Source organism: Mycolicibacterium obuense, from assembly GCF_055397605.1.
The window spans coordinates 4,207,713-4,319,471 of record NZ_AP043663.1 but is presented as its reverse complement, the minus strand read 5'-3'; the positions used below and the strand labels follow the sequence as shown (position 1 = coordinate 4,319,471).

Here is a 111,759-nt window from a genome sequence, read left to right as displayed (position 1 = left end):
ATGCCGAGTGCCTTGAAGTACGACAACCGTGCGAAATGCAGGCACAGGGTTGCGCCGGCAATGGTCAGTCCCGAACCGAGGATGATGTGGTATGTGCCGCGAAACATGCTGTAGTAGGCGGCTTCTCGATCAAGGCCTGCTCGTCGAGCCTCCTGATAGCGGCCGATCAGGAAGATCGCATAGTCCGTTCCTGCCGCGATGGCGAGCGAGGACAACATCGCGACGACGAATGTCGAGAATCCGAGCATGCCGTTGTCGCCGAGCAGCGCGACGAGGCCCCTGGCGGTACCCATCTCGAGCCCGACCATCACGAGGACGAGCAGCATCGTCGACACGGACCGGTAGGTGATCAGCAGCATGACCATGATGACGACGCCGGTGACGCCCATCATGATGAGCATGCTCTTGTCGGCGGCCTCGTTCATGTCGGCGGTCAACGCGGCCGGTCCCGTCAGGTACACCCGAAGCCCGGCGGGTGGCGAAGAGTGGTCGAGGATGTCGCGCACCGACTCGATCGACGCGATGCCCTGGGTACTGCCTTGGTCGCCCGCCAGGTTGATCTGTACGTAGGCGGCCTTGCCGTCCCGGCTCTGCACGCCGGCCGCCGTCAGCGGATCGCCCCAGACATCGTGGACGTGCTGCACGTGTTCGATGTCGGCGCGCAGGGCACGCACCAAGCGGTCGTAGTACTGGCGCGCCGCCGTGCCGAGTTCGCCCTCTCCTTCGAGCACGATCATCGCGATGCTGTCCGAATCGGATTCGTGGAACGTCGCTCCGATGTCCCTGGCGGCGATCATGGCCGGTGCATCCTGCGGTGACATGGTGACCGCATGGTTGCGCGCGACAGTCTCGATCTGCGGAACCGCCACGTTGAGGACGACGGTCAACGCGAGCCAGGCCAGCACGATCGGCACGGCGAACCGGCGGATGAACCGCATGGGTGCCGGTCTCGACTCGACGTCGCCGCTCATCCGGCTTTCACCAGACACGAGATCTGCGCATCGCGGCCGGAGGCCGAGCGGTCGTCCTCGACCTGACCGTTGATCGTGATGCGGCAGCCGACGCTGTTGCTGTCACCCTGGGCGACGAGGCTGGCCATCACGGCCGGTGCTGTGGTCGACACCGTCAGTGACCAGGGCAGAGAGGTGAACTCGACCTGCCGGGGCTGGGCGTTCTCGTCGAGGTAGTTGAGGCTGCCGGTCGTACCGCTGGGGCCGTAGACCTCGTACGTGACGCGCTTGACGTACGTGGCCGGGAGAGGCTCGGCGCTACGTCCGGACGCGGAGAAGACGGCCTCGGAGCCGAATGCGTCGCGCAGGTTGATCACCGCGACGGTGCCCGCGGCGACGGCTGCCGCGGCGACGAGGAAGACCCAGGTTCGCGCGATCGCTCTCATGCACGCTGCCTTTCCTTGCCAGGTCGACCGTTCACCTTTTTTACCATACCCCGTAGGGTATTTGACAGTCCGTCGGTGGTGAGGTCCAGAGGCTGCCGCACAGCGGGGATCGCGACCTTCAGCCGCTGCTGTCCCGGCGGACGTAACCTTGAAGTCTGCGATTGCGATGCAAGGGCAGACCCGTATTCGGCCGGCACAAGGAAAAGACGCGATGAGACCACGCTTGGTGATTCTCGCGACCGTGATGATGGCGCTGTGCGGCGTCACTCCCGCGATCGCCCATGCCGACGTCGACGACGGCGCCGGTTCCGGGGCCCATGTCGCCGTGCTCGCCGGTGCGCTCGACAGGCCTGAGCGGACCATGCAGCAGCTGCACGGCTCGCTGTGTGCGCCCCCGAATATCTGCGAGCCGATCAACTACATGAACGTCGGCCTCGCGGGCCCGGCCATCGGTCAGGCCAGCCTCGACGACGGCGTGGCCAAGCTCGACGGATGGATCAGGAACACCCCGGGGCCCAAGATCGTGTTCGGGCACTCGCTGGGCTCCAACGTCATCAACCGGTGGCTGCGCCAGTTCTCGTTCGACCCGACCGCGCCGCCGCCCAGCGAACTGCGGTTCGTCACCACCGGTTCCCCCGAACGCGCGGGCACCGGGTTCGTCTACACCGATCCCGAGGGCAAGAACCGCTGGCGCGCACCTCAGGGGTTCGGCATCCCGCCGAACACCCCCTACAAGGTCGTGGACATCTGCCGCAAATGGGACGGCTTCTGCTACTACATCCCCGGCGATGAACGCTCCATCGACGGCCAGATGAGCAAGCGGCACACCGACTACTCGGACATCAACATCGACGACCCGGCGAATCAGGTCACTGTCAACGGCAACGTCACCGAGGTGCTGGTGCCCACGCCCGGCTTGGGCTGATCGCTAGAACGGGCTGCTGTTCTGCTGCCAGTCGGCTGATTCGGGCCGTGCGCCGAAGCGGCGGGCGTAGTCCTCGTGCATCTGCGCCTGCTTCTTGCGCTTGATGACGTCGACGAGATTCGGGTCGAGCCCGTGCACGGCGAGGCGGTGCCGCCGCCACGGCTTGTTCAACGCGAGCGCCATCAGCACGGCCCACACGTAGATGGGCGCCGTCATCTCCAGGTGCATGTAGAGGTTCACCGGGATCAGCCAGAACGGGGCCAGGACGAAGATCGGCGGGATCGAGTAGCGGATCATGTGCCGGCGGACCGCACCCTCGCCGGCGAGATCCTCGGCGACCCAGCGCTGCATGGACTTCGGCAGTCGCCGCCCGTAGATGTAGGTGAAGTACTGCCATTTACTCGGCTTGTCGCTGGACATGTCGGCTCCTCGGGTGGGGTTCATTCGTACAGGGCGCCGGCGGCCAGGGCGGCGGTGTTGACGCGGGTGAGGGCGCTGCGGAGTTGTTCGAGCTCGGGCAGATCGACGCCGAGCCGGGCCACGACTGCCGCCGGTATCGCGAGTGCCCGTTCGCGCAGAGCGATGCCGTCGGACGTCAACTCGACATCGGTGGCGCGCTCGTCGGTCGCGCTGCGGGTGCGGGTGATCAGTCCGAGTGCCTCGAGGCGTTTGAGCATGGGAGACAATGTGGCGGAATCCATCTGCAATGCGGTGGCGATCTGCTTGACCGACATCGGCGCAGGGTCGTCCCCGGCTGATTTTCGGTGATCCCAGAGGGCGAGCATCACCAGGTACTTGGGGTGGGTCAGGCCCAGCGGCTCCAGGAGTGGCCGGTACACCGCCAGTACGGCGCGGTTGGTGACCGCCAGCGCGAAGCACACCTGCTGCTCGAGGGCGAGCGGGTCGATGTCAGCGGCGGCGGTCACGACAATCATGGTGCCCTAATAGTTAGTGCCCTAGCAATATGTCCACCGTCACACGTGACACCTTGCCGGGTGCCGACAGCCGCCCGTAGCCTCGAAGAATGTCCGGGGTGACTGCCGTGGAAGCCGACGATCTCGTCGCCCTCGATGTCTTCGCCGGCGTGTCGGTGCCCACCCTGGTGCCGCTGGCTCGACAGTTGCGCCCCTTGTCGGCAACCCCGGGTCAGGTGCTCATGCAGCAGGGTGAACTCGCAGTGAGCTTCCTGCTGATCGGCTCGGGACACGCCGAGGTGAGTCACACCGGCACCGACGGCCACGACACCGTCGTCGACGTGAGCCCTGGGCTGATCGTCGGCGAGATCGCGCTGCTGCGCGACGCTCCGCGCACCGCCACCGTGGTCGCCACCGAACCGCTGACCGGCTGGGTGGGCGGCCGCGAGGCGTTCGCCACCATGCTCGAGATCCCCGGCATGATGGACAAGCTGGTCCGCACGGCTCGTCAGCGCCTGGCTGCATTCATCACCCCGATCCCGGTCATGATGCGCGACGGAAGCGTGTTCTATCTGCGCCCGGTGCTGCCCGGCGACAGTGCGCGCGTCACCCAGGGGCCGGTCGAGTTCTCCAGCGAAACCCTCTACCGCCGCTTCCAGTCCGTCCGCTCACCCACCAAATCGCTGATGAGGTATTTGTTCGAGGTCGACTACCTCGACCATTTCGTGTTCGTGTTGACCGACGGCCTCGACGGTCCGGTGGTGGCCGACGCCAGATTCGTGCGCGACGAGCGCCATCCCGAGGAGGCGGAGATCGCCTTCATCGTTGGAGACGATTACCAGGGCCGGGGTATCGGGACGTTCTTGATGCGAGCCATCTCGGTGGCGGCGCACGACGACGGTGTGCGCCGGTTCACCGCGCGCGTGCTGTCCGACAACATGCCCATGCGGGCGATCCTGGACCGCGCCGGCGCCGTCTGGCACCGCGACGACCTGGGCGTCGTCGTCACCGACATCGACGTGCCGAAACCGTCCGACCTGCCCTTCGACGCCGAACTCGTCCAGCAGATCCGCGGTGTCGCGCGCCAGGTGATCAGGGCCGTCGGATGACATCTGCCGCTCGAAAGCCTGCGCTCAACAAGGACACTCGCGTGTGCATCTCGCTGGCCGGGCGCCCGAGCAACATCGGCACCCGGTTCCACAACCATCTCTACGAGGTGCTCGGGCTCGATTTCCTCTACAAGGCGTTCACCACCACCGACATCGTCGCCGCCATCGGTGGTGTGCGGGCGCTCGGCATCCGTGGATGCTCGGTGTCGATGCCGTTCAAGGCGGACGTGCTCGAGCTCGTCGACGAGGTCGAGCCGTCGGCGCAGACGCTGCAATCGGTCAACACGATCGTCAACGATGACGGCAGGCTGACCGCATCGAACACCGATTACCTTGCCGTACAACAACTCATCGCTGACAACGGCCTGACCCCGCGACAGTCGGTGCTGATCCGGGGCAGCGGCGGGATGGCCAGCGCGGTCGGGGCGGCCTTCGCCGACGGCGGCTTCCGGGCCGGCACGATCCTGGCGCGCAATGCCGACGCCGGGCGGGCGCTGGCGGATCGGTTGGGCTACTCCTACCACTCCGAACGCGGCGCACCGCAGACCGCCGACATCGTCGTCAACGTCACTCCGATAGGAATGGCGGGCGGTGCCGAAGAACACGACCTGGCCTTCGACGAGCAGGCAATCCGCAACGCGCACACTGTTTTCGATGTCGTCGCGCTGCCGTCCGAGACGCCGCTGATCGCTGCCGCGCGCCAGGCGGGGGTCGGCGTGATCACCGGCGCGCAGGTGATCGCGCTGCAAGCCGCCGAGCAGTTCGAGCGCTACACCGGGGTTCGTCCCACGCCGGAGCAGATCGCCGAGGCATCGGCGATCTCCCGGGCCTGACGTCGGTCAGGGCGTGATCTTGGCCTGGTCGTCGATCGCCGCCGTCGCGTCCATCAACGCGTTCGCCTCGTCCGGGGTGCCCTCGGCGTTGATCTGCAACACGTACAGGCCCTCTTGCCCGGGGATCACCACGGTCTTCTGGGCGACCATCCGCTGCGCGCCGTCCTTGGTGTACGTCCCACCGATGACCGTGGCGTCGAAGCCACTGAGCTTGTTGGGCTGACCCGCTCCGGGACCGTCGAACCCGGGCAGGGTGCGCAGCTCACCCGGCGCTACCTCGAGGACCTTGGCCGGGTCCACATTGCCCGTCAGCTTGATCACCTTGGTGACGACCGTCGCCGGGTCGGCGACAGGCGGGTCGGAGGTGAACACCGACGCCGAATACGAGCCCTCGGGGGCGTTGCTGCCCATGTCCTCCCACCCTTCGAGGGTCGGCAGCTCGATCGTCGGAGAGCCGGCATCGCCCGGCATCACCGGGGTCTCGACGATGTTGTTGTCGCGTACGTAGTCGGCGAGCGTGACGATCGGCGCGGGCGGTGCCGACGAGGTGGGCGGTGCGGCCTGCGCCGATGACGCCGCCGATGACGATGTCGCCGACGAGGATGCGCTGGACGCACTACCCGAGGTGTCCGAAGAGCAGCCCGAGAGGCCGATGCCGAGAGTGAGGGCGGCCAGTGCGATGAGCCCGGCCCGCGCAGAGGTGGTCATGTCGTCTCCTGTCCGCCGATGGCAGCGCGAGCATAACCGGCCGGACCGACGATCCAGCCGATTGTCGTCCCACGACATCGCGACGATGAGGTGTCGATCGACCCTCGAGGCGTTGCGGCGTGGTATCAACAGCGCGTGCGGTTGGCCTCCGGCATGGTTGCTGTGGCGTTGGCGGCGGGCCTGACCGCCTGCTCGTCAGCCCCGGCACCGGTGGCCGGCACCCCGTCCGCCGCGAACGCTGCGGCGCCCATCAACCCGGCCCGGGTCGAGCGCAGCCGCGCGGCGCTGCCCGACGGCTACGAGATCACCGCCTATCAGGGTCCACCGGCGCCGGTGGCGCTGTGGGGCATGCGTGTCCCCGCCGTCACGGAGCCGCCGCAGTGCGCCGCCCTCGCGGCGCCGGCCGCCGACCCGTCGAGCGCTCGCGGCTGGTCGGGTTCCGGGCCGGGTGGCATCGCGTACGCCGTCGTCGCAGGCTTACCTGCCGGCTCCCCGGTGTTGCCGCACGACTGCGGCAGCTGGACCGTGTCGGCCGGCCCGACGACAGCCACCGTCGTCGGCGTGCCCGCGCCCCTCATCGACGGCGCCGACGTCGTCGGAATGCGAACCGACGCCGTCACCGTCGTCGAAGGCGGAACCGAAACCCGGCTACACGCAGAAACATTCATCGCCGGACTGGGCGATTACCTGTGTCTGGTGTCGCTGGTCACCGACCCCGGATCGCCACACCCCGCGTTGGCGCCGGACTTCGCCGCGCACCTGCTCACCGAAACCGTGGCGGCACTGCGCGGCTGAGCCCCTGGCGGGCGGGTACATTGACGGCGATGTCGTACTCGAAGTCGATGGCGCTGTTGCTGTGCGCAGGGCTGCTGGCCTCGTGTGGAGGCAAGTCCGACGACTACTCCCGCGCCGACATCGCCCGCGTGAAGGACCTCAGGAGCGAGTTCCCGGCGCCGTTCACCGTGAAGGATGCCGGACCCGCCGCCATCGACCCGCGCCTGCTGGCCGGCCAAAAGCTGCCTGCGGGGCTGACTTTCGATCCCGCGGAGTGCGGCAAGGTCACCCAGCAGCAGACCGTTCCGGCCGACGTCAAGGGGAACATGGCGGCGCTCACCGCCGAGGGGGACGGTGTCCGCTACGTCGTGATAGCCGTCGAGACCTCCGAGCCTGTTCCCGTGCCCACGCCCAGCGACCAGTGCCACAAGGTCACCGTCGCGGGCGCGGGCATCCGCGGACTCGTCGAAGTGGTCGACGCACCCGACGTCGACGGCGTCCAGACGGTCGGCACCCACCGGGTGTTGCAGACCGTCACCGCGCAGGGGCCGCGCACCGGAGAGCTCTACAACTACGTCGCGCATTTCGGCACGTTCATCGTGATCGTCACCGCCAATCCGCTCGTGCAAGCCGATCGGCCCGTAGCCCGCATCGACACCGGACGTGCCCGCGACCTCGTCACCAAGGCCGTCGAGCTCGTCAAGGGCTGACGGGTCTACCGCACGTCGTGTGGCCGGAACTGGATGCTGATCCGGGGGCCGGTCGGCCGAGTGGTCTTGGGGATCGCGTGCTCCCACGTGCGCTGGCAGGAGCCGCCCATCACCAGCAGGTCGCCGTGCCCGTGACGGATGCGCAGCGACGCTCCGCCGCCGCGCGGACGCAACGCGAACACCCGCGTCGCACCGAGTCCGACGATGGCGACCATGGTGTCGTCGGTGCGGCTGCGGCCGATGTTGTCGCCGTGCCACGCGACGCTGTCGTTGCCGTCGCGGTACAGGCAGAGTCCGGCGGTGACGAACGGTTCGCCCAATTCGCCGGCGTAGGCGTCGTTGAGGCGTCGCCGGAGTTGCTTGAGGCGGGGATGGGGTGCCGGCTCGTCCAGCAGGTGGTGGAAGCTGACCAGCCGCGGTACGTCGAGCACGCGGTCGTACATCTGACGACGCTCGGAACGCCACGGGATCGCCTCGCGCAGCTCACGGAAGAGCGCTGCGTCGTCAGCGCCGTCCTGCGCGAGCCAGCCGGAGCGCACTTCCAGCCACGCCCCGTTGCCCAGCTCGCGCCGGTCGGCCTGGTCGAACAGAGAGCTCTGCACCGCCTGCTCCATGGCAGCCACCCTATCGCACAGGCGTTCGATCGTGTCTACAGGCGCGCGGCGCCTGGACCCTGGGCGGCCAGCATGTCGTCGGGGTTGGCCAGCGTGCACGTCTTCAGCGACAGGCAGCCGCACCCGATGCAGCCGGCGAGGTTGTCGCGGAGGCGCTCGAGGTGCACGATGCGCTGGTCCAGGTCATCGCGCCAGCCCGCCGACAGCCGCGCCCAGTCCTTGCTCGTCGGCGTCCGGTCGGTCGGCAGGGTGGCCAGCGCCTCGCGGATGCGCGCCAGCGGAATGCCGAGCCGTTGCGACATCCGGATGAACGCCACCCGGCGCAGGGTCTCCCTCGCATAGCGGCGCTGATTGCCGCTCGTACGACGGCACGAGATCAGGCCCTCGCGTTCGTAGAAGTGCAGCGCCGAGACCGCCACGCCGCTGCGCACCGACATCTCACCCGGTGTGAGCTCCTGCGCTCTGGTCATAGGTAAACCCTAGTTGAGGTCGCTTTCCCGCTACGGTGCTAGTTGTGACAGAGCCAGTGCTCGGGTGCAACTCGGAGGTCGGCACGCTGCGGACGGTGATCCTGCACCGGCCCGGCGCGGAGCTGAAACGGCTGACGCCGCGCAACAACGACACCCTGCTGTTCGACGGGCTGCCCTGGGTCGGCCGAGCGCAGGAAGAACACGATGCGTTCGCTGAATTGCTCCGTTCGCGCGGCGTCGAGGTGCTCCTACTGGGCGATCTGCTGAGCCAGGCGCTCGCCCACAGCGGCGCGGCTCGGATGCACGGCATCTCGGCGGCAGTCGACGCACGACGGCTGGGAGCGCCTCTGGCTCAAGAACTCTCGATGTACCTACGGACACTGGACGCCGCGGCGCTGGCCCACGTGCTGATGGCCGGCATGACGTTCGACGAGCTGCCGTTCGGGGAGAACGAGCTGTCCCTGGTGCGCCGCATGCACCACGGCGGGGATTTCGTCATCGACCCGCTGCCCAACCTGTTGTTCACCCGCGATTCGTCGTTCTGGATCGGGCCGCGGGTGGCCATCACGTCGCTGTCGATGCACGCGCGGGTGCGGGAGACGTCGCTGACCGATCTGATCTACGCCCACCACCCGCGTTTTCTCGGGGTGCGTCGGGCCTACGAGTCCCGTTCGGCCCCCGTCGAAGGTGGCGACGTGCTGTTGCTCGGGCCCGGCGTCGTCGCCGTCGGGGTGGGGGAGCGCACCACGCCGGCGGGTGCAGAAGCGTTGGCGCGCAGCCTGTTCGATGACGGGCTGGCCCATACGGTGCTCGCGGTGCCGATCGCGCAGGAGCGGGCGCAGATGCATCTGGACACCGTGTGCACGATGGTCGACACCGACGCGGTGGTGATGTATCCGAACATCGTCGACTCGCTGACCGCGTTCCCGATCCGCCAGTCCGCAAACGGGGTGCGTATCGACCGCGCCGCACCGTTCGTCGACGTCGCCGCCGACGCCATGGGTATCGGCAAGCTCCGCGTCATCGACACCGGCCTCGATCCGGTGACCGCCGAACGTGAGCAGTGGGATGACGGCAACAACACGCTGGCGTTGGCGCCCGGCGTGGTGGTCGCCTACGAGCGCAACACCGAAACCAATGCGCGGCTGAGGGATTCAGGTATCGAGGTGCTCGCCATCGCGGCGTCGGAACTCGGGACCGGCCGCGGCGGGCCCCGCTGCATGTCGTGTCCGGCGGCCCGCGACCCGCTCTGATCGCGAGAGTGCCTCAGCGGTAGCTCGACCCGCCTCAGCGCAACTGTCAGAGCACTTTCGCGAAGGCTAGCGCCAGGACGGTAGCCAGATCTGCATGTTCCACGTGCCCTGCGAGATCGGCAGCCCCGTCAGCACCGGGTAGAGCCAGGCGAAGTTCGTGATGACCAGCGCCACATAGCAACTCACCACGAGCAGTCCCAGGGTGCGTCGTTCGGCGTTCTGTCTCGGCGCGTGCAGGATGTCGCCGAGGATCATCGCGATCATCATGACGAGAAACGGCGCCATGGTCGCGGCGTAGAAGAAGTACATCTGGCGGTCGATGTCGGCGAACCACGGCAGGAAGCCCGCGCCGTAGCCGACCAGCAGCACGCCGTAGCGCCAGTCGCGCTTGACGAAGGCACGCCACAACACCCACACCAGCACGGGGACGGCGAGGAACCACATCGCCGGTGTGCCGACCAGCATCACGGCTTTCACACACGACTGGGCCCCGCAGCCGGGGATGTCCTGGTTGTCGATCGCATACAGCACCGGGCGCAGCGACATCGGCCACGTCCACGGCTTGGACTCCCAGGGGTGGTGGTTGCCGTCGGCGTTGGTCAGCCCGCTGTGAAACCGGAACGCCGCGTACGTGTAGTGCCAGAGGGAGCGGATCGCGTCCGGTAGCGGGAGCACGCTGTCGGGCCCGATCGAGCGCCCGACCTCGTAGCGGTTCACCCCGGTCTCGGACGCGAACCACATCGCATACGACGCCAGGTACACGCTGAAGGGGATGGCCACCAGCGCGTAGAGCGACGGTTCGACATCGCGGCGCAGAGTCCCGAGCCACGGCCGCTGCACCCGATACTGCTTGCGGGCCGCGACGTCGAACGCGACGCTCATGACTCCGAAGAACAGCACGAAGTACAGCCCCGACCACTTGGTCGCGCAGGCCAAGCCCAACAGCACACCCGCACCGAAGCGCCACCACCGCACGCCCAGCCGCGGACCCCAGCGCGTCTCGCTGACCCGGCCGGCCATCAGGGCGATGTGCATGCGTTCCCGCACCTGGTCGCGGTCGACGATCAGGCATCCGAACGCGGCGACGACGAAGAACACCAGGAAGACGTCCAGCAGCGCTGTGCGGGCGGTCACGAACGACACGCCGTCGGCGATCAGCAGCAGCCCGGCGATGCCGCCGACGAGCGTGGAGCGGCTGATCCGCCGGGTGATCCGCACGACCAGCAGCACCATGACGACGCCGCACAGCGCCCCGGTGAACCGCCAGCCCACCCCGGTGTAGCCGAACAGCGCTTCGCCCAGCGCGATCATCTGCTTGCCGACGGGCGGGTGCACCACAAGGCCGTAACCGGGGTTGTCCTCGACGCCGTGGTTGTGCAGCATCTGCCAGGCCTGGGGCGCGTAGTGCTTCTCGTCGAAGATCGGCGTGCCGGCGTCGGTGGGGGAGCCGAGGTTCAGAAAGCGTGTCACCGCGGCCAGCGCGGTGATCACCAGTGTCATCGCCCAGCCTCGGTACCTGTCCAGCGGCCCGAAATCGGCCACCGGGACCAACGGCCCGGGAGAGACCACGGGGACCGCACGGCGCGCGACAACGAGCTCGTCGGGCGGGGCGGTCACGCCTGCGATCGTAGGCTGTGGGGCATGACCGCCGGACGACTGCTCATCGGCGCCACGCCGCTGGGCCAGCCGTCGGACGCCTCGAACCGGTTGATCCGTGCGCTGGCCAGCGCGGATGTGATCGCCGCCGAGGACACCCGGCGGGTTCGGGCGCTCGCGACCGCGCTGGAGGTGCGTCCCGCCGGGCGCATCGTCAGCCTGTACGACCAGAACGAGGCGTCCCGGGTGCCCGCGCTACTCGACGACATCCGAGGCGGCGCGACGGTGCTGCTGGTCAGCGATGCCGGGATGCCGCTCATCAGCGACCCCGGTTATCGGATGGTGGCCGCGTGCGTGGACGCCGGCCTGCCGGTGCACTGCCTACCGGGGCCGTCCGCGGTGACGACCGCGCTCGCGGTGGCCGGGCTGCCGTCGGAGCGGTTCTGCTTCGAGGGGTTCGCGCCGCGCAAGAAGGCGGCGCGTGCGTCGTGGCTGCAGAGTCTGGCGAACGAGCTGCGCACCTGTGTGTTCTTCGAGTCTCCACGCCGGCTGGGGGAGTGCCTGGCCGATGCGGTCGAGGTGCTGGGTCCGCAGCGGCGCGCCGTGGTCTGCCGGGAGCTGACCAAGACGCACGAGGAGATCGTGCGAGGGAGGCTCGGCGAGCTCGCCGAGTGGGCCACCGGCCCGGTGCTCGGGGAGATCACGGTGGTGCTCGCGGGGGCGACGCCGACGGCCGACCCGGAGGCTCTCGTCGCGGAGGTGAACCGGTTGGTCGACGGCGACGGGCTGCGGGTCAAGGACGCCTGCGCCCAGGTGGTGGCGGCGCATCCCGGCGCGCCGTCGCGCCGGGAGCTCTACGACGCGGTGCTGCGCTCCCGCACCTGATCACCCACGATCGGCGCCGCCTTGTGCAGGCACTCCTCCCACTCGCGGAGAGGATCCGAATCGGCGGTGATGCCGCCACCGACGCCCAAGACGGCGTCGCCGCTGGGCGTGAACTCCACGGTGCGAATCGCGACGTTCAACTCGCACCCCGATACCGGAGATGCCAAACCTACTGTCCCGCAATATATTCCGCGACGGTGCGGCTCCCACTGCTGCAGCAGCTCGCGGGCGCGCGTCTTCGGCGTCCCCGTGACCGAGGCTGGTGGGAATGTCGCGGCCAGAATCGCGGCATGCGGCACATCGAGGGGAACCTGCGCCGTCACCGTGGACACCAGGTGCCAGACCCCCGGTGCCGGACGGACGGCGAGCAGCTCGGGAACGAGGACCGTCCCGGTGCGGGCGACCCGGCCCAGATCGTTGCGGACCAGGTCGACGATCATGATGTTCTCGGCGACGTCTTTGACCGACGCGCGTAGTGCGGCGGGGTCGGCATGCCGGGGCAGCGTGCCCTTGATCGGGCTCGAGGTCACGGTCTCGCCGCAGCGGCGCAGGAACAGCTCAGGAGACAGCGACGCCACGGCGCCCCATGTGCCGGACAGGTACGCCGCTCGCGCGGGCGCCGTGCGCGCCACCGCGTCGGCGAAGAAGTCCACCGGCTCGCCCTGAAGCGTGCCGCGGAACTGTGTGCACACGCACGCCTGGTAGACCTCGCCCGCGGCGATCGCGCCCAGGCAGGCCCGCACCCCGCGCTGGTGCGTCTCGCGGTCCGGAGCCCGCCAGGTCACCGTCGCCGCCCGCGGCGTCGGCCCCGCGTGCAAGGCCTCGAGCACCCAGTCAGAAACCGTTGCGCCACTGAGGCTTTCGTGCCACCAGGTGCCATCGGCGGCGCATCGCAGCACGCAGTCCGACCATCCGCCGGCGGCCTCGGGCAGCCGCGGTCCGCACCCGTCGGCGCCCGGGTCGGGGTAGGACAGGTAGCCGAACCAGCCGCCGCCCACGGGGCCGTCAGCACGGGTCCCGACCGCCGCGTCGAAGGCGTCACCGGCCGGCACAGCAGACACGGCCACGCTCGGCGCGATCACCGCACGCGAGCCGAACCAGTCGCCGATCAGGGCGGCCGGCGGCGCCAGCCCTCGCTGTGCTGCGGCGACCGCCAGGGCGCTCAGGACCGACGGGGCGGCGCCGAGGGGGCCGAGTCGGTCGATGCGCACCGGCTCATTATCGGCCGATGCGCCGCGGCACCATCACCGTGGCGAGCTTCTCGGGGTTGCGCATCGCGTAGAAGTTCGCGATCTTGCCGTCGCTCACCTCGATCAGCACCACACCCTCGAGCCGCTCGCCGGTGTAGAGCACCAGCGCCGGCGCACTGTTGTACACGGCGGGCTCGACGCGGGCCTCCGGTCCGCCGACGCGCACCAGGCCCATCACCATGCGGGCGACACGTTCGGCGCCGACGACGGGCCGGCGCGCCGCACTCACCTTGCCGTCGCTGTCGGCGGTCCACACGACGTCGGGGGTGAGCATGGCCATCAGCCCCTCGAGATCGCCGGTCGCCGCGGCGGAGAAGAACCGAGTGGTCAGTTCCGCCGAGTACTGCGGGTCGACAGGCTCGAACCGTTTACGGCGGGACTGCACGTGCTGGCGTGCGCGGTGGGCCATCTGTCGCACCGCGGCCGTCGACTTGCCGATTGTCGTGGCGATCTCGTCGTGGTCGAATCCGAAGACCTCCCGCAGCACGAAGACCGCACGCTCGTCGGGGCTGAGTGTCTCCAACACCACCAGCATCGCCATCGACACCGATTCGGCCAGCACCACATCCGCGGACGGGTCGGCCTCGGTCAGCAGCGGCTCGGGCAGCCAGGGGCCGACGTAGGTCTCCTTGCGCCGGGACTGGGCGCGCAGCGCGTTGAGCGCCTGCCGGGTGACGAGCTGGGCGAGGTAGGCCTTGGTGTCGGCCACCCCGCTCAGCTCGACCTGCGCCCACCGCAGGTAGCTCTCCTGTAGCACGTCGTCGGATTCTGTTGCACTGCCCAGGATCTCGTAGGCGATCGTGAACAGCAGCGGCCGCAGCGCGGTGAACCGTTCGGCGTGCTCGCTCACCGGCTGCCCACCGCCTCGGGGGCGGGGCCGGCAATCCGCTCGGGCCCCTTCAGCGAACGGTAGGAGCCGGGCTCGGCGGCTTCACCGGCCATCCACTTCACCGTCCACCGGCAGACCTGCTCCTTGATGAACGCGCCGGCACGCCCTCCGATGTACACGGGCACGGGGGTGTCGTTCTTGCGCTGCAGCTGCAGGGTGCCCGCGTCCCGGCCGAGGCTGATGCACTGCGCGGTCATCGGCACCGAACGGGGCGCGGGCTGCTCGCCGGCCAACCGAGCGAGCACGGTGTCGGCGGCCAGAACGCCCATCGGGAGGCTTGCCTGGCAGCTCATCCGGTAGGGCTGCCGTGATGGCGCGGCGGCGTCGCCGGCGCCGACGATCCGGTCGTCGTCGACGCTGGTGCACGTCTCGTCGGTGACGAGCCGTCCCATCCCGTCGGTCGTCAGACCGCTGATCGTGGCCAGCGCGGGCACGCCGAAGCCGGCGCTCCACACCGTCGCCGCACTCCTGAGCCGGCGGCCGTCGGCGAGGACCACGTGATCGGGCCCGACCGCGGTGACCGATGCCCCCTCGCCCTCGAGCATCGTCACCCCCAGCTTGTTCAGGCGTGTGGTCACCGAGCGGCGACCGGGGCGGCTCAGCGACGGTCCGATCTGGGTGCTCACCAGGGTGACGGACCGCCCGGCCTCGGCGAGTTCGGCCGCCGTCTCGATGCCGGTCAGGCCCGCCCCGACCACGACGATCGGTGCCGGCAGCGCCACGTCGGCCAACCGGTGGCGCAGGGCGTCGGCCTGTTCCCATTCGCTGATCGGGTAGGCGAACTCGGCTGCGCCCGGCACCGCCGCCGGAGCCGCGCCGGTGCTGCCCGCGGCGTAGACGAGGTAGTCGTAGTCCAGTACTGTGCCCGATTCGAGGCCCGAGGCGAGCGTGAGGGTGCGCGCGGCGGCGTCGATGCGTGTGACGCTGTCGACCAGGACGCGCACGCCGCCGTTGAGTACGCGGTCGTACGGCACCACCGCATCGTCGTTTCCGACAGCCAATTGGTGCAGCCGGATCCGCTCCACGAACTGCGGGCGCGGGTTCACCAGGGTCACCGCCAGATCGTCACGTGACGCCAACCGGTTGGCGGCCATCACTCCGGCGTAACCGCCGCCGATCACGACGACGCGGGGCTGAGGATCGGTCATGCTGTCTCCTTGGTCCGGGGGCTTGTGACCTCCAGACACCGACGACCGCCTCCGTGTGACACGACGTGATGCGTATCACACCTTGTCTGGCGTCTTCTCCTCGGCCTGATAGCGGGGAAAGACCCCGCTGGGGGCCGGCAGGACCAGTCCGGGTGACAGCCGGACCGGCACCGCCGTGAAGGCGCGCTGGTCGGCGGGCTGGCCCAACAGGTCGAGCAACCGCGCCATCGACTCCGGCATCACGGGCTGGCTGAGCAGCGTCGCGATGCGGACCACCTCGAGCGTGGTGTAGAGCACCGTCGCGAAGCGCTGCGGATCCGTCTTGCGCAACACCCACGGCTCCTGGGCCGAGAAGTACCGGTTGGCCGCGCCGAGCACCGACCAGATCGCCTCCAGCGCCAGGTGCATGGCCGTCGCGCCGTAGTGGCCGCGCACTCGCTCCAGGAGTCCGTCGGCCGCGGCCAGCAACTCGAGATCCTCGGGGGTGAAATCACCGGGTTCGGGCACCACGCCGTCGAGGTTCTTGGCGACCATGGACAGGGAGCGCTGTGCCAGGTTGCCGAACTCGTTGGCCAGATCGGCGTTGATGCGGGCGATGATGCCGTCCTCGCTGTAGCTGCCGTCCTGGCCGAAGGGCACTTCGCGGAGCAGGAAGTAGCGCACCTGGTCGACACCGAACGAGTCGACCAGATCGTGCGGATCGACCACGTTGCCCACCGACTTGCTCATCTTCTCGCCGCGGTTGAACAGGAAGCCGTGCGCGAAGACCTTCTTCGGCAGCTCGATGCCCGCCGACATCAGGAATGCCGGCCAGTACACCGTGTGGAACCGGATGATGTCCTTGCCGATCATGTGCAGGTCCGCCGGCCAGTAGCGGCGGTAGAGCTCGGAGTCGGTGTCGGGGAAGCCGACTCCGGTCAGGTAGTTGGTCAGCGCGTCGACCCACACGTACATGACGTGGTCCGGGTGGTCGGGTACCGGAACGCCCCAGTCGAACGTCGTCCGCGAGATGGACAGGTCACGCAGCCCGCCGGAGACGAAGCTGACGATCTCGTTGCGCCGCACGTCCGGCTCGATGAACTCCGGGTGCTCGGCGTACAGCGCGAGCAGCCTGTCCGCGTACGCGGACAGGCGGAAGAAGTAGGTCTCTTCTTCGGTCCACGTCACCGGCGTGCCGGTCTCGATGGACGTACGGACCCCGTCGTCGCCGAGCACTGTCTCGTTCTCCGCGAAGAAGCGTTCGTCGCGCACCGAATACCAGCCCGCGTACTTGTCCAGGTAGACGTCGCCGGCATCGACCATGCGACGCCAGATCGCCTTGGACGCCTCGTAGTGGTCGGCGTCGCTGGTCCGGATGAAGCGGTCGAACGAGACGTTGAGCTTGCGTTGCAGGTTCTCGAAGACGTCCGAGTTGCGCCGCGCGAGCTCGACGGTCGGCACGCCTTCGCGCGCGGCGGTCTCGGCCATCTTCAGTCCGTGCACGTCGGTGCCGGTCAGGAAGCGGACGTCGAAGCCGTCGAGCCGCTTGAAGCGGGCGATGGCGTCGGTGGCGATGTATTCGTACGCGTGTCCGACGTGCGGGTCGCCGTTGGGGTAGGCGATCGCCGTCGTGATGTAGTAAGGCTCGCTCATTTGTGGTTCACCCTAAGGTGTGGACAGTGAGCTCCTCCTCCCGACAGCGGCGCGAGCCGCCGCCGCTTCCTGAGCCCCTGGCGCCGCTGATCGATGCGCACACCCATCTCGACGCCTGCGGCGCGCGGACGGCCGACGATGTGCGGACCATCCTCGACCGGGCCGGGAGCGTCGGGGTGCGCGCCGCGGTGACCATCGCCGACGATCTGGACTCGGCACGCTGGGCCGTCGACGCCGCCGACTGGGATCCGCGGGTCTACGCCGCGGTGGCATTGCATCCCACCCGCGCCGCAGCGCTGACCGATGACGCGCGCGTGGAGCTCGAGACGCTGGCCCGGCATCCCCGCGTCGTGGCGATCGGGGAGACCGGGCTGGACCTGTACTGGCCAGGGCGTCTGGAGGGGTGCGCCGAGCCCGCGGTGCAGCGCGAGGCGTTCGCCTGGCACATCGACCTCGCCAAGCGCGTGGGCAAGCCTCTGATGATTCACAACAGGGACGCCGATGCCGAGGTACTCGACGTGCTGCGGGCCGAAGGTGCGCCCGAGAGTGTGATCTTCCACTGTTTTTCCTCGGACGCGGAGATGGCGCGGACCTGCATCGACGAGGGCTGGCTGTTGAGCCTGTCCGGCACGGTGAGCTTCAAAAACGCGCATGCGCTGCGGGAAGCCGCCGCGCTGATCCCCGGCGACCAGCTGCTGGTCGAAACGGATGCGCCCTTCCTGACTCCACACCCGTTCCGCGGCGCACCAAATGAGCCCTACTGCCTCCCTTACACTGTTCGTGCGCTGGCTGAGCTCCTCGGCCGGGCGCCGGAAGAAGTCGCCGATAACAGTTCGGTGACGGCGGAGCGTGTCTACGGCCTGCAAAGTTGCCGCGCGTAGGCCTATTCGTTACCGTCTCGTGATATAGCTCGCGCGTACAGGATCTGCGCGCGTCGAAGAAGTTGGGGTCGACGACATCGTGAATGCCATCACCAGACTTCATCAGACGCGCTCGCCCATCCTGCGGGCGCTTGTCTTGGCGACTTTGCTGGCTCTCATTTTCGCGGGAAGCGCGGCCGTCGCGATGCACAAGACGGTGACGCTCACGGTGGACGGCGCGTCGATGACCGTGCCGACGATGAAGAGCCGTGTCATCGACGTCGTCAAGGAAAACGGCTTCGATGTCGGGGAGCGCGACGACCTGTTCCCGGCTGCCGACACGCCGGTCCACCAGTCGGACACCATCGTTTTGCGGCGCAGTCGCCCGCTCGAGATCTCGACCGACGGTGGCGGAACCGAGCAGGTGTGGACCACGGCGTCGACCGTGCAGGAGGCGCTTGCGCAGCTGCGGATGACGGACAAGGCGCCGCTGGCCGCGTCCCGTGGCAGCCGCGTGCCTCTCGGCGGCATGGCGCTACCTGTGGTGAGCCCCAAAACAGTTCAGCTCGACGACGGTGGCGCGGTGCGTACCGTGCGACTCGCGGCGCCGAATGTCGCGGCGCTGCTCGACGCCGCCGGGGCGCCGCTTCAGCAAAGCGACATCGTGAATCCAGCACCCTCGGCTGCCATTGTCGACGGCATGCGCATCACGGTCACCCGGGTGCGCATCGAGAAGGTCACCGAGCGGCTTCCGCTCGCCCCGAACAATCAGCAGATTCCCGACGTCACGCTCAACATGAGCCGCCAGGTCGTGGAAGATCCCGGAATGCCGGGCAGTCAGGACGTCACGTTCGCAGTCGCCCGCGTCAACGGCATCGAAACGGGCAGAATGCCAGTAGCCAATGTCATCGTCGTTCCGGCCCGTGACGGCGTGCTTCGTATCGGTGCGAAGCCGGGAACCGAGGTGCCCGCGGTGTCGAGCCCGGGTCAGTGGGATGCCCTCGCTCGGTGCGAAGCCGGAGGTAATTGGGCGATCAATACCGGCAACGGATTTTTCGGTGGTGTCCAATTTGATCAAAACACCTGGGAGCGCAACGGGGGTCTGAGGTATGCTCAGCGTGCAGATCTGGCAACGAGAGAAGAGCAGATCGCAATTGCTGAAGTGACCAGGGCGCGCCAGGGTTGGGGTGCGTGGCCGGTCTGTAGTGGAAGGATCGGTGCGTCATGACAATTCGGCTGCTCGGGCGAACTGAGATTCGTCACTTGGCAAAGTCGATAGATTTCCGTCCCCGGAAGTCGTTCGGTCAGAACTTCGTCCACGACGCCAACACGGTGCGGCGGATCGTGTCCGCGTCCGGCGTGAACCGCAACGATCACGTGCTGGAAGTCGGTCCCGGCCTCGGGTCGCTGACCCTCGCTCTGCTCGACCGGGGCTCCCGGGTGACGGCCGTGGAAATCGATCCCGTGCTGGCCGAGCAGCTGCCCAACACGATCGCCGACCACTCGCACAGCGAGATCAACCGGCTGCGGGTGCTCAACCGCGACATCCTCACGTTCCGCCGCGAGGATCTCGACGACGAACCCACCGCGTTGGTCGCCAATCTGCCCTACAACGTTGCTGTACCTGCACTGTTGCACCTGCTCGCGGAGTTCCCGTCCATCCGTACCGTGATGGTGATGGTGCAGGCGGAGGTCGCCGAGCGCCTCGCCGCGGAGCCGGGCGGCAAGGACTACGGGGTGCCCAGCGCCAAGGTCCGGTTCTTCGGAAACGTGCGCCGCTACGGCATGGTGTCGCCCACGGTGTTCTGGCCCATCCCGCGCGTCTACTCCGGACTGGTCCGGATCGACCGCTACGAAACCTCGCCGTGGCCCACCGACACCGAGTTCCGCCAGCAGGTGTTCGAGCTCGTCGACGTCGCGTTCGCGCAGCGTCGTAAGACCGCGCGCAACGCATTCGCCGAATGGGCGGGCTCGGGCAACGAGTCGGCGAGCCGCCTGCTGGCAGCGAGCATCGACCCGTCGCGGCGGGGCGAGACGTTGGCCATCGCGGACTTCGTGCGGCTGCTGCAGCGCAATGCGGATTGGCACATCGTCCCGAAGGCGGCCCCGGCGGTCACCGCCGAGGCCACCTCCGATGAACTGGGGGCTCAGGTCACCTCCTAAGGGGTGTCCTCGCCGTCCCGGCCCTTGTCGGACTGCACCTTCGGATTGTCGCGTTCCAGGTATTCGTCCATCAATGGTGTCTGCGCGGCGATCGGGTAATTGCCCGTGATCCCGATGCGCTCACGCGCGATGTCCATCACTCGTGTGCGTACCAGGAACCAGCCGATGATCAGCGCGGGCACCAGCACGACCAGCGCCACCAGGTTCCAGTAGTTCTCGTAACACATCAGTGCCGTGACGGCGAACAGGAACACCAGGGTCGCGTAGCTCGTGTAGGGCGTACCCCACAGCCGGAACGACGGTCGCTCGAGGATGCCCTTTTTCGACCAGCGGTAGAGCTGGATCTGGCAGATCACGATCGTGGCCCAGGACGCGATGATGCCCAGCGCCGAGAGATCGAGTGCGATGTTGAACGCCTCCGCGGGCACGACGAGATTGAGGAACACTCCGACCACGGTGAACACTGCGGTCAGCGCGATACCGGCGAACGGTACACCCCGCTTGGTCATGCGGGAGGTGAACTGCGGGGCGCTGCCGTTCAGCGACATCGAGCGCAGGATGCGGCCCGTGGAGTACAGGCCCGCATTGAGGCTCGACATCGCAGCGGTCAGCACGACGAAGTTCATGATGTCCCCGGCCGCAGGCACACCGATCTTGGAGAAGAACGTGACGAACGGACTCTCGCCCTGCTTGTACGAGGTGTAGGGCAGCATGAGGGCCAGCAGAATGAGTGAACCGACATAGAAGATCGCGATGCGGAACACCACCGAGTTGATGGCCTTCGGCATCACCTTCGCCGGGTTCTCCGTCTCGCCTGCGGCTGTCCCCACCAATTCCACTGCGGCATAGGCGAAGATGACGCCGGAGGTGACGAGAACCAGAGCCAGCGCGCCGGTCGGCAGGATTCCGCCGCTGTCCGAGATCACCGACAGACCCGTCGGTTGCCCCTCGATGTCGAAGCGGCCGGCGAGAAAGACGATGCCGACGACCAGGAAGGTCACCAGCGCGATGACCTTGATGAGCGCTGCCCAGAACTCCATCTCCCCGAACACCTTGACCGAGATCATGTTCACCGCGAGCACGATCACCAGCGCGATGAGCGCGATCGTCCACTGCGGCATCGCCTTGAACGCGCCCCAGTAGTGCATGTAGAGCGCGATCGCGGTGACGTCGACGATCGACGTGCACGCCCAGTTGAAGAAGTACATCCAACCGGCGACGAAAGCCGCTTTCTCGCCGAGGAATTCACGCGCATACGAGACGAACGACCCTGACGACGGACGGTGCAGCACGAGCTCGCCGAGGGCGCGCAGGATGAAGAAGACGAACACGCCGCATACCGCGTAGACCAGGAACAGGCCTGGGCCGGCGGAGTTGAGTCGGCCGCCGGCACCCATGAAGAGGCCGGTGCCGATTGCTCCGCCGATCGCGATCATCTGGAGCTGGCGCGGTTTGAGTCCCTTGTGGTAGCCCTCTTCCTCGTGGGCGAGGGCTGAATTGTCGTACTGCACGGCAGTCATGGACGGCACGCTAGCGCCACTGTGTCACGCCGGAATTCGCTGACGTTAAGCGTCGGTTACGAAGCGCGGGAATGATTTTCAGGTTTCACGGGCGGAGTAGACGGGTAATCAGCGCGATCGGTTCGGCGCAGGTGGAGTACCGCGCTTCGGGCTGCTTCGCCAGCGCCTTGGCGACGATGGAGTCGAAAGCGTGCGGTAGCCAGGCGATGTGGCGGGACAACCGCGGTGTCGGGCTGGCCAGTTGCGCTGCGGTGAGGCCCATCGTGGTCGCCGCGGTGAACGGTGGTGCACCGGTCAGCAGTTCGACGGCGCTGCACACCAGGGCGTACTCGTCGGTGGCCGCCCCGACGGGGCGACCGAGCAGCAGTTCGGGCGCCGAGTACGGCAGCGACGCCGTCACCCGCGTGGTGCGCGGCGGGGCCACCTCACCGAGTTCGCGCGCCGAGCCGAAGTCGGCGAGCGCAGCCCCGTCGTCGACGAAGCTCGCACGTAGCAGCATGTTCGCGGGCTTGACGTCGCAGTGCACCACGCCCTGGCCGTGCAGGTAATCCAGCGCGTCGGCGATCTGGGCCACGGCGGCGAGGCGATCGGACCGCACCGGGAGGTTGGTGATGGGACCGCCCGCGAGGAATTCCATCGCCAGCCAGCCCGGCCCGTGCGCGATCACTGCCGCGATGTGCGGGTGGGCGAGCCTGCGGCCGAGGGCGAACTCGCGATCCAGCCGCGCCGAGTCGTCCGGGCGGGGTGGACGGTCGGTGAGCATTTTGAGTGCGATGGTGCGTTCGGGGGGTCGGATCTCGTGCGCCCGGTAGACGGTTGCCGTGCCTCCGCGCCCCACCATCGCGTCCACGACGTAGCCCTCGAAGCGATCGCCCGGCGAAAGCACCTTCCCAGACTAGGGTTCACTCACGGTTTGCCGCGGCGTTAGGGTCGTGCGGTGTCCGCGCGCGACGGCAATACCGCCCCCGAGTGGGTTCCCACCGGTTCGGTCACGGTCCGGGTTCCCGGCAAGGTCAACCTGTACCTGGAGGTCGGCGACCGCCGCCCCGACGGGTATCACGAGTTGTCGACGGTGTTCCATGCCGTCTCGCTGCTCGACGAGGTCACGGTCACGACCGCCGATGTGCTGAGTCTGGAGATGAGCGGGGAGGGTGCGGAATCGCTGCCGACCGACGAGCGCAACCTCGCCTGGCGGGCGGCCGAGCTGATGGCCGAGCACGTCGGACGCGCACCCGACGTCGCGATCGCGATCGAGAAGACGATTCCGGTCGCCGGCGGGATGGCCGGCGGCAGCGCCGACGCCGCGGCCGTGCTGGTCGCGATGAACGAGCTGTGGGAGTTGGGTGTGCCCCGCCGCGATCTACACGCGCTCGCCGCCCAGCTGGGCTCCGACGTCCCGTTCGCCCTGCACGGCGGCACGGCGCTGGGCACCGGCCGGGGCGAGGAGCTGGCAACGGTGTTGACCCGCAACACATTTCACTGGGTGCTTGCCTTCGCCGACGGTGGGCTGTCGACCGCGCGGGTGTTCGGTGAGATCGACCGGTTGCGCGATGCGCAGGACCACACCCTGCCGGCCCGGCTGGAGTCCGCGGAACCGGTGCTTGCGGCGCTGGCCACGGGCGACCCCGCCGCGTTGGCCCCGCTACTCGGCAACGATCTGCAGCCGGCGGCGTTGACGTTGGACCCGGGGTTGCGTCGCACCCTGCGGGCCGGCGTGGAAGCGGGTGCGCTGGCCGGCGTCGTCTCCGGTTCGGGACCCACGTGTGCGTTCCTGTGCGCGTCCGCCGGGGCGGCCGTCGACGTCGGTACGGAGCTGGCCGGGGCAGGGGTGTGCCGGACGGTGCGGGTGGCCAGCGGGCCTGTACACGGCGCGCGGGTGGTGCCCAGTGCGACGCCGTCGGCCTGACCGTTGCGAGAAGCACGAGTGTGTGACGAATCCCTCAAACTCGACGCCCGTTTGGCAGTTACTTAAGAGTCTTCTAAGATGAGCGACGGTGAGAGCTAGCGGTCGAGCAGTGGACGCATTCAGTTCCCCCGTCGTCATCGGCGGAGGGCCTGATGATTGCGGCCGAGCTGTTGTCCGCCGTGCGCATCGTCGGAGCGGACCATCACCGATTCGAGACACAACCGCTGCCTTAATGTGTGCGCGCCTGCATGAAAAGGCCGCTCAACAGGCGGAACATGGCAAACGGGCATGTGCACACGCGCAGATGTCGGCGAGGAGGTCGTCGTGAGCAGATTCACCGAGAAGATGTACCGCAACGCCCGCACGAGCACCCGGGGCATGGTGACCGGCGAGCCGCACGAGCCGGTGCGCCACACCTGGGGTGAGGTCCATGAGCGTGCGCGTCGCATCGCCGGTGGCCTCGCGGCCGCCGGGGTGGGCCGCGGCGACGCGGTGGGCGTCCTCGCGGGCCTCCCCGTGGAGATCGCACCGACCGCCCAGGGCCTGTGGATGCGCGGCGCCAGCCTGACGATGCTGCACCAGCCCACGCCCCGCACCGATCTGGTGATGTGGGCCGAGGACACCATGAACGTGATCAGCATGATCGAGGCCAAGGCCGTGATCGTCTCCGATCCCTTCATCGTGGCGATCCCGGTGCTGGAGGAGAAGGGCGTCACCGTCCTCACAGTCACCGACCTCCTCGCAGCGGACCCCATCGACCCCATCGAGGTCGACGAGGACGAACTTGCGCTGATGCAGCTGACGTCGGGTTCGACCGGCTCGCCGAAGGCCGTGCAGATCACCCACCGCAACATCCACTCCAACGCCGAGGCGATGTTCATCGGCGCGCAGTACGACGTCGAGAAGGACGTCATGGTCAGCTGGCTGCCCTGCTTCCACGACATGGGCATGGTCGGCTTCCTGACCATCCCGATGTACTTCGGCGCCGAGCTGGTCAAGGTCACGCCGATGGACTTCCTGCGGGACACGCTGCTGTGGGCCAAGCTCATCGACAAGTACAAGGGCACGATGACCGCGGCGCCCAACTTCGCCTACGCGCTGCTGGCCAAGCGCCTGCGCCGGCAGGCCAAGGAAGGCGATTTCGACCTGTCGACGCTGCGGTTCGCGCTCTCGGGTGCCGAACCCGTCGAGCCGGGTGATGTCGAAGACCTCATCGATGCCGGTAAGCCCTTCGGGCTCAAGGCGTCGGCGATCCTGCCGGCCTACGGCATGGCCGAGACCTGTCTTGCCGTGTCGTTCTCGCCGTGCGACGCGGGTCTCGTGGTCGACGAGGTCGACGCCGACCTGCTGGCGGCGCTGCGCCGCGCCGTGCCGGCGACCAAGGGCAACACCAAGCGGCTGGCCGACCTCGGCCCGCTGCTGACGGACCTGGAAGCCCGCGTCATCGACGACCACGGCAACGTGATGCCGCCCCGCGGGGTCGGTGTCATCGAGCTGCGCGGAGAGTGCGTGACCCCGGGCTACATGACGATGGGTGGGTTCATCCCCGCCCAGGACGAGCACGGCTGGTACGACACCGGCGACCTCGGCTACATGACCGAGGACGGCCACGTCGTCGTGTGTGGTCGCGTCAAGGACGTCATCATCATGGCCGGCCGCAACATCTACCCGACCGACATCGAGCGGGCCGCCGGACGTGTCGAGGGCGTGCGCCCGGGGTGCGCGGTCGCCGTGCGCCTGGATGCCGGCCACTCACGCGAGACGTTCGCCGTGGCGGTGGAGTCCAACGCCTGGCAGGACCCGGCCGAGGTGCGCCGCATCGAGCACCAGGTCGCGCACGAGGTCGTCGCCGAGGTCGAGATGCGGCCGCGCAACGTCGTCGTGCTGGGCCCGGGCAGCATCCCGAAGACGTCGTCGGGCAAGCTGCGCCGCTCGACGTCGGTCTCGCTCGTCACCTAGGCGACCGCGCGCGGCCAAAAGCATTGGCCGGATGTCGGCCCTCGCGGATACCGTCGGGGCATGGAATCGGCCATCGAAGCCATCGAGTTGGTGAAGCGCTTCGGCGAGAACACCGCGGTGGGCGGCGTCAGCTTCGCGGTACCACCTGGCACCGTCCTCGGCCTGCTGGGCCCCAATGGCGCCGGCAAGACCACCACGGTCCGCATGATGACGACGCTGACCGAGCCCACCAGCGGTACGGCGCGCGTCGCGGGATACGACGTACGGACCCAGCCGGATCAGGTCCGCCGTCACATGGGGCTCACTGGACAGGTGGCCACCGTGGACGAACTGCTCACCGGTCGGGAGAACATCCGGATGATCGGCGGGCTGTACGGCATCCGCCGCAAAGCGCTCGACAAGCTGGGTGACCAACTGCTGCACCAGTTCTCGCTCAGTGACGCGGGCGACCGGGTGGTGAAGTCGTATTCGGGCGGGATGCGCCGTCGCCTCGACTTGGCGGTCAGCCTGCTCGCCTCGCCGCCCGTGCTGTTCCTCGACGAGCCGACCACCGGACTGGACCCCCGCAGCCGCAGCGAATTGTGGGACGTGCTTCGGGAGTTGGTCGCTAGCGGCACCACGCTGCTGCTGACCACGCAGTATCTCGAAGAGGCTGATCAACTGGCCGACAACATCGTCGTGATCGACCGGGGCCGCATCATCGCCGAGGGCTCGCCGCTGCAGCTCAAGCAGCAGGCGGGGCGGGCCAGCCTGGTCGTCACCGTCGGCGACGCAGCGGATCTCACCTCCGCCCAGGAGTTGTTGCAGCGCACCGGCGCCGAGGTGCACGTGGATGCGGGCGCTCGCCGGTTGACGGCCTCGGCGGACGGTCTCGACGACATGATCGCCGTCGCCGGCTGGCTGCGCGACAGCGGCATCGGCGTCGACGACATCGGATTGTCCCGGCCCAGCCTCGATGACGTCTTCCTCAACTTGACCGGCCACCGTACCGACGAATCCGAGGAGGTCGGCGCATGACCGCGCTGGACACCGAGCACCCGAGAGTCCGCACCGGCGCGGTCCCGACGTATCCCACCAACATCGTGCAGCAGTCGTGGATCATGGTGAAGCGCAACATGATCCACACCAAACGCATGCCGGAGATGCTCAGCGACGTCACCGCGCAGCCGATCATGTTCGTCCTGCTGTTCGCGTTCGTGTTCGGTGCCTCGATCACCAACACCGGCGGGGCGTCCTACCGCGAGTTCCTGCTGCCCGGCATCCAGGCGCAGACCATCGTCTTCTCGGCGTTCGTGGTGGCCTCGGGCATCACCGCCGATGTCGAGAAGGGCATCATCGACCGCTTTCGCTCGCTGCCGATATCCCGGTCCTCGGTGTTGATCGGGCGCAGTGTCGCGAGCCTGATGCATTCGTCGCTCGGCGTGGTGGTGATGGCGCTGACCGGCCTGGCCATCGGCTGGCGCATCCGCGGCAGCATCGCCGAAGCGGTGCTGGCCTTCGCGCTGATCCTGGTGTTCGGCTTCGGCATGATCTGGTTCGGCATCCTCGTCGGTTCGTTGATGCGAACTGTGGAGGCGGTGAACGGGGTGATGTTCACGGTGCTGTTCCCGGTGACGTTCTTGGCGAACACGTTCGTCCCCACCGAACCGATGCCGCACTGGCTGCGTGTCATCGCCGAGTGGAACCCGGTGTCGTCGCTGGCCCAGGCGATGCGAGAACTGTGGGGCAACGGGGGTCCGGCGGCGCCGGATGCCCAACTGCCGCTGCATCATCCGGTGCTCGCGACAATTCTCTGGTCGGTCGCGCTGACCGCGGTGTTCGCGCCGTTCGCCCTCGCTGCCTACCGTCGTCGCACCACCGACTGACCTTTCCGGCTGAGTATTGTGTACCATACTCAGCATGGTGCAGAAGTTGCCGCCACGCCTGGCCGCCCACCCGACCGTGCGTGCGGTGCAGGAGCGGCCGTCGCAGCCGCCGGGCGTGATCGACGCCGGCTGGTTGCGCACGGTCTGTCGGGAGGCCGGCGTCGACGACGTCGGTTTCGCCCGTGTCGACAACCCGGCGCTCGACTCTGAGGTCGAGCACGTCGAGGCGGCGCTGCCGGGCGCGGTCAGCTATCTGTCGCTGGTGGTGAAGATGAACCGCGACAACGTGCGCTCCACCGCTCGCAGCGTCGCCAACCAGGAGTTCCACCGCAGCGGTGAGATCATGAACGAGGCCGCCCACCGCATCACCCGGGTGCTGCAGGACGCCGGTCATCGGGTGATCAACCCGTCGGCGACGTTTCCGATGGAGATGGATCGCTACCCGGGGCGTATCTGGGTGGTGGCGCACAAGCCCGTCGCGGTCGCCGCCGGGATGGGCGTGATGGGCATCCACCGCAACGTCATCCATCCGCGCTTTGGCAATTTCATCCTGCTCGGCACCATCGTGGTCGGCTCGGAGGTCACCGAATACGATGCACCGCTGGACTATTCACCGTGTCTCGAGTGCAAGCTGTGCGTGGCCGCGTGCCCGGTCGGGGCGATCAAGAAGAACGGCGAGTTCGACTTCATCGCATGCTCGGTGCACAACTACCGCGAGTTCATGGGTGGGTTCACCGACTGGGTGCAGACCGTCGCCGACAGCGCCGACGGCGAGGATTTCCGCTCTCGCGTCAGCGATTCCGAGAACGCGTCGATGTGGCAGAGCCTCTCCTTCAAGGCGAACTACAAGGCCGCCTACTGCCTGGCCGTGTGCCCGGCGGGGGAGGAGGTCATCGAGCCCTACCTCGACGATCGCAAAGCGTTCATGGACGTGGTGCTCAAGCCGTTGCAGGAGAAGCAGGAGACGCTCTACGTGCTTCCGGGCTCGGCGGCCGAGGAGCACGCCCTCAAGCGGTTCCCGCACAAGCCGGTCAAGCACGTCGGCAGCGGCATTCGCGGTGTGCGCGAATAGCGCAGTATGGCCGCGCGAGCGCCGCAGAGGGAGTTCAATGAAACCCTCTCGACCACGCTCACTTCTGGGTCGAGGCGCTGCACTCAGGAGGAACGATGGCTTGGGTCCGTTGTCTGACGGTTGTGCTGTCCTGCCTGTTCGCACTTGCTCCGCCGGCATGGGCCGGTGGGCCCGGAGGCGTGGTGGACTCGGCGTGGTGTCCAGAGCGGTCGGATCCGGTGTCCGGGGCGGGATGTTGATCGGGTTCACAGCGACGGGCCCGACAAACGACCTGGCCTCCGCGGCGGTCATCGCCGCCTGCCAGGGTGCCGGCGCCGAACAGTGCAGCAGCGATGAGCAGACCAACGACGTGTTCTGCATCGTGTCGGTCGGAGCCGACGACGGCAGCGGCGTGGTGTCGGGCGGCGCCGGCCCCACCGTCGAGGCGGCTCGCGACGACGCGTTCCGGCATGTCACGGCGGCGAATCTGACGCTCGATCCGAGTGCCCGGGTTCTGGCGTCCTCGTGTCCGTGAGCAGAACCGTTGCGCAAGTGACATTTTCAGCCAGGAAGGCAGCCATGAGCCGATGTGTGAAGTCCCTGCTGGCAGCGCTGATCGCGGGTGGGGCGGCGCTGACGACGGCCCCGTTCGCCGATGCGCAGCCGACCTGCCACGAGGCCGGGAGCATCGTGCGGTGCGAGACCAACGGCAGTGTCTCGATCAAGTCGGTGCCGGGAACGCGGGCACCAAACGTGGCCGACCAGATTCCACGGAACAACAACCGGTCGGGAATCGTCCTGACCTGGTAGCCGTCACGCCCAGGCGTGCACCACGTTCTGCGCCGGCTCCAGCCCTTGGGCGATCAGCAACTCGACTGCGTCGGCGGCCTGCTCGCAGATCACGGCGACCTCCGGCCGCTCGCGGGCGTTGAACGGTTCCAGGACGAACGACGCTCCCGACTGCCGGCCCGGCGGCTTGCCGATGCCGACCCGCACGCGATGGAAATCGTTGGTGCTCAACGCCGCACCGACTGATCGCAGGCCGTTGTGGCCGGCCACGCCGCCTCCGTACTTGAGCCGGATGCGGCCGAAGTCGATGTCCAGCTCGTCGTGCACGATGATCACGTCGCGAGCCGGGACCGAGTAAAACTTGGCCAACGGTCCGACCTGGCGCCCGGATTCGTTCATGTACACGCGCGGCTTGGCCAGCACCACCGGGCGGCCGGCCAGCCGCCCGGTGGCCACGTCGGCCCCGGATTTCTTGTGCACCTTGAACGTCTCGCCGATGCGGTCGGCGAGCACGTCGAGGACGAGGAAACCGAGGTTGTGCCGGGTCAGAGCGTACTGCGGACCCGGATTCCCCAGGCCGACCACCAGCAGGGGTTCGGCCATGTCGACGACTACTCGGAGTCGCCGTCGGCGGGCGCGTCCTCGGCGCCCTCTTCCTCTGCCTCGGCCTCAGCGGCTTCGGCCTGCTCCTCGAGCGACTCGCCGCCACCCTCGGCCTCGAGCTCTTCCTCGGTCGGCGCGGTGATGACGTTGACGACCAGCAGCTCGGGATCGGACACCAGCGTCACGCCGGACGGCAGCTCGACCTGGCCGGCGAGGATCTGGGTGCCCTCCTCGGCCTCTTCGACCGAGACGGTGAGCTGCTCGGGGATCGACTGGACGTCGGCCTCGATCTCGAGGGCGTTGGATTCCTGGGTGACCAGCGTGCCGGGTGCGGCTTCACCCTCGACGACGACGGTGACCTCGACGGTCACCTTCTCGCCGCGGCGCACCACAAGCAGGTCGGCGTGCTGGATGTTGCGGCGGATCGGGTGGATCTCCAGCGACTTGGTCAGCGCGAGCTGCTCCGTGCCGGCGATGTCGAGCGTCAGCACGGCGTTGGTACCGGCGTTGCGCAGCACGGCGGCGAAGTCGTGGCCGTCGAGCTCGAGGTGCTGCGGGTCGGTGCCGTGGCCGTAGAGGACGACGGGGACGCGGCCTTCGCGGCGGGCGCGACGCGAGGCGCCCTTGCCGGTCGTGCTGCGGACCTGAGCGGTCAGATTGTTGGGGGCGTTCTTCGCCATGTTCTGTACTCCTGTGCCGGTTGTGGACACGGCCAGGGTGACGCGAACTGGTGCTCGGTCCCGTCGATAACGGCGGTCCGCGCGGACCACCCTCGCCGTGATGCGTCGACCAGGGTAGCCCAGCACCGCGCTAGAGCGGAAATTCCACCCCGGTGAGCTGCTCGGAGAGCGTCCACAGGCCGGCGGCCTTGGCGCTGTTGCGCGCCAGCGGGGTGCGCCAGTGCGCCCCGGTGGGGCCGCGCATCGAGAACCGCGGGCCGACGAACGTGTCGCCGGGCACATCCTGCGCGACCGCGTAGAGCGTCTGACGCGCACCGAAGTCGGCGTCGGTGGCGAAGAACTTGTTGCCCGCGTCCCAGATCCGGCTGCCGAATCGGTTGCCGGTGTGGCCCTGCAGATTGGTCGCCGAATAGCCCGGGTGGGCGGCCAGCGCGCGGACCGGGGAGCCGGCAGCGGCGAGTCTGCGCTGCAGCTCGCTGGTGAACAGCAGGTTCGCCAGCTTCGACGCGCCGTAGGCGGGCCATGCGAGGTAGGGCCGGGACTTCCAGTTCAGGTCGGCCAGGCTGAGGTAGCCGAAGACGTGCATGAACGACGACACCGTGACCACCCGGTCGGTGAGCCGAGGCAGCAGAAGGTTGGTCAGCGCGAAATGGCCGAGGTGGTTGGTGCCGATCTGGCTTTCGAATCCGTCGACGGTCAGCGCGTAGGGCACAGCCATGATGCCGGCGTTGTTGACCAGCACGTCGGCCCCGGATACGCCGTCGGCGAAGGCCTTCACCGACGACAGGTCCTGCAGATCGAGTCGGCGCACCTCGACGTCTCCGGGCATCGTCGCGGCTGCGTCCCGCCCCTTGTCGACGTTGCGCACCGCGAGGATGGTGCGTGCGCCGGCTCGGGCGAGTTCGCGGGCGGTCACCAGGCCCAGTCCGCTGTTGGCGCCGGTCACGATCACCGTGCGGCCGGCGAAGGAGGGCAGGTCAGCTGCGGTCCAGTCGCTCATCGCATCACTGTAAAGAGACGCTCAGCGCGCCGGCGGGGTGGGCACCTTCACCGTGAAGCCCCTGATGACGGCTTCGATGTCACCGGCCTCCTCGGCTGCCTTCTCGGCGTATCCCGTGACGGTGAACTGGATCAGGTAGCGCTGCTTCTTCGGGGCGGCCCCGGTGGCGATGACGATGCGGTTGTAGCTGTGCATCCGCGATTCGTTGAGGTCGTAGCTGCCTTCGATCATGGACGACGGGAAGCCGCCGAAGTCCGCCGTGGAGGCGTTGAGCTGGCGGAAGTTCTGGCTCATCTGCGCGTCGACGTTGGCGTGGGTGAGCGCCTGGGCGATGTCGAAATTGCCGGTCAGCTCGAACATGATGAGCATCGCGGTCGGGTAGGTGTCGCCCTTGACGATCATCCGGGTACCGGGTGACAGGTTGGTGTTCTGGTAGGGATGCCAGCCGGGTGGGGTCGGCATCGTCACCGTCAGGTCGGTCACCTTGGTGTAGGCGACGGGCTGACCGGTGACGCCGTTCTGCTCGAGGAACGCGGCGATCGGTACCGGCGCCCCAGACGGGTTCGCCGACGGATTCGACGCTTGCGGGGACGGGCTGGGTGCGCTCGTCGTCGACCAGACCGCCTGATAGTCAGGGGCTTCCGGTGCGCACGCGGCCAGAGTCAGCGTTGCGACGGCCGCCGCGAACACCTGTCGGGCGGTCACAGGATCTCGCGAACGCGCTCCAGCGGCCGGGCCAGCCGAGTGCCCTTGCCGGTCACGACGAACGGCCGCTCGATCAGGATCGGGTGCTCGACCATCGCGTCGATCAGCTCGTCGTCTGACGCCGAGGCCAGGCCGAGTTCGGTGTAGAGCGATTCACGGGTGCGCACAGCCGCGCGGATGTCGATGCCTGCGTCGGAGATCATCGCCGTCAGCTCACTGCGCGACGGCGGGTTCTTGAGGTAGAGCACGACCTCGGGTTCGATGCCGCCCTCGCGCAACAGTTCCAGAGCCTTGCGCGACGTGGTGCATCGCGGATTGTGCAGGATGCGTGCGCTCATGCCGATCCGTCGAAAAGCCCTGTCACCGAGCCGTTTTCGAAGACCGCCCGGATCGTGTTGGCCAGCAGCGGGGCGATCGACAGTACGGTCAGCTGCGGGAACATCTTGTCGTCGCCGATGGGCAGCGTGTTGGTCACGATGACTTCGCGGGCCCCGCTGGCGGCCAGCCGCTCGCGGGCGGGGTCCGAGAGCACCCCGTGGGTGGCGGCGATGATGACGTCGCCCGCGCCGTCCTCCTTGAGGAGCCTGACCGCACCGGCGATGGTGCCGCCGGTGTCGATCATGTCGTCGGTGAGGATGCAGGTCTTGCCGCGGACGTCACCGACGACGCGGTTCGACTTGACCTGGTTGGGCACCAGCGGGTCGCGGGTCTTGTGGATGAAGGCGAGCGGCACACCGCCGAGGCTGTCGGCCCACTTCTCGGCGACACGCACGCGGCCGGAGTCCGGCGAGACGACCACCATGTCGTGGTCGGCGTAGTTCTCGGCGATGTATCCACACAGCAGCTTCTGCGCCCGCATGTGGTCCACCGGGCCGTCGAAGAAGCCCTGGATCTGATCGGTGTGCAGGTCGACCGTGACGATCCGGTCGGCGCCGGCGGTCTTGTACAGGTCGGCGACCAGGCGCGCGGAGATGGGCTCACGGCCGCGGTGCTTCTTGTCCTGGCGCGCATAGGGATAGAACGGCAGGATCGCGGTGATCCGCTTGGCGCTTCCGCGCTTGAGCGCGTCGATCATGATCAGCTGTTCCATCAGCCACGTGTTCAGCGGCGCGGGATGGCTCTGCAGCACGAAGGCGTCACTGCCGCGCACGGACTCGTCGAAGCGGACGAAGATCTCGCCGTTGGCGAAGTCGCGTGCGGTCTGCGCGGTGACCGGCACGTCGAGTTCCTTGGCGACCTGCTCTGCGAGTTCGGGGTGCGCCCGACCCGAGAAGAGCATCAGGTTCTTACGGTTGTCGGTCCAGTCGTGGCTCACGGGCGCCCTCGGCTTCTCGCAGTCGATTCTCGGGTCATCGTACGTAGCGCGGACGCTCGCACGTTGGCGGGTTACCAGAATGCCAATAAACGGCGACGAAACGCTACTCGCCGGTAGCTTCAGCGGCCGCGCGTGCCGCTGCGGCCGCCTGCGCGGCGGCACTGCCGGGCCGCTTCCGTTCCACCCAACCCTCGATCGTGCGCTGAGGTCCGGCCGAGACCGCGAGGGCGCCGGGTGGCACGTCGTCGCGCACCACGGTGCCCGCGCCGGTGTACGCACCGTCGCCGATCGTGACGGGGGCGACGAACATCGTGTCCGACCCCGTTCGGACGTGGGAGCCGATCGTCGTGCGGCTCTTCGTCTCGCCGTTGTAGTTGACGAACACGCTCGAGGCGCCGATGTTGCTGTGCTCGCCGATGTCGGCATCGCCGACGTAGGTCAGGTGCGGCACCTTCGTGCCGGTGCCGATGGTCGCGTTCTTGGCTTCGACGAACGCGCCCAGCTTCCCGTCGTCACCCAGGACGGTGCCGGGGCGCAGGTAGGTGAACGGTCCGACGGTGGCGTCGGCGCCGATGACCGACTCGGACCCGTGGGTGCGCACCACCGACGCGCCGTCGCCGACGGTGACGTCGGTCAGCGTGGTGTCGGGGCCGATCTCGCATCGCGCGCCGATTGCCGTCGCCCCCAGCAGCTGGGTGCCGGGGCGCACCACGGCGTCGCGTCCGATCGTCACGTCGACGTCGATCCACGTCGTCGCCGGATCGACGACGGTCACCCCGTTGCGCTGATGCGCGGCGACCACGCGACGGTTCAGTTCGGCGCCGAGCGCGGCCAGCTGGACGCGGTCGTTGACCCCTGCCACCAGCGCTGCGTCGTCGATGTGCTGGCCGAGCACCGGTAGGCCGTCCCCGCGCACGATTGCGAACACGTCGGTGAGGTACAGCTCGTGCTGGGCGTTGTCGGAACGCAGCCGGCTCAGCGCCGAACGCAGCTCTGCGGCGTCGAACGCGTACACCCCGGCGTTGACCTCGTGGATCGCCCGCTGCGCCGGGGTGGCGTCGGCCTGTTCGACGATGCCGATCACCTCGCCGTCCTGGGTGCGCAGGATCCGGCCGTAGCCGGTGGCGTCGGCCAGCGTCGTCGTCAGCACGCTGGCCGCGGCGCCGGCGGCGGTGTGCGCGGCGATCAAGGCGTCGAGGGTGTGGGAGTTCAGCAGCGGTACGTCGCCGGAGGTGACGACGACGACCCCGGTGAAGTCCTCCGGCAGCGCCGAGAGCCCACAGCCGACGGCGTGGCCGGTACCGCGCTGCTCTTCCTGCACCGCGATCTCGACCCGGCGGCCGAGGGTCTCGCCGATCTGCTGCGCGGCCGGGGCGACGCGTTCGCGATCCTTGCCGACGATGGCCACCAGGTGCGTGGGCCCGACCCCGGCGACGGCGTGCACGGCGTGGGCCAGCATGCTGCGGCCGCCGAGGGTGTGCAGCACCTTGGGGGTGTCGGATTTCATCCGGGTGCCGGCTCCCGCGGCGAGGATGAGGACGGCTGCGTCACGCGTCATCGCGGCTCCTGCCTGTCGATTGTGCAGGTTCATCCGGGGCACGCCGGGTGCGCCGTATCAGTTCGCACACTCGCGATCGATGGGCTCCGTCGCCAGGACTCGAACCTGAACTATCTGAACCAAAATCAGAGGTGCTGCCGATTACACCACGACGGATCGGTGACGAGATACGCGTGCGACTTTAACGCACCACGCGGTCCCCGCCTCGCGATGCGTGACGCGGTTTACCCTGAACGGCGTGCCAGCTCCCGACAAGGATGTCCGCGCCCCACGCGCCCGGATGACCGGCAGTGAGCGCCGCCAGCAGCTGATCGAGATCGCGAAGTCGCTGTTCGCCGAGCGCGGTTTCGACGGCACCTCGATCGAGGAGATCGCGCTGCGGGCCAACGTCTCCAAGCCCGTGGTCTACGAGCACTTCGGCGGCAAGGAGGGCCTCTACGCCGTCGTGGTCGACCGCGAGATGTCGGCGCTGCTCGACGGCATCACCTCGTCGCTGACCAACAACCGCTCTCGCGTGCGCCTGGAGCGCGTCGCGTTGGCGCTGCTGACCTACGTCGAAGAACACACCGACGGGTTCCGCATCCTCATCCGCGATTCGCCGGCGAGCATCACCGCGGGCACCTACTCGACGTTGCTCAACGACGCCGTCAACCAGGTGTCGTCGATCCTGGCCGGCGATTTCTCCCGCCGCGGACTCGACCCCGACCTGGCGCCGCTCTACGCGCAGGCACTCGTCGGCTCGGTGTCGATGTCGGCGCAGTGGTGGCTCGACACCCGCGAGCCGAAGAAGGAAGTGGTGGCCGCGCATCTGGTGAACCTGATGTGGAACGGGCTGACCCATCTGGAGGCCGACCCGCAACTGCGGGGCGAGTAGCCCGCCTTTTCGGGTTCGGCCGGTTCGGTCATCGCGCCGTCGGGGCCTACGATGGAGCCCATCATGACCTCATCGGGGACCCTTCATGTCCACACCCCGATCGCGGGCCTCGTCGACCTGGCACTGCGCGACCCCTCTCTGCAGGAGGTCACTCGCCGCGCCGCCGACCGGCCCGCCGATCTCGACCTCGTCGGCCCGGCCAGCGCGCGGCTCTTCGCCACTACCGCGCTCGCGCAGGCCGGCCCTGTGCTGGCCGTCACCGCGACCGGCCGCGAAGCCGACGACCTGACCGCCGAGCTCAAGGGCGTGTTCGGCGATGCGGTCGCGATGTTCCCGTCGTGGGAGACCCTGCCGCACGAGCGGCTCTCACCGGGCGTCGACACCATCGGCGCGCGGATGATGGTGCTGCGCCGGCTCACCCATCCCGACGACGAGCGGCTGGGCCCGCCGTTGCGGGTGCTGGTGACGACGGCGCGCTCGCTGTTGCAGCCGATGGCGCCCGATCTGGCCGCGGTCGAGCCCGTCACGTTGACCATCGGTGAGGAGTCCGACTTCGACGGCACCGTCGCGCGGCTGGTCGATCTGGCCTACACCCGGGTGGACATGGTGGCCAAACGCGGGGAGTTCGCGGTGCGCGGCGGCATCCTCGACCTCTTCCCGCCGACGGCCGAGCATCCCGTGCGTGTGGAGTTCTGGGGCGACGAGGTCTCGGAGATGCGCATGTTCGCCGTCGCCGATCAGCGGTCCATCCCCGAGATCGACGTCGCCACGGTGATCGCGGTGCCGTGCCGCGAGGTGCTGCTGACCGCCGAGGTGCGGGAGCGGGCCGCGGCGCTGTCCGCCGAGCATCCGGTGGTGGAGAACGGGGTGACGGGCAGCGTGCCCGACATGCTGGCCAAGCTCTCCGAGGGCATCCCCGTCGACGGCATGGAGGCGCTGCTGCCGCTGCTGAAGCCGGTCGGTCTGGTGACGCTGCCGTCGCTGCTGCCCGAGGGCACGCCGCTGCTGATCTGCGATCCGGAGAAGGTGCGCAGCCGTGCCGCCGATCTGATCAAGACCGGGCGCGAGTTCCTCGAAGCGTCGTGGTCGACGGCGGCGGTTGGCGGTGACGCGCCGATCGACCTGGAGGCGCTGGGCGCATCGGGCTTCGTCCCGTTCGACGAGGGCCGTGACGCCGCGCGGGCCGGTGGCCACCCGTGGTGGACGTTGAGCCAACTCGACAGCGGCGCCGACGAGCCGCTGCGCCTGGACATCCGGTCGGCGCCCTCGGCGCGGGGGCAGCAGCACAACCTGTCCGAGATCTTCGCGATGCTGCGGGCCCACGTCCTGACCGGTGGCTACGGGATCGTCGTCACCCCGGGCAGCGGCACGTGCATGCGCGTGGTCGAGCAACTCGGCGAAGCCGACACGGCTGCAACGATTCTGGAGCCCGGTGCGGTGCCGCGCGACGGCGTGGTCGGGGTGCTGAAGGGCCCGTTGCACGAGGGTGTCGTGATGCCGGGTGCGAACCTGGTGGTGATCACCGAAGCCGATCTGACCGGTAATCGCGTCGCGTCCACGGAGGGCAAGAAACTCGCGGCCAAGCGGCGCAACGTCGTCGACCCGCTGGCGCTGACCGCAGGTGATCTGGTGGTGCACGATCAACACGGCATCGGCCGGTTCGTCGAGATGACCGAGCGGGTGGTGGGTGGCGCCCGCCGCGAGTACCTGGTGCTGGAGTACGCGTCCGCCAAGCGTGGCGGCGGGTCGGATCGGCTGTATGTGCCGATGGATTCGCTGGATCAGCTGTCCCGCTACGTCGGTGGTGAGGCGCCGACGTTGTCCAAGCTCGGCGGCAGCGACTGGGCGAACACGAAAACCAAAGCGCGCCGAGCGGTTCGGGAGATCGCCGCGGAGCTCGTCACGCTGTACGCCAAGCGGCAGGCCTCACCCGGGCACGCGTTCGCCCCGGACACGCCGTGGCAGATCGAGATGGAAGACGCGTTCGGGTTCACCGAGACGATAGATCAGCTGACCGCGATCACCGAGGTGAAGTCCGACATGGAAAAGCCGGTCCCGATGGACCGGGTGATCTGTGGCGACGTCGGCTACGGCAAGACCGAGATCGCCGTGCGCGCGGCGTTCAAGGCGGTGCAGGACGGCAAGCAGGTGGCGGTGTTGGTGCCGACGACGCTGCTGGCCGACCAGCACCTGCAGACGTTCAGCGCGCGCATGGCGGGCTTCCCCGTCACGGTGAAAGGCTTGTCGCGCTTCACGTCCGGCTCGGAATCCAAAGCCGTGATGGAGGGGATGAAGGACGGTTCGGTCGACATCGTGATCGGCACGCATCGCCTCCTGCAGACCGGCGTGACGTGGAAAGACCTCGGGCTGGTGATCGTCGACGAGGAGCAGCGCTTCGGCGTCGAACACAAAGAGCACATCAAGTCGATGCGCACCCACGTCGACGTGTTGACGATGAGCGCGACACCGATCCCGCGCACCCTGGAGATGAGCCTGGCCGGGATTCGCGAGATGTCGACGATCCTGACCCCGCCCGAGGAACGCTATCCGGTGCTGACCTATGTCGGCCCCCACGACGACAAGCAGGTCGCCGCGGCGCTGCGCCGCGAGATGCTGCGCGACGGTCAGGCGTTCTACATCCACAACCGGGTGCGCTCGATCGACCAGGCCGCCGCGCGGGTACGGCAGATGGTGCCCGAGGCGCGGGTGGTGGTCGCACACGGGCAGATGCCCGAGGAGCAGCTCGAGAAGACGGTCGAGGGGTTCTGGAACCGCGAGTTCGACATCCTGGTGTGCACGACGATCGTCGAGACGGGTCTGGACATCTCGAACGCCAACACGCTGATCGTCGAGCGAGCCGACACATTCGGTTTGTCGCAGCTGCACCAGTTGCGTGGTCGCGTCGGACGCTCGCGCGAACGTGGGTACGCGTATTTCCTGTATCCGCCGGAGGTTCCGCTGACCGAGACCGCCTATGACCGGCTCACGACGATCGCGCAGAACAACGACCTCGGTGCCGGCATGGCGGTCGCGATGAAGGATCTCGAGATTCGCGGCGCGGGCAACGTGCTGGGTGCCGAGCAGTCCGGCCATGTCGCGGGCGTGGGGTTCGATCTGTACGTGCGGCTCGTCGGCGAGGCCGTCGAGGCTTACCGCGCCGCGGCGGACGGGAAAACCGTTCTCGCGCCGGAGGAGCCGAAGGAAGTACGCATCGATCTGCCGGTCGACGCGCATCTGCCGCCGGAGTACATCGGCAGTGATCGCTTGCGGCTGGAGGCGTATCGCCGGCTGGCCGCCGCCGCCGACGATGCCGCCGTCGACTCGGTGATCGAGGAACTCATCGACCGCTACGGCCCGCTGCCCGAACCTGCCCTTCTGCTCGTCGCGGTCGCCCGGTTGCGGCTGCTGGCGCGGGCCTTCGGGGTGACCGAGGTCGGGGCGCCGTCGGCGTCGACGGTGCGCATCTCGCCGCTGACGCTGCCCGATTCGGCGCAGCTGCGGCTCAAGCGGCTCTACGCCGGTGCGAACTACCGGGCCACCACCTCGACGGTGCAGGTGCCGATTCCGCGGACCGGCAGCGGGGTGGCGGCTCCACGCATCAGGGATCTCGAGCTGGTCGCGTTCGTGGCAGGGTTGCTCGTGGCGATCGCGGGGGATGGTCAGGCCCCGGTCGACATCGCGAAGTTCGGAGGTGGCGCATGACGGTCGTTCTGGTGGATCCGCGCCGCCCGTCGCTGGTGCCGATCGAGGCGATCGATCTGCTGGCCGGTGATGTGCAGTACACGGAAGAGATGCCGATCAAGGTGCCGTGGTCGTTGCCGTCGGCGCGGCCGGCCTACAGCGGTGATCCTGCGCCGACGCTGCTGTCCTCAGATCGTGAGCATCCGTCGGTCGCCGCGCGGATCGCCGCCGGCGAGCGGGTGATCGCCGCGCCGGCCGCGCAGCCCGGGGAGCATCTGGTGGATGCGGTCGCGATGATGGACAAGCTGCGCACCGCCGGGCCGTGGGAGAGCGAGCAGACGCATGACTCGCTGCGGCGCTATCTGCTCGAGGAGACCTACGAGCTGTTCGACGCGGTGCATGGCGGTGATCTGACCGAGCTGCGCGACGAGCTCGGAGATGTGTTGCTGCAGGTGCTGTTCCACGCGCGCATCGCCGAGGATGCACCCGAGGATGCGTTCGGTATCGACGATGTCGCGGATGCGCTGGTGCGCAAGCTCGGCAACCGGGTGCCCGCGGTGTTGGCCGGTGAGTCGATCTCGCTGGAGGATCAGCTGGCGCAGTGGGAGGCGCGCAAAGCGCTGGAGAAGTCGGCACGCGAGTCCATCATGGACGACATCCCGACCGCGCAGCCCGCGCTGGCGCTGGCGCAGAAGGTACTGGCGCGCGCCGAGGGTGCCGGCTTCCCGGCCGAGCTGGTTCCCGATGCCCTCACCTCGATCACCGTGAGCGCTGACTATGACGCCGAGAGTGCTTTGCGCACAGCGATTCTGGAGTTCATGGCCGATGTGCGCGTGGCCGAGCGTGCGGCTGCCGCCGCCCGGCGGGGTGACGATGTCGCCGAGGAGCTCGACGGCAGCCCGCACGGGGTGATCAGCGCCGACGAGTGGCGTGCGCATTGGCCGCATGAGGTTGCCGACGAGCCCCACGACGCCCAAACCGACGAACGGGCGCAAGAAGTCGAGTAGATCGCGCCATTTCGTCGAGTTCGATCACGCTCTCGCAATGGCCACCAATTGCTCGCTCGTCGTCCACAGGTCGTGGGCTTTGGCCGTGTCGTAGGAGTCCGCCGATGACCGGATGGGGCGCTTGCCCTCGTAATAGGTTCCGGTGACGCCCTCGTAGCGTGCGTCGTGCACCAGGGCTGCCAGCCGCCGACCCGACGCCGCGATGCTGTTGACGTTGGGCAGGATACGAAGAGCCGGAAAAGCGTAGCGCCACAGCAGTTTTTGTGCGGGGGAGTACTCCCGCGCCAATCCCGATCCCGGCATCAGGCCCGGGTCGAACGCCGTCACGGTGACACCGCGGGCCCCTGCGTAGAGCCTGCGGTCCAGTTCGTAGGCGAACAGCATGTTGCACAACTTCGATGTGGTGTAGCGCCGTCGCCCGTCCTTGTCGTCCGGGTCGCCCGGTCGTGCCAGCTCCTCGGCCGAGGTGTAGAGCGGATGGGGCATGCCGCCGGTGAACTTCGTCGGATCGTGGGTGCCGCTGCTGACGATCACGATGCGCGCTGGCGCAGCGAGCTCGTCGAGAAGGCTTGTGACCAGAGCGAAGTGGCCGAGGTGGTTGACACCGAACGTCATTTCCACGCCGTCGGCTGTGGTCTGACTGACGTCGACCACTTGCAGACCGGCATTGCAGACGAGGGCGTGCAGGGGCGGCAGATCGGCGCGGGTGAGTGCGTCGACGAATTCGTCGACCGATCGCAGCGAGGCGAGGTCGCACGGGAGGACGGTGCATCGATGGGGGGCGCCGAGCGCGTCTACGGCGGCCATTCCGCGGGCCGGGTCGCGCACGGCGAGGACCAGATGCCAGGTCGGGTCGTCGGCGAGGATGGCGCGGGCACAGTCGAGGCCGAGCCCCGCGCTGGCGCCGGTGATGACGACCGATCGTGATGTCATGTCTCCTCCAAGAGAATGGGAATGAGGGCCTGCACGGCTTGGATCATGCGGACGTACATGCGGTCGACGTCCGTCGTCTCGGGTTCGAGGTGGTCAGCGAAGAACACCCCATCTGATATCGCGGTGGCGAATGCGGCGAGTTCGTTGACGACCCGCTCGGCGCGCTCGGGTGCGACGCCGGCCGGGATCATCGGCGCGATGGCCGCGCGGAAGCCGGCGATGGCGGTGTCACGCACCCGCCGGATGGCTGCATCGACGGCGGGGTCGGTGCTTCGCTCGAGCGACAGCATGTAGGTCAACCGGAGGAAATCCGGATGTTGGGCAAGCAGTTTCGCTGCTGCGGCACGTCGGGTCTCGATGTCGGGTTCGTGTGGATCGCCCGGCTCGCGTCGCGGCAGCTGAGCGAAGAAGCGATCGGCGCCGCGTTCCATGACGGCGGCCAGCACACCCTCTTTGGACCCGAAGTGCCAGTAGATGGAGCTGGCGGGCAGGCCGCATTCCTTGCGGATGTGGCTGATGGACGTCGCGGCGTAGCCCTGCGCCGACATCAACCGTTCGGTGGCGTCGAGGATCTGCTCTCGAGACGTGTCTCCCTGTTGCTGACGCTTGTTGCGGGCGGATGTCACCGCGTTCGCCTCTCTGTAAGGATCGTTCCAGACAGGCTAGCGGGGACGGGTACAGCGCGCAATGGTCGACGAGGTCGACGAAATGGCGAGATGCTCTCGCGAAAGTTCGCCCAAACGTCGTTTGGGCGAAAGAGGGGGAGTGCTCAGTCGAAGAGCGTGGAACCCCAGAACGTCGACGTGTCGCCCTCGCGGATCCCCGGCGGGCAGGCGAACACCGCCGAGCTCGTCGGCAGCACGTACTCGTTCATCGCGTCGTTGCGCGAGATCGCGTTCTGCATCGGCACGAACTGCTTCAGCGGATCGCGCACGAAGGCGATGAAGAACAGGCCTGCGTCGAGGTGCCCGAACCCGTCGGAGCCGTCGGTGAAGTTGTAACCGCGACGCAGGATCTCGATGCCGCCGAGGTTGTCCTTCGACGCCAACCGCACGTGCGCCCGCTCGTCGATCAGCGGGTTGTCCTTCTTGTCCGTCAGCGAGAAGTTCAGCTCGTCGAACTCGTCGTTCAGACCCATCGGGGCGCCGCTGCCCTTCTGGCGGCCGACGACGCGTTCCTGCTCGAGCAGCGTGGTGCGGTCCCACTGCTCGATCCGCATCCGGATGCGGCGGGCCACCAGGTAGCTGCCGCCGGTCAACCACGCGGGCCCGTCGCCGTCGCCGACCCAGACGAACCGGTTCAGCTTGTCCGTCTCGTCAGACCGTAGGTTGGCCGTCCCGTCCTTGAAGCCGAACAGGTTTCGCGGGGTGGACTGATCGCGGCTGGTTGAGGAGGTGCGACCGAAGCCCAGCTGCGAATAGCGCACTGCGACGGTGCCGAAGCCGATCCGGGCCAGGTTGCGGATCGCGTGGACGGCGACCTGCGGGTCGTTCGCGCAGGCCTGTACGACGATGTCGCCGCCGCTGCGGGCCGGGTCGATCTTCTCGTTCGGGAACTTCGGCAGGTCTACCAACTGCGCGGGCTTCTTGTCGGCGATCCGGAACCGGTCCACGCCGTCCTTGAGGAAGAAGGACGGCCCGAACCCGATCGTCAGTGTCAGCTGTGACGGCGGCAGGCCGAGCGCCTCACCGGTGTCCGTCGGCGGCGCGTACGGATTCTGGCCGGTGGCGCCGTTGGCGAATGCCTCCTCGCCCTGCGTCATCCGCTCGGCCATCTCGGTCCAGTCGGCCAGCATCTTGATCACGTCGTCGCGGCTGTTCGTCGTCACGTCGAACGTCGCGAAGTGCATCCGGTCCTGGGCTTCGGTGACGATGCCCGCCTGGTGCTCGCCGCGGAACGCGACGGCGGTGTTCAGGTGGTTGGCCGGCTGGGCTGCCGAGGCGCGGCCGGCCAGTGCGCCTGCACCGGCCGCGCCGACCACTGCGGCGCCGACCCCGGCCGCGCCGAACAGCTTGCGTCTGCTCAGCCCCGGTCGTGTCGAATCCTGCTGTGGCACAGGATCATTGGGGTGCGATGACACCTTGCACCTGGCTCACTTCTTTGCTCAGCGCGTCGATCGCCCGGGAGAGCTCCTGGCGCTGCGGCTCGGTCACCGTGTCGTAGCTGACGAACCCGTCGCCCTTGCGGTACTGCTCGAGCAGCTTCTCGGCCTCGGCGAACCGCTGGTCCACTCGCTTGCCGAGGTCGGGGTTGCGCTCGTCGAGGATCGGCCGCACCGAGGCGACCGCCGTCTGGGAGCCCTGCAGGTTGGCGTTGAAGTCCCACAGGTCGGTGTGGCTGAAGATGTCCTCTTCGCCGCTGATCTTGCTGGTGGCGATCTCGTCGAGCAGGCCCTGTGCGCCACCGGCGATCTGGGTGGAGTCGATGGTGTAGTCGGGCGCCTTCACCCCGGCGTCGAGTTCCTTGACGTCGGCGACCAACTGGTCGGCGATCGCGTTGGTGTCGGGCTGCAGGCCGCTGACCCACAGGTCTTTCTCGAGGCGGTGGAAACCGGTCCACTTCTGTCCGGGCTCGAGGTCGGCTTCGCGCAGGTCGATGCGCGGGTCGAGATCGTCGGGGAAGGACTCGGCGACGGGCTCGATGCGTTCGTAATAGGTTCGCGCCGTCGGATACTGGGCCTTGGCGGCCTCGATGTTGCCGGCTTTGATCGCGGCGACGAACGATTCGACGGCCGGGATCAGCGCGTCGGTCTGGCTGTTGATGTAGCGCTTGTAGCTGTCGGCGGCCTCTTTGAACTTGCCCTCGGTGTCGATCTCGACGGCGTCGCCGGTCACGGTGTAGTCGGCCCGGATGCCGTCGCCGATCATGCCGGGCTTGCACGCGGTCTGGTAGGTGCCGGGCTGCGACAGCTGCACGATCAACTTGCGCTGCAGGCCGGGGGAGATGTTCTCCACCTCGCCCATCACCCGCTCACCCTCGCCGTAGACGTAGAACTCGGTGACCTTGTTGCCGTTGTTGGTGACCACGAAGGTGTTGGCGCCGGTCTTGCCGGCGGTGCCGGACAGCTCGCAGGAACTGTCGGAGGCGGTGACGGTGATCTGCGCGGGCGCATCGCTGCCCTCGGCGGCGTTGGCCGGCTCCTCTTTGGCCTGGCAGCCGCTCAGTGCCAGCGCGGCCACGGCCGTGCTGAGGACGGCGACAGACGGGGAGACCTTCACGTGGTGGACCTTTCGGGATCGGGGAGAGGAGTCGACGGGGCCGAGCGGGTCGGCGCCGGGGTGGGGCGCAGGAACAGCGCCAGGATCACGGCGAGGTAGGCGAGCCAGCCGACCAGCTGCAACACGGTGGGGGTCGGGGTGACGTTGAAGACGCCCTGCACCACTTCGCCATACCAGGAGGACCAGTTGAACCAGGTGCTGATGTCGAACGCCTTGGACGCCAGGCCGGGCAGCCAGCCCACGGTCTGGAGCGCGCCGATGCCGTAGGACAGGATTCCGGCGGCGACGACGATCAGGAACACGCCGGTGTAGGTGAAGAACTTGGCGAGGTTGATGCTGAGCGCCCCGCGGTACATGCCGTAGGCGATGGCGCCGGCGATCAGCACGCCCACGATCAGGCCGACCAGCGGCCAGTTCGACGTCGCCTCGGCGTAGCCGACCATGAACAACGCGGTCTCGACACCCTCGCGGCCGACGGCGAAGAACGCCAGCAGCGCGACGGCGAGTGGACCGGTTTCCAATGCCTGGGCCATGTCGCTGCGCAGCTCACGCGACATGCCGGCGGCCGCGCGCCGCATCCACAGCACCATGGTGGTGACGATGCAGACGGCGACCAGGGAGGCGACCCCGGCGATCGCTTCGGCGGCCAGGCCGGTGATCGTGTTCTCGCCGAACTGGATGACGAGGAAGACGGTGACGGTCATCGCGAGTGCGGCGCCGACCCCAAGCCACACCCATTTGAGGGCGTCGCGGCGATCCGATTTGACCAGGAACGCGACGAGAATCGACACGACGATCGCGGCTTCGAGGCCCTCGCGCACCCCGATCAGACCGCTGCCGAACAGCTGCGAGGTCAGGTCGGGCGAGGCGGCCAGCGTGGCCGAATGCATGGTGACCGGCAGGTCGGTGCTCATGCTCATCGCGTCGTCCTCATTGTTGAGCCTTGGCTAGCCAAAGGAAGGTTCGGCTCACCTTGGTTGGTGATGCGCTTAGTGAATGTACACCGCCCGCGTCCGGCCTGGCATAGGTCTTAAGTCCTTGGCTGCGTGGCAGCATGGCTAAGACCAGAAGGGGTTGAGGAGTCCGGTGACACGGGTGCGTTGGCTGCGAACGGTGGCCGTGATCGGCGCTGCGGCGCTGCTTCTGGGCGCCAGCTGTTCCTGGCAGCTCGGCAACCCGATTCCCGAGGGTGTGCCGCCCCCCGCTGGGGACCCGGTGCCGCAGATCGACACCTACGCCAAGGGCCGCCCGGCCGACGCGCTGCACGAGTGGGCGTCCGCCCGCGCGCCGGCGCTCGGTATCCCGGTGACGGCTCTGGAGGCCTACGCCTATGCCGCGCGGGTGGCCGAGGTGGAGAACCCCGACTGCCATCTGAAGTGGACGACGCTGGCGGGCATCGGCCAGGTGGAGAGCCATCACGGCACCTACCGAGGCGCACAGATCAGCCCGAACGGCGATGTCACGCCGCCGATCCGCGGAGTGCTGCTCGACGGCACGGGCGGCAACCTGGAGATCCTCGACCACGATTCCGTCAGCCACGACCCGGCCGTCGAGGACCAGGGTGACGAGCCGTTCGCCCGCGCGATGGGGCCGATGCAGTTCATCCCCGAGACGTGGCGGCTCTACGGCGTCGACGCCAACAACGACGGCAAGATCAGTGCCGACAACATCGACGACGCGGCGCTGTCGGCCGCGGGTTACCTGTGCTGGAGCGGTAAGGACCTGGCCACACCGCGCGGCTGGATGGGTGCGCTGCACGCCTACAACCACTCGGATCAGTACGCGCGGACCGTGCGCGACTGGGCGACTGCGTACGCCGAAGGACACCCGCTGTAACAACCTCTAGGCTCAGTGCTGATTCCCACGCTGATCAGGAAGCCTGGAAAGACCAAGGAGGCAGTAGTGCCCATCATCGAGCAGGTCGGAGCCCGCGAGATCCTCGACTCCCGGGGTAACCCGACGGTCGAGGTGGAGGTGGGTCTGCTGGACGGCACGGTCGCCCGCGCCGCCGTCCCGTCAGGCGCCTCCACAGGTGAGCACGAGGCCGTGGAGCTGCGCGACGGCGGTTCGCGCTACCTCGGCAAGGGCGTGCAGAAGGCGGTCGAGGCGGTGCTCGACGAGATCGGGCCCGCGGTCATCGGCCTCGGGGCCGACGAGCAGCGCCTCGTCGACCAGGCGCTCGTCGATCTGGACGGCACGCCGGACAAGTCCCGCCTCGGCGCCAACGCGATCCTCGGCGTCTCGCTGGCAGTGGCGAAGGCTGCCGCCGACAGCGCTGCGCTGCCGCTGTTCCGCTACGTGGGTGGCCCGAACGCGCACATCCTGCCGGTGCCGATGATGAACATCATCAACGGCGGCGCGCACGCCGACACCGGCGTCGACGTCCAGGAGTTCATGATCGCGCCGATCGGCGCCCCCAGCTTCAAGGAGGCGCTGCGCTGGGGTGCGGAGGTCTACCACGCGCTGAAGTCGGTGCTGAAGAAGCAGGGGCTCGCCACCGGTCTGGGTGACGAGGGCGGTTTCGCCCCGGACCTGCCCGGCACGAAGGCGGCGCTCGATCTGATCGGCACCGCCATCGAGGCCGCCGGCCTGAAGGTCGGCAGCGACGTCGCGCTCGCGCTCGACGTGGCGGCCACCGAGTTCTACACCGAGGGCACCGGCTACGCGTTCGAGAAGGAGACCCGCACCGCTGAGCAGATGGCGGCCTTCTACGAGCAGCTGATCGGGGCCTACCCGCTGGTGTCCATCGAGGATCCGCTGTCGGAAGACGACTGGGACGGCTGGGTCGCACTCACCACTGCCATCGGTGACCGGGTGCAGCTGGTCGGCGACGACCTGTTCGTCACCAATCCCGAGCGGCTCGAGGACGGTATCGAGCGCGGCGCCGCGAATGCGCTGCTGGTCAAGGTGAACCAGATCGGCACGCTGACCGAGACGCTGGACGCGGTGTCGCTGGCGCACAACGCCGGCTACAAGACGATGATGAGCCACCGCAGCGGCGAGACCGAGGACACCACGATCGCCGACCTCGCGGTGGCGGTCGGCAGCGGCCAGATCAAGACCGGCGCCCCGGCCCGCAGCGAGCGCGTCGCCAAGTACAACCAGCTGCTGCGCATCGAGGAAGAACTCGGTGACGCGGCCCGCTACGCAGGCGACCTGGCGTTCCCGCGATTCGAAGGCGGAGCGAAATAGCCTGTGCCCGAAGCGAAACGGCCCGACCCTCGGCGGCGCACCTCTCGGCCCGCCGGGCCGGGTAAGCCCGGGCGGGCCAAGCCGGGCGCGACGGGTCGTCGTGAGCGCAGCGCGGCGGAACCACGGGTGTCCGAGGGTGTCGACGAGTCAGCGCCCGCCGACGTCGAACAGGACGCCCCGCCTACGTCGATCCGCGCGTCGATCGCTGCGTCCATGCAGGCCTCGGCCGATCAGCGGTTCGGTTCCACGGCGCGTCGCGCTGCGATCCTGGCGGCGGTGGTCTGCGTGCTGACGTTGACCATCGCCGGGCCGGTGCGCACGTACTTCAGCCAGCGCACCGAGATGAAGCAGCTGCAGGCGTCGGAATCCCAACTTCGGAATCAGATCGCCGATCTGGAAGCGCAGAAGGCCAAGCTGGCCGATCCGGTCTTCATTGCCGCGCAGGCGCGCGAACGGCTGGGTTTCGTGATGCCGGGGGAGATCCCGTATCAGGTGCAGTTGCCGGCCGGGGCCACGCAGTCGGCGGAGGCGCCGCAGGGTGCAGGTCCCGCGGCGAGCTCCGATCCCTGGTACACAGCGCTGTGGCACACGATCGCCGATGCGCCGCACGGCATTTCACCGGCGACACCGCTTGCACCCGTTCCGCCGCCGCCTCCACCTCCCCCTGCGGCGCCCGGTGGTTGAGCCGACGGATCTCGAGATCGTCGCGCGGCAGTTGGGCCGTGAGCCGCGCGGCGTCCTCGAGATCGCCTACCGCTGCCCGGACGGGGATCCCGCCGTGGTGAAGACGGCGCCGAAACTGCCCGACGGCACGCCGTTTCCGACGCTGTACTACCTGACGCATCCGGCGTTGACGGCGGCGGCGAGCCGGCTCGAATCGTCGGGGCTGATGCGCGAGATGACGCAAAGGCTCGTCGACGACCCGGAGCTGGCCGCGGCGTATCGCCGCGCCCACGAGTCGTACCTGGCGGAGCGCGACGCGATCGAGCCGCTGGGCACGACGTTCTCCGGGGGTGGGATGCCGGACCGGGTCAAGTGTCTGCACGTGGTGATCGCCCACGCGCTGGCCAAGGGGCCGGGCGTCAATCCGTTCGGCGACGAGGCATTGGCGCTGCTGGCGGCCGAGCCGGAGATGGCCGGCATTCTCGATCCGGAGGTGTGGAGATGAGCGCCAGGGTGGCGGCGGTGGATTGCGGAACCAACTCGATCCGCTTGCTGATCGCTGACGTCTCCGACGGGCGGCTCACCGACGTGCACCGCGAGATGCGGATCGTACGGCTGGGGCAGGGGGTGGACGCCACGGGCGAGTTCGCGCCCGAGGCGCTGGCCCGCACGCGTGCGGCGCTCGAGGCCTACGCCGCGCTGATGCGCGACCACGAGGTGTCGGCGGTGCGGATGGTGGCGACGTCGGCGGCGCGCGATGCCGGTAATCGGGACGAGTTCTTCGCGATGACGTCCGAGGTGCTCGGTGCGGTGGTGCCGGGCACGGTGGCCGAGGTGATCACCGGCGAGCAGGAGGCGCGGTTGTCCTTCCTCGGTGCGGTCGGTGAATTGGATTCGGCGGCAGCACCATTCGTGGTGGTCGACTTGGGTGGCGGCTCGACCGAGGTGGTGCTCGGCTCCGACGATGTGGTGGCCGCGTACTCGGCGGACATCGGGTGCGTGCGGTTGACCGAGCGGTGCTTGCATTCCGATCCGCCCACCGATGAGGAGATCGACGCGGCGCGCGCTGTGGTGCGTGAGGCTCTCGAGACGGTGCTCTCGGTGGTGCCCGTGCAGCAGGCCCGCACGTGGGTGGGCGTCGCCGGCACGATGACCACGTTGGCCGCGTTGGCGCGGAAGATGACCACCTACGACTCCGACGCGATCCACCTGTCGTCGGTGGGCTTCGACGATCTGCTGCCGGTCTGTGCTGAGCTGCTGGCTATGACGCGCGCCCAGCGCGCCGTGCTGGGGCCCATGCACGAAGGCCGGGTCGATGTGATCGGTGGCGGCGCGCTGATCGTGACGGAGTTGGCTGCGGTGCTCGGCGAGCGGGCCGGCATCGACTCGCTGCTGGTCAGCGAGCACGACATCCTCGACGGGATCGCGCTGTCGATCGCCTGACTCGCCGCCGAATGCACGGTTTCTGACGGAAATCGGCCGAAATCCATCAGAATGCGTGCACTCGACGCAGGTGAGCCCTCAGTGGCTGGCGGCGCGCCGGACCCGCGAGCGACGCTTGGTGGGGTCGTGTTGGCCGGCGAGCGTGACGGCGAGGAGCACCATCACCGCCCCGATGCCTGCGTGCAACCAGTTGTCGGCGCCGTTGAGCGGAATGACGTGGGCGTTGCTACCGCGTTCGACAAGCAGCCCGTAGAGCCACAGCCCGAGATAGATCAGGCCGCCGCCGAGCAGGTAGGCGCGGGCGGCGGCGTAGCTGCGCGCCCCGGCGAACCCCGCGACACCGACCACGATGTGCACGACGTTGAGCAACACCGACACCAGGAACATGCCGAACAGCAGGGCACCGGACTGCTGACCGGCCCAGGTCAGCCGGTCGATTCCCGACGTGATGCCGGGGATGAATCCGAGCACCCCGATGACGGTCAAGGCGACGGCCACGATGAGTGCCGCGCCCTGCACCGCCATGTATTTGGGCTTGTCCGCCATGCGGTCCTCCTTCACGTCGTCATATTGACGTGCGTGCTGAAGAGGTACCCCGCTGCGCGCCGGGATAACACCTCAGGGGCGCAGGATCGGACCCAGCTTCTCCAGCACGGTCGGGTCCTCGATGGTCGACGGGACGGGTTCGTCGCGGCCGGTGGCCAGCCCGCGCATCGTCTTGCGCAGGATCTTGCCCGACCGCGTCTTCGGCAGGGCGGGGACGACGTCGACGAGCCGGAACGCGGCGACGGCGCCGATCTCGTCACGCACCAGCTGGACCAGCTCGGCGGCCAGCCCGTCGGTGGAGGCGCCGGCCTTGACCACGACCAGCCCGCGCGGCGCCTGCCCCTTGATCTCGTCGGGCACCCCGATCACCGCGCATTCGGCGACCGCGGGATGGGTGGCCAGCACCTCTTCGATGGCGCCGGTGGACAGCCGGTGTCCGGCGACGTTGATGACGTCGTCGATGCGTCCCATTACGAACAGGTAGCCGTCGGTGTCGAAGTGGCCGCCGTCGCCGGTGAGGTAGTAGCCCGGGTATTCGGACAGGTACGACTGCTCGTAGCGCGCGTCGGCGTGCCACAGCGTCGGCAGGGTGCCCGGCGGCAGCGGCAGCCGGATGCAGATGGCACCTTCCTGCTCGGGGGCGCAGCCGCTGCCGTCTTCGCGCAGGATGTGCACGTCGAAGCCGGGCATCGGGACGGTCGGTGAGCCCGCTTTGATCGGAAACTGTTCTGTCCCCATGGGATTGGCGGCGATCGGCCAGCCCGTCTCGGTCTGCCACCAGTGATCGATCACCGGCACGCCGAGCTTCTCGGCGGCCCAGTGATAGGTGTCGGGGTCGAGGCGTTCACCAGCGAGGTACAGGTATTTCAGTGTGGACAGGTCGTATTCGCTCACGTAGGCGCCCTCGGGGTCCTCCTTGCGGATGGCCCGGATCGCGGTGGGTGCGGTGAACAATGCCTTGACGCCGTGTTCGGAGATCACCCGCCAGAACGCGCCCGGATCGGGGGTGCCGACGGGTTTGCCTTCGTACAGCACGGTCGTCGCGCCGAGAAGCAGTGGGGCATAGACGATGTAGGAGTGGCCGACCACCCAGCCCACGTCTGAGGCCGCCCAGAACACGTCGCCGGGGGCGATGTCGTAGATGTGCTTCATGCTCCACAGCAGCGCGACGGCGTGGCCGCCGTTGTCGCGCACGATGCCCTTGGGTTTGCCGGTGGTGCCGGAGGTGTAGAGCACATAGAGCGGATCGGTGGCGGCGACGGGGACGGGGTCGACGGGGCTCGCGGCGGCCATCGCGTCGGACCAGTCCAGGTCGCGGCCCTCGATGAGCTCGCAGCGATGCGTGTCCCGTTGTACGACAACACAATGCCGCGGTGGGTGCTCGGACATGCCGATCGCGGCGTCGAGCATCGGCTTGTATTCCACGATTCGTGTCGGCTCGATCCCGCAGGATGCCGAGACGATCACGGCCGGTTGCACGTCGTCGATACGGACGGCGAGCTCGTGGGGTGCGAATCCGCCGAAGACCACCGAGTGCACCGCGCCCAGTCGCGCGCACGCCAGCATCGCGATCACGGCCTCGGGGATCATCGGCATGTAGATGATCACCCGGTCGCCCTGGCCGACGCCGAGATCGCGTAGCGCACCGGCGAATCGCGCAGTGTGATCGGTCAATTCGCGATAGGTGTAGGTGCGTTGCGTGTCGGTGACCGCGGAGTCGTAGATCAGCGCGGCCTGCTCACCGCGGCCGGTTTCGACGTGGCGATCCAGGGCGTTGGCGCAGGTGTTGAGTTCGGCGTCGGGGAACCAGCGGTAGAACGGCGGCCGGCTGTCGTCGAGGATGCGCTGCGGGGCGCGAGTCCAGGTGACGGCGGTGGCCGCGTCGGCCCAGAAGGCTTCGGGGTCGGTGATGCTGGCGTCGAACAGGTCGCGGTACCCGGGCATAGCAGCACCGTAAACCCTCCCCGTTAGTCTCAGGGGCATGACGAACCAACCCCCTCCGATCGGAGGGGTCCGCCGCAGTCACGTGACCGCGCGTGGTGTCCGTTTCCACGTGACCGAGGCCGGACCCGAGGACGGCAGACCGGTGCTCGCGCTGCACGGCTGGCCCCAGCACCACTGGGCGTACCGCGACCTGCTCGCCGATCCGCCGCCCGGTCTGCGGATCATCGCGCCTGATCTGCCCGGCTACGGCTGGTCGGGCCCCGCGCCGCACAAGTGGGCCAAAGAGGACGTGGTCAGCGATCTGGTGGCGCTGATGGATGCGATGGGTCTGAAGCACGTGCTGCTCGTCGGTCACGACTGGGGCGGCTTCATCGGCCATCTGCTGGCGCTGCGGGTGCCCGAGCGAATCGACGGCTATCTGGTGCTCAACATCCCGCACCCGTGGATTTCGGCCAAGGCGCTGGCGCCGCACCTGTGGCGGTTCGCGATCTATCAGCCGTTCGTGGCGTCGATCGGCGTGCCGCTGCAGCGGCGCACGCCGTATCTCGAGCGGGTGATCTTCCGGCTGGCCGCACCGAACCTCGACCGTGAGACAGCCCGGGTGTACGCCGACGCGTTCCGCGATCCGATGGTGGCGCGCACCGCACGCGACACGTACCGGACGTTCCTGCTGCGGGAGGCCCGCGAGGGGAGCCGCAACCCGGAGCGGCGGTGGTCGACGGTGCCGACGCGGGCGCTGTTCGCCCGCAACGATCTCGCGATCCATCCGTCGCTCGCTGCCGTCGAGACCGCCCGCGCCGACGACTACACCTTGGAGCTCGTCGACGGCGGCCATTTCATCCTCGACGAACAGCCGGAGTTGGTGCGCGCCAGGCTGATCGACCTCGCCAACGAGATCCCGCCCCGCTAGTTCTCCCCGCGTCTGCTCGGCGTCAAAGATCAGCCCGCACCCGTCAAGATGTCGCAAGGATCGCGTTCGGGTGGTTCGCGACGGCGTAGACCGGGGACATGGCCGTTCTCGACGTTCCCCGTCCCGCCCACCACCTGCCGTCGACGATCCGGGGCATGCGGCGCCGGCTGCCGATGTCCACTCCCAGCGTGCCCGCGCGGGCGCTGATCGATCCGGCGGTGGCCGGCTGGGTACGCGCCCACGGCATCACCGTGTTGGCCGCCAGCGCCGGCGATCTCGCGCTGACCGGAACCTGCGGCATCGGGGCCGAACACGTCATGCTGCGGTGTGACGCGACCACGTCGCTGATCCGGGCCGCGGTCGCGGGCGGGGTGACGCGGTTCCTGGTCGCCACCGAGCGGCACGTCGACGTGCTGGCGTCGGTCGGCCACCCCGGCATCGCCGTCTACCTCGACGACCGCGGGCCGGCTGTGATCGGCGAACGCCGGCTCCAGGTCGTCGGATTACACGCCGACGTGGACGACTCCGCGGGCGCGGTGGAGTGGGGGACAGCGGCCGAGCGGCTGCTGTGCCGCACCGCGGTGCTGCGTACCTGCGGGCTGCCGTTGGGGCGGATCAGCCTCGGCGGCGGGGACGCCTCCGACTGGGTCTACGGCGGTGGACAGTTCAGCGCGGCGGTGGCCGCGGAGGTCGACGGTGCGCTCACCGACGGATGCGCGCGGTGGCGTCTGCCGCGGCCGTCGGTGATGCTCGGCCCCGCGACGTGACCTCAGTGCCCGGGTTCGCTGGCCACCAGGCCGGCGGCCTGGGCCTTCGCGACGGTGTCTTCCCACGCGCGCTCGCCGGCGACGAGCACGGCCAGGGCGATCACCAACGCGAACGCCGACACGGTCCAATACAAGAGCGGGGCGCCCGGGGTCGCCATCAGCATCACCGCGAGGCTGGCGGGAAACGCGAGCACAGCTGCACACCCGAGCAGGCGGGTGTCGATCGAGCGAGACATGCCTCTACGGTCCGATCAGCGACTGAGAACATGCCTATCGATAGCTGTGGAAAAGCTATGAGTTCACTACTCAGCCGGGCGGCGGCTCATTGGTCAGCGCCAGATAGCCCCGAGCCCCGGCCCGCTGCAGGCTCGCCCGGACCAACCCGACGATCAGGCCTTGGATGGCGCCGGCGATCAGCACCGACGACGTCGAGTAGCTGAGGTCTTTGGGATCAGGGGGTTCGGAATCGTTCTGGCCGACCCGCTTCCAGATCTGGCCGAAGATCTGGCCTGCCAGCAAGCCGCCGCCGACACCGGTGGCCACCGACAGCGGGGTGTACAACTTCCTCGACAGCCTGCTCATGGGCCGGTGATTACCCGAGCTCGCCGTAACCAAACTCCGTACGACGCTGATGCGCGGGTGCGAAGATCGACCCGTGAACGCACATCCTCTCGACGACGACGGAGGGTGGGACAGGCGAGCCCGTCATGAGACGGAAATCCAACGGCTGGACCGCAATTGGACCAGTCTGCTGCAGGAGCTGCGGGTCGTGCAGACCGGCGTGCAGCTACTCACCGGATTCTTGCTGACGCTGCCGTTCCAGCAGCGGTTCACGATGCTGGGCCAGAAGATGCAGGTGGTCTATCTGGCGACGGTGAGCGCGGCGGTGTTGTCCACGGCACTGCTGATAGCCCCGGTCGGTATGCACCGCCTGCTGTTCCGACGCCATCGCCTCGAGACGTTGGTCACCGCGGCGCACCGCTGCGCCTTCGCCGGTCTGCTGTTGCTCGGTGTCGCGGTCACCGGCATGACGGTCATCATCTTCGATGCCGTCGCCGGGTTGACCGCCGCGCTGATCGCCGGGGTGGCCGCGCTGGTGCTGTTCGCGTCGTTCTGGGTGGCGTTGCCGCTCGCGCTACGCCGTACCGACCCGTAGTTTGCGCCGCACCTGCCCGGGTACGGCAGGTGGCATGAAGGCAGTCACTTGGCACGGGCGGCGCGATGTGCGCGTCGACACCGTGGAAGACCCCCGTATCCAGGAGCCGACGGACGCGATCATCGAGGTGACGTCCACCAACATCTGCGGCTCGGACCTTCACCTCTACGAGGTGCTCGGTGCGTTCATGAACGCCGGTGACATCCTCGGCCACGAAGCGATGGGCGTGGTCCGCGAGGTCGGCGCAGGCGTGTCCGATCTCGCGGTGGGTGATCGGATCGTGGTGCCGTTCCAGATTTCGTGCGGTCACTGCTTCATGTGCGACGAGCAGCTCTACACGCAGTGCGAGACGACACAGGTCCGCGAGCAGGGGATGGGGGCCGCGCTGTTCGGCTACTCCGAGCTCTACGGTGAGGTGCCGGGCGGTCAGGCCGAGTACCTACGCATCCCGCAGGCTCAGTTCACCCACATCAAAGTGCCGGAGGGACCTCCTGATTCGCGGTTCGTCTACCTGTCCGACGTGCTACCCACCGCCTGGCAGGGCGTGGCGTATGCGGGCATTCCCGACGGCGGATCGGTGACCGTGCTCGGTCTGGGTCCGATCGGCGACATGGCTGCGCGCATCGCCACCCACCTCGGCTACCGGGTGATCGCTGTCGACCGTGTCCCAGAGCGGTTGGCTCGCGCCACCGCCCGCGGCATCGAGACCATCGACATGGCCGGGCTCAGCGGTTCGGTCGGCGATGCGGTGCGTGATCTGACCGACGGACGGGGCACTGACTCGGTGATCGATGCGGTGGGTATGGAGGCGCACGGCTCGCCCGTCGCGCAGGCCGCCCAGACAGCCGCCGCGTTCCTGCCCGATGTCGTCGCGAAACCGTTCATGCAGAAGGCCGGCGTCGACCGGCTCGGTGCGCTGTACTCGGCGATCGATTGTGTGCGCCGCGGCGGGACGATCTCGCTGAGCGGCGTGTACGGCGGCATGGCGGACCCGATGCCGATGCTGACGTTGTTCGACAAGCAGATTCAGCTGCGGATGGGACAGGCCAACGTCAAGAAGTGGGTCGACGACATCATGCCGCTGTTGACCGATGCGGACCCGTTGGGCGTCGACTCGTTCGCCACCCACGTCCTGCCGCTCGATCAGGCGCCGCACGCCTACGACATCTTCCAGAAGAAGCAGGACGGTGCGGTCAAGGTGATCCTGCAACCCTGAGTGGGTATCCCGGGCTGACGTTGGGTTGGCAACAAGGGGCACATCACGATGCGGCTGGCACGAAGCAAACTGGACACGCCGGGGATCGTCCGTAAGAGACGGGGCAAGGGTTTCGCCTACTACGGGCCCGACGGCGAGCTCCTCGCCGATCCCGACACCGCGCAGCGGATCAAAGATCTGGTGATTCCGCCGGCGTGGAAGAAGGTCTGGATCAGCCCACGGCCGAACGGCCACATCCAGGCGGTCGGCGTCGACGCTGCGGGCCGGCGTCAGTACCTGTACCACGAGCGGTGGCAGCAGGAACGAGCCGAGGAGAAGTTCGACCGGGTGCTGGAGATGTCGACGCGGCTGCCGGAGTGGCGATCGCAGATCGCGCGGGATCTGGCTGGGCGCGGGCTGACTCGCGATCGCGTGCTGGGGCTGGCTCTGCAACTCTTGGACCGCGGGTACTTCCGTGCGGGCGGAGAGCAGTCGGCCGAAGAGTTCGAGCACTACGGCTTGGCGACGCTGCTGTGCAAGCACGTGACCCTGAAGAAAGATGCGGTCGAGTTCGACTATCCGGCGAAGCACGGGGTGCAGCGCACCGTCGAGATAGACGACCCGGAGGTGGTGCGCGCCGTCCGCTCGCTGATGCGGCGCACCGAGCGCACCGAGCGGCTTCTGGTGTGCCGCAGCGGAAACAGCGGCTGGGTCGACGTCAAGGCCGACGATCTGAATGCGCGATTCAAAGAGATCGTCGGCGCAGAGTTCACGGTCAAGGATCTGCGGACCTGGCACGGCACGGTGCTGGCCGCGACGGCATTCGCGGCCGCAAAGCCGCCCACCTCCAAGACGGCGATCAAGCGGGAGACGTCGGCGGTGATGAAGGAGGTGTCGGGCGAGTTGGGGAACACCCCCGCCGTCGCCAGGGCCTCCTACGTCGATCCGCGGGTGGTCACCGGATACGAGAACGGGTTGACGATCGCTTCGGCGACCAAGCGGGCCGAGACGATGCGCGACCTCGACAAGGCGCAGGAGCTGATGGAGAAGGCCACCCGCCAGCTGATCCGGAGGGTCGCGAAGAGCAAGTGAGGTGTTTGGCGGCCGACGTGCGCGGAAATCCTCTCGTCATTGACGACGTCGAAGGAGGATCGTTGCGATGCCGAACTCATCGATCAAGAACGAGAAGCTGTACGAGGATCTCCGTCGTGAGGGAAACTCCAAAGAGAAAGCGGCCCGCATCGCGAACGCAGCGGCCGCGCGCGGTGCGTCTGCGGTCGGCAGAAAGGGCGGCCGCTCGGGGTCCTATGACGACTGGAGCGTCGACGAGCTGAAGAAGCGCGCCAAAGAGCTGGGGCTGAGCGGGTATTCGCGGTTGACCAAGAACAAGCTCATCTCGGAACTGCGTAACCACTGATCGGCCCGCCCACCGCGTCCAGCAGTGCCTGAGCCAGCTGCGCGGCGGGAGGTGTCATGCGCCCTCGCGCAGGCGAAGCCAGGTACACCGTCCACAGCACCGGCTCCGCGAGATCGACGGTTCGCAGCGCGGGGAAGCGTGATGCTTCCGACCGCGGCATGAACGCGGTTCCCAGCCCACTGCCGACCAAATCTGCTACGGCATGGAAGCCCGCCGGTACCTCGTACAGCGTGCGCGCTTCGCGTCCTGCGGCGTGAAACGCGTCGTCGACGAGGCGGCGCAGACCGAAGCCCGGCGGGAAGCCGATCAGATCCTCTTCGCTGAGGTCATCGATCAAGACTTTGCGCCGATCGGCGACCGCATGATCGCCGCGGCAGACGAACACCAGCGGATCGTCGAACAATTTCTGCAGCGTCAACGGTGCGGGGAAGCGATCCGGCACTGACACCAGCGCGAGGTCCAGGGACCCCTCGAGCAGCGCCGACAGATAGGACGACGCGCCGGTTTGGCTCAGCCGCAACCGAAGTCGAACGTGTGGATGCCGCCGATGGAACTGCCCGAGAGCACCCGCGACGTCCAGCGGCCCGAATGCGATGAGTGAACCGAATTCGACGGTGCCCACCAGCGAGCCGCGAAACTCGCCGACCGAATCGACGGCTGCCCGGCCGGCGCGCAGCACGTCGTGGGCGTGGGTGTGGAACCGTTCTCCGGCGGGGGTGAGGGTGATCTTCTGCCGGGAGCGGTCGAACAGCGCGACTCCGAGTTCCCGTTCCAGTTTGGCCACCGAGGTCGACAGCGCCGACTGCACGACGTGTGCGCGCTCGGCGGCGCGGGTGAAGCTCATCTCGCCGGCGACGGCGAGGAAGTGCTCGAGTTGACGGAACTCCATCGAGCCAAGCTATCTCATCTGTTGATGACAATGATCTAAATCTATCGTTGGCATTGATTGCTTGACTGCGTTGTCATGGATGCATGAGTGACGGAGTGAGCAGGCGGCAGTTCGGTTTTCTGGTGACGGCCGCAGCGGGGGCGGCGACGCTGGCCGCGTGTTCGTCGACGCCGGCCGGCGCGACCCCGCCACCAGCGCCCACGCACGCTCTCGGCCCGGTCCGGCAGATCGCAGCCGGTGACCTCGGCGTCGGCTATGTCGACGCCGGGCCGCGGGATGGTCAGCCCGTCATCCTGTTGCACGGGTGGCCCTACGACATCCACAGCTACGCCGACGTGACCGCGATTCTGGCCGGGCAGGGTTTTCGCGTCATCGTGCCTTTCCTGCGCGGCTTCGGCAGCACCCGCTTCCTGTCCGATCGCACCGCCCGCAACGGACAGCAGGCGGCGCTGGCGCGCGATGTCATCGCGCTGATGGATGCGCTCGACATTCCCGCCGCCATCCTCGGCGGGTATGACTGGGGCGGTCGCACCGCCAATGTCGTTGCCGCGCTGTGGCCGCAGCGATGCACCGCGCTGGTCGCGGTCAGCGGCTACATCATCGTCAGTCGCGAGGCCAACCTGGCACCGCTCGCTCCGCAGGCCGAATACGGCTGGTGGTACCAGTACTACTTCGCCACCGAGCGCGGCGAGCGTGGATATCGAAGTAACACAGCAGATTTCAACAAGCTCATCTGGCGTAACGCTTCCCCGCTGTGGCACTTCGACGACTCCACCTACGACCTGTCGGCCGCCGCGTTCACCAATCCGGACCACACCGACATCGTGATCCACAACTATCGGTGGCGCCTCAGCCTGGCCGACGGTGAAGCCCGCTACGACGACGACGAGCGGCGGCTGGCCGCCATGCCGGCGATCACCGTGCCCACCATCACGATCAGCTCCGACTTCGATGGCCCCGCCAAGAACGGTGCGGCCTACCGAAAGCTCTACACCGGCCCCTATCAGCACCGCGTCCTCGACGGCATCGGACACAACGTGCCGCAGGAAGCGCCCCGAGACTTCGCGTCGGCGATCGCCGACGCGACCCGCCAGAAGTGAGGAACACCATGACCACATCAACCGATCTGACCGGCCGCACCGCTGTGGTGACCGGCTCGACGTCCGGACTGGGCGCAGGCATCGCGGCGACGCTGGCAGCCGCCGGCGCGCACGTCGTGATCACCGGACGTACCCGCAGCCGCGGCGACGAGGTCGTCGCGCGGGTCCGATCCGTTGGCGGGCGGGCCGATTTCATCCGTGCAGACTTCGCCGACCCCGCCCGGGCCGCCGCCGGCGTGGCCTCCGCAGCCACCGAGATTTTCGGTGGAGTGCCCGACATCCTCGTCAACAACGTTGCCACGCTTGTGTTTCCGACCCCGACGGCGGATGTGACCGCCGACGAGATCAGCGACGCGTTCGCGGTCAGCGTCACGGCCCCATTCCTGCTGACAGGCCGCCTCGCCCCGGCGATGGCGCAGCGGGGCCACGGAGCCATCGTCAACATCGGTTCGATCAGCGCACTGTTCGGCGCATCAGGCTCAGCGCTCTACGGTGCGACCAAGGCCAGCGTGCACCTGCTGACGAAGTCGTGGGCCGACGAGTACGGACCCTCGGGTGTGCGGGTCAACGCGGTGGCGCCCGGACCCATCGCCACCGAGCGCATGGTGGAGTTCGGTGACGCAGTCAACCCGGTGCTGGCCCGGGTACCGTCGAATCGGATGAGCACCATCGACGAAGTCGCGGACGCGGTCCTGTTTCTCGCCGGACCGCACGCCTCCAACATCCACGGCGCGATCTTGTCCGTCGACGGCGGATTCGCGGCGGTCTGACCCGAAGGACTCGTCGTGCATCACGTCTTCACCGATCCGCTGGCGCGGCTGTTCGCCGCGACGGTCAACCCCGCCCCGAAGCCGGCGGTGCGATTTCCCGACATCGTGGGTCGCACGTCGCTGATCATCGTCCCCACGCGGCACGGTCCCGTTGCCGCGACCGTGTACCGGCCGGACCCGCGGGTACACCGCCCGCCGGTATACGTCAACATCCACGGCGGGGGCTTCGTCGTGGGGCACCGCGAGCAGGATGATCCGTGGTGCAGGTATCTGGCAGAGGCCGCGGGCGTGGTGGTCGTCAACACCGATTACCTGCTCGCGCCACAGTATCGCTTTCCCGTTGCGGCGGAACAGATTTACGACGTCGTGCGCTGGGCCGCCGACCCAGCGCGAGACTGGGACGGTGCACGGTTGTCGGTGGGTGGTCAGAGCGCCGGCGGGAATCTGGCCGCCTCGGCTGCGCGTCAGGCACTCGAGAACGCGGGTCCGGAGATCGGATTGCAGGTGTTGCACTATGCACCATTGAATCTCGTCACCGCGGTGGGGGACAAGCCTTCACCGCTGGGCTCGCGAGCGGTGATGAAGCCGTGGATGGGGCAGGTGTTCGATAACGCCTACACCCCGGACCGGTCACGCCGACGCGACCGATTGGTGTCACCTGCCTGGGGTGCGAATGCCGACGACATCGTCGGTATCGCTCCTGCGGTGGTGGTGACCGCGGAATTCGACCGGCTTCGCGACGAGGCGCGGTGGTACGCCGACAGGCTGGCCGCGGCGGGGTCACTGGCCGACTACATCGAGGTGTCCGGTGTGGACCACGGCTACAACATCATGAGCGACGATGCGGCTGTCACGGAACGGGTGTACGCGCAGATCGCCGAGCACGTCGCGCGCGTCGGGACGCGCTAGTCCTGCTGGGCGCGCGCTTCTGCGCCGGACTCCTGGGTGTCGATGTCGTCATCGGAGCCGGCGCGACCCACGTACGGACCGTCGGCCTGGTCGTCGTCGCCTTCACTGGCGCGTGAGCCGGCCACCTTGGGGTCGGGTTCGATGTCTGACTCGGCCTTTTCGGATTCCGGATTGCTCATTGCTGCCTCCTGATCGGTTCCGCACGGCATGCCCGAGCGGTGCGAAATCAAACCCGAGGGTTTGACCGGTCACAGAGCGGATATCTCCACACGCACGTGGCGCGACCGCGCGTGGAAACGATGACTGAGTTGTGACCGGTCGCGGCATGCCGTTTGTCGGTAGGACCCATGGGCAACGCTCCTGCATGGCCGAAAGTGGCTTCCGCGCCGTGCGCGCACACGCCACTCGCCTGTGAAAGGAGTGATGATGCCCGATACATCAAGAGATCCTGTAGACCACGCCCGTACCTATCGCCAGTACGCGGGCGAGACGATGAAGGCGGGAAAGAACGCCGTAGGTTTGATCGGGGTTGGACTCGGGGTGCTGTCGTTGGTGATTGCCCTTTTCTCGTTCGCCAACGGATCGCGGACCACCGGGGTGATCGGGGTGATCCTGGCGGTGGTGCTGGCCGGCGCCGGACTTGCCTGGATCAGGTATCGCCACCAGAAGGTGGTCGCGAAGACCGAACAGTGGTACCGAGAGCATCCCGAGGTCCCCTACGAACCGCCGACAGCCTGAGGTTCAGCGACCCGAGGTGAAACGCTTCAGGAACTGCTTCGTTCGCTCTTCGCGTGGACTGTCCAATACAGCCGCGGCCGAACCGGATTCGACGATCTGACCGCCGTCGAGGAAACACACCCGGTCGGCCACGTCGCGGGCGAAGGCCATCTCGTGGGTGGCCATCACGATCGTGGCTCCCGACGCCGCGAGTTCACCCACCAGGGTCAGCACCTCGCCCACCAGTTCCGGGTCCAGGGCGCTCGTGATCTCGTCGAGCAGCAGCAGTTTCGGCTCGTAGGCGAGCGCACGGGCTATCGCCACGCGCTGCTGTTGACCACCGGAGAGCTTGTCGGGGTACGAGTCTGCGTGTGACTCCAGGCCGACGCGGGCCAGGAGTTCGCGGGCCCGGTGCTCGGCGTCGCGGCGGCTGTTGCCGTGGACGACCCGCGGAGCGAGGGCGACGTTAGCGAGCGCGGTCATGTGCGGGAACAGGTTGAACGACTGAAAGACCATTCCGACCGCCTGACGTGCCTCTTCGGCATTGATGCGCGGATCGCTGATGTCGCGGCCGGCCAACAGGATTCGACCGTCGTCGATGTCTTCGAGCAGGTCGACGCAGCGCAGCAGCGTCGACTTGCCCGAGCCGGACGCACCGATGAGCACCACGACCTCATGGTCGTTCACGTCGAGATCGACCCCGGCCAATACGGCGCGGTCGTGATATGCCTTGACCAGGCCCTGGATTTGAAGCAGCGGGGTCACAGTGCGCCCTGCCGTGTCGCGGAGCGCCGGGCGGCCCAGTCGGCCAACCGCGCCGACGGTACTGCGAGCGCGACGAACAACAGGCCGGCCACCACGTACGGGGTGAAGTTGTAAGTGGTGGCGGACTGGATCTGCGCGGCGCGCACGGCATCGACCGCGCCGAGCACGGAGATGAGCCCGCAGTCTTTCTGGAGCGCGACGAAGTCGTTGAGTAGTGCGGGGGTGACCCGGCGGGTTGCCTGGGGGAGCACCACCAGGCGCATGGTCTGGCGGTAGGTCAGGCCCAGCGAGCGGGCCGCGGCGAACTGCGACGGGTGCACGGATTCGATTCCGGCGCGGAGGACTTCGGCGACGTAGGCCGAGTACACCAGCACCAGCGCGAGTCCGCCCAGGATTACCGGGCTGGTGGGCAGTCCGGTGAGACGCAGCCCCGGCAGGCCGAATCCGACGAGGTAGAGGCAGATGAGCAGCGGCAGACCGCGGAACAGGTCGACGTAGCCGGTGGCCAAGGCGCGCAACGGAAACCACACAGGCCCGCGCAGAGTGCGCAGTGCGGCCAGGGTGAGACCGACGACGAGCACAAGGATCTGGCAGACGATGAGCACGCGGATGTTCAGCCACAGGCCGGACAACAGAGCGGGCAGGCTGTCCCACCCGATGCGCAGGTTGAAGAAGGAATCGCGCACCCGCGGCCAGCCCGGCGCCGAGGTGACCGCGAACAGCAGCACCGCGGCGAACACGACCGTCGACAGCAGCGCCACGAGCGTCGAGCGGCGCGCCCGCGCCTGCCGGTAGGCGACGCGGTCGATGCCGACGGTCGTCACGACAGGACCGGTGCGTTCCCCGCCTGGGCGAGCCAGGTCCTCTGCAGCTCGGCGAGTTCACCGCGGTCACGAAGCTCGTCGACGGCGCGGGAGACGCACGCCGTCAATGGGCTGCCTTTGTCGAGGACGATCCCGAACTGTTCGGGCTTGTCCGAGCCGGCCGGCAGCTGCCCGACGATCTTGCCGTCGGTGAGCTCGGCCTGGATCTGGAACGCAGTGGGCAGGTCGACGACGAGGCCGTCGATCTGCCCGTTGGAGAGCGCGGCTTTGGCGTCGTCGTTGTTGTTGAACACCGCCACGCCGGGGTCGATCTTCTGCGCGGCCGTGTAGCTGGTGGAGCCCACCTGCGCGCCAAGCTTGAGTCCCTTGAGGCCTTCGAGGGTGGTGACATTGGCTGCGGGCGAGGACTTCAGCGCGACGACGGTCTGGGTGACGTCGTAGTAGGGGGAGGAGAAGTCGACGGCCTGCTTGCGTTCCTCGGTGATCGAGAACTCGTTGAGGTCGGCGTCGAACTGCTTGGGCCCGGGCGCGATTGCCGCGTTGAAGGGGACGCGAATCCAGGTGACGTTCTCCTTGGCGTAGCCCAGCTCGTTGGCCACGGCGTAGGCGACCGCCGACTCGAAGCCCTTGCCGTTGGCGGGGTCGTCATCGGAGAACCAGGGCGCGTAGGCGGGCTGGTCGGTGGCGACGGTGAACGTGCCCGGCTTCAGCGTCTTGAGGTTGTCCTTGGTGCACGTGTCGGCGCTGGCCGACGCCGACGACGAGGCGGCAGGCTGCTCGTCGGCCGGGGCGCAGGCGGTCATGGCCGCGGGGACGAGGGCGAGCGCGCAGAGGACACCAGTGAGGCGATGCATGCGCGGCATCATCGCGCATTCGGCCGCCGGACGCTACGGATCGGTGCGAGGTGATTGGATCGCGCACCCCGGCATTACTGCAATCCAGCTCTTTGTCCAGGGTCGAGCCACCACGGCTATTCGAAAAAGTAGCTGGAGGGTGCCAGTGATTCAATATGGCGACCTTCACGTCGTGAACTTGGTGCCTAGGGACCTCAGCGGTGCTACTTAGACTTCCAGGGTGGAGATTGTTCATGTCGAGGCAGCAGGACTGAGTTCTTTGGCAGCGCGTTGTGAGACCCTGGCTGTCGAGATAGACCCTCAGCCGGCGCCAGACACTTCGGGCAGCTCCTTTCAACCGAGCGTGGTTGCAGTCGACACTGCCCATACAGCCGTGAGGACTGCGGCGCACAGCCTCGCCACTCGCATGAGAGCGACAGCGGACAAACTATCTGCCAGCTCGGCTGCGTACGAGACCCAGGATGGGGCGAGCGCGGCTGCGATACAGACAGTAGGACTCTAGACGTATGCCAGCCACTGGCCCGTTCCCCAGTCTGTCCCAGATCGCGGCGTGGGAAACTGCGCACCTTCGCGAGGCTGCGACGAATTGGAGCAACGCAGCGGACAACTGGCAAGACGCATTTGAAAGTGTCGCTCGAGAGATGCCAAATCCGGGTGGTTTGCTGTGGCGAGGCGGGGGCGCCGAAGCTGCGCAGACACGAGCGGCAGACGACCGGGTCACAGTACGCGGTGCCGTCGACGATCTGCGCGTTGCATCGGCGGCAGCCAGTACGGCCGCTGACGAGATCGACTCCGCGAAGCGCCAGACACTCCACGCGGTCGGTGAGGCGCATGCGCAGGGATTTACCGTCGGCGAGGACCTAAGTGTCACAGACAAGCAAGCATCGTCGACGCTCGCGGAATATGCCGCTCGTCAAGCTCAAGCGCAGAGCTTCGCTACTGACATTCGAACAAAGGCGACGGCACTGCTCGCCCTCGATCAGAAGGTGTCTTATCAGATCGTTGCCGCTACCGCAGGCTTGGCTGACCTGACCTTCATCGAATCCCCAACGCAATCCAGCGAAGACCGTGCTGTACATGCAATCGATTTCAGAGAGGCACCACCGCCTCCAGAACCACCCGGACCCAAGCCGCCGCGAGGTCTGCCGCCGGAGGGGGTGGAACCCCCTGTAGCGGGTGACCTTACGCCCGGACCGGCGAGTCGTCCCAGTGAAGCGGGGAAGGGCGGACAGAGTCTGTGGGATGAAACGGGAGGCGAGTGGCGATACTTTCCCGGCGACAAGTACCACAACCCTCATTGGGACTTCAATCCGCACAATGCTCCGAACTCCCCTTGGGGCAACGTACCGATTGGCGATCTGCCACCCGTGAAAGAAAACCCGGTGATCAGCGGCCTACCTCCCTGGCTGGATAATCCGGCGACGCACCAGATTGTGGGTCCGCCTCAAAACCCATTGCTGGCTCCATTTCCTGAAGTGGGCATCTCTAGCCCGTCGCCTTGGGAACCGGCGCCTCCTGTGGGGCTGCCCGACTTCTGGCCAGACGTCAACATCGACGCACCCAACCCCCAGGACTTGGAAAAGGCTGGTGCGGCCGGCACGGGTGTTGTGGCCGGCGGTGGCCTGATTGCGTTGCTCTACATGATTTTCGTACAGAACTGATCGTCTGATGTCCGATATTCGCCGCACAGCAGATGCGATCCCGTCATTATCCGACAGCCTGGGTCGACACGCCCGCGCCGTGACTCTGGTCGGCGGCCATGAGTTGCCCACGTGGTTCCCTGACCTACCGCTCCCGCCAGAGGGTTGGACTATCGGCCGAACCGCAGCGGCTCCAACACCAACACGAATCCTATTGTCCAGCAATGTGTACGGTTCCGCGTGGGACGGGTGCGGAGTTCTGAATCTGTTTACGTTCACAGGGCGAGTGCCCACTGAGCTCGTTGAGGCGCGCGTAGACGCCACCTTGCGCATCGCTGGTGCCCTCAACATAGATCGTCGCGCGATGGCCATGCCGGCACACCCCGAGCTGTGTGTCGCCGCAGCTTCCGCCGCCGGCGAGGTCACAATCGGAGGGCGGCGCCTGCGCTCGCGATTCACCGCGTACTTGGTACAGAAGCGCGATATTGGCTGCGATAGCGAACAGGGGGGAACTCGCGGTGCCCTGGTGGAGCACAACATGTTTCTTGCGGCTGAGGCTAACGACAAAACGGAGCGCGAACTTTTCAACATGGACGATCAGATCCACTCGGCAATGATGAAGGTTTTGTCGTGAGAGTAACGACCTGCCGCGGGCGAGAGATTGTTCAGAGCGCGAAGTCCAGCGCCGAGATTCTTGATATGAGGAGAGACATTTATGAGGGGAGAGGCTATGAGCATCATTCGCGTTGAACTCGCCGAGGAGTTCATGCTCGGCGATGATGTCGTGTTGGTGGCTATGGATGGTGATGGTGTTGCAGAGTTTACTGTCGCTCTGGAAGGTGCTCAGCGACAGGGAAGTTGGGAGTTCGATCAGGCCGGTTGCCGCCACCAATTCTCCATTGCATCGGGGCAATCTGCTGTTGATCTGGAGGAGCGCCGCGTTCACTGGAGACTTGACCAGGCCAAGGTTGGCGAAATGATCGACGCTCTCAAGTCTCTCTCGGACGGAGGTCGACCCGGCCACCAGTACGTTGACATCTCGCAGCCCGTAGATACGTTGGTGCTGTCGCGAGACGAGTATGTCTAGTCTGCGTCAGCAAGCAGACGTGCGGGTTATCGGTGGCATGAAATCTCAGTGAAGTCGTTGCTGTGACCCTGGGGTCTGACACTGCCGCGGCGCATCCGGACCGGGCATTGGCCGACCTCGGCGAGGGCGTCGACCAGCGCCCCACCGACGCCGTCATCGTCCTCAACCAGTGTGATGCGCATCGCCGATCACGGTACGACAGCTTCGGGCCGGGTAAGGCTCTCGTTGGCCGTTCTGGCGGTGTGGTGGGTCAGGCAGGCACCGACGTCCGCTTCTCCAGCGGATGCGAGGGGAGAGCGAGGAGCACGAAGAACGCTCCTGCGAGGCACACCCCGGCCGCGGTCAGGCACCCCGCGCTCATGCCGGACAGGAACGCGTCGCTGACGGCGCTGCGAACGGAGTCGGCGATCGCCGCGGGCGTCTGTGCCGCGACAGCGAGCCCCTGCGCCAGTCCCTCGCCTGCTGTGTCCCGCGCTGATTCCGGCAAGATCTGCACGGTCGCAGCGTCGTTCAGGTGCGTGAGATAAAGCGTGGAGAAAATGCTGCCGAGAACGGCGACACCGAGGGTGCCGCCGACCTGACGGGTGGCGTCGTTGACGGCCGACCCGGCGCCGGCCTGCTCGGGCCGGACGACGCCCATGATGGAATCTGTCGCCGGAGCGCTCGTCAGGCCGAGTCCGCCGCCGAGAAGGACCATCTGGGCCGCCATCTCCGGATAGCCGATGCTCACGTCGGCTGCGCTGATCCAGGCGAACGCCGCTGCCATCAGGACCAGACCCAGCGCCACAATGAACTTGGTGCCGATCCGGCCGACGGCAAGCCGCGTGCCCAGCACCGAGCCGACGGCGATTGATAGTGCCACCGGGAGAATCCGGACGCCGGTCTCCAGTGGGCCGAATCCTTGCAGCAACTGCATGAACTGCGTGATCAGGAAGATGAAGCCAAACAATGCGAAGAACGCCACAGTGACGGCTCCACTGGCTGCGCTGAAACGCAGGTTGGCGAAGAGGCTGACGTCGATCAGGGGATCGCGCTGGCGGCGCTCCCAGAACGCGAAGCCAACGCCGGCAATGATCGTCACCACGAAGCCGGTGAACGTCGGAAGCGATGTCCAACCGCGCTCCGGAGCTTCGATGATCGTGTAGACCAGCGCGGCGAGCATGACGACGGACAGCACCAGTCCGCCGCGATCGAGGCGAGACGGCGCGTCGTCCTTGGCGGCAGGGATCACCAGGGGCGCCGCGACGGCCGCGGCGAGCGCGATCGGAGCGAGCGCGAGGAACAGGCTGCCCCACCAGAACACTTCGAGCAGAGCGCCGCCCAGGATCGGGCCGATGGCCACGCCGAGGCCGGTGACGGCGCCCCACACTCCGATCGCCGCCGCGCGTTGACGGGGATCGCGGAAGGTGTCGGTGATGATTGCCAGGGTGGTCGGGTAGATCATCGCCGAGGCCACACCCATCACCACGCGCATCGCGATGAGCTCGCCTGTGGTTGTGCAGAGCGCTGCGCCGATGCTGGCTACCGCGAACAGGACGAGGCCCGTGATCAACGTGCGGCGGCGGCCGAACTTGTCGCCGATGGTGCCGCCGGCCAGGACCAGTGCCGCGAACGCCAGGTTGTAGGCGTCGACGATCCACTGGAGCCCGCGTGTGGAGGCGTCGAGTGCCGAATTCAGCGTGGGGAGAGCGACATTGACGATGGTGGTTTCGACGTTGATCGCCAGGGCGGCGACGAGGACCACGGCCAGCACAGCGCCGGGACGTTTCGTGTGGCGGGTGATGCTGCCGGCCGGGGAACGGTCGAGCGCGTGTGAGGTCATGGAGGGACCGCCTTATGTTGACGCGGATAACTTCGTCGAGCATGACAGTGGAAGTTATCGCTGTCAACATGTTGGGGTGGGCGGCTAGCGGATGCCCGCCCCGATGACGTCGAGCAGGCGGTCGGTGATCACCTGTTTGCGCGTGTCGTCGGTCGTGGCCAGCGGCCCATCGAGATAGAGGACCGACAGGCCGTGGACCGAGGCCCAGGCCGCTTCGTCGAGTCCGTCTCGCTTGCGTTCGTCGAGGAGGCCGGCGGTCACGAGGTCGTCGATACAACGGCCGAGGATGTGGAACGGATGGCGGCTCGTCGGGGTGGCGTCGTCGGTGCGGCTCGGCCCGCCGGGGGTGAACGCGGCGCGGAACAGGCCGGGTTCGGCGAGGGCGAAATCAACATAGGCCTGTCCGGTGGCCCGGAGACGAGCCACGGCGCGGGGACCGCGCGGCCCGCGGTTGGGGATGCGGGCCAGCGCGTCAAGCATCTGGTCGCCGAGAAGACCCATCGCGTGTTCCTTGACGGCGGCCAGAAGTGCTAGACGATCGGAGTAATGACGGTATGCCGCAGCGTTACTCACGCCGACGGCGCGCTGAACGTCGCGCATGACCACGGCATCGGGGCCGCCGGCGCGAGCGAGTTCGACGGCCTGCTCGAGCAGCGCCTGACGCAGGTTGCCGTGGTGATACGAGCTCGCCGCCATGTTGACCAGTCTTACATCGGGTGCGCGACATCAGGGCCAAGGCGGCCTGAAGTATGTTCTGAGTGCGCAGGCCCCCATAGCCCAATTGGCAGAGGCAGCGGACTTAAAATCCTCTGAATTGGACGTTTGTCGTGTTTGACGCAGACGGTAGCGGTTGAAGATATTGCCCGGAACTGCGAGTTTGGAGTTGGCAGCGTTGGTGAGTGCCGAGGTGAAACGGAACCACTGCGGTATGTACTGCGGTATCTAGCCTTCGGTCGTCAGGCTTCGTGCCGCGCACAGTGAACCCCTCCGACCCCTGACACTGGGTGCAGCGCCCGGCGAGCGGATCGAAGTGTCTCGATAGAACCTGCTGAGACTGCCGGGCGGCGCGCCGGGAGCTCTGTTGATTTGGAGCGGTCGCCGGCTTCGTGGGCCTTTAGCGGCCGTTGGGTGATTGGTGCAGCTGCAGGCTGTCGCTGACTCCCAGGATTTTGATTGTCTTTCTGGCGCGCGACAACGCCACGTACAGATCGTTGATGCTGGCATGCTCATTGACGTTCGCGATGATGACGTGATCGTATTCCAGCCCCTTCACCAAGAGGGTGCGGGAGATGATGCGCCTTCGTTCGCGTCTCCCAGCGTGCCTGAGCACTTCACGGACCTTCGCAAGCTCTTCGAGCAGCACCCCGGGGTCATCTCCATGAGCTATGGCTCCACGGATCGATGCCTGAATGTCGTACCACGCTTCGTGTGAATGCAGTCGTAGCACTGGTGATGTGGGAACGACGCTCATTGCAGCCGCCAGAGTCCCTAGGGTTGGGTTCGATACGATCGAATCGAAGGCGCGGATAGCAGGTTCGGCGCCGGCTCTACCGCCAGCACCGCCCTTGAGCAGATCGCCCGCGGACTTCCCGTTCGCGTAGCGTTTGCGCAGGGTCTGTGTGTCGAGGACGCCGTGGTTGCAGTGGCATGATTTGGTCAGATCGAATAGCCAGAGCGGGTAATCGATTGGGCTCATCGTCGCTAGGTTTTCTAGGCGCTGCGCCATGTACTTCCCGGCCATTTCCTCCATCACGGTAAATATCCCTCGAAGGTCTCCTGCGATCGTTCGCGCAGTGTTGGCACGGGGAGCGATGATGAGCACGGTCTCGTTCGCGGGGCGGGTCGCCAAGGCTGCTTCCGTAACGCCCGTGGGGTCGTCAGAGATGTTCTGAAACGTCACACCCTCCGGTAGAGCAACGTTGGTCCACCTCACAACGTGGCCGGGGACCATGCGTGGACGAATCTCCAACAACCATTTGCCAAGCGCCTCGTTGTGGCCGGACCATCTGTGGGGCTTGATCGTCGTAGGGTGTGATGGGAATTGTGTCTGTACGGTCGGCCAGTCGGCGAGGCGTTCATTGAAGCCGAAGATGGCCTGCAATGGGTCGCCAAGTACTCCGGCTGCTGGGATAGCTGCACGAAGAGCCAATACGAACGCGTGCTGCGTCTCGCTGCAGTCCTGATACTCGTCTACCAGCAGATGAGTGAACGATGCACGCAGCACTGCATGGATGTGTCTGCTCTGTGCGACTTTGATGGCTGCGCTGACGTAATACTGGGCCTGGGCTGGGACCATCAATTTGGGGACCCGCAGGCCACCCAACTGAGGGTAGGCCCGTGCGAGGCGGAACGCGAAGGAGGCGATGGTCGAGACCTGCACTCCCTTGGTGATGCCGAATCTCTTGAGGCGTGCATTGATGGCATGCACGCCTGCGTTGGTGTGGGTTAACACTAAAGCGCGACCGCCACAATCAATGATGTGCTTGGTTGTCGCAGCCAACAGATGGGTCTTCCCAGCGCCTGCCGGCATTTCGACGGAGGCTGGCAGACTCATCGCGAATGATGCTGCATCCGTCGCCAATTCAGTTGATACCTCTTCAGGCATGGGCAGGTCCGGATACGGCACCTGGGTGGGTACCTGGCTGCCTCTCCCGTGTCTCCGACTGTGCATGGTCGTCATCGAGGGGTTGGGTGAGCGCCTGACCGGCGAGCGACTCTGCGTAGATCGCAGCGCGGAGTTGGTCGATTGTTGCCTTGAACTTGCCCGTCTGCAAAGAAGGGGTTTCAAGGATGAAGGTGCCTAGGCGTTGGCCCTTGTCGACGCGCTTGAACCAGCTTTTGGACTTCGACACTAGAGCGATCGCTGACCGGCAGGCGTCCAGGTCGATGCCTGCGGCTGTCCAGGTGTTTATATCCAGAAGCTCGACACCTTGAGGTGTAACGGAATTGACAACGGCGTACGTGCGCAGGTTGTCGCTAAACGACTGCTTCGCGGCATCTGCGTCCTCGGCGACCTCGAGTGCCGCAGCGATGTAGCCGTTGAGGCCCGTCTCATCGAGTTGCGCGCAGACGGCTGATTCGATGCACGCGCCGTCGGGCCACTGCACCACCACTCCGCCGAGTGTTTGCACGTCAGACACTAACGCGTTCGCGTTTGAATCGTCGCTATCGATGAACAGCACGACTTCATATCCGACACTGAGGAACTCCTTCGCCCACTTGCATGAACCGGTTCCGCCGTTGCCCTCCAACGCCACGACCCCTAGGGCGGCCGAGGGGACGGCCTGTTCCAGGCGGTCGTCCCACTTCTGCAGGAGTCGAAGTACGACCCCGTACTCGGTCTTGCCTTCATTGATCACGATCCGCCGTGACAGAAACGCTTCAGGGCTGGTCTTGAGCAACGGCCGCAAACTGGGGGGATCGCCAAGTGATCGAACGTAAGTGGTCCCAGCCGCTGTCGCGCGAACCATCGCCAGGTCGTCCGGTTCGAGATGGCGCAACGCGGTCGGCGAATGGGTGGTGATGAAGACCTGCGAAAACGCGTCTTTGTTTTTTAAATAAGAAAGTAGATGAACCAGGCGGTGTGGTTCTAGGCCGTATTCCACCTCGTCGACCAGCAGAGTGGCGGAGCCTCCGTTGGCGAGTTGTTGGGTCGCAGCACCCGTTAGCCGGCGGGTACCCAGTCCGAAATTGGTGAGTGGTACGTCCCCCTCGAACAGAGCAAGGTTGCCACGCGTATTGGACAGCGATACATCAAGTCCAGGCTTCAAATCATCGAACCTGGCGGTCCCGATGGTGTGCACTGCTTCCTGTACCTCACGTGCAAGAACTTTAAGGTCATCTGTGACGGCAGCCGAGGCTGCGTCCCGCGCAGCCCGGTTTGCAGCAGTCAAGGTCGCCTTGGTGTTGCCGCGCTTAGAAGTGAGCTTCCCCAGCGACGATGACGACGACCAACGAAGGTGCGCGTCGATACGGTCGTCGATGCGGTACGCAGTTATCCGAGCGCGTTGCGCCGAGCGCACCGGATGCGGATCATCCTCTTGGACGTCTGGCCCGCCCAATGGCGGACGGTAGGACTGCCACACTGGCTCAAGATCAGCCTCGACGAGCAGTTCCACGATCACGCACCGTTCGGACTCGCTGGTCGGGTCGTGCGACCACTCACCCGCGTCGTCGATCCCAGAGAGGAAGGTGCCAAAAGTGTCCATCGTGATGAGCTGGTCTGGCAGATCGGCCACCGCCACCCGGATCCGAATGGGCTCATCGACCTTCGCGCCGTAGAAGTCCGTGTCGACGAACGTCATACCCGCCCGGTCGTGAAGTGTTCGCTCGATAGCCGTCAGGAGCGTCGTCTTGGTTGAGTCGCCGGGGCCAATGAGAGCGAGGAAACTACGCTCTTTAGGTAGTCGCCACGACGCAAACTTGATACCGCGGAAATTTTGAATATCGACGCGTCGAATTCTCATGCGCGACCCCTCCACCCCTTGGACCGAGTCCAAACTAATCGCTTCGGCAAACGGGTTGCGCTATATAGAAGCAAGACACGCCGCATGAGACGGGAAACGATACGGCTCGACCGGCGGTTTTGAGACGGGATGGGGCGCCCCGATAAAGTCTCGCATCTCTAGAAATGAGACAGCGGGCGTTGCGGATGGTAGGTGAATCCACGTCAAACTAGACGAGTGAGTTTTCAAGACGATCCGGTCGAATACGAGCGCCGACTAAAGGCGAAACTGCAGTCAGACATCCATTCGCAGCACCTTGGGCGTTCGCCGGTTTGTACCAAGTCACTCATGCGATGATCCAGCACTCGGTGCTGGACAAAGTTCGAGAGTTCTACTGCCCCGAACTGCGTTCTGGGGTGACGGTCGCGACTCAAGAACAGCAGCGGTACGAGCAGCAAGTGTTGTCGCTGGCGCCAAAGAGGAAGTTTCGAGCGTCACTGCTCTGGCTTGTTCAAAGCGACGCCATCACAAAAATCAGGCCGACCGCCTTGACCACATCTACGCGCACCGACACTCGCTCACCCACGAACTCGTCAAGTACCTGATCGATCCGGACCTCGATCCTGGGGTCGAGTTGTTTGTCGGCGCGATAGCCACGCTGAAGCGCTGCATCGCTTTTGGATCAACATAGAACTCAGCGTGGGGGATCTTCCTCGCGATGGGTCGCACGTCGAAGGGTTGCGTCCAGCAGAGTGGTGTACGAGTCGGACCTGATCAGCGGTACCGGCGTGTCGTAGCCGAGTGATTGAAGGTCATCGCGTGATTCTTCGAGGGACCGACCAAAGTCACTCGAGCAAAGAAGGAACACACGCGATGACCACTGCCCACAATATCGACCTGCCCACCGTGCTGGCCGAACGACTCACCACCACCCACCCCGACGTCCTGCGCGAGCTGCTCGCCACGTTCATCCACACCCTGATGGGCGCCGAAGCCGACGCCCTGTGCGGCGCCGGATACGGCGAACGCAGCACCGACCGCACGAACTCCCGCAACGGATACCGGCACCGCCAATTCGACACCCGCACAGGCACAATGGACCTCGCGATCCCCAAGCTGCGGCAGGGTTCCTACTTCCCGGAGTGGCTGCTGGAACGCCGCAAGCGCGCCGAGCGGGCCCTGACCACGGTCGTGGCGACCTGCTACCTGCTCGGGGTGTCCACCCGGCGAATGGACAAGCTCGTCGAAACCCTCGGCATCACCAGCCTGTCGAAGTCGCAGGTCTCGGTGATGGCCAAGGAACTCGACACCGCGGTCGAGGCGTTCCGCACCCGACCACTGGACGCCGGCCCGTACACGTTCGTCGCCGCCGACGCCCTGGTCCTGAAGGTCCGCGAAGGCGGCCGCGTCGTCAACGTGCACGCGCTGATCGCCGTCGGGGTCAACAACGAGGGCCACCGCGAAATATTGGGCATCGACGTCAGCACCGCCGAAGACGGCGCCGGCTGGCTCACGTTCTGGCGATCGCTGACCGCTCGCGGCCTCTCCGGGGTCAAGCTGGTCACCTCCGACGCTCACGCCGGGCTGGTGGCCGCGATCGGCGCCACCCTGCCCGGAGCTGCCTGGCAGCGCTGCCGAACCCATTACACGACCAACCTGATGGCGCTGACCCCGAAGTCGTCGTGGCCGTGGGTGCGTACCTTGCTGCACTCGGTGTTCGACCAACCCGACACTGAATCGGTTGCCGCACAATATGATCGGATCATCGACGCGCTGTCCGACAAGCTCCCGAAAGTCGCCGACCACCTCGAAGCTGCCCGCCCGGACCTGCTCGCATTCACCGCGTTCCCCAAGGCGATCTGGCGCCAAATCTGGTCGAACAACCCCCAGGAGCGACTCAACAAGGAAATCCGCCGGCGCACCGACGTCGTGGGCATCTTCCCCGACCGCAACGCGCTGATCCGCCTCGTCGGCGCCGTGCTGGCCGAACAACACGACGAATGGGCCGAGTCCCGTCGCTACCTCGGCCTGGACGTCCTGAGCAAATCCCGAGCCGCCCAGAACTCACCGACCGAACAGGAGGACGTGCCAGCGGCCCTGACCGCCTGAACCATCACCTCGAAGAATCACACGACGACGTCGTACACCACGTCCCGGGACTTGACCCGTCGAAGTCGACGATATCGATGCCGAGGAAGCCATTCCTGCGTCGTTGATGGCGTTGCAGCAGTGCATAGACGCCTACCTCGACGGTCTTCCATCGACCGGCCCAGCCGACTCCACAACGCAAGATCACCACCCCGAATGACGCTCGCGATCCTCGCGCGCATACACCGCTGGTTGAGGCTGCGAGCTTCTGTTTGCAGAGGCGCCGTGACGCTCCTCCTGGCAGATCCCGGCGTGGACCCATCCCCCGCGCGAACCGGCGGCCGGGCTGTCCGTAGCCCGTGTAAGTGATCTGTTGTCGAGCAGCTCCGCGGCTCTCACTTCTTTTCGTCCGTCGAAAAGAGACTTCGAGTACCGGCGCAGGGGTCGTATTCATTCGGGGTGAATACGCCTTCACGCTGGTCGGCATGTAGCGCCGGGTATTGCTCTGTTCGCTTTTCACCTCTCCTGGACCAGCACGTGAGGTGCGTCCTTAATGCCTCCTGGGTTGGTCTGACCGGGTCGCGGGTTTGTTGCTTTGGTGGGCCACCAGCTGGCTTCGCGTAGGAGTGTGGCGATGGCGGGCACGGTGAGGGTGCGCACGAGGAAGGTGTCGAGCAGCAGCCCGAAGCCGATGATGAGGCCGGCTTGGATCATGATGGCGACTGAGCCGACCATGAGGCCGAACATGCTGGCGGCGAATATGAGGCCAGCGGAGGTGATGACGGCTCCGGTGTTTGCCACGGTGCGCAGGACGCCGACGCGGATGTTGGTTCCGGATTCTTCGCGGAGCCGTGAGACGAGCAGCATGTTGTAGTCGGCGCCGACGGCGACGAGGATGATGAACGCCAGCAGCGGTACGGGCCAGGCGATTTCGTGGCCCAGTCCCCATTGGAAGACTACGACGCCGATGCCGAGTGATGCGAGGTAGTTGAGCACGACGGTGCCTAGTAGGTAGAGCGGTGCTAGGAGTGCGCGCAGTAGTAGGACCAGGATGACGCCGACGATGATGATGGTGGCGATGGCTAGTTGTGCGAAGTCGGCCCAGAGGAGTCGTTGGATATCGGAGTTGACGGCGGGGAAGCCGGCTACGGACACGGTGGCGTCGGCGAGTGACGTGTTGGGTCGTGCGGTGTTGGCGGTGTCGGTGATGCGGCTGGCGAGGTCCATGGCTTCAACGCTGTATGGGTCGTGGCTGCTTTCGATCATGAACCGCGCTGTTTTGCCGTCCGGTGAGAGGAATTGTTCGGCGACGTCGGTGAATTGCCGGTTCTCGAATGCGTTGGCGGGCAGGTAGAAACCGCTCGAGGAGTCGGAGTCGGCCGCTGCGCGCGAGGAGTTCTGTAGTTGGGTGGCGATCTGGCTCATGCCGGACAGCATTTCGATGTTGCTGTCGGCGAGGGTGCGGACGCCGGTGGCGAGTGCTTGGGCGCCGGAGGCCAGCTGTCCGATTCCGTCCTGCAATCGGCGGAGATTTGTGGTCAGGTCGGCGGGGTCACCCAGGGCTCCGAATGCCTTGTCCAGTGAGGCGACTGCGTTCTGGACGTTGGCGAGGGTGCCACCAACGGTGGCATTGGTGGCGGGATCGTAGCGGTCCCCGAGGTCGGCGATTTGGTTGAAGAATCCGTTGTCGCGCAGAGTGACCAGGATCTGGACCTGGTTGCGGATTTGGGCGCATTGTGGGGTGGTGGCGCACCAGGGTGAGGTGTTGAGGGCGCCGACGAGTGGGTCGAGTTGAGTGATTGCGTTTTGGGCTTGGTTGGCCAGCGGTCGTAGTCCTGGGCCGGATTGGATGGCTTGGTCGACGGCGGGGGCAGTGGCGGAAAGTTGTTGCAGCAGCGGCCGGAATTGGTTGACCTGAGTTCCTGCGGATTGGGCTTGGGTGAGGATTCCGGCTAGTGGTGTGAAGGCGGTGCGCACGGTGCTGTCGAGTTGGGCGAGGCCGTCGGCGAGCTGGTCGGCGCCGTCGGTGAGTTTGGTGAGGTCGTCCTTGCGGGAGTTGCCCTCGGCGACGGCGCCGGCCATTTTGTCGCCGATCTGGCCGTTCTGCCAGGCCAGTTCTGCTTGGTCGAGGCGCTCTCCGGTGGGGCGGGTGACTCCGGAAACCTTGGTGACGCCGGGGATCTGGGAGACGCGGGAGGCCATCTCGTCAAGATCGGCCAGTCCTTTGCCGGTCCGCATGTCGGTCGGATTTTCCACGACGAGGAATTCGCTGATGACGACGTCTTTGCGGAAGCGGCGGTCCAGCAGGTGGTAGCCCAGGTTGCTGGCCGTGGTGTCTGGTTGGCCCTTGCGGTCGTCGTAGCTGATTTTGATGGTTGCTGCCGCTGCCGACAGGGCGAGCAAGATGACCAGGCTGACGATGAGTAGTGGCACGGGACGGCGGACCACGGCGACGGCGACGCTGTTCCAGTAGCGGCGGGTGCGATCGGGTTTGGGTTCACCGATGCCGCGTTTGGCGGCTAGCGACAGCACCGGTGGCAGCAGGGTTACGGTGGCCAGAAATCCGAACAGTACGGCGATGGCACACGCGGGGCCAAGGGCGGCGAAGACGCTGAGCCGCGCGAAGACCATGGCCAGGAACGCGAGTGCGACGGTGGCGGCGGAGGCGAGGATGACGCGCCCGATGCTGGCGGTGGCGTGGATGACGGCCTGATCGGCGGGTACTTGGGCGCGGCGCTGTTCGTGGTATCGGCTGATCAGAAATACGGTGTAGTCGGTTCCCGCGCCGAGCAGGATCGCAGTCATGAAGGCGACGGTGAACTGGGAGACGGGCATGCCCATCTCGCCGAGGGCGGACAGCACGCCGCGCCCGACTGCCAGGCTCAACCCGATTACTAGCAGCGGTAACAGCGCGGTGAACACCGACCGGTAGACGATCAGCAGGATCAGGGCGATCACGCCCGCGGTAGCGATTGAGATCAGCAGCAGGTCGTGCTCGGCGGATGCGATCATGTCGCTGAAGGTTGCCGGTGGTCCCGTCACTTGCACAGTCGTGGTCGAGCCGGTGAAGACCTCGGCGGCGATGTTGCGCACCGCGTTTACCGATTCGGCGGCCGTGGGGTCTCCGAGGGTGCCGGTGACACCTACGGGCAGGTACCAAGCTTTGCGGTCGGCGCTGACTGCCTGGGCTTCGGTAATCGGATCGGACAGTAGGTCCTGCACCAGCAGGACGTGGTTGCCTTCGCCCTGCAACCGGCGCACGAGTTCGCCGTAGCGCTGCCGTGCAGTCGGAGTCAAGCCATTGGGGTCTTCCATGGCGACGAACACCATGGTTTTTGAGCCTTCTTCGCCGAAAGCGGCGCTCATGCGGTCAACCGTCTGCAAGGACGGCGCATCGCGAGGGATGAGGTCCACCGACTGTTGGCGCACCACGGTTTCTAGCTGGGGGAACAGCAACGCGAGGACGACCGCGGCGCCTAGCCATACCCCGATGACCAGCGCTTTGTGTCGGAGGGTGAATCGGGCTAGCGCTGCCAACCGTTCGCTGTACTCGCGGGTTTCGGCCGGGTTGGGGGATCCGTTGTCCCGCTGGCCACGGCGCGTGGCCTGGCCTGGGGAATCTGCAGTGCCGTCGGTCACTGGGCCTCCACTAGTAGCGAATCGTAGCGATACTATCGGTATCGCTACGCTACCGCATGTAGTGCAAGTGGTGGCGGGGCCGTCGTCGCCAGGCCGCGCAAAGCGCGCGGCTGGCGAAGGGGCCGGCGACCGCTATCGAGTCGGGACCGGGCCGACGGTCGCAGTGGGCAGAGGAATGATCGAACACTCAGTGGGTTTCTGGAAGCCAGGGCTGACGCTGTAAGTCGACGACACTGGCCTTGGATGCCGTTCAGGGTCTTGCTGTTGCTGTTCTCGGACGTTGGTCGTCGGGCGCACGCACGGCCACATCGCGTAGCGGGGCCGCTAGCTCTAGGTTTGCGCTTCGGTTGTGGCCGACTGGCCCGTGTTCTGCAGCAGCACGTAATTGCCTAGGCTGCCCAGGAAACCTGCGCAGTGCTGAACGAGTTCATCTGTGGTGAATTCCAGTTCTCCGTCGAGTCGGCGGCGCAAGACTTCGAATAGCCCTCCCACGCCCAAGGTCGAAGCCAAATGGGCAACCCCCACGGCAGAGTCGGCGATGTCGAGGTGAAGTCTGGCTTCGCGCAAGACAAGGTCGGTGAAACCTGCCATTAGTTCGCTGCGTAGCTCTCGGAGCAGCGGCTCGGTTGCAGATTCCACGAACAGGATCCGACCCAGCCGCGGGTCGTTGTCGATCATGCCGACCAGCCTGCGGATTGGCGCGTACGCCAATACCTCCGGTGGCTCGCCGGCATCGGGGATCGCGTCGACTATCACCTCCTGGAAGGTGGCATAGAGCTGCTGGTAGACAGCCCGCAGGAGTGCGTCTCGGTCGGAGAAGTGCTGGTAGAAGTACCGTGACGTGACACCCGATTCAGCGCAGACGGCAGTCACAGTGGCGGCGGCAACGCCGCGCGTGCCGATCAACTCCGTTGCGGCCTCGATGAGACGGGTGCGCCGGTTCCGGTGACGCTCCTCGGCGGACATTCCGCTATACACCCGCGCCGAAACCACGTGGATAGCTTGCCATCTAATTCTGACAAGGCTTAGAGTCAGATTGACCGCGCGTCCTTGGCGAATGGGAGAACAACATGAGCGACGATTCGTCCACACGGCCCACCGCACGGGTCGTCCCGAAGCCCCGCCGTGTTCGATTCGATATGCCTGCTGGGACCAGTCGGCAGCACTTCGTTGATGGCGACTTGGTGATGAGCCACTTTGTGTCCACCTTGTCGGCCACGTTCCCCGAAGGCGAAGACTTCTTTATCCGGTCAGTCCGCGAGTACCGGGACCACATCAGCGACGCTGACCTCAAGGAGGCGGTCAAGGGGTTTATCGCACAAGAGGCCACCCACCGACACCAGCATCGGCTGCTCAACGATCGGCTTCAAGCAATGGGCTATCCCACCGAGGGGATCGATCGGCATGTCAAGAAGCTGGTTGGCCGACTTGAGAAGCGTTTTTCTCCCAAGATGCGCCTGGCTGTGACGGCCGCCCTCGAGCACTACACGGCGACATTCGCCGAGATCATTCTCACCAGCGACGAAGCTCAAGAACTGATCGGCGACACCGAAGTGCGGCCTATTCTGCTCTGGCACGCACTGGAAGAATGCGAGCATAAGGCCGTTGCTTTCGATGTCTACGAGACGGTCGGTGGAAGCGAACGCACCAGGGTCTGGGGGATGCGGATCGCCAGCCTCCTCTTGTTCAGCGAGTTGGTCATCCAGACCACCCGCTCTCTGGCTGGTGACCGTTCCGCCTACAACCCGGTGCGCTTGCTGCGCAGCCTTCGAGCCTTCCGTCATAACCCGCTATTCAGCCCAGCAGCAATTGCGCGCTTTCGCTCCTACACCCGCGCCGGATTTCATCCCGACGACTGGGACAGCGCAGAAATCCTCGAACGCTGGACCAAGGAACTCTTCGACGCCGATGGTGGCCAGCAAGTGCGTAGTGGCGTCTAGCTCGACCAGAGCCCGGCACAGTTCAAAGTCGGCCTTAACCGAAGAACACTTCATGGGCTCCGCTTCGCGCGCTGTGAAGTCAAGATCGGTTCTGACTACTGGCCGATCGATGGTGCTCGACCAACGTCGCGACCTACAGGAGGTTCCGGCCGAGGAACTCGGTGACGGCGCAGCCGAAGGCGTCGTTGTCGTCGCCGGCGATCATGTGTCCGGTGCCGGATACGTCGACGGTCTCGGCGTGGGGAACCAGTTGCTTGAACTCGTCGACGGTGGCTTGGGAGACCACGTCGGACAAGAGGCCCCTTACGAGAAGTGTTGGGGCATTGACCCGTCGGGCTCCGTCGATCAGCAGGTGGCTGATTGCGTCGAATTGCTCCGTTCCCGTGGTCGATTCGTCGCGGAGAAAGTCGAAGTTGGAGTGAATGAATGCCGGGTCCCACCGCCAGATCCAGCGGCCGTCGTGACGCTGCCGTAGCACCTTGCGCAGGCCGTCGACGTTGGCCGGGCGCGAGCGATGGGGGTTGTACGCGGCGATCACCTCTGCGGCGTCAGAGAGGGTGCTAAAGCCATCGGGATGTGCGGCCATGAACGTCACCACGCGACGGGCGCCCTGGAATTCAAGTCGCGGGGTGACGTCGACCAGGACGACCGCCGCCCACGACGCCCCGGATGTCAACAGATGCGTGCCGAGCACGGTCATGCCCCCAAGGGATGCACCTACGACCGCAGGGGCGGTATAGGCGCTGAAGTGCTCGCGCACGGCGAGAAGATCGGTCGCGAGTCGCTCGATGTCGTACCTGCCGGCTGGGTCCCAGTCGCTGTCGCCGTGACCGCGGGTGTCGTAGGCGACGACTGTGTATCCGCATGCGTGGAGGCGACGCGCTGAAGTGCTCCACGCGTGCCGGTTCTGGCCGCCGCCGTGCAGGAGCAGCACGACGGGACGGGCGTCATCGTGGCCGTAGCAGTCCGCAGCCAGGGCGATCCCGTCCTGGGTTCGGACCCGATGCTGCACGGCGGAGGTCATGACACCTTCCTGGCGAGATCGTCGTCCGCCCGAAGCGTGGGCCCGGCAGCAAGCGCCTTCATAGTGCGTTGCCCGCGGCGTTCACGATCGTGACCGTGCCCTGGGCTACGCAGACGGCTTTGTCGCCGTTGCTAATGTCGATGCGCGCCACTCCACTGCGCTTGCCCAGCGACACGATGTCGGTGACGGCGACACACACACCGGTGGACACGGGTCGCAGCAGGTTTAGCTTGAATTCGGTGGTGGCGACCCATGATCCGGCCGGAATGACGGGGTAGAACACGACTCCGAGACAGTGGTCGACCATCGCCGATAGACATCCGCCGTGCAGGGTGCCGAAGGGTGTGAGCAGTTCGGCACGGGTTTCCATCTCTGCCACCAGCCGACCGGCGGCGAGTTCGGTGTGCCGAAAGCTCAGAAACCTCGACAGTCCACCTGCTGTGTTCGGCGATCTGAGCAGCTGGTCGGCGATCTGCTCATCGAAGTGCGCGAATGTCACTGCCACCACCATGCCCCTTTCTCCTGTCCGGTCATGGGTCGATCACCGTTCGAGCCCGCGAATCGTTTGAGCATGTCGCCGAATGCGCCGAGGTCGCCGTGCGCGGCGGAGTGCTCGATATCGACGGCGATGAAGAACCTGGCCGCGCGGTGATGCACACGACGCGTCGTCGAGGAGGGGCACGGGCTAGACCGGTGTGGTCCAAGTGATGGGCAGCGATGTGTAGCCGCGGATCGGTCCGGACCGCAGCCGCCGCGCCGATTCAAGATCGACCTCCCAGTCGGGCACCTTGTCCAACAGAGCATCCAGAGCGATGCGGGCCTCCATCCGCGCCAGTGCCGCGCCCAGACAGAAGTGGATGCCGCGACCGAAGGCGACCTGGTGCTCACTGGTGCGCTCGATGTCGAACACGTCAGGATCGGGGAAGGCGCGCTCGTCGCGGTTGGCCGACCCGAACAGCAGCAGCACCTTCTCACCTTGACGCATGGTCGTGTCGTGCAGTGTGACGTCGCGGGTCAGGGTTCGTGAAAGTCCCTGTGCCGGTGAGTCGTAGCGCAGCAACTCCTCAACTGCCGGCCCCAATAGTGTTCGATCGGCGGCCAGGCGTCGGCGGGTCTGCCGATGCTGGGCCAGCACGACCGCGGAGTTCCCCAGCAGATTGGTGGTGGTCTCGTAGCCCGCGACGAGCAGCAGCGCGCAGAAGCCGAGGACTTCCTCGTCGGTCAGTCTGATCCCGTCGACTGTGGCGTTCGCCAACGCCGACATCATGTCCTCGCGGGGGGTTTGGCGGCGGTCGGCGAGGAAGTCGGTGAAGTAGGCGTAGATCGAGGTGGCGGCGGTCAGTGCGTCGGTGGTTTGTCCGTGGTTGACGTCGACCTGGACCAGTTGGCTCGACCACAATCGGAACTGATCACGATCGGTGGCGGGAATGCCCAGTAGATCGGCGATCACCGCGGCGGGCAGGATCGCGGCGAAGTCGGTCACGAAGTCCGCCGAACCAGAGCCCTCGTCGAGGCGCTCGAACAACTCCGCGGCCATCTGTGTGATGGCGCCCTGCAGCCCGGCCACCCGCCGGGGAGTGAACGCCCGGCTCACCAGGGCACGCAACTGGTCGTGGCGCGGAGGGTCCATCACGATCATCATCGGCAGGAACGAGCCGATGAAGTCCGATCCCGGTGGGGTGGGGAAGATGCCGTCCACCGAGGAGTACGTGCCGTGATCCAGTGCTGCGGCCTGGACGTCGGCGTGCCGGCTCAACACCCAGGTATGGGATTCCTCGGCGCGGTACACCGGAGCCGTGTCACGCAACGACCGATACGTCGGATAGGGGTCGTTGAGAATCGAGGCGTCGAACGGGTCGTAACGAATTTGCACCGAGACCACCAAGACCTCCGACCACCAAAGTAACGACGGTTTAGACTCGCAGTCTAAACCGGCCGAACGGGACAGGGGGGCAATGCGCAAGATTCCACGTCAGATCTCTGACCGGCTTCCCGCCGCGGCGGACTTGTTCGCCGAGAAGGGGCTCAACGACTCCAAGATCGAAGACGTCGCCGCGGTGACCGGTGTGCCGAAAGCGACGCTGTACTACTACTTCGCCGGTAAAGAGGACATCCTTGCTTTCCTGCTCGAAGACCTCCTCAAGGACATCTTCGATGCTGTGACCGCGATCGTGCACACCGGCGGCACCGGTGCCGAACGCCTCGAACTCGTGATCCGCGCACAACTGCGGGCAATGGCGCAGCGGCCAGCGGTATGCCGTGCACTCATCGGCGAATTGGGACGAGCGGCCCGCATGCCGGCTATCGCCGAGATGATCAATACCGCCTACCAACAACCCGTCGAAACCCTGCTCATCGAAGGGGCCCGCGACGGATCCCTCGTCGCTCAGCCCGATGCGCGATCGACGTCGATTGCGCTGTTCGGCGCGGTCACCATCAATGCACTCATGTACCTGGTCACCGATAACCACCTCGACGAGACGGTGGTCGCCAGCACCCTCAGCGCCGTCATGTTCGACGGGCTGCGCCCGCGCACAGGAGACCAGTCATGAGCACCTACGGCCTGTCGGTTCTCGGCGCGGATCTGAAGTCACTGGCCCAGACCGCCCAGGCCGCTGATGCGGCCGGGTTCGACGCCGTATGGGCCTCGGAGTTCTATTCTCGGTCCGGATCGATCTCCATGGCCGCGATGGCCAACAGCACCCAGAACTGTCGGATCGGTTCCTCCATTCTCTACGGCGTCGGCCGAAGCCCCCTGGTGCTGGCCACCGAGGCGCGCGACCTCGACGAACTCTCCAACGGACGACTGGTACTCGGCATCGGCAACGGCACCAAACGGATGATGGGCGACTGGCACGGCGTGCCCGACACCTCCGCACCCGCCCTGCGGATGGAAGAACTCGTGATGCTGCTGCGCCGGATATGGAACCTGCATGAAGGCCCGATCCATCACGAGGGCCGTTTCTACAGAATGAATCTCACCCCGACCGGCGACGTGGGACCCTCCAGCAGGCCGATCCCGATCGTCACTGCCGGTGTCCGGCCCCGGATGTGCGAGGCGGCCGGGCGGGTGGCCGACGGCCTAGCCGGACATCCGCTGTTCACAACCACCTACGTCGAAGAGGTCGTCCGGCCCGCTATCGCCAGGGGCGCCGCGCACACCGGCCGCGACCCCAATGACGTGGAAATCATTTCCATGGTGATGTGCGCCATCCACGACGACGCCGAGGTCGCCAGGCGCGAACTGGCGCAGCAGATTGCGTTCTACTCCTCGGTCAAATCCTACGAGACGGTACTCGATGTGAACGGCTTCGCCAGCGAAGGCCGAGCCATCCGGCAAGCATTCGCCCAGCGCGATTTCCCGGCGATGTTCGCCGCTGTGTCCGAGGAGATGATCGACGCCATGGGTGTCGCCGGGACGGCGCACGAGGTCCGTGAACAATTGAGACGGTACAACGGCGTCCTCGACCACATCATGCTGTATTCACCATCGGTCGGCATCACTGCCGAACGCGTGCAACAAAACCTCGACAGCATCATCCGGGAATGCTCGCCCGCCTCGATGTCGCCAGGGCGGTCCTGTCCACGTTCAACCTGATCCACGTATTGCCGCCCAAGTCGACCCGTCGCAGTGTCCGCGGCCGGATTAGTGGGTCTGCCGCGCCGACCCCGCCGATGATTGCCTGACGCTGTTGACGATGTTGGCGTCGTCGGTGTCGGGGAGGTCATGGCGGACCACGCGTACCCGTCCTTGAGGTAGACAGGCCATGTAGCCGTGGCGCATGCCATAGAGCTCCCACGCTGTCTGTTCAGCGTCGGGATCGACATCGATGCGATGTCCGCGCGAGAAGCTCAGGTGTAGCCCTCCATCGTCGCTGGACCAGGCCTGGGTGCACAGTGCGCCGGCGAGGTTCAGCAGCGGGCGTTCGTGGGTCGCGATCCTGAGGGGGTCAATACGCACCGCCTCGATGGGGTAGGTGCCGACGGCAGGAAGCGTCAATAGTAGGGGGCAGGAGATGACGATTTCGTTGTAATCATCGAAATCCAGAACCAGGCCGCCGTGCAGCGAGAGGCGTTGTACGACAAGGTTTTCGATCCATTGGGTGTACATGGCAGTCTCTTTTCGACGCATCGTTGAGCCGTATCCCCAAAGAGTACGCCAAGTATCGCTGCGATACCAGCAGTATCGTTACCGGTAGACGGCTGGCCTAGCAGCGCTGGTCACGACGCGCCTGGTGGCTCGGTCAATGCGGTCGCGGGTGTCGGCGGCTGTCGCGCGGTGGCCGCTGAAGGCCACGAGGTTGGCCAGCCAGATGTCGGAGATGATCCCAGCCACGTGCAGATCGGTAGGAGTGGGCTCGCCGCCCCTGAGCGTGCGGGCCAGCAGGATCTGGATCTCATCGGCCGCGCGGTCGAGTTCCGCGGCGGCGCGGGTATCTGCGACTGCGAAGGCCCGTGTCATGGCCGTCGTCAGCCATGGGTCGCGCTGCCAGCGGTCATGCAGATGTGCGGTGAGCCGTTCGAGCCGTTCCAGCGGTGTGCCCTCACCACTCGCCCAGTCCCCGGCCGAGTCGAGTCGACGGAACTCGCGCGTCAGCGCTGCCACCAGCAAGTGGGTTTTCGCCGGGAAATAGCGGTAAAGCGTGCCGACGGCGATGCCGACCCGCTCGGCAACTGTCCGCATCTGAACCGCCTCGTAACCACCCGCCGCGGCCACGACCAAAGCTGCATCAAGAATGGTCTCCCGGCGCCGTGCGGACGCGCGTGAACGCGACGCGTTAGCGGCTCGCTTCTCTGCAGCGACCGAGTTCGCTTCCGAAGGCGGGGTTTTCCCGTGGCTGCGCGCCTGAGGGACAGTCATGACGGCTCCGGGTCGAGGCCGCCGCGGCGCGAGAACTGCTCCAGAAGATCGCCGAAAGCGCTGACATCGCCGTGTGCGGCGAAGTGCTCAGGGCTGACGACAATGAACACTGCACTGGCGGTGAAGCGGGCGATCCCACCCTCACCCGTGCCTGTCGCCGTGACATGCAGCGCCCGCCCTTCACGAGAGACGATGTGGGCAGTAATCCGGTGGGTCTGATGCAGCGGCACCGGCCGCAAATATTCGACCGTCAGGGTGCGGGTCACCGCCGGGGTTCCGGCGATCCACAACGTGAAGCCCAGGACGTCATCACATGCCGCGGCCACTGCCCCGCCATGGGCCAGGCCCGGGGCCCCGATATGGCGCTCATCGAACGTCACATCGGTGTACACCGCGTCGCCGCTACGATGCACCACCAACCGCAGTCCGTGGGGGTTGTCCGGGCCGCAACCCATGCATGTCGTGGTGTGCGAGGGCAGCCGCTCGGGCGGCAACAGGCTTTCGGGCACCGTCACCCTCCAATACGATCGGTTTCGCTGCGCTACCGTTAGTACCACACTGCTAGACTGCCGTGACAGCATCGCGTGAAGATCGACCGCCGAGGTGAACGAGTGAGCGACAGTCAGGCAGTGCCCGTCCCTGACGACGACGTGGACCCTCGGCTCATCCGGTCACGCACCCGGCTGCTGGATGCTGCGGCAACGCTACTGAGCACCGGTGGGGTGGAAGCGGTCACTATCGATGCCGTCACCAAAGCATCCAAAGTGGCCCGAACCACGCTGTACCGCCACTTCCACAGTTCGTCGCATTTACTGGCAGCCACGTTCGAACGCCTACTTCCACAAGTGACCACTCCGGCACCGACCAGCGGACCCCTCCGTGAGCAGCTGATCGAATTGCTCAGCCGCCAAGCCGCCCTTTTCAACGACGCACCGCTGCATGTCACGACACTCGCGTGGCTCTCATTGGGGCCCACCGGCTCCAATGCCCAAGCGGAAGACCGCCACACATCCGGGGCGCTACGGACCCGAGTTGTCGATCAATATCGTCAACCATTTGACGCCGTACTCACCAGCCCAAAAGCTCAAGCCGAACTCAACGACTTCGACCAGGAACTGGCGCTTTGCCAACTCGTCGGACCACTCGCCTTCGCCCGAATGACCGGGCTTCGCACTATCACTCACAATGACTGCGCGAACATCGTCGATGACTTTCTCGCCGCCCACCGCAACACCGACAGCGACGCCATAAAATCGAACATCGCCACCAAGAAGACGGGCCGCCCGGCGCGCTCAGCTCGCTAGGCACAACGAAATCACAATGTCGAGCCGGCTGGTCTTCGGGCCCTTTTCGCCTCTCGCAAATCGCGTCGGTGATGGCATCGAAGGACCATTCGTCGCCATCATCGGCGAGGCCGTACGCTGGTTTCCGTTCCACAGCGAGGTGCGGAGACTCGCAGCAGGGTAGTGAGCTACCCGAAGTGCAGGTCACCCGCGGTTCGGCGTCTCAGACGCTTGAGGGCGCGCAACTGCTTGAACCCGTTTCTCGATTGCTTGACTTGTGGCGAGGAGGATTGACAAAGAACAACTTTGACGAGAGCAGGCGAATCGTGGCCTCGGCGGCATGGAGTGGTTACGACATCGCTGTTGCGAGTTAGCTCCGCCTTCGATGCGGCATTGATCTGCCGCGTTCGGTGACGTAATCGGTCCAGTCGCGGGCGGCGAGTTTGGCCCAGGCGGCTGCGTTCTTGGTGGTGATCGCGAGCAGTTCGGCCAGCACGGGTGCGGGCATGTCGCTGGCGAGCTGGAAGAGGGCGGCTTTGCGATGTTCGTAGGGTTTCACCCCGACCGCGACGAGCTGGGTGCGGATGTTCTCGGTGGACAGGTGGGTGCCGGGAAGTCGGCCGGGGAACAGCCAGCCCGTATGGGATGGGGTGTAGCGGCTTTCGCATTGCTGCTCCAGATGCTCGCGGATGAGGTCGTCGAGTAGGGGAGGCATTTGGATGGGGATGGCGGCGAAGACGACATGCACGGCGTGATCGTCGGAGATCGAGATTTGGCTTGATCGCAGGGCGACGATGCGCGAAAGAGGTTGGGCGAACAACAATGTGAGCAGTCCCGCGATGCGGGTTTTGCGGCGGATTGTGTCGTCGTGCAGCAGCCGCCCGACGGCGGCCCACCGCTGGGAATCCGAGACGGTTACCGAGGGAGGTGACCGTGGCGGATCGGTGACCCTCAGTGTGGTGTTGATGCGGGATTGGCGTAGCCAGACGAGGAAGGCGTACTCGGCAGTGAGCGGCCTCCGGTGGAGCGCCTGGTAGCGCTCCAGCATCTCCTGTGTCGCTGTCGCCGGAGTGGCGTCGTGGGTGTGCAGAAACGCCATGAACTGAATCGCCACGCGGACGCGACGACGGCAGGCATCGGTCATCGATCTCGTCAGCCGGTTCTCGTGGGAGGCCTTGCGCATCTGGCGCAGTACATGCCAATGCGCGAATCGGCGAATGATGGCGGCGTCTTCGGCCGGAAGCTCGGCTACAACGTCCTCGATCCAGGGCAGCATCCGTTCGACGCGGATGTCGATCGGGCCCAGAACGCCGACCGCGACCAGGAGGCTGCGCAAGTAATCGTGGGCTCGGTCCGAGGGAAGATCGCTGAAGGTGTCGTGGCTGATTTCACGCGTTCCGCAGGCCATGTCGCGAAGGAGCTGCGGGCCGGTACCGGGCTTCTTTCGCAGCCACCAGAGCACCGTCTGTGGGCGGTCGGCGTTGATCAGTTCGTCGAACACGGGCCGTAGTCGGTGATGAATCGTGCCGCTGATCGGGTCGGTGAGCAGCTCGGTGAGGCGCTCGCGTAGGAAGCAGCGGGCGCATCGGTAGAACCCGTAGGGGTGTTCTTCGCGGCCGCATTCGCTGCAGGTGAAGATCGATGCGACACCGGCGCAGGAGGCGCACACGATGGCATCGTCGAGCTGCCACGCCAGTGGCCGCACGGTCTCACACCGCGGGCATTTCTCGGGGTGATAGTGCCGTCTGCGACGGCATGCGACACAGATGCGACGCCCGTGCGTCAGTGGGGTTAGCCGGATGGTGCTTGCACACTCCCAGCAGGCCCGCTGAGTCACTGGTTGTCGTGGGGGCGGCGGATGGTGGCGCGGATGGGTCGCAGGTCGCCGATGCCGGGTCCGCTGTCGTTGACCGCGGGCGCCTCACGGACTTGTTCGGCGACGAGCTCGAGCAGGTCGTTGGGCGTGCACGACAAGATGTCGCAGAGGGCGGCGAGCAGGTCGAGATTGATGCGCTGCGGGGGCTTGGTCGCGATCCGGTGCACCATCTGTCGGGAGATCTCCACGCCACGCTCGTGCAGCGGTGCGACAAGGTCGGTGGTGGCGAACATTCCGTTCTGGGCCATCAGCTGACGCAGGTTCCACCGCAGCACGGTCCTAGTGCTCATCTCCGCCTTCACCTGTCGTCGTGGATGATCCGTAGACGCGGCGCAGCGCCGCCTGCAGTGTTTTGGTCTTGAAGTCGTCGGACACCGAGGTATAGATCGCGGTGGTCGAGGCATACGAGTGCCCCACCTGTTCGGTGACGAACCGCTCCGGATAACCGAACTCGATCAGATGGGTGACATAGGAGTGCCGCAGGCAGTGCAAGGTGAGCTCGGCAGGCAGTCCCGCTTGCACCCGTGCGACGGCGAATCGCCTATCCATGGTCTTGGTCGCCACGCGCCGTCGACGCTCGGTCAGCCAGAGCTCTTGACGGTTCCCGGGGCTGAGGAGTGGGCGGCCGTGGTCGACCCATTGGCGCAGTCCGTCGATCACCCAGTCGAACTCCGGAACGGCGAGCACGGTGCGACGCCTGGGAGAGCTGCCGCGACGTGATTTGGCGTAGCGAACGTGGACGGCGCCGAACGTGCCCCAGGCCGGCATCCGCGAGTTCGGACGCAGGTCGGCGAGATCGAGATAGCACAGCTCGCGGCGGCGTAAACCGAAGGCGTAGGCCGTCTTGATCATCTGTGCGTCGCGCAGCGCCGCGAACGCGCCTTTGTTCCTGGACCGAGCGAGAACATCGACGCGATCATCGAGGAAATCGAACAATGTTTCCAGTTCGTCGTAGGTGAACGGGCGACGCGCGGGCTTGCCCTCGTAGTCGACCAGATGCGCGGCGGTGTTGTAGTCGTGACAGACCTGCGATGGGATCCGTCCGAACCTGTTCTCGCATTGCGCGATCCAACCGTAGCGGCTATCGAGTAGGTAGTCGCAGAACATCCGCAACGACATGTGATAGCCGCGAATGGTCGACGGTGCTTTGCGTTCCGGGCCCGACATCAAAGCGGCCGTGAAGTCTTCGACATCGCCGGCAGTCCAGTCCCACGGAGGCGCCCCGGCGAACTCTGCGAACCGCCGCACCAACGCCAGCCGCGGCTCGATCGTGGCCTCAGCAGCGAGTAGCCGAGACGCCTGTTGACGACCCCACCCAGACAGCATCGCTTCGAAGACTGCGCTGGCCTCGTCCAGGTGAACCACGCCCGAGGCAAGAACCAAGTGCGCCGACCCCGGAACGCTCACAAGAGAACCTCCATCTATCGTCAACTTAGAGTTGTCAATGACAACCGCAAGTTACCACACCTGCGAGCGAAATCCGTCTACCAGGAGGAACACGAAAGTGGTTCAATGAAGCGCATCCGGCGCTGGTCCCATGCGCCAGATATACGCGTCAACTTCAGGTTGATTCGCGACCTTCGGGCCCTGAGTGCAAGAGGTGTGTGGTCTGTGGTGGGGCGACGGAAGGGGGTCATGGGGCAGGGAGCTGGGTGGGCGGTGCTCGGTGGTGAGTGACGCGGGCTGTGGGCGTGGTGAGGTGAGTGGTGGTAGACGGATGCGGTGAAGGCGAAAAAATTGGTGAGAGGCGAATGTGGCTGCGGTGGTGGTCCGCTCGCCGGTGGACCTTCTACTGTCGGCGACTATGACAGCAGCAACGTCCAAGGTGGAAGCCCGGCGCCGGGCACGCGAAGCGACCCGACGCGCCAACGAGGAACGCGCCGCGCGGGATAAGGCGAACATCGATGACGCCGCGGACTTTCTCGTCGCGGTCGGCAAGGTCGCCGAAGTCGAAAGTTGGAAGAGGGAGCGCCTGGCCCAGCTGCGCGCGCAGGTCGACGCAGAAGCGGCCAAGCGGGTGGCTGGCCATCGGGCCAAGGCCGGCGCGGCGGTCGCACGTATGCAGGGCCGTGGTGAGACGCTGACGACCATCGCCGCACGGACCGACGTCGGAATCGGGATCGTCCGCACCATGGCACGGCATGCTCCGAAATGCGAGAAGCGGACTGCCGGGAATGGTTCGCATGCACTAGGTCTGGAGGCATTGTCCGGCCCGACCGCTCAGGGGGTTGACCCCCACGCTGACCAGCCTCCGGCGGATGCAGCCTCGGCGTGACGCACTGCGCAACGGTGCAACGAGGCCGGTGGTGCACGACGATGTGCACGGCCGGGGTGCGTGGGTCGGCGGGTGCGTGGGCCATCATGGAGGTGCGCCGTTACGCCGGTCGGCCCGCTGACGCACACGCCGGTCGCGCCCCTGGTGCTGCGAACCGGCCTGTGCGTCCGACTACACCAGGTCTGCCCAGCGCGGTGGGGAGCGCTCGACGTGGCAGGGGCTGCGCAGCGGTAAAGGGGCACCCGGGAGCAGGGTTACGGCACCGGTGGAGCGGGCCGCGGTGGCCGCGCTGAATGTCAGTGCCGGCGGATAGGTTCAACGGCCATGAGAAGCGCGGGACAGCTTGTTGTTGATCAGCGTGTGCACGCTGCCGAGATCACGCGCTTTCACAGCCATGTCGTCTGCGGCCCAACGGCTTCGGATTGCAACATCTGGACCGGCGCGATCGGCGCCGATGGCTACGGTCAGCTCTACCTGACCCGCGAGCGTTCAGGATTGTGCGTTCGCCCGCACCGCTACGCGTTGGCGATCGTGTCCGGTGTAGTGGCCGCTGGGGTGCTCGGGCTCCACGAATGCGACAACCGTGTGCGTCAAGATCTCGGCGGCAACAAAACCCCATCAGCACGTCGGTCCGGCCCGCAGGGTGACAACATTGAGCGGATGGCGCGGATGCATCGCGGCGGCGGCCGATATGCGTTGCGACGCCTCGACGGTCGCGGTATTCGACGGGAACGGTCGGCGACGCTGCGGGAGGCGGTGCGCCATGGTGGGGACGCGGCGCTGCTCGGTGATCAGGCCACGCTGTGGTGACATACGTCAGGGCCCCCCTGGAGCCGGTGCGCGTGGGAGCGGGTGCGGCGAGCTGGATGGTCTGGCGCGCGGTGTCGCAGTGCCGAGCTGGAAGGGTGTGCGGCGGTGGTGTCGCGCGCGGGCGCTTAGCCGCGCTGCACGAGTACCGCGTCGCGTGACGTCGCACCGTGTTGGCGTCGAACAACACGAGCAGAGCAGAAACTCGGGCGGTGCGGGCCCGGCAGATGCGGTGCCGCCCGATCGTTTCGCCGTGCCGTGGCCGTTGAGATCGACGCGCAGCGTGTTGCTCAAGCGCGCAAGCTTGAAGAACTGACCGACGCGGGGGGCAGAAAGCCTGAGGTAAGCAAGAGTGGCCTTGCCGCGCTGCACGGTGCCGGCGAGGAGGTCGGGGTGCGATCGCATTGTTCTGCGCGCTGGTAGCACCTGCCGCCGTGTCCTCCTCATCGCCCTGTATCGGATGTGCCACGCCGTGCTATTCGGGGATGCTGGGCGGTTCGCTTCGAGTGGCGAGGACACAGGTCACCGGATTTCAGGGCCCGTTCCGGCCTCAGTGGATGGACCGGTTGTTTCGCAAGGCCCGGCTGGACAGCGGCTGCCTGGCCTCGTAACCTAACCGTGACCTACGTATCTAGTACGTACTTGCTTACTTTGCCGAAGGTTTTCGCTGTTGTGACTTCATCTGTGCTTGCGGTCCTGCCGCGCGCGTTGGGTAGACGGTTCGTCTGCATTTTGGTGGCTTTCGGCGTTTTTGCTGCGCTTTTGGCAACCGATGTGCGCGCTGATCCGGCGGCTGATGCGCTTGCCGAACTGACTGAATTGTCGCGTCTGGCGGAGCAGACCACCGAGCAGATTCACACGGCGCAAATCGACCTTGACGAGAAGCTCGCAGCGCAGCAGGTTGCGGAGAAGGGGGCGGATTCGGATCGCATGGCCGCGGATGCAGCGGCGGCCGATCTGGTGAGGTATCAGGCTGCAGTCGACAGGTTGGCCGCGGCTGCCTACATGGGTGGGCGCACGGATACCTTGGCGGCGGCGTTGACGGCGACGTCCCCTCAGGATCTGATCGATCAGCTGGCAGTCCAGAAGACGGTTGCGTCGGAGCTGACTGTGCAGATGGCTGCGTTCCGGTCGGCCAGTGCGCGGGCCGCGGCAACTGCAGAGCGGTCTGCGAAGTCGGCAGCCCAAGCACGGAGTGCGGCCGATGAGGCGGCGGCAGTGCGGACCGACCTGGAGGCCAAACAGCGTCGGATGGCGGAACAGATTGCTGCTGTGCAGGCCCGCTACGACTCTTTGACGCCTGATCAGCGAGCGATTCTGGCTGACCCTGGCCCCGCGCCGCCTCCTTTGCCGTCGACTCCGCCGGTGAGCGATCCGAGCATCGTTGCTATGCCGGGCCCGGCGGGCGGGGCCTCCTCGGGGAACGGTGTTGCGGTGGTCCAGGCGGCGCTGACACGGGTGGGGTCGCCTTATTCGTGGGGAGCCACCGGTCCGGATGCGTTCGACTGCTCTGGGCTGATTAAGTGGGCGTTTCTGCAGAACGGCAAGTCGTTGCCTCGGTCGAGTCAGGCGCTTGCGCAGGGCGGGCAGCCGGTGGCGCTTTCAGACGTTCAGCCCGGCGACATCGTGACCTTCTATGCTGACGTGTCTCACGCGGGGATTTACATCGGCGACGGGTTGATGGTGCACGCGTCGACGTACGGAACGCCGGTGAAAGTGGCGCCGATCTCGTCGGCACCGATTCACAACGTGCGGCGGTACTAGGCCGCCGCCGCGGCGCTGCGTCAATCGTTGAAGAAACGGCTGGTGATTTCCGTCCACTTGCGGATCTCGTCGATGGTGTGAGCGACGTGCAGCGTCGAGTCGGGGATCAGCTCAGCGAGGCGCTCGGCGGTGGAGATGGGATGCAAGGGGTCGGTGTCCCAGGCCAGCACCAAGGTGGGCTGGCGGATGGAGGTCAGCCGATTGGGGTCGGGTAGATCGGAGGAGCCGACTCCGCGCAGCGCGGCGGAGACCACATCGTCGTCGACGCCGGGTTCGAATTTGCCGTGCCGGTAGTTGGCGAAGATCGGCAGTGGGGGAGCTTCGGCCCATTGTTGTCGCCAAGCGGTTGTTCCAATGGAGTCGATGAGGTCGGCGGTGTCGAAGTACCACTGGCGCAGTTGATCGGGCCCTGTTTCCCAGGCGACGGGAGGGATCACCAGTGCCAGCCGCCTGAATCGGCGAGGAGCGTTGAGGGCGGCGTGCAGTGCTGCAGCGGCTCCGAGCGAGGATCCGGCGAAATCGATGGGTTCATCGAGGCCGGCCGCGTCCAGGACGCGCAGGAGATCGTTGGCTGCCTGCTCGAAGCGATAGTCCTCGGGTTCTGGTCGGCCCCGTGATGCGCCGTGTCCGCGTTGGTCGTAGGTGATTAGACGGCGGCCCTCGGCGATAGTGTCGATGTCGAAGATGCCCAGGCCGCGCACGATCTGCCGGCTCATGAGCACGCCGTGCCCATAGCCGACTGGCACCGTGTTGGGTGGGCCGCTGAGCTGGTAGGCGATGGTGGCGCCATCGGTGATGAGAAGGTGGTCATCCGGCATTGCGGCTCCTCAGATGCGTTGGTGCGGTATTGCGTGGGGTTTCGGGTGCCAGCCGTCTATTCCACAGCGGTGAGGACGTTCACCGTGGCACCGTTGTCGGTTGAGGTGTAGATGGCGGTATCAGTGGCGATGTAGACCTGACCGTTGCCCGCGGCGAGCAGGGCCTGGGGTTTGTTGTTGAGCGAGTGGCCCGGCTGCCAGGTCTGCCCGTCGTCGGCGCTGGTGTACAGCCGTCCTTCGAGGTCGGCGCCGAGCAGGGGACCGCGGTCGGGCCAGCTGATGAACAGCAGTGCCGGCGCACCGGTGACTGCGCTGAACGTCCTCGCCCCGTCGGTGCTTCGGAGCAGCCCTTGGCGTGCTGTCGCGAGGATCTCATCCGGGGCATCCGGTGATATTGCGAGGTCGACGGCGGGGACTTCTGCGCGCTGTTGCCAGGACCGCTGATCAAAACTAACCATCACGGTGCCGGATTGACTGTCGTGACCGTAGACCCGTCCGTGGCGGTATTTGAGCGCGTGGAAGTCGGCGCTACCGTGCAATGACAGAGGTTCCCAGGACTGGCCGGCGTCGCTGCTTTTGATCAGGCCGAGGTGGGGCGGTTGTTGGCGATCGGCGGGGTCGGGGTGGCCGCTAGCCAGGAATTCGTCGGGGCCGGCGACGGTGAAGCCCATGAAGTCCTGCGAGAGCTCACCGACTCGTTGTGGCGCCTGATCTTGCTCAACGGTGTAGAGGCCGTAATGAGTTGCGACGTAGAGCTTGTCGTCAGATGGGTTGATGCCGAGGCCGTGGATGTGCACCATGCCCGGCACGACGGCGGGTGGCGGGCTTTCAGGGGCGTTCGACGAACAGGCCGCGGCCAGAGCCCCGGTCAGGGCGATGGCGAAAAGGTTGCGGATCAGCACACGGACACCTTCCGGTCACGAGATCTACGTAGTTCAATAGTAGGTGGGCGGTGCGTGAGGTGGCTGCGCCTCGGGTGGCGCGACCGCGAGTGACAGACCGGGGGAGTCGTCTTCATCAAATCTTCATCGGATCACGAACCGACCCATACTCGGATTGCTGAGGCTGGGGTGCGGCGGCGCAAGGGCTTGCCGTGTGGACGCATGGTGTCACGAAGATGTTTGAGGAAGGATGTGCGATGCAGCACAAGCGTTTTGGATTCGGGCTTGCGGCGCTTGCGGCGTCGGCCCTGTTTGTCAGCGGCTGTTCGAATGCAACGAACGAGTCTCAGTCATCGTCGTCGAGCACCACCTCGGCAGCAGCGTCGGCGTCGGCTTCGCCCAGTGCTGCGAGCAGTGACGCTGCCCATAACGATGCTGATGTGACGTTCGCTCAGGGCATGATCCCTCATCATCAGCAGGCGATCGAGATGAGCGACATGCTGCTCGGCAAGCAGGGAGTTGATCCTGAAGTAGTGTCACTCGCCAACGAGATCAAGAACGCTCAGGGTCCTGAGATTGAACAGATGCAGGGCTGGCTGCAGGACTGGGGAGTGTCCTCGTCGACGACGGCCCCCAGCACCGCCGCAATGCCCGGTCATGACATGCCTGGCCATCAAATGCCCAGCGAAGACATGGGTGATATGCCGGGTATGAGCGGCGGCGGTATGGGCATGATGTCGGAAGCCGATATGGCTGCACTGCAGAACGCGCAGGGCGCCGAGGCTAGCCGACTCTTCTTGACCCAGATGATCGAGCATCACAAGGGCGCGATCATGATGGCGCAGCAGGAAGTTGACAACGGCCAGTTCCCGGCGGCAGTCGAGATGGCGCGCAATATCGTGTCTTCGCAGCAAGCAGAGATCGACACGATGCAGGGAATGTTGGACAAGTAGCGCGGAGAGGGCACTAGTCAGCGACGCGCTGAGTCAGCCGTCGCAGGGTGGTGTTCGCTGCGTATCGGGGTGATGGGCAGGGCGATGGTGAATGTTGCGCCGGCGCCGGGTCCAGCACTGGCTACCGAGATCGATCCGCCGTGCGCTTCGATGAGCGCTTTGGCTATGGCGAGCCCGATACCGGCGCCGCCATGCTCGCGGTCGCGGGCGGTGTCTGCCCGGTAGAACCGTTCGAACACTCGGGTGACGTGCTCGGCGGTGATCCCTTCTCCGGTGTCAGCGACAGCGATTTTTACCTGGTCGCCGTCACGAAGACAGTGAAGGTGTACCGACCCGCCGGGCGGTGTGTGCCGTAGCGCATTCTCCAGCAGGTTCCCCAACACTTGAGACAGTCGTTGTTCGTCGGCCCAAAGCGGCGGTAGCGGTTGCGGGAGGTGTACGTGCAGTCCGACCCCCTTGGCGTTATAGCGTTCTTGTGCTGCTGCGACGCACTGGCGGGTTAGGCGGTCCACGTCGAGGGAGGCGTAGGACATAGACACCGCACTTTCCTCGGCCTTCGCCAGCGCGGCGACGTCATCGGAGAATCGCACCAGCCGACGGGTTTGGTCGCGCAGCATGGCTGCTGTCTGGGGTGTCAGGGAGCGCACGCCGTCTTCGAGTGCCTCGATGTAGGCCTCGAGTACTGCCACGGGTGTGCGGATCTCGTGCGCGAGGTCTCCGAACAGTTGCTGTCGTGTCGAATCGACGGCTTGAAGCCGGGAGGCCATTTGGTTGAATGCGGTTGCGAGGGCGTCGAAGTCATCGCCGAGGCGCGGCGGTGACACGCGGATGTCGTAGTTCCCTTCAGCGACATCGGTGGCCGCGGCGGCGACTTCGGTGATGGACCGTTGGAGGCGTCGACTGACGTAGAAGCTGACCGCGAGGGCGGCCAGTGCTGACACCGCTAAAGCGCCTCCGATGGAGATCACCGTTGCGTAGCCGTAGGCCTCTTCGGCGTGGACTTCTTCCAGGGAGTCCATCGGGACACCGGCACGGTGGAGGTGTTCGCGGAACAGCGGTGGGCCGACCACGGCAGCGACCACCGCGGTCGTCGCCGCTCCGGCCGCCAGCACGATGGCTTGGGCCGCCAGGAGTCGCAGGCCGATACCGGGACGGCCCGGCCGTCGACGCCGGCGAGGGGTCGACGTAGGTGGGGGAGTCACTGTCCGGTTCCCATCCGGTATCCGACACCTCGAACCGTGGCGATGTAGCGGGGGCGTGCGGCGTCGTCGCCGAGTTTGCGTCGTAAGTGTCCGATGTGGACGTCGACGAGGTGTTCGTTGCCGACCCAGGGTTCGTCGCGGATTATTTCGAGAAGTTGTCGGCGGCTCAGCACGATTCCTGGCCGCGCGGACAGGGCTTCGAGAATGTCGAATTCGGTGCGGGTCAACAGGATTAGTTCGTCGTCGATATGTACCTCGCGGGCGGCGACGTTGATGCTCAGTGCGCCGAAGCGGCGCGGCGGGGCTGTCTCTCGTTCGGCGGGTGCGGCGGCTGTTTGCAGGATGCGGGGTCGCCGCAGCATGGCGCGGATGCGCGCGACCAGCTCGCGGGGACTGAAGGGTTTAGTGATGTAGTCGTCGGCGCCGACGGTGAGGCCGAGCACGGTATCCAGTTCGGTGTCACGGGCGGTGAGCATGACGACGTAGGCGTCGGAGAAGGTCCGCAATTGCCGGCAGACCTCGAGTCCGTCGATGCCGGGTAGGCCGAGGTCAAGGATGACGACATCGGGATCCAGGTCGCGTGCGACGGCGATTGCGTCGACACCGTTGCCGGCGACGACGGCTTCGAACTGCTCGCGTTCGAGATAGCTGGCCACCACTTCGGCCAGGGGGAGTTCGTCGTCGACGACCAGCGCGCGGTATCCCTTCGCGCTCTCAGGCGCGCCCAGGTGGTGGTGCTGCATGTCCATATGGTGCCTGCTGGTGCGCCCGTAACCAGGTATGGCTGACCGGGCGGCTCGATCTTCAGCAGATCTTCACACGACTCATACCGTTTTCCTCCTGCGGTGGGGTGAGGCTCACTGTGAGGAGGGCCTGACATGCGTTGGCTGATGGACGTGTGCCCGAACAGTCTCGGGTGGCAAGCGTGGCTGATCCTGTGTGCCGTGGTCGTGGTGCTGTGGGCGGCTGCGATCGCCGGCGCGACGGCGCTATTTAACGCCTCTCGCTGGCCGCGTCGTTCGGGGCGGCCTGACGTGCCCGAGGAGGCCGATTCGCAGGGGCCGCACCGCGGCGCACTGACCGGTCCACCTGCGCGGCATCGCGGCGACGTCAATATTCGATCAAGCGGGTGACGTAGGGCGTCATGCCGGAGGTGCGCACGGGCGAGATCTTGACGACCGACCCGGTGTAGGGGGCTTCGATCATCATGCCGTCGCCCAGATACATCGCTTCGTGCTGGCTGGCGTTGGGGCCGTAAAAGATGAGGTCACCGCGTCGCATCTGTGACGAGGGGATCTTGCGGCCTGCGTTGTATTGCGACCCGGAGTAGTGGTCGAGTTTGATGCCGACGCCGGCGAAGGCATACAGCATCAGGCCCGAACAGTCGAAACCCACGGTGTTGGCGCCCTGGTCGATGCCTCGTGACGGGCCGTTGGCGTTGCCGCCGCCCCAGGAGTAAGGCACGCCCAGTTGTGACATGGCGCGGCGAATCACGAACTCTGAGGCCTGGCGGCCGTAGAGGCGGGGGATGCGTCCGTTGGTGATGCCGGGATCTGCGGCGGCGGTGACTGGAGACAGAATGCCGAGTTTGGTGAGGAACTTGCGGCCCATGTCGGCCGTCAGCTGCGCCGAGGTCGCCATGATCTTGAGGACGGCATTGATGATGGCCACCGGGTCGCCGGCCACGTTAGCGCTGGGCACCATCGGCAGCGTGGTGTCCCACAGGCCCCCCTCGGTGGCGCCCCCCGGCGACGTGGTGCCGCGGTCCCAGGGAGCGCCGGATACCGGCACAGTGCCGGGTTGCGCCGCACTGGGCGCGGCGGCTGTCGCCGCCACCGGTCGGGCAGCTTCCAGTCGAGCTTGAGCGGAGTCGCGTTCGGTAGCGAGCCGTTCGACCTCGCGTCGCTGTGCGGTAAACGTCTGCTGGGCGTCCCGGAGTGCGGCTACCGCGTCGTCTTGCCGGCGTTGGGCGTCTGCGGCGGCGCTCTCGGCGCGCGCCCGCGCTGCCGTCGCAGCAGAAAGCTTGTTGGCCTGATCGGTCTGCCGACGCAAGAGGTCGTCGTGGACCCGCTGGAAGCTGATGGTGAGGGTCTGCTGGGTCGAGGCCCCGGCCAGGATCTCCTCGGGACTTTGTGCCAGCGGCAACGCACCCGACGGCCCGTTCATATAGGTCGACGCGGCGAAGCGGTCAAAACGGTGTTGTGCGGCCTCGATCGCGTGTTGGCTGGCGGTAAGGGCTTGGTCGCTGGCAACAACGTCGCGTCGGGCCTGCGCGAGGGTGTCGCGAGTGGCCGCGATTTCGACCAGGGCACGGTTGACGCCCTCTTGCTTGATCTGGATGTCGCTACCGACGTCGGCCATCCGCTGGTTCGCTTCGGCGACCGCCGCAACCAATGAGGGAACGTCGTCGCGGTCGGGGCTGCCGTCATGCCCGGCAACAGCGGTACCCGGGGCGCTGAGCACCAGTGCCGGCATTAATGCGAAGAGACTCAGAAAAGAAGTGAGGCGCCGCATCGAATCTCCTCAGCTGGGGTGAGCGTTGTCGAGCCGCGCATCGAAGCCGAACGGCACCCGCGGCGCTCCTACTACCGAGCTAAGTACGTAGCACGATAGTACGTAGACGGAACGTACATCACTTTGGTATCAGGAGGAACGTCTGTCACAGTCTCAGGTCGGTTACGACTGTGCGCCACGGGCGCTAGTTTCACGCGCCGCGGCCGGTAGTGCAGATGCTGGCCCTATGCGGTCGAGGTGAGGCGTATCGCGGCTTTTCCCAGCTCGGCGGCTACATTGGGGGCTGAAGAGCTCGGGGCGCGAGGAGGCCAGCTCGTCGCGGAGAGCGGGAGAGGCGCAAATGGAACAGCGAGGATTCGGCGACCTCGAAGCGGTGGTCATGGATTGCGTGTGGGATTACGCCGAGCCTGTCACGGTGCGTGAGGTTTTCGACGAGATCTCTCAACGGCGGCAGATCGCGTACACCACCGTGATGTCGACGATGGACAACCTGTACCGCAAGCGCTGGTTGCAACGTCAGCGCGATGGGAAAGCGTACGTGTATCAGGCGTCCATGAGCCGCGAGGAGCGTTCCGCGCGTTTGATGAAGGCCGCGTTCGACGCCGGCGGGGATACAGATGCGGTGCTGGCGTTCTTTGTTGAGCAGATGAACGCCGAGCAGTCCGCTCAATTGAAGGCGGCTCTGCGCAAGGGGCGTCGGTGATGACCGCCGCGCTGTGGCTGCTCCTCTACGGCAGCGCGCTGGCCTGGTGGGCGCCACCGGTCCTGAGGCGGATGACCCGTCACGGCATCAGCCCCCATATGGGAGTGGCCGCCTGGCTGGCCACCGTCGCCGCGACGCTGACGGCGTGGCTCGTCGCGCTGATCATGGTCATCGGCGCAACGACGGACAGTATTCGTACGGGCGCGGTCGTGACGCTGTGCCTGGAGCTGTTTGGCTTCTCCGAGCACACCCCCATGGCCGGACGAATCGGTTCCGTTGTTCTCATCGCGGTAGGAACCCTGACGTCAGGGTTCGTCGTAATGCGGATCGGTCGCTGCTTGTCGCGGCTGCGGGCGCGAAGTCACGAGCACGCGCGTGCCGCGCGGATCGTCGGCCGACCCACCGACCATCCCAATGTGGTGGTCGTGGAGGCCGACCGGCCTGCTGCCTACTGCGTGGTCGGACGCCCGAACGCCATCATCGTCACCTCCGCGGCGATGAAGTCGTTGAACCGATCACAGCTCAAAGCGGTTCTGGCGCATGAAAACGCGCACATCTCAGGGCGCCACCACCACATCCTCATGGCGCTCCGCGCTTTGGGGGGCACACTGCCGCGGCTTCCGCTTTTCGCGACGGCCCCTCATCGTGTGGGTGAACTGCTGGAGATGTGCGCTGACGACACCGCCGTGCGCCGCGTCGGCACGCATCCGCTGTTGGCTGGATTATCTGCTCTGGCCGGAGAACACCCGCCTGCACGGGAAGGCCTCGCCGCGGCGGGAACAGCGGTCATCGCGCGAGCGCAGCGCCTGCTCACCCCCACACGCCGGCACGTGCGATGGCGCCACCGCATCTGCCTGGCAGCCGCGATCACCGCCATGCTCGCCACACCCGCCCTCATCCAGGTGCTCTGCCACCACTAGCGCCTCAACGCCCGCCGCACGTTCCGCAGGTGGAGCCAATGCGCGTAGGCCGCCAGCAAAGGAAACACCGCTTGGCGCGCGGGCCGATAGAGCGCAAATTATCTACGTAGTAAAACCGTAGATGATCTGCGGTACAAGCAGCGCAACGATCTGTTGTATCTCCTTCGCGGAACCTCCAAAAGGGCGTTTTCGCAAGGGCATCGGGCGAAGTCGATCGTGCGACGGAACGGCCGGATGGCTCGGCGCAACGGCGGTCGCGCTCTGATCACAACCCGGCATCGGCTAGGGGGCCGAGCCTGAATTCGCCGATCCGCTGCTACAGTCGGCAACATCGTGAAGTACTTCGACGCGAACTCTGGGCAACGCCGCCGCGCCATCGTCGCGGCGTTGATCGCGTTCTGGACCGTCATCGTCGGAGCCGAGTGGGCACTGCCCGGCGTGAATGCGGCACCTACGCACGGACCGCACACCCTGGCCGCCAGTGCGGTCGGCGCGCCGATGTCTGTCGAGCTCGACCACCCCCACCTCTCCCAACCCGACGCCGAGTGCACGCCCGACACCCTGGCCGAAGCGATCCTGCCGCGGGGAACGGTCTCCCTGATCGCGCTCGCGTTGGGCCTCGTCGTGGCTGTACTTCCGCTGCTGTGGTGCCAGGCGGCGAAGGCGCCTATCCGCGGTCCACCACGGAACGCCCGCGCCCTGCGCACCGGCCGCGACGTGCTCGCCCACCTGTGTATCGCGCGCCGCTGATCGGCTAGCGTCAGGCCCCGTCGTCTTCGACGGTGGCCGGTGACCGCTACCTGCCGTCAGTCGCCGTGCTTCGTCGCGGCCTCACAGAAGCGACATTCATCGATGAATCCTGCCCTGCCAATCCGCCATGCACGCACTTCCCACACCCGATCGGCACAGCCACAACGCGGCCGCAACGAGCGGCCGGCCACCATGGTCGGCCAGACCCCTGTCTTGAGAATCGGCGCACCGTTCACGTCAGAAGAGCGGGGCTTTTGCGCCAAACTCGAAGGCTTCAACCCGGGAGGAATGAAAGACCGACCCGCGCTACACATGGTCGAACGCGCCCGCTCCCGCGGGGCACTTACCCCCGGCGCCCGCATCGTTGAATCCACCAGCGGGACGCTGGGATTGGGTCTCGCACTAGCCGGAACGGTCTACGGGCACCCCGTCACCTTGGTCACCGACCCCGGGATGGAGCCGATCATTCAGAATATGCTCGCCGCATTCGGCGCCGACATCGAATTGGTCACTGAACCGCACCCACAGGGAGGCTGGCAGCAGGCTCGCCGTGACCGCGTGCAGAAGATCTTGGCCACCGACCCGCGCGCGTGGCATCCCGATCAATACAGCAACCCCGATAACGTCGAGGCCTACCGCGGGCTCGCGTTGGAACTGAACGAACAACTCGGCGCCGTTGATGTCCTGGTGTGCTCGGTGGGCACCGGAGGCCACTCGGCCGGCGTCGCACGCGTCCTCCGAGAATTTAACCCGCAGCTGCGGCTGATCGGCGTCGACACGGTGGGCTCGACGATCTTCGGCCAGCCCGCGGCTTCTCGGCTCATGCGAGGCCTGGGATCGAGCATCTATCCCGGCAACGTCGACTACCAAGCGTTCAACGAAGTGCATTGGGTTGCCCCCGCGGAGTCGGTGTGGGCATGCCGCACCCTGGCGGCCACCCACTACGCCAGTGGCGGCTGGAGCGTCGGTGCGGTCGCCCTAGTTGCAGGCTGGGTCGCACGCAATAGCCCTGCCGGAGCCACTGTCGCAGCGATCTTCCCGGACGGCCCGCAACGCTACTTCGACACCATCTACAACGACGACTACTGCCGCGCCCACGGCCTGCTCGACGCAGCGCCCCCGAGGCATCCCGCCACCATTGAGGACCCGATGACCCAGACAGTCACGGCGTGGACGCGATGCACCACCGTTGTCGACCCCACCGAGGTGCAGTCACGATGACCCTGCTGTCAGCCTTCCGCAGCTTTGGTTGGCCCAGCCGGATGCTGATGATCAACCAATTCGGCATCAACCTGGGCTTTTACATGCTCATGCCTTACCTGGCCGGCTACCTCGCCGGCCCGTTGGGGCTGGCCGCGTGGGCCATCGGCCTGGTGCTGGGTGTACGTAACTTCTCCCAGCAAGGCATGTTTCTCATCGGCGGCACTCTGGCAGACCGGCTGGGCTACAAACCGCTCATCGTCTGCGGATGTGTCCTCCGGACAGCAGGATTCGGCCTGCTCGTCTTCGCTGAATCGCTGCCGGCGGTTCTGATCGCCTCGGCAGCAACCGGCTTCGCCGGCGCCCTGTTCAATCCTGCGGTGCGCGCCTATCTGGCGGCCGACGCGGGCCCACGGCGCGTGGAAGCCTTCGCGGTGTTCAACGTGTTCTATCAGGCGGGCATTCTGGCCGGACCCCTTGTCGGGCTGGCCTTGATGTTCGTCGATTTCCGAATGACAGCTGCCGCCGCAGCGGTCGTGTTCGCAGCGCTGACCGTGGCCCAACTCTTAGCATTGCCCCACCGCGCCGCGGGGACACCTGATGAGAAGACATCGGTGCTGCAGGACTGGCGAACAGTAGCGGCCAACCGCTCCTTTCTGCTCTTCGCGGCGGCCATGATCGGGTCGTATGTTTTGTCATTCCAGGTCTATCTGGCATTGCCGCTTCAGGCGCGAGACCTGTTTCCGCGCAACGATTCCGTTGTCACCGCCATGATCTTCGTGGTCTCGGGTCTGGTTGCTGTCCTCGGCCAGATGCGGATCACACGATGGTTCGCCCACCGCTGGGGCGCCGGCCGCTCGCTGGTGATCGGCATGCTGATCCTCGCGGCGTCGTTTTTGCCGCTGATCGTGCTGCCCGATGACACCAGGGCAGGCAGAGTCGCCGCCGCGACCGCGCTACTCGTCGCCACGGCGGTGCTGGCGGTCGGGTCGGCGGCCGTCTTCCCGTTCGAGATGGACACCGTCGTCTCATTGGCCAACAACCGTCTCATCGGAACGCACTACGGCTTCTACAACACCATCGTCGGAGTCGGCATTCTTGTTGGCAATCTGGCCACCGGCTCGCTGATGCAGGCCGCCCGAGATCTCGGGCAACCCTGGCTGCTGTGGGTTCTGCTGTCGGCAATCGGGCTGGCCTCCGCAGCGGCCTTGTTCCGGCTGGACCGACGGGGCCGACTTCAACCCGAACAGCTGACATCCTCTGGCGCGCAAACCCCCCGCTGAACACCCGAAGACGCGAACATGCCCGACACCCCATATCGCCATCTACGTAGTAGCTACGTAGATGGCGATATGCTGGTTCCAGCATCCGCGCGGACACCTTCACGCCGTGAATGGCCCACGCTGGCAAGGAGACTGCCACGACCATCGAGCCGCACCCCGCTTCGGGCAGCGTTGCCTCTCCGGCGATAGCTGCTGGGCGCATTCGCGTTCTGCTGGTTGAACCTCGGCGCATCTACGCCGACATGTTGGCCGGCACCCTGCGCGCCGAAGAGTTCGCCGTCGACGTCGCACGCTCAGATGCTGCAGCGCTCACCGCGGTGCGCGACGATGACCCCGACGTGGTGGTGGTGTGCCTGGGATCATCCGCGCACGGCGCCGTCGTCCTTGACCGTGTTCGCCAGGCCGCCCATTGCGGCGTCGTCGCGCTCGCCGACACAGAGATGGCGCCACTGATATCGCGCGTCGGAGTGGTTCCCATCGGCTCCCGCGACATACTCAACACGCGAATACGGCAGACACTCAGGCATTCTCACCAACGCAGCGAGGACGGCGGCGCCCAGCGACGCCACGTCGACGATCTGGTGATCGACGTGGGGGTCCGGCGGGTCTATCAGCGCGGCAACGTCATATCGCTGACTCGAACGGAGTTCGCGATCCTTCGGGTTTTGTCCGATGATCCAGGGGAGCCCGTGACGTGCCGACGACTTCAGGAAGTCCTTTGGGGGGCGACGCAGCCCGGCGGGCGGTCGGCACTGGGCGTGCACATCGGCAATCTACGTCGCAAGCTCGGTGACGCCCCGTCTTGTCCGCGCTATGTCCGGACGGTCCGCGGCATCGGCTACTGTCTGGCCGGCTGAACCGTTACCCGGTGCGGACAAGGCTTTTGGCGGGAGGAAGCTGTTGGCGGAAGCGTTCGGGGTCAGGTCTCGATAATCCGTATGACGTAGGGTGTCATCCCGGCGGTACGCACCGGTGAAATCTTGATGGGAACGCCGGTTTGTTGCGCCTCGATCATTTTTCCGCCGCCGAGGTAGATCGCTTCGTGTTGGCTTCCGCCGGGCCCCCAGAACAGGAGGTCACCGCGTTTAGCTTGCGCGGGAGGTACCTTGCGGCCAGCGTTGTACTGGTCGCCGGACCATCGCGGCAACAGTACTCCGACGCCGGCGAAGGCGAATCGTGTCAGTCCTGAGCAGTCGAAACCGACGGTGCCTGCGCCTTGGTCGACACCGCGACTAGGGCCGGTGAGGCTGCCCCCTCCCCAGGAGTAGGGAACGCCGATCTGCGTTCCTGCCCTGCGGATAACGTATTCGATCGCCTGGGCACCGTAGAGACGGTTGCCGCGGACGCTCGTTTGGGGGCTTGCCGCGGGACTGACGAGTCCGAGACTGCCCAGGAAGCTACGCCCCAAATCCATCGCAGTCTGGGTGGCAACGGCCGTCGCCTGCAAGGACGCGTTGGCGATGGCAACCGGATCGCCGGGCGCTCCCGCACTGGGGATCTTGGGCAGGAGTGGATCCCACGGACCGCCTGTCGGCTCGGCGGAGGCTGCTGGGGTGCACGCCAAAAGTACCGTCGCGACGACGGCAACGATCACCCCAGTCAGGCGAAAGCCGGACGCAGATACGCGGCCTTCCTCCGGGCGGGAGCATCGGGCCATCGGTTCCATATGGCGTTCTTTCTTTCGGCTGTCGGAGCGCCGGTGATTGGTTTCGCCAAAAAAGGCGAAGCAGAGCGTTCCGTACTGTGCAGCAACGATGTACGTAGCGAATACGTAGATCAGCCTAACTCACATATGCCTCATCAGTAACACCCGCAACATAATTACAGTGCTGGAATTTCGGCGGCTGGAATTGCTAATGGCTTTTGCGAATGGGTGTTTGACAGTGTCGGTCGTCGATGCCGGGACTACGAAATAGTCGGTGGTCCGGACATGTGAAAACGCCGTTACCTGAGGACGGCAAACCAAAGGTGTCGTAGCGGAAAGGGCTGCGCTACCTGTGCTGCGTGGGCCCCACGGCGCGCGATGCTCGGGTGACGCTCGGCAGTTCGCAACCCGGTTCGGTGGATGCGAGACGTCCTGCTGACACGCGTAACTGGTGCCACGAGGTGACTGGGAGGCGGCGGTTGTGAGTCTCCGCTTCTGCTCTGTGTTTCAGAGGTTGGCGTTGCCGGCTTTCCACTGATCCCAAGGGATGTTCCAGTCACCTAAACCGTCTGTCCCCGACAGCGTGGGGCCGGTGGTGTTGATGACCTCAACGATGTCGCCGCGTCGGGTGTTGTCGTAGAACCAACGGGCGTTGGCCGGATTGACGTTGAGGCATCCGTGGCTGACATTGGCGATGCCTTGGCTGCCCACCGACCACGGTGCAGAGTGCACGTAGATCCCGCTGTAGGACATCTGGGTCGCCCACTCCACCTCGGTGCGGTATCCGTCAGGAGAGTTGACCGGGACTCCGTAGGTGGACGAATCCATCACCAGAAACGAGTAACGATCTCCGATGATGTAGGCGCCGTTATCGGTCGGGGTCTTGGCTTTACCCATGGAGATGGGCATGGTCTTGACGATCTGACCATTGCGCCGCACAGTCATCGTTTTGGTGGCGTCATCGGCGGTGGCGATGACCTCGTCACCGATGGTGAACCGGGTAGTGACGTCATCCTGACCGAACAGCCCGTCACCGAAGTTGACGCCGTAGGCGTTGACCGCCACCTCTACTGTTGTTCCCGGTTTCCAGTATTCGGCTGGGCGCCAACGTACTTCGCGATTATTGAGCCAGTAGAAGGCTCCCTCGACCGGGGGGGTGGTGGTCACGTTGATCGCTTGCTGCGCCGCAATCCGGTCGGTGATGTTTTCATCGAAGCGGATCGCGATGGGTTGGCCCACGCCAACCGTCTCGCCGTCGTTGGGCAGGACGTAGGGCATCGTTAAGTTGTCGGGCGAGTGGGTTTCGAAGGTCGCTGTCGTAGTGGTCGCGCCGCCCAGTCCAAGGGCCTGGGCATGAAGGGTGTACTGCTTGTTGTAGCCCAGCGGCTCGGCAGACGACCAGGACACGCCATCGGGGCTGAGCTGTCCGTCGACGAGATCGCCGGCTTCGTTGGTCAACGAGACTTGGCCGAGAACGCCGTCACCGGCGGACACGGTAACAGGGGAGTCCACCGCGACACCGATCGCTCCGTCGGTCACCGACGCCTGCAATTTGGGCACTAGCAGGTCGGCGAACGGGGTGCCTTTATCAGTGATGACCTCGGGCTGGGGCGCGGCGGCCGGCGACGAGCTGCACGCGGCCGCGATCAGCAGCACCGCCATCGCCAGGACGGCCGTCCGCAGCCACTGCGCCGTCCTGCGAAACGGTGGGAGGCAAGTCGCCTGCGGCATCAGTGTGGTCTCCGTATCCGAATGTTGACATCGCTGATGAGCGGGCACTGCGTGCGCCGCGACAGCCGTTCGCGGGCGGCGGTGCACCGTTCACGGATATGGTTCAAGTGTGCTGATGCGTCATTTGGCTTTCTTAGTCCTTCGATGAAGATTCAGTAAAGACGCAGACTTGCGCACTGGTCTGCCCGACATGGCATCCGGCTAGCTCTGGCAGGCGCCGAACGGGCTGCCGATCCTTTGTTCGTCGATCGTCGGACCGTGGCGCGCAATAGGCCACGTAGAAGGCTATGGGTCTAGTACGCGTTCTGGGCTGATCGGGAACGCTTGAGGCAATCACGGTCCGGGAGCGCTAGACGCTGGTCCCTCTCAGCCCTGCTCCGGTGTCGGTCTCGTCGCGGTGGGGTCCTTCGTCGCGGTGGTGGACTTGAGGCTGCACCCTCCGGCGGGGGTGAAGGGGTGTATCAGCTGCCGCCCGTACGCGGTGGGGTAGTCGGGGTGTGCGGCCATGCCGAGCTGGGTGGAGTCGAATCGGCGGGTGGGGTTATAGGAGTAGGTGCGCATGAGGTGGTCCCAGACCAGGATGAACAGCCCGAAGTTGACGTCGCCGATGCCGGCCCACTTGAGGTGATGGAAGCGGTGGCCTTCGTTGAGAGCCAAGACGTGCTTGGCGGGGCCCACGCGGTAGTCGGCGTTGGAGTGCTGCAGCAGCAGCTGGATCGCCACCGCGATTGCGAGCAGGGAGGCGACGTTGACGGGCAGACCGATCAGGATGAGCGGTGCCACACCAGCGGCTCCCGCGAACGATCGCACCGTTCCGTTGGGAAGCCGTATCGTCCTACATCGACAGGCTGGCCCGCGCCAACCATATCGGCGTCTCCACACTGCGCGGCCATGTCGCCGAATCATGCGCAGCCCGGCCGCGACCGGACTGGTTGGCCGTCGTCAGCGGCCAACCTGAGCAGGTAATCCGGTCCCGTCTCTGCGGGCTTGCTGGCGACCCCACCGCGCTCAAGCAATATCTCCGCCGCCCTTTGTGTCAAAGATGTATGGCACGCAAGGGAATACACGAACCCGTCTACTGCTACCTGCCTGCACATGTCTCCGTATGCCACCGTCACCGACGCTGGATCGGTTCACCAACGCGCGTTCTTGACGACCAGGTGGATCTTCGTGACCGGCCCACGGTGCTCAGTGCCGGGCGCACGCATCGGCGCTTGGCCCGTCAGTATTCAGAGGTCGACCTTCATGACGCCTTGGGCGACGCCCGCCACATCCTGGTCTTCTGGGCTCACGCAGAGCGTCACGTGGCGGCGGGGATTCTGCAGAATGGCCTAGAAGCGCACGTGGTGGCCTACCCCGATGTGATCGCCGTAGCCGCAACATTGCTCACAGCTCGCCCTCGGGTTGAACAGCCCAGGACGCCAACGGAACCCGCCTGGCCGACGCTACTGCTCGACCGCATCAACGAACGCACCGGCGCCCACCATGCCGACGCCACCCCCGTCGAGCAATGGGCGCAGTACCGACGCCTATTCGCCACTGCCGTATTGACGACACGCTCAGACGGCGCAGAACTGGCGTGTCGCGCTTAGGGGTCGGCAGTCTTGAATGTGCCTTATCAGTAAGGCACTTGTGGTGTGCATCTGACTGTGTCCGACGGTCGTATCTATCGGCTTTCTAATCGTTAGGGACAGTGGTATCTGGCTGGGTGTATCGGCCGGTGAATCATCACCGGCGGCGCTGCTTGCCGGTGA

The 111,759-nt window shown here is 66.4% G+C and carries 114 protein-coding genes, 1 tRNA gene and 1 pseudogene (2 of these 116 running past the window's edge); 55 read left to right on the top strand and 61 right to left on the bottom strand.

Annotation, left to right across the window (positions count from 1 at the left end; all coding sequences use genetic code 11):
• Both ACZ50N_RS20655 and ACZ50N_RS20650 read right to left on the bottom strand, forming a co-directional pair.
• On the bottom strand, positions 1–938 hold the 5' portion of the coding sequence (locus ACZ50N_RS20655; protein ID WP_464475686.1) for an MMPL/RND family transporter. The gene continues 1,843 nt to the left of window position 1, outside the view; 938 of the gene's 2,781 nt are visible here — the first part of the coding sequence; it begins with the start codon at positions 936–938; its stop codon lies off the left edge, out of view.
• A 29-nt stretch (positions 939–967) separates the two neighbouring features.
• Entirely contained in the window at positions 968–1,396 is a 429-nt protein-coding gene (locus tag ACZ50N_RS20650; RefSeq protein WP_464470106.1) for an MmpS family transport accessory protein, read from the bottom strand.
• 211 nt (positions 1,397–1,607) lie between these two features.
• Between ACZ50N_RS20650 and ACZ50N_RS20645 the strand changes: the two genes are divergently transcribed.
• The gene (locus ACZ50N_RS20645) at positions 1,608–2,321 is read left to right on the top strand and encodes a PE-PPE domain-containing protein (protein ID WP_157863526.1); all 714 of its coding nucleotides are present in this window, start codon (positions 1,608–1,610) and stop codon (positions 2,319–2,321) included.
• 3 nt (positions 2,322–2,324) lie between these two features.
• Here the strand turns inward: ACZ50N_RS20645 and ACZ50N_RS20640 are convergent, their stop codons facing one another.
• Positions 2,325–2,741, bottom strand: coding sequence for a DUF5313 domain-containing protein (locus ACZ50N_RS20640; RefSeq protein ID WP_046361865.1), 417 nt, complete (start codon positions 2,739–2,741; stop codon positions 2,325–2,327).
• 20 nt (positions 2,742–2,761) lie between these two features.
• On the bottom strand, positions 2,762–3,247 hold the full coding sequence (locus ACZ50N_RS20635) for a MarR family winged helix-turn-helix transcriptional regulator (protein WP_435404527.1): 486 nt from the start codon (positions 3,245–3,247) through the stop codon (positions 2,762–2,764).
• Between the two features lie 98 nt (positions 3,248–3,345).
• Here ACZ50N_RS20635 and ACZ50N_RS20630 point away from each other — a divergent pair, with 98 nt between their 5' ends.
• Positions 3,346–4,344, top strand: a complete 999-nt coding sequence (locus tag ACZ50N_RS20630; protein ID WP_046361863.1) for an acetyltransferase Pat — start codon at positions 3,346–3,348, stop codon at positions 4,342–4,344.
• Positions 4,341–5,177: a shikimate 5-dehydrogenase gene (locus ACZ50N_RS20625; protein ID WP_464473653.1), complete on the top strand. Its 837-nt coding sequence runs from the start codon at positions 4,341–4,343 to the stop codon at positions 5,175–5,177. Before ACZ50N_RS20630 ends, ACZ50N_RS20625 begins: the two co-directional genes overlap by 4 nt.
• A 6-nt stretch (positions 5,178–5,183) precedes the next feature.
• On the opposite strand, the gene lpqN is transcribed toward ACZ50N_RS20625, so the two are convergent.
• Entirely contained in the window at positions 5,184–5,885 is a 702-nt protein-coding gene (gene lpqN / locus ACZ50N_RS20620) for an envelope biogenesis lipoprotein LpqN (RefSeq protein WP_048423708.1), read from the bottom strand.
• A 135-nt stretch (positions 5,886–6,020) separates the two neighbouring features.
• Here lpqN and ACZ50N_RS20615 point away from each other — a divergent pair, with 135 nt between their 5' ends.
• On the top strand, positions 6,021–6,680 hold the full coding sequence (locus ACZ50N_RS20615; protein ID WP_464473652.1) for a DUF5642 family protein: 660 nt from the start codon (positions 6,021–6,023) through the stop codon (positions 6,678–6,680).
• A 29-nt stretch (positions 6,681–6,709) separates the two neighbouring features.
• Positions 6,710–7,369, top strand: coding sequence for a DUF5642 family protein (locus tag ACZ50N_RS20610; RefSeq protein WP_048423706.1), 660 nt, complete (start codon positions 6,710–6,712; stop codon positions 7,367–7,369).
• Between the two features lie 5 nt (positions 7,370–7,374).
• Here the strand turns inward: ACZ50N_RS20610 and ACZ50N_RS20605 are convergent, their stop codons facing one another.
• Positions 7,375–7,983, bottom strand: coding sequence for an alpha-ketoglutarate-dependent dioxygenase AlkB (locus ACZ50N_RS20605; RefSeq protein ID WP_046361858.1), 609 nt, complete (start codon positions 7,981–7,983; stop codon positions 7,375–7,377).
• A gap of 35 nt (positions 7,984–8,018) precedes the next feature.
• Positions 8,019–8,453, bottom strand: coding sequence for a redox-sensitive transcriptional activator SoxR (gene soxR / locus ACZ50N_RS20600; RefSeq protein WP_046361857.1), 435 nt, complete (start codon positions 8,451–8,453; stop codon positions 8,019–8,021).
• Positions 8,454–8,497: 44 nt separating this feature from the next.
• On the opposite strand from soxR, the gene arcA reads away from it, so the two are divergent.
• Positions 8,498–9,706, top strand: a complete 1,209-nt coding sequence (gene arcA / locus ACZ50N_RS20595) for an arginine deiminase (protein ID WP_464473651.1) — start codon at positions 8,498–8,500, stop codon at positions 9,704–9,706.
• Between the two features lie 66 nt (positions 9,707–9,772).
• Here the strand turns inward: arcA and ACZ50N_RS20590 are convergent, their stop codons facing one another.
• Complete coding sequence (locus tag ACZ50N_RS20590) at positions 9,773–11,323, bottom strand: dolichyl-phosphate-mannose--protein mannosyltransferase (RefSeq protein WP_464473650.1); 1,551 nt, start codon at positions 11,321–11,323, stop codon at positions 9,773–9,775.
• A 24-nt stretch (positions 11,324–11,347) separates the two neighbouring features.
• Here ACZ50N_RS20590 and rsmI point away from each other — a divergent pair, with 24 nt between their 5' ends.
• Positions 11,348–12,187: a 16S rRNA (cytidine(1402)-2'-O)-methyltransferase gene (gene rsmI, locus ACZ50N_RS20585; protein ID WP_464473649.1), complete on the top strand. Its 840-nt coding sequence runs from the start codon at positions 11,348–11,350 to the stop codon at positions 12,185–12,187.
• Here rsmI and ACZ50N_RS20580 read toward each other — a convergent pair.
• The 4 genes from ACZ50N_RS20580 to metG form a co-directional block, all read right to left on the bottom strand.
• On the bottom strand, positions 12,157–13,398 hold the full coding sequence (locus tag ACZ50N_RS20580) for an aminodeoxychorismate synthase component I (RefSeq protein ID WP_464473648.1): 1,242 nt from the start codon (positions 13,396–13,398) through the stop codon (positions 12,157–12,159). The two genes, rsmI and ACZ50N_RS20580, sit on opposite strands and share 31 nt — an antisense overlap.
• A 7-nt stretch (positions 13,399–13,405) precedes the next feature.
• Entirely contained in the window at positions 13,406–14,287 is an 882-nt protein-coding gene (locus ACZ50N_RS20575; RefSeq protein ID WP_046361852.1) for an RNA polymerase sigma-70 factor, read from the bottom strand.
• The gene (locus ACZ50N_RS20570; protein ID WP_046361851.1) at positions 14,284–15,474 is read right to left on the bottom strand and encodes an NAD(P)/FAD-dependent oxidoreductase; all 1,191 of its coding nucleotides are present in this window, start codon (positions 15,472–15,474) and stop codon (positions 14,284–14,286) included. The genes ACZ50N_RS20575 and ACZ50N_RS20570 overlap by 4 nt, the downstream gene beginning before the upstream one ends.
• Before the next feature lie 75 nt (positions 15,475–15,549).
• Positions 15,550–17,106, bottom strand: a complete 1,557-nt coding sequence (gene metG / locus ACZ50N_RS20565; RefSeq protein WP_046361850.1) for a methionine--tRNA ligase — start codon at positions 17,104–17,106, stop codon at positions 15,550–15,552.
• A 17-nt stretch (positions 17,107–17,123) separates the two neighbouring features.
• Here metG and ACZ50N_RS20560 point away from each other — a divergent pair, with 17 nt between their 5' ends.
• From ACZ50N_RS20560 to rsmA, 3 genes are all read left to right on the top strand, one after another.
• Positions 17,124–17,987, top strand: coding sequence for a TatD family hydrolase (locus ACZ50N_RS20560; RefSeq protein ID WP_464473647.1), 864 nt, complete (start codon positions 17,124–17,126; stop codon positions 17,985–17,987).
• A gap of 79 nt (positions 17,988–18,066) precedes the next feature.
• Positions 18,067–19,194, top strand: a complete 1,128-nt coding sequence (locus ACZ50N_RS20555; protein ID WP_046361848.1) for a resuscitation-promoting factor — start codon at positions 18,067–18,069, stop codon at positions 19,192–19,194.
• A complete protein-coding gene (gene rsmA, locus ACZ50N_RS20550) occupies positions 19,191–20,129 on the top strand; it encodes a 16S rRNA (adenine(1518)-N(6)/adenine(1519)-N(6))-dimethyltransferase RsmA (protein WP_046361847.1) in 939 nt (312 codons plus the stop codon). The genes ACZ50N_RS20555 and rsmA overlap by 4 nt, the downstream gene beginning before the upstream one ends.
• On the opposite strand, the gene ACZ50N_RS20545 is transcribed toward rsmA, so the two are convergent.
• Together ACZ50N_RS20545 and ACZ50N_RS20540 are read right to left on the bottom strand one after the other, a co-directional pair.
• Positions 20,126–21,649, bottom strand: a complete 1,524-nt coding sequence (locus tag ACZ50N_RS20545) for an amino acid permease (protein ID WP_048423697.1) — start codon at positions 21,647–21,649, stop codon at positions 20,126–20,128. The genes rsmA and ACZ50N_RS20545 overlap by 4 nt on opposite strands.
• A gap of 85 nt (positions 21,650–21,734) precedes the next feature.
• Entirely contained in the window at positions 21,735–22,535 is an 801-nt protein-coding gene (locus ACZ50N_RS20540; protein ID WP_464473646.1) for a serine/threonine-protein kinase, read from the bottom strand.
• Positions 22,536–22,586: 51 nt separating this feature from the next.
• Between ACZ50N_RS20540 and ACZ50N_RS20535 the strand changes: the two genes are divergently transcribed.
• The 7 genes from ACZ50N_RS20535 (at position 22,587) to ACZ50N_RS20505 (ending at position 29,240) form a co-directional block, all read left to right on the top strand.
• Entirely contained in the window at positions 22,587–23,555 is a 969-nt protein-coding gene (locus ACZ50N_RS20535) for a 4-(cytidine 5'-diphospho)-2-C-methyl-D-erythritol kinase (protein ID WP_048423695.1), read from the top strand.
• A gap of 324 nt (positions 23,556–23,879) precedes the next feature.
• Positions 23,880–25,514: a fatty acyl-AMP ligase gene (locus ACZ50N_RS20530; RefSeq protein ID WP_046361902.1), complete on the top strand. Its 1,635-nt coding sequence runs from the start codon at positions 23,880–23,882 to the stop codon at positions 25,512–25,514.
• A gap of 60 nt (positions 25,515–25,574) precedes the next feature.
• Complete coding sequence (locus ACZ50N_RS20525; protein WP_464473645.1) at positions 25,575–26,531, top strand: efflux ABC transporter ATPase subunit, DrrA-related; 957 nt, start codon at positions 25,575–25,577, stop codon at positions 26,529–26,531.
• On the top strand, positions 26,528–27,379 hold the full coding sequence (locus tag ACZ50N_RS20520; protein WP_046361843.1) for an ABC transporter permease: 852 nt from the start codon (positions 26,528–26,530) through the stop codon (positions 27,377–27,379). The genes ACZ50N_RS20525 and ACZ50N_RS20520 overlap by 4 nt, the downstream gene beginning before the upstream one ends.
• Positions 27,380–27,413: 34 nt before the next feature.
• Complete coding sequence (locus tag ACZ50N_RS20515) at positions 27,414–28,451, top strand: epoxyqueuosine reductase (protein ID WP_464473644.1); 1,038 nt, start codon at positions 27,414–27,416, stop codon at positions 28,449–28,451.
• Between the two features lie 196 nt (positions 28,452–28,647).
• Complete coding sequence (locus tag ACZ50N_RS20510) at positions 28,648–28,965, top strand: hypothetical protein (protein ID WP_464473643.1); 318 nt, start codon at positions 28,648–28,650, stop codon at positions 28,963–28,965.
• 44 nt (positions 28,966–29,009) lie between these two features.
• Positions 29,010–29,240: a hypothetical protein gene (locus ACZ50N_RS20505; protein ID WP_048423692.1), complete on the top strand. Its 231-nt coding sequence runs from the start codon at positions 29,010–29,012 to the stop codon at positions 29,238–29,240.
• A 3-nt stretch (positions 29,241–29,243) separates the two neighbouring features.
• Here the strand turns inward: ACZ50N_RS20505 and pth are convergent, their stop codons facing one another.
• The 8 genes from pth to ACZ50N_RS20465 form a co-directional block, all read right to left on the bottom strand.
• Positions 29,244–29,822 carry an aminoacyl-tRNA hydrolase gene (gene pth, locus ACZ50N_RS20500; protein WP_046361839.1) on the bottom strand — a complete coding sequence of 193 codons (579 nt, stop codon included), beginning with the start codon at positions 29,820–29,822 and terminating at the stop codon, positions 29,244–29,246.
• 8 nt (positions 29,823–29,830) lie between these two features.
• On the bottom strand, positions 29,831–30,502 hold the full coding sequence (locus ACZ50N_RS20495) for a 50S ribosomal protein L25/general stress protein Ctc (RefSeq protein WP_073683362.1): 672 nt from the start codon (positions 30,500–30,502) through the stop codon (positions 29,831–29,833).
• Between the two features lie 130 nt (positions 30,503–30,632).
• The gene (locus ACZ50N_RS20490) at positions 30,633–31,502 is read right to left on the bottom strand and encodes an oxidoreductase (protein ID WP_464473642.1); all 870 of its coding nucleotides are present in this window, start codon (positions 31,500–31,502) and stop codon (positions 30,633–30,635) included.
• Positions 31,503–31,523: 21 nt separating this feature from the next.
• Positions 31,524–32,207, bottom strand: a complete 684-nt coding sequence (locus ACZ50N_RS20485; RefSeq protein ID WP_046361837.1) for an LpqN/LpqT family lipoprotein — start codon at positions 32,205–32,207, stop codon at positions 31,524–31,526.
• Positions 32,204–32,545 carry an arsenate reductase (glutaredoxin) gene (gene arsC / locus ACZ50N_RS20480; protein WP_046361836.1) on the bottom strand — a complete coding sequence of 114 codons (342 nt, stop codon included), beginning with the start codon at positions 32,543–32,545 and terminating at the stop codon, positions 32,204–32,206. The genes ACZ50N_RS20485 and arsC overlap by 4 nt, the downstream gene beginning before the upstream one ends.
• Complete coding sequence (locus ACZ50N_RS20475; RefSeq protein ID WP_046361835.1) at positions 32,542–33,522, bottom strand: ribose-phosphate diphosphokinase; 981 nt, start codon at positions 33,520–33,522, stop codon at positions 32,542–32,544. Before ACZ50N_RS20475 ends, arsC begins: the two co-directional genes overlap by 4 nt.
• A 103-nt stretch (positions 33,523–33,625) precedes the next feature.
• Entirely contained in the window at positions 33,626–35,080 is a 1,455-nt protein-coding gene (glmU, locus tag ACZ50N_RS20470) for a bifunctional UDP-N-acetylglucosamine diphosphorylase/glucosamine-1-phosphate N-acetyltransferase GlmU (protein ID WP_048423744.1), read from the bottom strand.
• Between the two features lie 84 nt (positions 35,081–35,164).
• Positions 35,165–35,236 (bottom strand) — tRNA-Gln (locus tag ACZ50N_RS20465).
• A gap of 124 nt (positions 35,237–35,360) precedes the next feature.
• Here ACZ50N_RS20465 and ACZ50N_RS20460 point away from each other — a divergent pair.
• The 3 genes from ACZ50N_RS20460 to ACZ50N_RS20450 all read left to right on the top strand — a co-directional run bounded on the left by ACZ50N_RS20460 (position 35,361) and on the right by ACZ50N_RS20450 (position 40,642).
• The gene (locus tag ACZ50N_RS20460; RefSeq protein WP_046361833.1) at positions 35,361–35,954 is read left to right on the top strand and encodes a TetR/AcrR family transcriptional regulator; all 594 of its coding nucleotides are present in this window, start codon (positions 35,361–35,363) and stop codon (positions 35,952–35,954) included.
• A gap of 63 nt (positions 35,955–36,017) precedes the next feature.
• Positions 36,018–39,656, top strand: coding sequence for a transcription-repair coupling factor (gene mfd, locus ACZ50N_RS20455; protein WP_464473641.1), 3,639 nt, complete (start codon positions 36,018–36,020; stop codon positions 39,654–39,656).
• A complete protein-coding gene (locus ACZ50N_RS20450; protein WP_464473640.1) occupies positions 39,653–40,642 on the top strand; it encodes a nucleoside triphosphate pyrophosphohydrolase in 990 nt (329 codons plus the stop codon). Before mfd ends, ACZ50N_RS20450 begins: the two co-directional genes overlap by 4 nt.
• A 24-nt stretch (positions 40,643–40,666) precedes the next feature.
• On the opposite strand, the gene ACZ50N_RS20445 is transcribed toward ACZ50N_RS20450, so the two are convergent.
• The 5 genes from ACZ50N_RS20445 to efeU form a co-directional block, all read right to left on the bottom strand.
• Entirely contained in the window at positions 40,667–41,575 is a 909-nt protein-coding gene (locus tag ACZ50N_RS20445; RefSeq protein ID WP_464473639.1) for an SDR family NAD(P)-dependent oxidoreductase, read from the bottom strand.
• Positions 41,572–42,201, bottom strand: a complete 630-nt coding sequence (locus ACZ50N_RS20440; RefSeq protein ID WP_048423687.1) for a TetR/AcrR family transcriptional regulator — start codon at positions 42,199–42,201, stop codon at positions 41,572–41,574. The genes ACZ50N_RS20445 and ACZ50N_RS20440 overlap by 4 nt, the downstream gene beginning before the upstream one ends.
• A gap of 143 nt (positions 42,202–42,344) precedes the next feature.
• On the bottom strand, positions 42,345–43,655 hold the full coding sequence (gene efeB, locus ACZ50N_RS20435) for an iron uptake transporter deferrochelatase/peroxidase subunit (protein WP_464473638.1): 1,311 nt from the start codon (positions 43,653–43,655) through the stop codon (positions 42,345–42,347).
• Complete coding sequence (gene efeO, locus ACZ50N_RS20430; protein WP_046363101.1) at positions 43,636–44,793, bottom strand: iron uptake system protein EfeO; 1,158 nt, start codon at positions 44,791–44,793, stop codon at positions 43,636–43,638. The genes efeB and efeO overlap by 20 nt, the downstream gene beginning before the upstream one ends.
• Positions 44,790–45,713, bottom strand: coding sequence for an iron uptake transporter permease EfeU (gene efeU, locus ACZ50N_RS20425; RefSeq protein WP_046363102.1), 924 nt, complete (start codon positions 45,711–45,713; stop codon positions 44,790–44,792). The genes efeO and efeU overlap by 4 nt, the downstream gene beginning before the upstream one ends.
• A 166-nt stretch (positions 45,714–45,879) precedes the next feature.
• Here efeU and ACZ50N_RS20420 point away from each other — a divergent pair, with 166 nt between their 5' ends.
• From ACZ50N_RS20420 to ACZ50N_RS20400, 5 genes are all read left to right on the top strand, one after another.
• The gene (locus ACZ50N_RS20420; protein ID WP_464473637.1) at positions 45,880–46,629 is read left to right on the top strand and encodes a lytic transglycosylase domain-containing protein; all 750 of its coding nucleotides are present in this window, start codon (positions 45,880–45,882) and stop codon (positions 46,627–46,629) included.
• A gap of 66 nt (positions 46,630–46,695) precedes the next feature.
• Positions 46,696–47,985, top strand: coding sequence for a phosphopyruvate hydratase (gene eno / locus ACZ50N_RS20415; protein WP_046363104.1), 1,290 nt, complete (start codon positions 46,696–46,698; stop codon positions 47,983–47,985).
• Positions 47,986–47,988: 3 nt separating this feature from the next.
• Positions 47,989–48,669, top strand: a complete 681-nt coding sequence (locus ACZ50N_RS20410) for an FtsB family cell division protein (protein WP_464473636.1) — start codon at positions 47,989–47,991, stop codon at positions 48,667–48,669.
• Positions 48,662–49,153 carry a DUF501 domain-containing protein gene (locus ACZ50N_RS20405; protein WP_464470135.1) on the top strand — a complete coding sequence of 164 codons (492 nt, stop codon included), beginning with the start codon at positions 48,662–48,664 and terminating at the stop codon, positions 49,151–49,153. The genes ACZ50N_RS20410 and ACZ50N_RS20405 overlap by 8 nt, the downstream gene beginning before the upstream one ends.
• A complete protein-coding gene (locus ACZ50N_RS20400) occupies positions 49,150–50,091 on the top strand; it encodes a Ppx/GppA phosphatase family protein (protein WP_464473635.1) in 942 nt (313 codons plus the stop codon). The genes ACZ50N_RS20405 and ACZ50N_RS20400 overlap by 4 nt, the downstream gene beginning before the upstream one ends.
• Before the next feature lie 78 nt (positions 50,092–50,169).
• Here the strand turns inward: ACZ50N_RS20400 and ACZ50N_RS20395 are convergent, their stop codons facing one another.
• Both ACZ50N_RS20395 and ACZ50N_RS20390 read right to left on the bottom strand, forming a co-directional pair.
• Entirely contained in the window at positions 50,170–50,637 is a 468-nt protein-coding gene (locus tag ACZ50N_RS20395) for a DUF4383 domain-containing protein (protein WP_046363133.1), read from the bottom strand.
• Positions 50,638–50,709: 72 nt separating this feature from the next.
• Entirely contained in the window at positions 50,710–52,581 is a 1,872-nt protein-coding gene (locus tag ACZ50N_RS20390; RefSeq protein WP_464473634.1) for a propionyl-CoA synthetase, read from the bottom strand.
• A 37-nt stretch (positions 52,582–52,618) separates the two neighbouring features.
• On the opposite strand from ACZ50N_RS20390, the gene ACZ50N_RS20385 reads away from it, so the two are divergent.
• Both ACZ50N_RS20385 and ACZ50N_RS20380 read left to right on the top strand, forming a co-directional pair.
• Positions 52,619–53,491 carry an alpha/beta fold hydrolase gene (locus ACZ50N_RS20385; protein WP_464473633.1) on the top strand — a complete coding sequence of 291 codons (873 nt, stop codon included), beginning with the start codon at positions 52,619–52,621 and terminating at the stop codon, positions 53,489–53,491.
• 98 nt (positions 53,492–53,589) lie between these two features.
• Positions 53,590–54,258, top strand: coding sequence for a hypothetical protein (locus ACZ50N_RS20380; RefSeq protein ID WP_464473632.1), 669 nt, complete (start codon positions 53,590–53,592; stop codon positions 54,256–54,258).
• 2 nt (positions 54,259–54,260) lie between these two features.
• On the opposite strand, the gene ACZ50N_RS20375 is transcribed toward ACZ50N_RS20380, so the two are convergent.
• Positions 54,261–54,494, bottom strand: coding sequence for a hypothetical protein (locus tag ACZ50N_RS20375; protein ID WP_046363111.1), 234 nt, complete (start codon positions 54,492–54,494; stop codon positions 54,261–54,263).
• 70 nt (positions 54,495–54,564) lie between these two features.
• Entirely contained in the window at positions 54,565–54,840 is a 276-nt protein-coding gene (locus ACZ50N_RS20370; RefSeq protein ID WP_464473631.1) for a DUF4235 domain-containing protein, read from the bottom strand.
• A gap of 73 nt (positions 54,841–54,913) precedes the next feature.
• Between ACZ50N_RS20370 and ACZ50N_RS20365 the strand changes: the two genes are divergently transcribed.
• From ACZ50N_RS20365 to ACZ50N_RS20350, 4 genes are all read left to right on the top strand, one after another.
• Entirely contained in the window at positions 54,914–55,414 is a 501-nt protein-coding gene (locus ACZ50N_RS20365; protein ID WP_236694272.1) for a DUF6328 family protein, read from the top strand.
• A 34-nt stretch (positions 55,415–55,448) separates the two neighbouring features.
• Positions 55,449–56,630, top strand: a complete 1,182-nt coding sequence (locus tag ACZ50N_RS20360; RefSeq protein ID WP_464473630.1) for a zinc-dependent alcohol dehydrogenase — start codon at positions 55,449–55,451, stop codon at positions 56,628–56,630.
• Positions 56,631–56,678: 48 nt separating this feature from the next.
• Positions 56,679–57,701 (top strand): DNA topoisomerase IB, encoded by a 1,023-nt coding sequence (locus tag ACZ50N_RS20355; protein WP_464473629.1) that lies wholly within the window; start codon positions 56,679–56,681, stop codon positions 57,699–57,701.
• 67 nt (positions 57,702–57,768) lie between these two features.
• Positions 57,769–58,026: a DUF7218 family protein gene (locus tag ACZ50N_RS20350; RefSeq protein WP_464470142.1), complete on the top strand. Its 258-nt coding sequence runs from the start codon at positions 57,769–57,771 to the stop codon at positions 58,024–58,026.
• Here the strand turns inward: ACZ50N_RS20350 and ACZ50N_RS20345 are convergent.
• On the bottom strand, positions 58,001–58,915 hold the full coding sequence (locus ACZ50N_RS20345) for a LysR family transcriptional regulator (protein WP_464473628.1): 915 nt from the start codon (positions 58,913–58,915) through the stop codon (positions 58,001–58,003). The genes ACZ50N_RS20350 and ACZ50N_RS20345 overlap by 26 nt on opposite strands.
• 83 nt (positions 58,916–58,998) lie before the next feature.
• On the opposite strand from ACZ50N_RS20345, the gene ACZ50N_RS20340 reads away from it, so the two are divergent.
• From ACZ50N_RS20340 to ACZ50N_RS20330, 3 genes are all read left to right on the top strand, one after another.
• Positions 58,999–60,015 (top strand): alpha/beta fold hydrolase, encoded by a 1,017-nt coding sequence (locus ACZ50N_RS20340; protein ID WP_464473627.1) that lies wholly within the window; start codon positions 58,999–59,001, stop codon positions 60,013–60,015.
• Positions 60,016–60,023: 8 nt separating this feature from the next.
• On the top strand, positions 60,024–60,785 hold the full coding sequence (locus ACZ50N_RS20335) for an SDR family NAD(P)-dependent oxidoreductase (protein ID WP_464473626.1): 762 nt from the start codon (positions 60,024–60,026) through the stop codon (positions 60,783–60,785).
• Between the two features lie 87 nt (positions 60,786–60,872).
• Entirely contained in the window at positions 60,873–61,694 is an 822-nt protein-coding gene (locus ACZ50N_RS20330; RefSeq protein ID WP_464475685.1) for an alpha/beta hydrolase, read from the top strand.
• Here ACZ50N_RS20330 and ACZ50N_RS20325 read toward each other — a convergent pair.
• Entirely contained in the window at positions 61,691–61,873 is a 183-nt protein-coding gene (locus tag ACZ50N_RS20325; RefSeq protein ID WP_464473625.1) for a hypothetical protein, read from the bottom strand. The genes ACZ50N_RS20330 and ACZ50N_RS20325 overlap by 4 nt on opposite strands.
• A 247-nt stretch (positions 61,874–62,120) precedes the next feature.
• Between ACZ50N_RS20325 and ACZ50N_RS20320 the strand changes: the two genes are divergently transcribed.
• Positions 62,121–62,432 carry an EGFR-like transmembrane domain-containing protein gene (locus tag ACZ50N_RS20320; protein WP_048423660.1) on the top strand — a complete coding sequence of 104 codons (312 nt, stop codon included), beginning with the start codon at positions 62,121–62,123 and terminating at the stop codon, positions 62,430–62,432.
• A gap of 3 nt (positions 62,433–62,435) precedes the next feature.
• On the opposite strand, the gene ACZ50N_RS20315 is transcribed toward ACZ50N_RS20320, so the two are convergent.
• Genes ACZ50N_RS20315 through ACZ50N_RS20305 form a run of 3 tightly spaced genes read right to left on the bottom strand, consistent with a single transcriptional unit; the run spans position 62,436 to position 64,854 of the window.
• Positions 62,436–63,176, bottom strand: coding sequence for an amino acid ABC transporter ATP-binding protein (locus tag ACZ50N_RS20315; RefSeq protein ID WP_464473624.1), 741 nt, complete (start codon positions 63,174–63,176; stop codon positions 62,436–62,438).
• Complete coding sequence (locus ACZ50N_RS20310) at positions 63,173–64,000, bottom strand: amino acid ABC transporter permease (protein WP_236728498.1); 828 nt, start codon at positions 63,998–64,000, stop codon at positions 63,173–63,175. The genes ACZ50N_RS20315 and ACZ50N_RS20310 overlap by 4 nt, the downstream gene beginning before the upstream one ends.
• Positions 63,997–64,854 (bottom strand): ABC transporter substrate-binding protein, encoded by an 858-nt coding sequence (locus ACZ50N_RS20305; RefSeq protein ID WP_464473623.1) that lies wholly within the window; start codon positions 64,852–64,854, stop codon positions 63,997–63,999. The genes ACZ50N_RS20310 and ACZ50N_RS20305 overlap by 4 nt, the downstream gene beginning before the upstream one ends.
• 220 nt (positions 64,855–65,074) lie before the next feature.
• Here ACZ50N_RS20305 and ACZ50N_RS20300 point away from each other — a divergent pair, with 220 nt between their 5' ends.
• The 4 genes from ACZ50N_RS20300 (at position 65,075) to ACZ50N_RS20285 (ending at position 67,581) form a co-directional block, all read left to right on the top strand.
• On the top strand, positions 65,075–65,356 hold the full coding sequence (locus tag ACZ50N_RS20300; RefSeq protein ID WP_464473622.1) for a type VII secretion target: 282 nt from the start codon (positions 65,075–65,077) through the stop codon (positions 65,354–65,356).
• Positions 65,357–65,360: 4 nt separating this feature from the next.
• A complete protein-coding gene (locus ACZ50N_RS20295; protein WP_464473621.1) occupies positions 65,361–66,515 on the top strand; it encodes a hypothetical protein in 1,155 nt (384 codons plus the stop codon).
• 265 nt (positions 66,516–66,780) lie between these two features.
• Entirely contained in the window at positions 66,781–67,128 is a 348-nt protein-coding gene (locus tag ACZ50N_RS20290) for a hypothetical protein (protein ID WP_464473620.1), read from the top strand.
• Positions 67,129–67,224: 96 nt separating this feature from the next.
• The gene (locus tag ACZ50N_RS20285) at positions 67,225–67,581 is read left to right on the top strand and encodes a hypothetical protein (protein WP_048423656.1); all 357 of its coding nucleotides are present in this window, start codon (positions 67,225–67,227) and stop codon (positions 67,579–67,581) included.
• Between the two features lie 250 nt (positions 67,582–67,831).
• Here ACZ50N_RS20285 and ACZ50N_RS20280 read toward each other — a convergent pair whose 3' ends face one another.
• From ACZ50N_RS20280 to ACZ50N_RS20265, 4 genes are all read right to left on the bottom strand, one after another.
• Positions 67,832–69,403: an MFS transporter gene (locus ACZ50N_RS20280; RefSeq protein WP_464473619.1), complete on the bottom strand. Its 1,572-nt coding sequence runs from the start codon at positions 69,401–69,403 to the stop codon at positions 67,832–67,834.
• Positions 69,404–69,487: 84 nt separating this feature from the next.
• The gene (locus ACZ50N_RS20275; RefSeq protein ID WP_464473618.1) at positions 69,488–70,099 is read right to left on the bottom strand and encodes a TetR/AcrR family transcriptional regulator; all 612 of its coding nucleotides are present in this window, start codon (positions 70,097–70,099) and stop codon (positions 69,488–69,490) included.
• Positions 70,100–70,517: 418 nt separating this feature from the next.
• Complete coding sequence (locus ACZ50N_RS20270; protein ID WP_464473617.1) at positions 70,518–71,957, bottom strand: UvrD-helicase domain-containing protein; 1,440 nt, start codon at positions 71,955–71,957, stop codon at positions 70,518–70,520.
• A gap of 43 nt (positions 71,958–72,000) precedes the next feature.
• Positions 72,001–73,869, bottom strand: a complete 1,869-nt coding sequence (locus ACZ50N_RS20265; RefSeq protein WP_134055722.1) for an ATP-dependent nuclease — start codon at positions 73,867–73,869, stop codon at positions 72,001–72,003.
• An 852-nt stretch (positions 73,870–74,721) separates the two neighbouring features.
• On the opposite strand from ACZ50N_RS20265, the gene ACZ50N_RS20260 reads away from it, so the two are divergent.
• Positions 74,722–75,957 (top strand): IS256 family transposase, encoded by a 1,236-nt coding sequence (locus ACZ50N_RS20260; protein ID WP_464473616.1) that lies wholly within the window; start codon positions 74,722–74,724, stop codon positions 75,955–75,957.
• A gap of 495 nt (positions 75,958–76,452) precedes the next feature.
• Here ACZ50N_RS20260 and ACZ50N_RS20255 read toward each other — a convergent pair whose 3' ends face one another.
• On the bottom strand, positions 76,453–79,575 hold the full coding sequence (locus ACZ50N_RS20255; protein WP_464473615.1) for an MMPL/RND family transporter: 3,123 nt from the start codon (positions 79,573–79,575) through the stop codon (positions 76,453–76,455).
• Between the two features lie 330 nt (positions 79,576–79,905).
• Positions 79,906–80,541: a TetR/AcrR family transcriptional regulator gene (locus ACZ50N_RS20250; protein WP_011856886.1), complete on the bottom strand. Its 636-nt coding sequence runs from the start codon at positions 80,539–80,541 to the stop codon at positions 79,906–79,908.
• Between the two features lie 104 nt (positions 80,542–80,645).
• On the opposite strand from ACZ50N_RS20250, the gene ACZ50N_RS20245 reads away from it, so the two are divergent.
• Positions 80,646–81,515, top strand: coding sequence for a metal-dependent hydrolase (locus ACZ50N_RS20245; RefSeq protein ID WP_011856885.1), 870 nt, complete (start codon positions 80,646–80,648; stop codon positions 81,513–81,515).
• Between the two features lie 133 nt (positions 81,516–81,648).
• Here ACZ50N_RS20245 and ACZ50N_RS20240 read toward each other — a convergent pair whose 3' ends face one another.
• Genes ACZ50N_RS20240 through ACZ50N_RS20225 form a run of 4 tightly spaced genes read right to left on the bottom strand, consistent with a single transcriptional unit; the run spans position 81,649 to position 84,421 of the window.
• Positions 81,649–82,539 (bottom strand): alpha/beta fold hydrolase, encoded by an 891-nt coding sequence (locus ACZ50N_RS20240; RefSeq protein ID WP_011856884.1) that lies wholly within the window; start codon positions 82,537–82,539, stop codon positions 81,649–81,651.
• 58 nt (positions 82,540–82,597) lie between these two features.
• Complete coding sequence (locus ACZ50N_RS20235; protein ID WP_011856883.1) at positions 82,598–83,050, bottom strand: PaaI family thioesterase; 453 nt, start codon at positions 83,048–83,050, stop codon at positions 82,598–82,600.
• Positions 83,035–83,196, bottom strand: a complete 162-nt coding sequence (locus tag ACZ50N_RS20230) for a hypothetical protein (protein WP_156442342.1) — start codon at positions 83,194–83,196, stop codon at positions 83,035–83,037. The genes ACZ50N_RS20235 and ACZ50N_RS20230 overlap by 16 nt, the downstream gene beginning before the upstream one ends.
• A gap of 28 nt (positions 83,197–83,224) precedes the next feature.
• The gene (locus ACZ50N_RS20225; RefSeq protein ID WP_011856882.1) at positions 83,225–84,421 is read right to left on the bottom strand and encodes a cytochrome P450; all 1,197 of its coding nucleotides are present in this window, start codon (positions 84,419–84,421) and stop codon (positions 83,225–83,227) included.
• Positions 84,422–84,494: 73 nt separating this feature from the next.
• Between ACZ50N_RS20225 and ACZ50N_RS20220 the strand changes: the two genes are divergently transcribed.
• Both ACZ50N_RS20220 and ACZ50N_RS20215 read left to right on the top strand, forming a co-directional pair.
• The gene (locus tag ACZ50N_RS20220) at positions 84,495–85,091 is read left to right on the top strand and encodes a TetR/AcrR family transcriptional regulator (protein WP_011856881.1); all 597 of its coding nucleotides are present in this window, start codon (positions 84,495–84,497) and stop codon (positions 85,089–85,091) included.
• The gene (locus tag ACZ50N_RS20215; RefSeq protein WP_011856880.1) at positions 85,088–86,137 is read left to right on the top strand and encodes an LLM class flavin-dependent oxidoreductase; all 1,050 of its coding nucleotides are present in this window, start codon (positions 85,088–85,090) and stop codon (positions 86,135–86,137) included. Before ACZ50N_RS20220 ends, ACZ50N_RS20215 begins: the two co-directional genes overlap by 4 nt.
• A gap of 48 nt (positions 86,138–86,185) precedes the next feature.
• Here the strand turns inward: ACZ50N_RS20215 and ACZ50N_RS20210 are convergent, their stop codons facing one another.
• The 3 genes from ACZ50N_RS20210 to ACZ50N_RS20200 form a co-directional block, all read right to left on the bottom strand.
• On the bottom strand, positions 86,186–86,650 hold the full coding sequence (locus tag ACZ50N_RS20210; protein ID WP_024449209.1) for a DUF6188 family protein: 465 nt from the start codon (positions 86,648–86,650) through the stop codon (positions 86,186–86,188).
• 78 nt (positions 86,651–86,728) lie between these two features.
• Complete coding sequence (locus tag ACZ50N_RS20205) at positions 86,729–87,400, bottom strand: TetR family transcriptional regulator (protein WP_011856878.1); 672 nt, start codon at positions 87,398–87,400, stop codon at positions 86,729–86,731.
• Positions 87,397–87,909: a PaaI family thioesterase gene (locus ACZ50N_RS20200; RefSeq protein ID WP_011856877.1), complete on the bottom strand. Its 513-nt coding sequence runs from the start codon at positions 87,907–87,909 to the stop codon at positions 87,397–87,399. The genes ACZ50N_RS20205 and ACZ50N_RS20200 overlap by 4 nt, the downstream gene beginning before the upstream one ends.
• 102 nt (positions 87,910–88,011) lie before the next feature.
• Here ACZ50N_RS20200 and ACZ50N_RS20195 point away from each other — a divergent pair, with 102 nt between their 5' ends.
• A complete protein-coding gene (locus ACZ50N_RS20195) occupies positions 88,012–88,704 on the top strand; it encodes a TetR/AcrR family transcriptional regulator (RefSeq protein ID WP_011856876.1) in 693 nt (230 codons plus the stop codon).
• Between the two features lie 349 nt (positions 88,705–89,053).
• Here the strand turns inward: ACZ50N_RS20195 and ACZ50N_RS20190 are convergent, their stop codons facing one another.
• The 3 genes from ACZ50N_RS20190 to ACZ50N_RS20180 all read right to left on the bottom strand — a co-directional run bounded on the left by ACZ50N_RS20190 (position 89,054) and on the right by ACZ50N_RS20180 (position 91,966).
• Positions 89,054–90,388, bottom strand: a complete 1,335-nt coding sequence (locus tag ACZ50N_RS20190) for a hypothetical protein (protein WP_046363130.1) — start codon at positions 90,386–90,388, stop codon at positions 89,054–89,056.
• A gap of 128 nt (positions 90,389–90,516) precedes the next feature.
• The gene (locus ACZ50N_RS20185) at positions 90,517–90,849 is read right to left on the bottom strand and encodes a helix-turn-helix domain-containing protein (RefSeq protein ID WP_024449211.1); all 333 of its coding nucleotides are present in this window, start codon (positions 90,847–90,849) and stop codon (positions 90,517–90,519) included.
• Entirely contained in the window at positions 90,839–91,966 is a 1,128-nt protein-coding gene (locus ACZ50N_RS20180) for a tyrosine-type recombinase/integrase (RefSeq protein WP_046363131.1), read from the bottom strand. The genes ACZ50N_RS20185 and ACZ50N_RS20180 overlap by 11 nt, the downstream gene beginning before the upstream one ends.
• Positions 91,967–92,363: 397 nt before the next feature.
• Between ACZ50N_RS20180 and ACZ50N_RS20175 the strand changes: the two genes are divergently transcribed.
• The 3 genes from ACZ50N_RS20175 (at position 92,364) to ripC (ending at position 95,405) form a co-directional block, all read left to right on the top strand.
• Positions 92,364–92,834, top strand: coding sequence for a hypothetical protein (locus tag ACZ50N_RS20175; protein ID WP_073683298.1), 471 nt, complete (start codon positions 92,364–92,366; stop codon positions 92,832–92,834).
• Positions 92,835–93,158: 324 nt separating this feature from the next.
• A complete protein-coding gene (locus ACZ50N_RS20170) occupies positions 93,159–93,644 on the top strand; it encodes a hypothetical protein (RefSeq protein WP_464473614.1) in 486 nt (161 codons plus the stop codon).
• Between the two features lie 669 nt (positions 93,645–94,313).
• The gene (gene ripC, locus ACZ50N_RS20165; RefSeq protein WP_213449639.1) at positions 94,314–95,405 is read left to right on the top strand and encodes a peptidoglycan hydrolase RipC; all 1,092 of its coding nucleotides are present in this window, start codon (positions 94,314–94,316) and stop codon (positions 95,403–95,405) included.
• 20 nt (positions 95,406–95,425) lie between these two features.
• Here ripC and ACZ50N_RS20160 read toward each other — a convergent pair whose 3' ends face one another.
• Positions 95,426–96,223, bottom strand: a complete 798-nt coding sequence (locus ACZ50N_RS20160) for an alpha/beta fold hydrolase (RefSeq protein WP_083407547.1) — start codon at positions 96,221–96,223, stop codon at positions 95,426–95,428.
• 56 nt (positions 96,224–96,279) lie between these two features.
• Entirely contained in the window at positions 96,280–97,125 is an 846-nt protein-coding gene (locus ACZ50N_RS20155; protein WP_073683295.1) for a F510_1955 family glycosylhydrolase, read from the bottom strand.
• A gap of 236 nt (positions 97,126–97,361) precedes the next feature.
• On the opposite strand from ACZ50N_RS20155, the gene ACZ50N_RS20150 reads away from it, so the two are divergent.
• Positions 97,362–98,057 carry a DUF305 domain-containing protein gene (locus ACZ50N_RS20150; RefSeq protein WP_073683356.1) on the top strand — a complete coding sequence of 232 codons (696 nt, stop codon included), beginning with the start codon at positions 97,362–97,364 and terminating at the stop codon, positions 98,055–98,057.
• A gap of 17 nt (positions 98,058–98,074) precedes the next feature.
• On the opposite strand, the gene ACZ50N_RS20145 is transcribed toward ACZ50N_RS20150, so the two are convergent.
• Positions 98,075–99,259 (bottom strand): sensor histidine kinase, encoded by a 1,185-nt coding sequence (locus ACZ50N_RS20145; RefSeq protein WP_073683294.1) that lies wholly within the window; start codon positions 99,257–99,259, stop codon positions 98,075–98,077.
• On the bottom strand, positions 99,256–100,002 hold the full coding sequence (locus ACZ50N_RS20140; protein ID WP_067952909.1) for a response regulator: 747 nt from the start codon (positions 100,000–100,002) through the stop codon (positions 99,256–99,258). Before ACZ50N_RS20140 ends, ACZ50N_RS20145 begins: the two co-directional genes overlap by 4 nt.
• Before the next feature lie 135 nt (positions 100,003–100,137).
• Between ACZ50N_RS20140 and ACZ50N_RS20135 the strand changes: the two genes are divergently transcribed.
• Positions 100,138–100,392, top strand: coding sequence for a hypothetical protein (locus ACZ50N_RS20135; RefSeq protein WP_234880203.1), 255 nt, complete (start codon positions 100,138–100,140; stop codon positions 100,390–100,392).
• Here ACZ50N_RS20135 and ripA read toward each other — a convergent pair.
• A complete protein-coding gene (ripA, locus tag ACZ50N_RS20130; RefSeq protein WP_073683293.1) occupies positions 100,370–101,773 on the bottom strand; it encodes an NlpC/P60 family peptidoglycan endopeptidase RipA in 1,404 nt (467 codons plus the stop codon). The genes ACZ50N_RS20135 and ripA overlap by 23 nt on opposite strands.
• A gap of 340 nt (positions 101,774–102,113) precedes the next feature.
• Between ripA and ACZ50N_RS20125 the strand changes: the two genes are divergently transcribed.
• The 6 genes from ACZ50N_RS20125 (at position 102,114) to ACZ50N_RS20100 (ending at position 107,486) form a co-directional block, all read left to right on the top strand.
• Positions 102,114–102,476: a BlaI/MecI/CopY family transcriptional regulator gene (locus tag ACZ50N_RS20125; protein ID WP_024444607.1), complete on the top strand. Its 363-nt coding sequence runs from the start codon at positions 102,114–102,116 to the stop codon at positions 102,474–102,476.
• The gene (locus ACZ50N_RS20120; protein WP_073683292.1) at positions 102,476–103,396 is read left to right on the top strand and encodes a M56 family metallopeptidase; all 921 of its coding nucleotides are present in this window, start codon (positions 102,476–102,478) and stop codon (positions 103,394–103,396) included. The genes ACZ50N_RS20125 and ACZ50N_RS20120 overlap by 1 nt, the downstream gene beginning before the upstream one ends.
• A 333-nt stretch (positions 103,397–103,729) precedes the next feature.
• Positions 103,730–104,146 (top strand): putative copper homeostasis (lipo)protein LpqS, encoded by a 417-nt coding sequence (gene lpqS, locus ACZ50N_RS20115; RefSeq protein ID WP_073683291.1) that lies wholly within the window; start codon positions 103,730–103,732, stop codon positions 104,144–104,146.
• A gap of 102 nt (positions 104,147–104,248) precedes the next feature.
• The gene (locus ACZ50N_RS20110) at positions 104,249–105,367 is read left to right on the top strand and encodes a PLP-dependent cysteine synthase family protein (RefSeq protein WP_464473613.1); all 1,119 of its coding nucleotides are present in this window, start codon (positions 104,249–104,251) and stop codon (positions 105,365–105,367) included.
• Positions 105,364–106,629: an MDR family MFS transporter gene (locus tag ACZ50N_RS20105; protein WP_011856854.1), complete on the top strand. Its 1,266-nt coding sequence runs from the start codon at positions 105,364–105,366 to the stop codon at positions 106,627–106,629. Before ACZ50N_RS20110 ends, ACZ50N_RS20105 begins: the two co-directional genes overlap by 4 nt.
• Positions 106,630–106,739: 110 nt before the next feature.
• On the top strand, positions 106,740–107,486 hold the full coding sequence (locus ACZ50N_RS20100) for a winged helix-turn-helix transcriptional regulator (protein WP_172835605.1): 747 nt from the start codon (positions 106,740–106,742) through the stop codon (positions 107,484–107,486).
• Between the two features lie 62 nt (positions 107,487–107,548).
• On the opposite strand, the gene ripB is transcribed toward ACZ50N_RS20100, so the two are convergent.
• The 4 genes and pseudogenes from ripB to ACZ50N_RS20080 all read right to left on the bottom strand — a co-directional run.
• A complete protein-coding gene (gene ripB, locus ACZ50N_RS20095; RefSeq protein WP_464473612.1) occupies positions 107,549–108,295 on the bottom strand; it encodes an NlpC/P60 family peptidoglycan endopeptidase RipB in 747 nt (248 codons plus the stop codon).
• Between the two features lie 486 nt (positions 108,296–108,781).
• The gene (locus ACZ50N_RS20090; protein ID WP_099961880.1) at positions 108,782–110,005 is read right to left on the bottom strand and encodes a L,D-transpeptidase; all 1,224 of its coding nucleotides are present in this window, start codon (positions 110,003–110,005) and stop codon (positions 108,782–108,784) included.
• 366 nt (positions 110,006–110,371) lie between these two features.
• Positions 110,372–110,794 (bottom strand): annotated as a pseudogene (locus tag ACZ50N_RS20085) (sterol desaturase family protein); the annotation flags it as partial.
• A gap of 939 nt (positions 110,795–111,733) precedes the next feature.
• A protein-coding gene (locus ACZ50N_RS20080) for a cytochrome c biogenesis CcdA family protein (protein WP_024444598.1) crosses the window boundary here: on the bottom strand, positions 111,734–111,759 show its end. The gene runs 823 nt beyond the window's last position; only the last 26 of its 849 coding nucleotides appear in the window; its start codon lies off the right edge, out of view; it ends in the stop codon at positions 111,734–111,736.

Excerpts from the sequence above, each read along its gene's own strand:
- ACZ50N_RS20390 (WP_464473634.1), bottom strand. The coding sequence starts at position 52,581 with ATGCCCGGGTACCGCGACCTGTTCGACGCCAGCATCACCGACCCCGAA.
- efeU (WP_046363102.1), bottom strand. The coding sequence starts at position 45,713 with ATGAGCATGAGCACCGACCTGCCGGTCACCATGCATTCGGCCACGCTG.
- ACZ50N_RS20305 (WP_464473623.1), bottom strand. The coding sequence starts at position 64,854 with ATGCATCGCCTCACTGGTGTCCTCTGCGCGCTCGCCCTCGTCCCCGCG.
- ACZ50N_RS20090 (WP_099961880.1), bottom strand. The coding sequence starts at position 110,005 with ATGCCGCAGGCGACTTGCCTCCCACCGTTTCGCAGGACGGCGCAGTGG.
- ACZ50N_RS20265 (WP_134055722.1), bottom strand. The coding sequence starts at position 73,869 with ATGAGAATTCGACGCGTCGATATTCAAAATTTCCGCGGTATCAAGTTT.
- ACZ50N_RS20335 (WP_464473626.1), top strand. The coding sequence starts at position 60,024 with ATGACCACATCAACCGATCTGACCGGCCGCACCGCTGTGGTGACCGGC.
- ACZ50N_RS20160 (WP_083407547.1), bottom strand. The coding sequence starts at position 96,223 with ATGCCGGATGACCACCTTCTCATCACCGATGGCGCCACCATCGCCTAC.
- ACZ50N_RS20125 (WP_024444607.1), top strand. The coding sequence starts at position 102,114 with ATGGAACAGCGAGGATTCGGCGACCTCGAAGCGGTGGTCATGGATTGC.
- ACZ50N_RS20320 (WP_048423660.1), top strand. The coding sequence starts at position 62,121 with ATGCCCGATACATCAAGAGATCCTGTAGACCACGCCCGTACCTATCGC.
- ACZ50N_RS20630 (WP_046361863.1), top strand. The coding sequence starts at position 3,346 with ATGTCCGGGGTGACTGCCGTGGAAGCCGACGATCTCGTCGCCCTCGAT.
- ACZ50N_RS20270 (WP_464473617.1), bottom strand. The coding sequence starts at position 71,957 with ATGAGTCTGCCAGCCTCCGTCGAAATGCCGGCAGGCGCTGGGAAGACC.
- ACZ50N_RS20360 (WP_464473630.1), top strand. The coding sequence starts at position 55,449 with ATGAAGGCAGTCACTTGGCACGGGCGGCGCGATGTGCGCGTCGACACC.
- ACZ50N_RS20235 (WP_011856883.1), bottom strand. The coding sequence starts at position 83,050 with ATGGTGGTGGCAGTGACATTCGCGCACTTCGATGAGCAGATCGCCGAC.
- ACZ50N_RS20295 (WP_464473621.1), top strand. The coding sequence starts at position 65,361 with ATGCCAGCCACTGGCCCGTTCCCCAGTCTGTCCCAGATCGCGGCGTGG.
- ACZ50N_RS20135 (WP_234880203.1), top strand. The coding sequence starts at position 100,138 with ATGCGTTGGCTGATGGACGTGTGCCCGAACAGTCTCGGGTGGCAAGCG.
- ACZ50N_RS20495 (WP_073683362.1), bottom strand. The coding sequence starts at position 30,502 with ATGGCGAAGAACGCCCCCAACAATCTGACCGCTCAGGTCCGCAGCACG.
- ACZ50N_RS20545 (WP_048423697.1), bottom strand. The coding sequence starts at position 21,649 with ATGACTGCCGTGCAGTACGACAATTCAGCCCTCGCCCACGAGGAAGAG.
- ACZ50N_RS20185 (WP_024449211.1), bottom strand. The coding sequence starts at position 90,849 with ATGAGCACTAGGACCGTGCTGCGGTGGAACCTGCGTCAGCTGATGGCC.
- ACZ50N_RS20100 (WP_172835605.1), top strand. The coding sequence starts at position 106,740 with ATGGCCCACGCTGGCAAGGAGACTGCCACGACCATCGAGCCGCACCCC.
- ACZ50N_RS20605 (WP_046361858.1), bottom strand. The coding sequence starts at position 7,983 with ATGGAGCAGGCGGTGCAGAGCTCTCTGTTCGACCAGGCCGACCGGCGC.
- ACZ50N_RS20215 (WP_011856880.1), top strand. The coding sequence starts at position 85,088 with ATGAGCACCTACGGCCTGTCGGTTCTCGGCGCGGATCTGAAGTCACTG.
- ACZ50N_RS20395 (WP_046363133.1), bottom strand. The coding sequence starts at position 50,637 with ATGGCGGACAAGCCCAAATACATGGCGGTGCAGGGCGCGGCACTCATC.
- ACZ50N_RS20450 (WP_464473640.1), top strand. The coding sequence starts at position 39,653 with ATGACGGTCGTTCTGGTGGATCCGCGCCGCCCGTCGCTGGTGCCGATC.
- ACZ50N_RS20140 (WP_067952909.1), bottom strand. The coding sequence starts at position 100,002 with ATGCAGCACCACCACCTGGGCGCGCCTGAGAGCGCGAAGGGATACCGC.
- ACZ50N_RS20245 (WP_011856885.1), top strand. The coding sequence starts at position 80,646 with ATGAGCGACGATTCGTCCACACGGCCCACCGCACGGGTCGTCCCGAAG.
- ACZ50N_RS20340 (WP_464473627.1), top strand. The coding sequence starts at position 58,999 with ATGAGTGACGGAGTGAGCAGGCGGCAGTTCGGTTTTCTGGTGACGGCC.
- ACZ50N_RS20645 (WP_157863526.1), top strand. The coding sequence starts at position 1,608 with ATGAGACCACGCTTGGTGATTCTCGCGACCGTGATGATGGCGCTGTGC.
- ACZ50N_RS20385 (WP_464473633.1), top strand. The coding sequence starts at position 52,619 with ATGACGAACCAACCCCCTCCGATCGGAGGGGTCCGCCGCAGTCACGTG.
- ACZ50N_RS20505 (WP_048423692.1), top strand. The coding sequence starts at position 29,010 with ATGAGCCGATGTGTGAAGTCCCTGCTGGCAGCGCTGATCGCGGGTGGG.
- ACZ50N_RS20370 (WP_464473631.1), bottom strand. The coding sequence starts at position 54,840 with ATGAGCAGGCTGTCGAGGAAGTTGTACACCCCGCTGTCGGTGGCCACC.
- ACZ50N_RS20610 (WP_048423706.1), top strand. The coding sequence starts at position 6,710 with ATGTCGTACTCGAAGTCGATGGCGCTGTTGCTGTGCGCAGGGCTGCTG.
- ACZ50N_RS20445 (WP_464473639.1), bottom strand. The coding sequence starts at position 41,575 with ATGACATCACGATCGGTCGTCATCACCGGCGCCAGCGCGGGGCTCGGC.
- ACZ50N_RS20650 (WP_464470106.1), bottom strand. The coding sequence starts at position 1,396 with ATGAGAGCGATCGCGCGAACCTGGGTCTTCCTCGTCGCCGCGGCAGCC.
- ACZ50N_RS20285 (WP_048423656.1), top strand. The coding sequence starts at position 67,225 with ATGAGCATCATTCGCGTTGAACTCGCCGAGGAGTTCATGCTCGGCGAT.
- ACZ50N_RS20400 (WP_464473635.1), top strand. The coding sequence starts at position 49,150 with ATGAGCGCCAGGGTGGCGGCGGTGGATTGCGGAACCAACTCGATCCGC.
- ACZ50N_RS20460 (WP_046361833.1), top strand. The coding sequence starts at position 35,361 with ATGACCGGCAGTGAGCGCCGCCAGCAGCTGATCGAGATCGCGAAGTCG.
- ACZ50N_RS20515 (WP_464473644.1), top strand. The coding sequence starts at position 27,414 with ATGGTGCAGAAGTTGCCGCCACGCCTGGCCGCCCACCCGACCGTGCGT.
- ACZ50N_RS20625 (WP_464473653.1), top strand. The coding sequence starts at position 4,341 with ATGACATCTGCCGCTCGAAAGCCTGCGCTCAACAAGGACACTCGCGTG.
- lpqN (WP_048423708.1), bottom strand. The coding sequence starts at position 5,885 with ATGACCACCTCTGCGCGGGCCGGGCTCATCGCACTGGCCGCCCTCACT.
- ACZ50N_RS20210 (WP_024449209.1), bottom strand. The coding sequence starts at position 86,650 with ATGTACACCCAATGGATCGAAAACCTTGTCGTACAACGCCTCTCGCTG.
- ACZ50N_RS20525 (WP_464473645.1), top strand. The coding sequence starts at position 25,575 with ATGGAATCGGCCATCGAAGCCATCGAGTTGGTGAAGCGCTTCGGCGAG.
- rsmI (WP_464473649.1), top strand. The coding sequence starts at position 11,348 with ATGACCGCCGGACGACTGCTCATCGGCGCCACGCCGCTGGGCCAGCCG.
- pth (WP_046361839.1), bottom strand. The coding sequence starts at position 29,822 with ATGGCCGAACCCCTGCTGGTGGTCGGCCTGGGGAATCCGGGTCCGCAG.
- ripA (WP_073683293.1), bottom strand. The coding sequence starts at position 101,773 with ATGCGGCGCCTCACTTCTTTTCTGAGTCTCTTCGCATTAATGCCGGCA.
- ACZ50N_RS20355 (WP_464473629.1), top strand. The coding sequence starts at position 56,679 with ATGCGGCTGGCACGAAGCAAACTGGACACGCCGGGGATCGTCCGTAAG.
- ACZ50N_RS20380 (WP_464473632.1), top strand. The coding sequence starts at position 53,590 with ATGGCCGTTCTCGACGTTCCCCGTCCCGCCCACCACCTGCCGTCGACG.
- ACZ50N_RS20640 (WP_046361865.1), bottom strand. The coding sequence starts at position 2,741 with ATGTCCAGCGACAAGCCGAGTAAATGGCAGTACTTCACCTACATCTAC.
- ACZ50N_RS20175 (WP_073683298.1), top strand. The coding sequence starts at position 92,364 with ATGACAGCAGCAACGTCCAAGGTGGAAGCCCGGCGCCGGGCACGCGAA.
- ACZ50N_RS20220 (WP_011856881.1), top strand. The coding sequence starts at position 84,495 with ATGCGCAAGATTCCACGTCAGATCTCTGACCGGCTTCCCGCCGCGGCG.
- soxR (WP_046361857.1), bottom strand. The coding sequence starts at position 8,453 with ATGACCAGAGCGCAGGAGCTCACACCGGGTGAGATGTCGGTGCGCAGC.
- metG (WP_046361850.1), bottom strand. The coding sequence starts at position 17,106 with ATGAGCGAGCCTTACTACATCACGACGGCGATCGCCTACCCCAACGGC.
- ACZ50N_RS20570 (WP_046361851.1), bottom strand. The coding sequence starts at position 15,474 with ATGACCGATCCTCAGCCCCGCGTCGTCGTGATCGGCGGCGGTTACGCC.
- ACZ50N_RS20275 (WP_464473618.1), bottom strand. The coding sequence starts at position 70,099 with ATGGCGGCGAGCTCGTATCACCACGGCAACCTGCGTCAGGCGCTGCTC.
- ACZ50N_RS20150 (WP_073683356.1), top strand. The coding sequence starts at position 97,362 with ATGCAGCACAAGCGTTTTGGATTCGGGCTTGCGGCGCTTGCGGCGTCG.
- ACZ50N_RS20105 (WP_011856854.1), top strand. The coding sequence starts at position 105,364 with ATGACCCTGCTGTCAGCCTTCCGCAGCTTTGGTTGGCCCAGCCGGATG.
- glmU (WP_048423744.1), bottom strand. The coding sequence starts at position 35,080 with ATGACGCGTGACGCAGCCGTCCTCATCCTCGCCGCGGGAGCCGGCACC.
- ripB (WP_464473612.1), bottom strand. The coding sequence starts at position 108,295 with ATGGAACCGATGGCCCGATGCTCCCGCCCGGAGGAAGGCCGCGTATCT.
- ACZ50N_RS20490 (WP_464473642.1), bottom strand. The coding sequence starts at position 31,502 with ATGAGCGACTGGACCGCAGCTGACCTGCCCTCCTTCGCCGGCCGCACG.
- ACZ50N_RS20110 (WP_464473613.1), top strand. The coding sequence starts at position 104,249 with ATGAATCCTGCCCTGCCAATCCGCCATGCACGCACTTCCCACACCCGA.
- ACZ50N_RS20520 (WP_046361843.1), top strand. The coding sequence starts at position 26,528 with ATGACCGCGCTGGACACCGAGCACCCGAGAGTCCGCACCGGCGCGGTC.
- ACZ50N_RS20325 (WP_464473625.1), bottom strand. The coding sequence starts at position 61,873 with ATGAGCAATCCGGAATCCGAAAAGGCCGAGTCAGACATCGAACCCGAC.
- ACZ50N_RS20260 (WP_464473616.1), top strand. The coding sequence starts at position 74,722 with ATGACCACTGCCCACAATATCGACCTGCCCACCGTGCTGGCCGAACGA.
- ACZ50N_RS20350 (WP_464470142.1), top strand. The coding sequence starts at position 57,769 with ATGCCGAACTCATCGATCAAGAACGAGAAGCTGTACGAGGATCTCCGT.
- ACZ50N_RS20205 (WP_011856878.1), bottom strand. The coding sequence starts at position 87,400 with ATGACTGTCCCTCAGGCGCGCAGCCACGGGAAAACCCCGCCTTCGGAA.
- ACZ50N_RS20240 (WP_011856884.1), bottom strand. The coding sequence starts at position 82,539 with ATGACCTCCGCCGTGCAGCATCGGGTCCGAACCCAGGACGGGATCGCC.
- ACZ50N_RS20170 (WP_464473614.1), top strand. The coding sequence starts at position 93,159 with ATGAGAAGCGCGGGACAGCTTGTTGTTGATCAGCGTGTGCACGCTGCC.
- ACZ50N_RS20375 (WP_046363111.1), bottom strand. The coding sequence starts at position 54,494 with ATGTCTCGCTCGATCGACACCCGCCTGCTCGGGTGTGCAGCTGTGCTC.
- mfd (WP_464473641.1), top strand. The coding sequence starts at position 36,018 with ATGACCTCATCGGGGACCCTTCATGTCCACACCCCGATCGCGGGCCTC.
- ACZ50N_RS20120 (WP_073683292.1), top strand. The coding sequence starts at position 102,476 with ATGACCGCCGCGCTGTGGCTGCTCCTCTACGGCAGCGCGCTGGCCTGG.
- rsmA (WP_046361847.1), top strand. The coding sequence starts at position 19,191 with ATGACAATTCGGCTGCTCGGGCGAACTGAGATTCGTCACTTGGCAAAG.
- ACZ50N_RS20280 (WP_464473619.1), bottom strand. The coding sequence starts at position 69,403 with ATGACCTCACACGCGCTCGACCGTTCCCCGGCCGGCAGCATCACCCGC.
- arsC (WP_046361836.1), bottom strand. The coding sequence starts at position 32,545 with ATGAGCGCACGCATCCTGCACAATCCGCGATGCACCACGTCGCGCAAG.
- ACZ50N_RS20345 (WP_464473628.1), bottom strand. The coding sequence starts at position 58,915 with ATGGAGTTCCGTCAACTCGAGCACTTCCTCGCCGTCGCCGGCGAGATG.
- ACZ50N_RS20250 (WP_011856886.1), bottom strand. The coding sequence starts at position 80,541 with ATGTCCGCCGAGGAGCGTCACCGGAACCGGCGCACCCGTCTCATCGAG.